The sequence below is a fragment of the Spirillospora sp. CA-128828 genome (assembly GCF_050945415.1).
Classification (GTDB): Bacteria; Actinomycetota; Actinomycetes; order Streptosporangiales; family Streptosporangiaceae; genus Spirillospora.
This window is the reverse complement of sequence record NZ_CP191986.1, coordinates 7,967,287-8,082,227: the sequence shown is the minus strand read 5'-3', so window position 1 is coordinate 8,082,227 and position 114,941 is coordinate 7,967,287. Positions and strand designations below refer to the sequence as shown.

100 protein-coding genes, 1 tRNA gene, 6 pseudogenes and 2 CRISPR repeat arrays (2 of these 109 only partly in view) are annotated in these 114,941 nt (G+C 68.9%); of the genes and pseudogenes, 47 read left to right on the top strand and 60 right to left on the bottom strand.

Annotated features, from left to right (window positions below):
- The 9 genes in view from ACQPXG_RS38890 to ACQPXG_RS38850 are tightly spaced (at most 39 nt apart) and all read left to right on the top strand, a layout consistent with a single transcriptional unit that may run on beyond the window.
- Window positions 1-673 carry the 3' portion of a class I adenylate-forming enzyme family protein gene (locus ACQPXG_RS38890; protein WP_433464139.1) on the top strand. It extends 1,058 nt beyond the left edge of the window, so only the last 673 of its 1,731 coding nucleotides appear in the window; its start codon lies off the left edge, out of view; it ends in the stop codon at window positions 671-673.
- A gap of 11 nt (window positions 674-684) precedes the next feature.
- The gene (locus tag ACQPXG_RS38885; protein WP_433464138.1) at window positions 685-1,833 is read left to right on the top strand and encodes an acyl-CoA dehydrogenase family protein; all 1,149 of its coding nucleotides are present in this window, start codon (window positions 685-687) and stop codon (window positions 1,831-1,833) included.
- Window positions 1,830-3,092, top strand: coding sequence for a CoA transferase (locus ACQPXG_RS38880; protein WP_433464137.1), 1,263 nt, complete (start codon window positions 1,830-1,832; stop codon window positions 3,090-3,092). The genes ACQPXG_RS38885 and ACQPXG_RS38880 overlap by 4 nt, the downstream gene beginning before the upstream one ends.
- Entirely contained in the window at window positions 3,089-3,919 is an 831-nt protein-coding gene (locus ACQPXG_RS38875) for an HpcH/HpaI aldolase/citrate lyase family protein (protein ID WP_433464136.1), read from the top strand. The genes ACQPXG_RS38880 and ACQPXG_RS38875 overlap by 4 nt, the downstream gene beginning before the upstream one ends.
- Window positions 3,916-5,070, top strand: coding sequence for an acyl-CoA dehydrogenase family protein (locus tag ACQPXG_RS38870; RefSeq protein ID WP_433464135.1), 1,155 nt, complete (start codon window positions 3,916-3,918; stop codon window positions 5,068-5,070). Before ACQPXG_RS38875 ends, ACQPXG_RS38870 begins: the two co-directional genes overlap by 4 nt.
- 39 nt (window positions 5,071-5,109) lie before the next feature.
- Window positions 5,110-5,850, top strand: a complete 741-nt coding sequence (fabG, locus tag ACQPXG_RS38865) for a 3-oxoacyl-ACP reductase FabG (protein WP_433464134.1) — start codon at window positions 5,110-5,112, stop codon at window positions 5,848-5,850.
- Between the two features lie 5 nt (window positions 5,851-5,855).
- Complete coding sequence (locus ACQPXG_RS38860) at window positions 5,856-6,764, top strand: FAS1-like dehydratase domain-containing protein (protein ID WP_433464133.1); 909 nt, start codon at window positions 5,856-5,858, stop codon at window positions 6,762-6,764.
- Window positions 6,757-7,968, top strand: coding sequence for an acetyl-CoA C-acetyltransferase (locus tag ACQPXG_RS38855; protein WP_433464132.1), 1,212 nt, complete (start codon window positions 6,757-6,759; stop codon window positions 7,966-7,968). Before ACQPXG_RS38860 ends, ACQPXG_RS38855 begins: the two co-directional genes overlap by 8 nt.
- A complete protein-coding gene (locus ACQPXG_RS38850) occupies window positions 7,965-8,423 on the top strand; it encodes a MaoC family dehydratase (protein WP_433464131.1) in 459 nt (152 codons plus the stop codon). Before ACQPXG_RS38855 ends, ACQPXG_RS38850 begins: the two co-directional genes overlap by 4 nt.
- Here the strand turns inward: ACQPXG_RS38850 and ACQPXG_RS38845 are convergent, their stop codons facing one another.
- The 8 genes from ACQPXG_RS38845 to ACQPXG_RS38810 all read right to left on the bottom strand — a co-directional run bounded on the left by ACQPXG_RS38845 (window position 8,424) and on the right by ACQPXG_RS38810 (window position 16,059).
- Entirely contained in the window at window positions 8,424-9,185 is a 762-nt protein-coding gene (locus tag ACQPXG_RS38845; RefSeq protein ID WP_433464130.1) for a crotonase/enoyl-CoA hydratase family protein, read from the bottom strand. It abuts the gene before it with no gap.
- Window positions 9,186-9,195: 10 nt separating this feature from the next.
- Window positions 9,196-10,347, bottom strand: a complete 1,152-nt coding sequence (locus tag ACQPXG_RS38840; RefSeq protein ID WP_433464129.1) for an acyl-CoA dehydrogenase family protein — start codon at window positions 10,345-10,347, stop codon at window positions 9,196-9,198.
- A 75-nt stretch (window positions 10,348-10,422) separates the two neighbouring features.
- Window positions 10,423-11,073, bottom strand: coding sequence for a TetR/AcrR family transcriptional regulator (locus ACQPXG_RS38835; protein ID WP_433464128.1), 651 nt, complete (start codon window positions 11,071-11,073; stop codon window positions 10,423-10,425).
- A 48-nt stretch (window positions 11,074-11,121) separates the two neighbouring features.
- A complete protein-coding gene (locus ACQPXG_RS38830) occupies window positions 11,122-12,357 on the bottom strand; it encodes an ABC transporter substrate-binding protein (RefSeq protein WP_433464127.1) in 1,236 nt (411 codons plus the stop codon).
- Window positions 12,358-12,388: 31 nt separating this feature from the next.
- Window positions 12,389-13,528, bottom strand: coding sequence for a branched-chain amino acid ABC transporter permease (locus ACQPXG_RS38825; RefSeq protein WP_433464126.1), 1,140 nt, complete (start codon window positions 13,526-13,528; stop codon window positions 12,389-12,391).
- The gene (locus ACQPXG_RS38820) at window positions 13,521-14,411 is read right to left on the bottom strand and encodes a branched-chain amino acid ABC transporter permease (protein ID WP_433464125.1); all 891 of its coding nucleotides are present in this window, start codon (window positions 14,409-14,411) and stop codon (window positions 13,521-13,523) included. Before ACQPXG_RS38820 ends, ACQPXG_RS38825 begins: the two co-directional genes overlap by 8 nt.
- Window positions 14,408-15,244: an ABC transporter ATP-binding protein gene (locus ACQPXG_RS38815; protein ID WP_433464124.1), complete on the bottom strand. Its 837-nt coding sequence runs from the start codon at window positions 15,242-15,244 to the stop codon at window positions 14,408-14,410. The genes ACQPXG_RS38820 and ACQPXG_RS38815 overlap by 4 nt, the downstream gene beginning before the upstream one ends.
- Window positions 15,241-16,059 (bottom strand): ABC transporter ATP-binding protein, encoded by an 819-nt coding sequence (locus ACQPXG_RS38810; RefSeq protein WP_433464123.1) that lies wholly within the window; start codon window positions 16,057-16,059, stop codon window positions 15,241-15,243. The genes ACQPXG_RS38815 and ACQPXG_RS38810 overlap by 4 nt, the downstream gene beginning before the upstream one ends.
- Window positions 16,060-16,207: 148 nt before the next feature.
- Here ACQPXG_RS38810 and ACQPXG_RS38805 point away from each other — a divergent pair, with 148 nt between their 5' ends.
- Window positions 16,208-17,248, top strand: a complete 1,041-nt coding sequence (locus ACQPXG_RS38805) for an LLM class F420-dependent oxidoreductase (RefSeq protein ID WP_433464122.1) — start codon at window positions 16,208-16,210, stop codon at window positions 17,246-17,248.
- Here the strand turns inward: ACQPXG_RS38805 and ACQPXG_RS38800 are convergent.
- From ACQPXG_RS38800 to ACQPXG_RS38790, 3 genes and pseudogenes are all read right to left on the bottom strand, one after another.
- Window positions 17,245-17,703, bottom strand: a pseudogene (locus tag ACQPXG_RS38800) (CocE/NonD family hydrolase C-terminal non-catalytic domain-containing protein); the annotation flags it as partial. The gene ACQPXG_RS38805 and the pseudogene ACQPXG_RS38800 overlap by 4 nt on opposite strands.
- Before the next feature lie 12 nt (window positions 17,704-17,715).
- Window positions 17,716-17,853 (bottom strand): hypothetical protein, encoded by a 138-nt coding sequence (locus ACQPXG_RS38795; RefSeq protein WP_433464121.1) that lies wholly within the window; start codon window positions 17,851-17,853, stop codon window positions 17,716-17,718.
- Between the two features lie 99 nt (window positions 17,854-17,952).
- On the bottom strand, window positions 17,953-18,477 hold the full coding sequence (locus ACQPXG_RS38790; protein ID WP_433464120.1) for a helix-turn-helix domain-containing protein: 525 nt from the start codon (window positions 18,475-18,477) through the stop codon (window positions 17,953-17,955).
- Here ACQPXG_RS38790 and ACQPXG_RS38785 point away from each other — a divergent pair, their 5' ends adjacent.
- Window positions 18,478-18,831: a hypothetical protein gene (locus tag ACQPXG_RS38785; RefSeq protein ID WP_433464119.1), complete on the top strand. Its 354-nt coding sequence runs from the start codon at window positions 18,478-18,480 to the stop codon at window positions 18,829-18,831.
- Between the two features lie 70 nt (window positions 18,832-18,901).
- On the opposite strand, the gene ACQPXG_RS38780 is transcribed toward ACQPXG_RS38785, so the two are convergent.
- From ACQPXG_RS38780 to ACQPXG_RS38770, 3 genes are all read right to left on the bottom strand, one after another.
- Window positions 18,902-20,128 carry an IS110 family transposase gene (locus ACQPXG_RS38780; RefSeq protein WP_433464118.1) on the bottom strand — a complete coding sequence of 409 codons (1,227 nt, stop codon included), beginning with the start codon at window positions 20,126-20,128 and terminating at the stop codon, window positions 18,902-18,904.
- 583 nt (window positions 20,129-20,711) lie between these two features.
- Window positions 20,712-21,608 (bottom strand): hypothetical protein, encoded by an 897-nt coding sequence (locus tag ACQPXG_RS38775; RefSeq protein ID WP_433464117.1) that lies wholly within the window; start codon window positions 21,606-21,608, stop codon window positions 20,712-20,714.
- Between the two features lie 417 nt (window positions 21,609-22,025).
- Entirely contained in the window at window positions 22,026-22,343 is a 318-nt protein-coding gene (locus ACQPXG_RS38770; protein ID WP_433464116.1) for a hypothetical protein, read from the bottom strand.
- A gap of 141 nt (window positions 22,344-22,484) precedes the next feature.
- Here ACQPXG_RS38770 and ACQPXG_RS38765 point away from each other — a divergent pair, with 141 nt between their 5' ends.
- The 6 genes from ACQPXG_RS38765 (at window position 22,485) to ACQPXG_RS38740 (ending at window position 27,537) form a co-directional block, all read left to right on the top strand.
- On the top strand, window positions 22,485-24,413 hold the full coding sequence (locus tag ACQPXG_RS38765; protein ID WP_433464115.1) for a sensor histidine kinase: 1,929 nt from the start codon (window positions 22,485-22,487) through the stop codon (window positions 24,411-24,413).
- Entirely contained in the window at window positions 24,401-25,039 is a 639-nt protein-coding gene (locus ACQPXG_RS38760; RefSeq protein WP_433464114.1) for a response regulator transcription factor, read from the top strand. The genes ACQPXG_RS38765 and ACQPXG_RS38760 overlap by 13 nt, the downstream gene beginning before the upstream one ends.
- A 62-nt stretch (window positions 25,040-25,101) precedes the next feature.
- Complete coding sequence (locus ACQPXG_RS38755) at window positions 25,102-25,284, top strand: DUF664 domain-containing protein (protein WP_433464113.1); 183 nt, start codon at window positions 25,102-25,104, stop codon at window positions 25,282-25,284.
- Window positions 25,285-25,467: 183 nt separating this feature from the next.
- A complete protein-coding gene (locus ACQPXG_RS38750) occupies window positions 25,468-25,710 on the top strand; it encodes a transposase (protein ID WP_433470125.1) in 243 nt (80 codons plus the stop codon).
- Window positions 25,711-25,811: 101 nt separating this feature from the next.
- Window positions 25,812-26,882 carry an integrase core domain-containing protein gene (locus ACQPXG_RS38745; protein ID WP_433464112.1) on the top strand — a complete coding sequence of 357 codons (1,071 nt, stop codon included), beginning with the start codon at window positions 25,812-25,814 and terminating at the stop codon, window positions 26,880-26,882.
- A gap of 37 nt (window positions 26,883-26,919) precedes the next feature.
- Window positions 26,920-27,537, top strand: a complete 618-nt coding sequence (locus ACQPXG_RS38740) for an IS110 family transposase (RefSeq protein WP_433464111.1) — start codon at window positions 26,920-26,922, stop codon at window positions 27,535-27,537.
- A 103-nt stretch (window positions 27,538-27,640) separates the two neighbouring features.
- Here ACQPXG_RS38740 and ACQPXG_RS38735 read toward each other — a convergent pair whose 3' ends face one another.
- Window positions 27,641-27,949, bottom strand: a complete 309-nt coding sequence (locus ACQPXG_RS38735) for a DoxX family protein (protein WP_433464110.1) — start codon at window positions 27,947-27,949, stop codon at window positions 27,641-27,643.
- A gap of 206 nt (window positions 27,950-28,155) precedes the next feature.
- Window positions 28,156-28,824: a class I SAM-dependent methyltransferase gene (locus tag ACQPXG_RS38730; protein WP_433464109.1), complete on the bottom strand. Its 669-nt coding sequence runs from the start codon at window positions 28,822-28,824 to the stop codon at window positions 28,156-28,158.
- 61 nt (window positions 28,825-28,885) lie between these two features.
- On the opposite strand from ACQPXG_RS38730, the gene ACQPXG_RS38725 reads away from it, so the two are divergent.
- From ACQPXG_RS38725 to ACQPXG_RS38710, 4 genes and pseudogenes are all read left to right on the top strand, one after another.
- Window positions 28,886-29,641: a TetR/AcrR family transcriptional regulator gene (locus ACQPXG_RS38725; RefSeq protein WP_433464108.1), complete on the top strand. Its 756-nt coding sequence runs from the start codon at window positions 28,886-28,888 to the stop codon at window positions 29,639-29,641.
- A gap of 807 nt (window positions 29,642-30,448) precedes the next feature.
- On the top strand, window positions 30,449-30,697 hold the full coding sequence (locus tag ACQPXG_RS38720; RefSeq protein WP_433464107.1) for a hypothetical protein: 249 nt from the start codon (window positions 30,449-30,451) through the stop codon (window positions 30,695-30,697).
- A gap of 281 nt (window positions 30,698-30,978) precedes the next feature.
- Window positions 30,979-31,632, top strand: coding sequence for a hypothetical protein (locus tag ACQPXG_RS38715; RefSeq protein WP_433464106.1), 654 nt, complete (start codon window positions 30,979-30,981; stop codon window positions 31,630-31,632).
- A 74-nt stretch (window positions 31,633-31,706) separates the two neighbouring features.
- Window positions 31,707-33,206, top strand: a pseudogene (locus tag ACQPXG_RS38710) (regulator); the annotation flags it as partial.
- A gap of 331 nt (window positions 33,207-33,537) precedes the next feature.
- On the opposite strand, the pseudogene ACQPXG_RS38705 reads toward ACQPXG_RS38710, so the two are convergent.
- Window positions 33,538-34,065, bottom strand: a pseudogene (locus ACQPXG_RS38705) (IS30 family transposase); the annotation flags it as partial.
- A gap of 73 nt (window positions 34,066-34,138) precedes the next feature.
- Window positions 34,139-35,941: a group II intron reverse transcriptase/maturase gene (gene ltrA / locus ACQPXG_RS38700; protein WP_433470124.1), complete on the bottom strand. Its 1,803-nt coding sequence runs from the start codon at window positions 35,939-35,941 to the stop codon at window positions 34,139-34,141.
- Between the two features lie 750 nt (window positions 35,942-36,691).
- Between ltrA and ACQPXG_RS38695 the strand changes: the two genes are divergently transcribed.
- The 11 genes from ACQPXG_RS38695 (at window position 36,692) to ACQPXG_RS38645 (ending at window position 54,013) form a co-directional block, all read left to right on the top strand.
- A complete protein-coding gene (locus tag ACQPXG_RS38695; protein WP_433470186.1) occupies window positions 36,692-36,979 on the top strand; it encodes a hypothetical protein in 288 nt (95 codons plus the stop codon).
- 841 nt (window positions 36,980-37,820) lie between these two features.
- The gene (locus ACQPXG_RS38690) at window positions 37,821-39,122 is read left to right on the top strand and encodes a hypothetical protein (protein ID WP_433464105.1); all 1,302 of its coding nucleotides are present in this window, start codon (window positions 37,821-37,823) and stop codon (window positions 39,120-39,122) included.
- Window positions 39,123-39,460: 338 nt separating this feature from the next.
- A CRISPR array of direct repeats spans window positions 39,461-42,116; the repeat unit is 29 nt; unit sequence GGGACCATCCCCGCGTGCGCGGGGAGCAC.
- 299 nt (window positions 42,117-42,415) lie between these two features.
- Window positions 42,416-45,292 carry a CRISPR-associated helicase Cas3' gene (cas3, locus tag ACQPXG_RS38685; protein ID WP_433464104.1) on the top strand — a complete coding sequence of 959 codons (2,877 nt, stop codon included), beginning with the start codon at window positions 42,416-42,418 and terminating at the stop codon, window positions 45,290-45,292.
- Window positions 45,282-46,946: a type I-E CRISPR-associated protein Cse1/CasA gene (casA, locus tag ACQPXG_RS38680; RefSeq protein WP_433464103.1), complete on the top strand. Its 1,665-nt coding sequence runs from the start codon at window positions 45,282-45,284 to the stop codon at window positions 46,944-46,946. Before cas3 ends, casA begins: the two co-directional genes overlap by 11 nt.
- The gene (gene casB / locus ACQPXG_RS38675; RefSeq protein ID WP_433464102.1) at window positions 46,943-47,581 is read left to right on the top strand and encodes a type I-E CRISPR-associated protein Cse2/CasB; all 639 of its coding nucleotides are present in this window, start codon (window positions 46,943-46,945) and stop codon (window positions 47,579-47,581) included. Before casA ends, casB begins: the two co-directional genes overlap by 4 nt.
- Window positions 47,578-48,771, top strand: coding sequence for a type I-E CRISPR-associated protein Cas7/Cse4/CasC (gene cas7e, locus ACQPXG_RS38670; RefSeq protein ID WP_433464101.1), 1,194 nt, complete (start codon window positions 47,578-47,580; stop codon window positions 48,769-48,771). Before casB ends, cas7e begins: the two co-directional genes overlap by 4 nt.
- Complete coding sequence (gene cas5e / locus ACQPXG_RS38665) at window positions 48,768-49,475, top strand: type I-E CRISPR-associated protein Cas5/CasD (RefSeq protein WP_433464100.1); 708 nt, start codon at window positions 48,768-48,770, stop codon at window positions 49,473-49,475. The genes cas7e and cas5e overlap by 4 nt, the downstream gene beginning before the upstream one ends.
- 1 nt (window position 49,476) lies before the next feature.
- A complete protein-coding gene (cas6e, locus tag ACQPXG_RS38660; RefSeq protein ID WP_433464099.1) occupies window positions 49,477-50,160 on the top strand; it encodes a type I-E CRISPR-associated protein Cas6/Cse3/CasE in 684 nt (227 codons plus the stop codon).
- A 6-nt stretch (window positions 50,161-50,166) separates the two neighbouring features.
- On the top strand, window positions 50,167-51,120 hold the full coding sequence (cas1e, locus tag ACQPXG_RS38655) for a type I-E CRISPR-associated endonuclease Cas1e (RefSeq protein WP_433464098.1): 954 nt from the start codon (window positions 50,167-50,169) through the stop codon (window positions 51,118-51,120).
- Complete coding sequence (gene cas2e / locus ACQPXG_RS38650) at window positions 51,117-51,467, top strand: type I-E CRISPR-associated endoribonuclease Cas2e (RefSeq protein ID WP_433464097.1); 351 nt, start codon at window positions 51,117-51,119, stop codon at window positions 51,465-51,467. Before cas1e ends, cas2e begins: the two co-directional genes overlap by 4 nt.
- Window positions 51,468-51,547: 80 nt before the next feature.
- Window positions 51,548-53,714: direct repeats of the CRISPR family, unit length 29 nt; unit sequence GTGCTCCCCGCGCACGCGGGGATGGTCCC.
- Window positions 53,715-53,863: 149 nt separating this feature from the next.
- A complete protein-coding gene (locus ACQPXG_RS38645; RefSeq protein WP_433464096.1) occupies window positions 53,864-54,013 on the top strand; it encodes a hypothetical protein in 150 nt (49 codons plus the stop codon).
- A 28-nt stretch (window positions 54,014-54,041) separates the two neighbouring features.
- On the opposite strand, the gene ACQPXG_RS38640 is transcribed toward ACQPXG_RS38645, so the two are convergent.
- The 6 genes from ACQPXG_RS38640 to fxlM form a co-directional block, all read right to left on the bottom strand.
- Entirely contained in the window at window positions 54,042-55,286 is a 1,245-nt protein-coding gene (locus ACQPXG_RS38640) for a hypothetical protein (RefSeq protein ID WP_433464095.1), read from the bottom strand.
- Window positions 55,283-56,128, bottom strand: coding sequence for a thiopeptide-type bacteriocin biosynthesis protein (locus tag ACQPXG_RS38635; RefSeq protein WP_433464094.1), 846 nt, complete (start codon window positions 56,126-56,128; stop codon window positions 55,283-55,285). Before ACQPXG_RS38635 ends, ACQPXG_RS38640 begins: the two co-directional genes overlap by 4 nt.
- Window positions 56,129-56,142: 14 nt before the next feature.
- Window positions 56,143-57,423, bottom strand: coding sequence for a lanthionine synthetase C family protein (locus ACQPXG_RS38630; RefSeq protein ID WP_433464093.1), 1,281 nt, complete (start codon window positions 57,421-57,423; stop codon window positions 56,143-56,145).
- Window positions 57,420-60,461: a lantibiotic dehydratase gene (locus tag ACQPXG_RS38625; protein WP_433464092.1), complete on the bottom strand. Its 3,042-nt coding sequence runs from the start codon at window positions 60,459-60,461 to the stop codon at window positions 57,420-57,422. Before ACQPXG_RS38625 ends, ACQPXG_RS38630 begins: the two co-directional genes overlap by 4 nt.
- Window positions 60,462-60,582: 121 nt before the next feature.
- Complete coding sequence (locus ACQPXG_RS38620) at window positions 60,583-60,765, bottom strand: FxLD family lanthipeptide (protein ID WP_433464091.1); 183 nt, start codon at window positions 60,763-60,765, stop codon at window positions 60,583-60,585.
- Window positions 60,766-60,847: 82 nt separating this feature from the next.
- A complete protein-coding gene (fxlM, locus tag ACQPXG_RS38615) occupies window positions 60,848-62,071 on the bottom strand; it encodes a methyltransferase, FxLD system (protein WP_433464090.1) in 1,224 nt (407 codons plus the stop codon).
- A 425-nt stretch (window positions 62,072-62,496) separates the two neighbouring features.
- Between fxlM and ACQPXG_RS38610 the strand changes: the two genes are divergently transcribed.
- The gene (locus ACQPXG_RS38610; RefSeq protein ID WP_433464089.1) at window positions 62,497-63,306 is read left to right on the top strand and encodes a DUF6879 family protein; all 810 of its coding nucleotides are present in this window, start codon (window positions 62,497-62,499) and stop codon (window positions 63,304-63,306) included.
- Here ACQPXG_RS38610 and ACQPXG_RS38605 read toward each other — a convergent pair.
- The 9 genes from ACQPXG_RS38605 to ACQPXG_RS38565 form a co-directional block, all read right to left on the bottom strand.
- Window positions 63,291-64,181 carry a helix-turn-helix domain-containing protein gene (locus tag ACQPXG_RS38605; RefSeq protein ID WP_433464088.1) on the bottom strand — a complete coding sequence of 297 codons (891 nt, stop codon included), beginning with the start codon at window positions 64,179-64,181 and terminating at the stop codon, window positions 63,291-63,293. The genes ACQPXG_RS38610 and ACQPXG_RS38605 overlap by 16 nt on opposite strands.
- Before the next feature lie 62 nt (window positions 64,182-64,243).
- Window positions 64,244-64,849, bottom strand: a complete 606-nt coding sequence (locus tag ACQPXG_RS38600) for a GNAT family N-acetyltransferase (RefSeq protein ID WP_433464087.1) — start codon at window positions 64,847-64,849, stop codon at window positions 64,244-64,246.
- A gap of 212 nt (window positions 64,850-65,061) precedes the next feature.
- Complete coding sequence (locus tag ACQPXG_RS38595; RefSeq protein ID WP_433464086.1) at window positions 65,062-65,868, bottom strand: transposase family protein; 807 nt, start codon at window positions 65,866-65,868, stop codon at window positions 65,062-65,064.
- A 28-nt stretch (window positions 65,869-65,896) separates the two neighbouring features.
- Window positions 65,897-66,178, bottom strand: a complete 282-nt coding sequence (locus tag ACQPXG_RS38590) for a hypothetical protein (RefSeq protein WP_433464085.1) — start codon at window positions 66,176-66,178, stop codon at window positions 65,897-65,899.
- A gap of 552 nt (window positions 66,179-66,730) precedes the next feature.
- Window positions 66,731-67,657, bottom strand: a complete 927-nt coding sequence (locus ACQPXG_RS38585) for a hypothetical protein (protein WP_433464084.1) — start codon at window positions 67,655-67,657, stop codon at window positions 66,731-66,733.
- Window positions 67,658-68,037: 380 nt separating this feature from the next.
- Entirely contained in the window at window positions 68,038-68,814 is a 777-nt protein-coding gene (locus ACQPXG_RS38580; RefSeq protein ID WP_433464083.1) for an AAA family ATPase, read from the bottom strand.
- Entirely contained in the window at window positions 68,808-69,431 is a 624-nt protein-coding gene (locus tag ACQPXG_RS38575) for a Mu transposase C-terminal domain-containing protein (RefSeq protein WP_433464082.1), read from the bottom strand. The genes ACQPXG_RS38580 and ACQPXG_RS38575 overlap by 7 nt, the downstream gene beginning before the upstream one ends.
- A 187-nt stretch (window positions 69,432-69,618) precedes the next feature.
- A complete protein-coding gene (locus ACQPXG_RS38570) occupies window positions 69,619-70,257 on the bottom strand; it encodes a hypothetical protein (protein ID WP_433464081.1) in 639 nt (212 codons plus the stop codon).
- A gap of 396 nt (window positions 70,258-70,653) precedes the next feature.
- A complete protein-coding gene (locus tag ACQPXG_RS38565; protein WP_433464080.1) occupies window positions 70,654-70,836 on the bottom strand; it encodes a hypothetical protein in 183 nt (60 codons plus the stop codon).
- Between the two features lie 658 nt (window positions 70,837-71,494).
- Between ACQPXG_RS38565 and ACQPXG_RS38560 the strand changes: the two genes are divergently transcribed.
- Window positions 71,495-74,107, top strand: a complete 2,613-nt coding sequence (locus ACQPXG_RS38560; protein WP_433464079.1) for a hypothetical protein — start codon at window positions 71,495-71,497, stop codon at window positions 74,105-74,107.
- A 96-nt stretch (window positions 74,108-74,203) separates the two neighbouring features.
- Here the strand turns inward: ACQPXG_RS38560 and ACQPXG_RS38555 are convergent, their stop codons facing one another.
- The gene (locus ACQPXG_RS38555) at window positions 74,204-74,797 is read right to left on the bottom strand and encodes a recombinase family protein (protein ID WP_433464078.1); all 594 of its coding nucleotides are present in this window, start codon (window positions 74,795-74,797) and stop codon (window positions 74,204-74,206) included.
- Window positions 74,798-76,207: 1,410 nt separating this feature from the next.
- On the opposite strand from ACQPXG_RS38555, the gene ACQPXG_RS38550 reads away from it, so the two are divergent.
- Window positions 76,208-77,125 carry a DUF6444 domain-containing protein gene (locus ACQPXG_RS38550; RefSeq protein ID WP_433464077.1) on the top strand — a complete coding sequence of 306 codons (918 nt, stop codon included), beginning with the start codon at window positions 76,208-76,210 and terminating at the stop codon, window positions 77,123-77,125.
- Window positions 77,126-77,168: 43 nt separating this feature from the next.
- Here the strand turns inward: ACQPXG_RS38550 and ACQPXG_RS38545 are convergent.
- Together ACQPXG_RS38545 and ACQPXG_RS38540 are read right to left on the bottom strand one after the other, a co-directional pair.
- Window positions 77,169-77,813 (bottom strand): annotated as a pseudogene (locus ACQPXG_RS38545) (NB-ARC domain-containing protein); the annotation flags it as partial.
- A 205-nt stretch (window positions 77,814-78,018) separates the two neighbouring features.
- On the bottom strand, window positions 78,019-78,168 hold the full coding sequence (locus ACQPXG_RS38540; RefSeq protein WP_433464076.1) for a hypothetical protein: 150 nt from the start codon (window positions 78,166-78,168) through the stop codon (window positions 78,019-78,021).
- A gap of 195 nt (window positions 78,169-78,363) precedes the next feature.
- Between ACQPXG_RS38540 and ACQPXG_RS38535 the strand changes: the two genes are divergently transcribed.
- On the top strand, window positions 78,364-78,507 hold the full coding sequence (locus ACQPXG_RS38535) for a hypothetical protein (RefSeq protein WP_433464075.1): 144 nt from the start codon (window positions 78,364-78,366) through the stop codon (window positions 78,505-78,507).
- A 209-nt stretch (window positions 78,508-78,716) separates the two neighbouring features.
- Here ACQPXG_RS38535 and ACQPXG_RS38530 read toward each other — a convergent pair whose 3' ends face one another.
- Both ACQPXG_RS38530 and ACQPXG_RS38525 read right to left on the bottom strand, forming a co-directional pair.
- The gene (locus ACQPXG_RS38530; protein ID WP_433464074.1) at window positions 78,717-79,907 is read right to left on the bottom strand and encodes a DGQHR domain-containing protein; all 1,191 of its coding nucleotides are present in this window, start codon (window positions 79,905-79,907) and stop codon (window positions 78,717-78,719) included.
- Between the two features lie 539 nt (window positions 79,908-80,446).
- Window positions 80,447-81,457: pseudogene (locus tag ACQPXG_RS38525) on the bottom strand (IS481 family transposase); the annotation flags it as partial.
- A 199-nt stretch (window positions 81,458-81,656) separates the two neighbouring features.
- Here ACQPXG_RS38525 and ACQPXG_RS38520 point away from each other — a divergent pair.
- Window positions 81,657-82,232, top strand: a complete 576-nt coding sequence (locus ACQPXG_RS38520; RefSeq protein WP_433464073.1) for an NUDIX domain-containing protein — start codon at window positions 81,657-81,659, stop codon at window positions 82,230-82,232.
- A gap of 332 nt (window positions 82,233-82,564) precedes the next feature.
- Here ACQPXG_RS38520 and ACQPXG_RS38515 read toward each other — a convergent pair whose 3' ends face one another.
- Both ACQPXG_RS38515 and ACQPXG_RS38510 read right to left on the bottom strand, forming a co-directional pair.
- The gene (locus tag ACQPXG_RS38515) at window positions 82,565-83,914 is read right to left on the bottom strand and encodes a hypothetical protein (protein ID WP_433464072.1); all 1,350 of its coding nucleotides are present in this window, start codon (window positions 83,912-83,914) and stop codon (window positions 82,565-82,567) included.
- A gap of 24 nt (window positions 83,915-83,938) precedes the next feature.
- Complete coding sequence (locus tag ACQPXG_RS38510; RefSeq protein WP_433464071.1) at window positions 83,939-84,394, bottom strand: hypothetical protein; 456 nt, start codon at window positions 84,392-84,394, stop codon at window positions 83,939-83,941.
- 149 nt (window positions 84,395-84,543) lie between these two features.
- Between ACQPXG_RS38510 and ACQPXG_RS38505 the strand changes: the two genes are divergently transcribed.
- From ACQPXG_RS38505 to ACQPXG_RS38490, 4 genes are all read left to right on the top strand, one after another.
- A complete protein-coding gene (locus tag ACQPXG_RS38505) occupies window positions 84,544-84,705 on the top strand; it encodes a hypothetical protein (protein WP_433464070.1) in 162 nt (53 codons plus the stop codon).
- Window positions 84,706-85,179: 474 nt separating this feature from the next.
- Window positions 85,180-85,386, top strand: coding sequence for a hypothetical protein (locus ACQPXG_RS38500; protein WP_433464069.1), 207 nt, complete (start codon window positions 85,180-85,182; stop codon window positions 85,384-85,386).
- Complete coding sequence (locus ACQPXG_RS38495; RefSeq protein WP_433464068.1) at window positions 85,383-86,234, top strand: SAM-dependent methyltransferase; 852 nt, start codon at window positions 85,383-85,385, stop codon at window positions 86,232-86,234. The genes ACQPXG_RS38500 and ACQPXG_RS38495 overlap by 4 nt, the downstream gene beginning before the upstream one ends.
- Complete coding sequence (locus ACQPXG_RS38490) at window positions 86,231-86,815, top strand: SAM-dependent methyltransferase (RefSeq protein ID WP_433464067.1); 585 nt, start codon at window positions 86,231-86,233, stop codon at window positions 86,813-86,815. Before ACQPXG_RS38495 ends, ACQPXG_RS38490 begins: the two co-directional genes overlap by 4 nt.
- Here the strand turns inward: ACQPXG_RS38490 and ACQPXG_RS38485 are convergent.
- On the bottom strand, window positions 86,796-87,707 hold the full coding sequence (locus ACQPXG_RS38485; RefSeq protein ID WP_433464066.1) for an IS3 family transposase: 912 nt from the start codon (window positions 87,705-87,707) through the stop codon (window positions 86,796-86,798). The genes ACQPXG_RS38490 and ACQPXG_RS38485 overlap by 20 nt on opposite strands.
- Window positions 87,704-88,018 (bottom strand): transposase, encoded by a 315-nt coding sequence (locus ACQPXG_RS38480; protein ID WP_433461962.1) that lies wholly within the window; start codon window positions 88,016-88,018, stop codon window positions 87,704-87,706. The genes ACQPXG_RS38485 and ACQPXG_RS38480 overlap by 4 nt, the downstream gene beginning before the upstream one ends.
- Window positions 88,019-88,073: 55 nt before the next feature.
- Between ACQPXG_RS38480 and ACQPXG_RS38475 the strand changes: the two genes are divergently transcribed.
- Both ACQPXG_RS38475 and ACQPXG_RS38470 read left to right on the top strand, forming a co-directional pair.
- Window positions 88,074-88,643 (top strand): DNA methyltransferase, encoded by a 570-nt coding sequence (locus ACQPXG_RS38475; RefSeq protein WP_433464065.1) that lies wholly within the window; start codon window positions 88,074-88,076, stop codon window positions 88,641-88,643.
- 202 nt (window positions 88,644-88,845) lie between these two features.
- A pseudogene (locus tag ACQPXG_RS38470) lies at window positions 88,846-89,925 on the top strand (recombinase family protein); the annotation flags it as partial.
- A gap of 855 nt (window positions 89,926-90,780) precedes the next feature.
- Here the strand turns inward: ACQPXG_RS38470 and ACQPXG_RS38465 are convergent.
- Together ACQPXG_RS38465 and ACQPXG_RS38460 are read right to left on the bottom strand one after the other, a co-directional pair.
- A tRNA-Arg gene (locus ACQPXG_RS38465) sits at window positions 90,781-90,844 on the bottom strand.
- A 1,851-nt stretch (window positions 90,845-92,695) separates the two neighbouring features.
- Window positions 92,696-93,670 (bottom strand): AfsR/SARP family transcriptional regulator, encoded by a 975-nt coding sequence (locus ACQPXG_RS38460; protein ID WP_433470123.1) that lies wholly within the window; start codon window positions 93,668-93,670, stop codon window positions 92,696-92,698.
- 459 nt (window positions 93,671-94,129) lie between these two features.
- Between ACQPXG_RS38460 and ACQPXG_RS38455 the strand changes: the two genes are divergently transcribed.
- Complete coding sequence (locus ACQPXG_RS38455; protein ID WP_433464064.1) at window positions 94,130-95,308, top strand: cytochrome P450; 1,179 nt, start codon at window positions 94,130-94,132, stop codon at window positions 95,306-95,308.
- On the opposite strand, the gene ACQPXG_RS38450 is transcribed toward ACQPXG_RS38455, so the two are convergent.
- Window positions 95,295-96,881 (bottom strand): SAM-dependent methyltransferase, encoded by a 1,587-nt coding sequence (locus tag ACQPXG_RS38450; RefSeq protein ID WP_433464063.1) that lies wholly within the window; start codon window positions 96,879-96,881, stop codon window positions 95,295-95,297. The two genes, ACQPXG_RS38455 and ACQPXG_RS38450, sit on opposite strands and share 14 nt — an antisense overlap.
- A gap of 210 nt (window positions 96,882-97,091) precedes the next feature.
- Between ACQPXG_RS38450 and ACQPXG_RS38445 the strand changes: the two genes are divergently transcribed.
- A complete protein-coding gene (locus ACQPXG_RS38445; protein ID WP_433464062.1) occupies window positions 97,092-97,859 on the top strand; it encodes an AfsR/SARP family transcriptional regulator in 768 nt (255 codons plus the stop codon).
- 1,034 nt (window positions 97,860-98,893) lie between these two features.
- Window positions 98,894-99,394 carry a GNAT family N-acetyltransferase gene (locus ACQPXG_RS38440; protein ID WP_433464061.1) on the top strand — a complete coding sequence of 167 codons (501 nt, stop codon included), beginning with the start codon at window positions 98,894-98,896 and terminating at the stop codon, window positions 99,392-99,394.
- A gap of 642 nt (window positions 99,395-100,036) precedes the next feature.
- Here ACQPXG_RS38440 and ACQPXG_RS38435 read toward each other — a convergent pair.
- From ACQPXG_RS38435 to ACQPXG_RS38390, 10 genes are all read right to left on the bottom strand, one after another.
- Window positions 100,037-100,450, bottom strand: a complete 414-nt coding sequence (locus tag ACQPXG_RS38435; RefSeq protein WP_433464060.1) for a hypothetical protein — start codon at window positions 100,448-100,450, stop codon at window positions 100,037-100,039.
- A 179-nt stretch (window positions 100,451-100,629) separates the two neighbouring features.
- Window positions 100,630-102,207 carry an RNA-directed DNA polymerase gene (locus ACQPXG_RS38430; RefSeq protein WP_433464059.1) on the bottom strand — a complete coding sequence of 526 codons (1,578 nt, stop codon included), beginning with the start codon at window positions 102,205-102,207 and terminating at the stop codon, window positions 100,630-100,632.
- 354 nt (window positions 102,208-102,561) lie between these two features.
- Window positions 102,562-103,164: a hypothetical protein gene (locus ACQPXG_RS38425; protein ID WP_433464058.1), complete on the bottom strand. Its 603-nt coding sequence runs from the start codon at window positions 103,162-103,164 to the stop codon at window positions 102,562-102,564.
- Window positions 103,165-103,247: 83 nt separating this feature from the next.
- Window positions 103,248-104,161 (bottom strand): IS5 family transposase gene (locus ACQPXG_RS38420; protein WP_433464057.1). Its coding sequence is split into 2 segments (ribosomal slippage): window positions 103,248-103,786 and window positions 103,786-104,161, totalling 915 coding nucleotides; the frame shifts between segments, so codons are not numbered across the junction.
- Window positions 104,162-104,194: 33 nt separating this feature from the next.
- A complete protein-coding gene (locus ACQPXG_RS38415; RefSeq protein WP_433464056.1) occupies window positions 104,195-104,398 on the bottom strand; it encodes a hypothetical protein in 204 nt (67 codons plus the stop codon).
- A gap of 314 nt (window positions 104,399-104,712) precedes the next feature.
- Window positions 104,713-106,203: a hypothetical protein gene (locus ACQPXG_RS38410; RefSeq protein WP_433464055.1), complete on the bottom strand. Its 1,491-nt coding sequence runs from the start codon at window positions 106,201-106,203 to the stop codon at window positions 104,713-104,715.
- The gene (locus tag ACQPXG_RS38405; protein WP_433464054.1) at window positions 106,200-107,462 is read right to left on the bottom strand and encodes a hypothetical protein; all 1,263 of its coding nucleotides are present in this window, start codon (window positions 107,460-107,462) and stop codon (window positions 106,200-106,202) included. Before ACQPXG_RS38405 ends, ACQPXG_RS38410 begins: the two co-directional genes overlap by 4 nt.
- A gap of 128 nt (window positions 107,463-107,590) precedes the next feature.
- Entirely contained in the window at window positions 107,591-108,199 is a 609-nt protein-coding gene (locus ACQPXG_RS38400) for a hypothetical protein (protein ID WP_433464053.1), read from the bottom strand.
- Complete coding sequence (locus ACQPXG_RS38395; protein ID WP_433464052.1) at window positions 108,196-108,678, bottom strand: RNA polymerase sigma factor; 483 nt, start codon at window positions 108,676-108,678, stop codon at window positions 108,196-108,198. The genes ACQPXG_RS38400 and ACQPXG_RS38395 overlap by 4 nt, the downstream gene beginning before the upstream one ends.
- 532 nt (window positions 108,679-109,210) lie before the next feature.
- Window positions 109,211-110,002: an NYN domain-containing protein gene (locus ACQPXG_RS38390; protein WP_433464051.1), complete on the bottom strand. Its 792-nt coding sequence runs from the start codon at window positions 110,000-110,002 to the stop codon at window positions 109,211-109,213.
- Window positions 110,003-110,507: 505 nt separating this feature from the next.
- Here ACQPXG_RS38390 and ACQPXG_RS38385 point away from each other — a divergent pair.
- Window positions 110,508-110,978: an N-acetyltransferase family protein gene (locus tag ACQPXG_RS38385; RefSeq protein ID WP_433464050.1), complete on the top strand. Its 471-nt coding sequence runs from the start codon at window positions 110,508-110,510 to the stop codon at window positions 110,976-110,978.
- Between the two features lie 169 nt (window positions 110,979-111,147).
- Here the strand turns inward: ACQPXG_RS38385 and ACQPXG_RS38380 are convergent, their stop codons facing one another.
- The 5 genes from ACQPXG_RS38380 to ACQPXG_RS38360 form a co-directional block, all read right to left on the bottom strand.
- A complete protein-coding gene (locus ACQPXG_RS38380) occupies window positions 111,148-111,906 on the bottom strand; it encodes an aspartate/glutamate racemase family protein (protein ID WP_433464049.1) in 759 nt (252 codons plus the stop codon).
- Window positions 111,907-112,201: 295 nt separating this feature from the next.
- Window positions 112,202-112,516, bottom strand: coding sequence for an MFS transporter (locus ACQPXG_RS38375; RefSeq protein ID WP_433464048.1), 315 nt, complete (start codon window positions 112,514-112,516; stop codon window positions 112,202-112,204).
- 110 nt (window positions 112,517-112,626) lie between these two features.
- Window positions 112,627-113,421: a hypothetical protein gene (locus ACQPXG_RS38370; protein ID WP_433464047.1), complete on the bottom strand. Its 795-nt coding sequence runs from the start codon at window positions 113,419-113,421 to the stop codon at window positions 112,627-112,629.
- Between the two features lie 160 nt (window positions 113,422-113,581).
- Window positions 113,582-114,736 (bottom strand): CPBP family glutamic-type intramembrane protease, encoded by a 1,155-nt coding sequence (locus ACQPXG_RS38365; RefSeq protein WP_433464046.1) that lies wholly within the window; start codon window positions 114,734-114,736, stop codon window positions 113,582-113,584.
- A protein-coding gene (locus ACQPXG_RS38360) for a hypothetical protein (RefSeq protein ID WP_433464045.1) crosses the window boundary here: on the bottom strand, window positions 114,727-114,941 show its end. Its footprint extends 646 nt past the window's final position; 215 of the gene's 861 nt are visible here — the last part of the coding sequence; its start codon lies off the right edge, out of view; it ends in the stop codon at window positions 114,727-114,729. The genes ACQPXG_RS38365 and ACQPXG_RS38360 overlap by 10 nt, the downstream gene beginning before the upstream one ends.

Genomic DNA, 114,941 nt, shown 5'->3' with positions numbered 1-114,941 from the left:
CCCCAATGCGATGATCAGCGAAGGGTACGGCCTCACCGAGGCGACGTGCCTGGTGGCCGCCGCGCCGCTGCTGCGCGGCGCCAGGCGCAAGACCGGCAGCGTCGGTGTGCCGATCTTCGACACCTCGGTCGAGATCCGGCCGGTCACCGGCGGCACGGCGCCGCTCGGGCCGAACGAGACCGGTGAGCTCTGGGTCCGCGGTCCGCAGGTCACCGCGGGCTATCTCGACCGGCCGGAGGCGACCGCCGACCAGTTCGCCGGGGGCTGGCTGCGCACCGGGGACATCGGTCACGTCGACGACGAGGGCTTCGTCTTCATCGCCGACCGCGCCAAGGACATGCTCATCTACAAGGGCTACAACGTCTATCCCCGCGAGCTCGAGGACATCCTGCGCGACCATCCGGATGTGGGGTCGGCCGCGGTCGTCGGCCGGTCCGTCCCGCGCGTCGGGCAGGAGCCGGTCGCGTTCGTCGTGGCCCGGGCAGGCGCGGACGTCGACCCCGGCGAGCTCATGGCGTTCGTCGCCGAACGTGTCCTCCCGTACAAGAAGATCCGCGCCGTCCGGGTCGTCGACGCGCTGCCCGTCTCTCCCGCGGGGAAGATCCTCAAGGGAGAGCTGCGGGCGATCGCGCAGGGCGGCCCACGACCGGCCGGCGACCACGTGACCACCTGAGGAGACCAACAGTGGAGACCGACGCGTTCCAGACGGTGCTCGCCGCCGTGCGCACCTTCGTGCGCAAGGAGGTCGTGCCCGCCGAAGACGTCATCGAGCAGACCGACGAGATCCCCGAGGCCATCCGCGCGAAGGCCGTCGACATGGGGCTCTTCGGTTACGCGCTGCCCGAGGAGCACGGCGGCCTGGGGTTCTCGATGAGCGAGGACGTCCGGCTCGCGATGGAGCTCGGCTACACCGCGCCGGCGTTCCGCTCGATGCTCGGGACCAACAACGGCATTGCCGGGCAGGTGCTGGTGAACTTCGGCACCGACGAGCAGAAGCGGCGGTACCTGCCGGACCTGGCCGCCGGCCGCACGATCGCCTCGTTCGCCCTGACCGAGGCCGAGGCGGGCTCGGACCCGAGCGGAATGCGCACCCGCGCCTCCCGGGTGGACGGCGGGTACAGGCTCACCGGGCAGAAACGGTTCATCACCAACGCGGACTGCGCCGACCTGTTCATGGTCTTCGCCAGGACGAGCGCCGAAACCGAGGGCACCAAGAGCATCTCCGTCTTCGCGGTCCCCGCCGGCGCCGAGGGGCTCACCATCGGGCCCAACGACGAGAAGATGGGGCAGCGCGGCGCGCACACCGCCGAGGTCTTCCTCGACGACGTGTTCGTGCCCGAGTCCGACCTGATCGGCGGGGTCGAGGGCGAGGGCTTCGCGGCCGCCATGCGCTCCCTGGCCCGCGGCAGGCTGCACATCGCGGCGATCTGCGTCGGGCTCGCGCAGCGGCTCGTCGAGGAGAGCGTCGGCCACGCCGCGGCGAGCCGGCAGGGCGGCCGTCCCATCGCCGAGTTCCAGCAGGTCCAGGCGATGCTCGCGGACTCCCAGACCGAGACGCTCGCCGGCCGGGCGATGGTGCTGGAGGCGGCGCGGGCCTTCGACGACGGCGGCGACCGCCGCATGGCGCCGTCGTGCGCCAAGCTCTTCTGCTCGGAGATGGTCGGCCGGGTGGCCGACCACGCCGTCCAGATCCACGGCGGCATGGGCTACATGCGGTCGGTCCCGGTCGAACGGTTCTACCGCGACGCCCGCCTGTTCCGGGTGTACGAGGGCACCAGCGAGGTCCAGAAGGTCATCATCGCCAAGCAGCTGCTCAGGGAGGCGAGCCGATGACGGACCCGGCCGGTACGGCCACCCGGCGCTCGCAGCCGCTGCGCGGCATGCGGATCATCGAGATCTCGAGCTACGTGGCGTCCCCGCTGTGCGGGATGACGCTGGCCCAGCTCGGCGCCGACGTGATCCGCGTCGAGCCGATCGGCGGCGGCGCCGACCGGACGCGCTGGCCGCTGGCCGAGAGCGGGACGAGCCTGTACTGGTCGGGGCTCAACAAGGGCAAGCGCGCCATCGAGGTCGACCTGTCCGCCGAGGCGGGACGTCACCTGATCGGTGATCTGATCGTCGGCGGCGGAGACCGCGGCGGCATCGTGATCAGCAACTCGGACCGGTTCCCGGAGCTCTCCTTCGAGACGTTGAGCGCGCGCCGCCCCGACACCGTCCACGTACTGCTCACCGGGCGCCGGGACGGTGGGACCGCGGTCGACTACACCGTTCAGGCGGCGACCGGATTCCCCCTGCTGACCGGCCCGGAGGACGCGGCGGGCCCGGTGAACAGCCCGGTCCCCGCCTGGGACCTAACCGCCGGGCTCTACCTCGCGGTCGGGTTGCTGGCCGCGGAGCGGCACCGCCTGCTGACCGGCGAGGGACAGCGGCTACGGGTCGCGCTGGAGGACGTGGCCCTGGCCGCCGCCGGAAACCTCGGCTACCTCGCCGAGGCGCAGCTGAACGGCACGTCACGGGAACGCGACGGCAACCACGTCTACGGCACGTTCGGCCGTGACTTCGCCACCGCCGACGGCGGGCGGCTGATGATCGTGGCGCTCACCGCGCGGCACTCCAGGGATCTCTTCGCCGCGACCGGCCTCACCGGCGTGGTCGCCGCGCTGTCCGAGGCCCTCGGGGTGGACTTCGACCAGGAGGCGGAGCGTTACCGGCACCGCAGGGTGCTCGGTGAGCTGCTCGCCGGGTGGTTCGAGACCCGCACCCTCGCGGAGGCGGAGGAGGCCCTGCGCACCACTCGGGTCTTGTGGTCGCCCTACCTGAGCTTCGCGGATCTCGTCGCGGACGACGCTCGCCTGCTCAGGGACAGCCCGCTGATGGAGGAGATCGCCCAGCCGGGGGTCGGCAGGCACTGGGCGCCCGGCTCACCCCTGGTCCTGGACGGGGAGCTGTCGCCCCCGGTGGCGGCACCGCTGGTGGGCCAGCACACCGAGGAGGTGCTGCGGGAGGAGCTCGGGCTGTCCGCACCGGCCCTCGCCAAGCTGAGGGAGAACGGTGTCATCCCGCCGCACGACGACGAGCGGGACCCCGGGTGACGCCGCTCATCACCCGGGTCCGGGACGCGCGGACGCTGCTGTTCGTCCCCGGCGACCGCCCGGAACGGTTCGCCAAGGCCCACGAGGCGGCGCCCGGGCTCGTCGTCCTCGATCTTGAGGATGCGGTGCCCGCCGCCCACAAGACCGATGCCCGCGCCCAGGTGGCCGAATGGCTGGCCGCGGGGCACACCTGTGCGGTGCGGATCAATCCGCCCGGTACGCCGTGGCACGACGAGGACGTGCGGGCGATCGCCGGACACGGCTGCGCGGTGGTGGTGCCGAAGGCCGAGGACGTCGCGGCGTTGCGGGCGATCGCCGCCCGGCTCGCCGCGCCGTGCTGCCTGATCGCCTTGATCGAGACCGCGCGCGGGGTGCTCGGCGCGCGGCACCTCGCCTCGCTGCCCGGTGTGGAGCGGCTGGCCTTCGGCAGCTTCGACCTGGCCGCGCAACTCGGCGTCTCCCCCGACGACAGAGATGCCCTGGCCGCGTCGCGCGGCGCCCTGGTGCTCGCCTCCGCCGCGGCGGGCATCGCCCCGCCCGTGGACGGCGTGACCGGCAGCGTGGGCGACCCCGATCGGGTACGCGACGACGTCCGGTACTCGCGCCGGCTCGGCTTAACCGGCAAGTTGTGCGTCCATCCCCGCCAGCTCCCGGCGGCCGACGAGGCGCTGCGTCCCACCGGCGACGAGCTGCGCTGGGCCCGGTCGGTGACCCAGGCCGCCGCGGCCGGCGGCGTCGTCGTCCTGGCGGGACAGATGGTGGACAGGCCCGTGGTGGAGCGGGCCCAACGGATTCTGCGAACGGCACGGAGCGGAGAACAGTCATGAGCGTCCTGACCGATGACGAGCGCGAGATCGTCGCGCTGGCCGGCGAGTTCGTCGACGAGCGGGTACGGCCGCGGGTACGGGACTACGAGGCGGTGGACAAGTACCCCGCCGAGTTCATCGAGGAGATGAAGAAGCTCGGCTTCTTCGGCCTGCTCGTGCCTACTGAACACGGCGGCGTGGACGTCAGCGCGGCGTGCTTCGCCCGGGTGACCGAGGAGCTCGCCCGGGGCTGGATGAGCCTCGCCGGGGCCATCGGCGGGCACTCGGTGATCGCCTATCTGATCCGCACGTTCGGCACTCCGGAGCAGCGGGAACGTTACCTGCCGGCGATGGCCGACGGCACGATCCGGGCGACGATGGCGCTCACCGAGCCGGCCGGCGGCAGCGACCTGCAGGCCATGCGCACGCACGCGGTCGCCGACGATGACGACCTGGTGATCACGGGGTCGAAGACCTGGATCTCCAACGCCCGCCACTCCGGCCTGATCGGCCTGCTGTGCGTGACCGACCCGGACGCCCGGCCCGCGCACAAGGGCATGAGCGTGGTCCTCATCGAGCCAGGCGACGGCCTGGAGATCTCCAAGAACCTGCCCAAGCTCGGCTACCGCGGCGTCGAGGCCTGCGAGCTCGTCTTCGACCAGATGCGGGTCCCCGCGTCGGCCGTCCTCGGCGGCGAGCCGAACCAGGGCTGGGCGCACATGATGCGCGGACTCGAAGTCGGCAGGATCCAGGTGGCCTCCCGCGCGGTCGGCGTGGCCCAGGCCGCACTCGATGACGCGGTGCGCTACGCGCAGGAACGCGAGTCGTTCGGCAAGCCGATCTGGAAGCACCAGTCGGTGGGCAACCTGCTGGCCGACATGGTGACCAAGGTCCGGGCGGCGCGGCTGCTGACCGGGGACGCCGCCCGCGTGCTCGACGACGGCGGCCGCGCCGACATGGAGGCCGGCATGTCCAAGCTGTTCGCCTCCGAGGCCGCGATGCAGGTGACGCTGGACGCGATGCGCGTGCACGGCGGATACGGCTACTCCAAGGAGTTCGACGTCGAGCGCTACTTCCGGGACGCTCCCCTGATGATCCTCGGCGAGGGCACCAACGAGATCCAGCGCAACGTCATCGCGGCCCAGTTGATCGCGCGCAATCCCATCACGTGACGCACCCCCTCACATGACGAACGAGAGAGCTGAGCATTCATGTCACTACTCGCCGACAGGACCGCGGTCATCACCGGCGGCGCCCAGGGCATCGGCCTCGCCATCGCGCGGGTCTTCGTCGAGCAGGGCGCGAGGGTCGTCCTCGGCGACCTGGACCTGGACGCCGCCGAGGCCGCCGCCAAGGAGCTCGGCGGCCCCGAGGTGGCGCGGGCCGCGCGGTGCGACGTCACCAGCGCCGCCGACGTCCAGGCCCTCGTCGACACGGCGACGGCGGCCTTCGGCTCGCTGGACGTCATGGTCAACAACGCCGGGATCACCCGCGACGCGACGATGCGGACGATGACCGAGGAAACGTTCGACCAGGTCATCGACGTCCATCTCAAGGGCACATGGAACGGCACCCGCATCGCCGCCGCCGTCATGCGCGAGCAGAAGAGCGGCGCGATCGTGAACATCTCCTCGCTCTCGGGGAAGGTCGGCATGGTCGGCCAGACCAACTACTCGGCCGCCAAGGCAGGCATCGTCGGCATGTCCAAGGCGGCCGCCAAGGAGATGGCGCACCACGGCGTCCGGATCAACGCCATCCAGCCGGGCCTGATCCGTTCGGCCATGACCGAGGCGATGCCGCAGAAGGCGTGGGACCAGAAGATGGCCGAGATCCCGATGCGCCGCGCCGGCGAGCCGGGCGAGGTCGCCTCCGTCGCCCTGTTCCTGGCCTCGGACCTGTCCTCCTACATGACCGGCACCGTGCTGGAAGTGACCGGCGGAAGGTTCATGTAAAGCCGATGAACTGGGAACCGCACACCATCACCACCTTCGAGACCGTCGATCCCCACCCCGTGGCGACGCTGTCCGCGCTGTTCGACGATGGGACTCCCCCGGTCGGCCCCGGAGACGCCCTGCCGCCGCTGTGGCACTGGCTCGCATTGGCCCGCTGGCCGGTCTCGTCCACGCTCGGCGTGGACGGCCATCCGGCGCGCGGTTCGTTCCTGCCTCCCGTGGAGCTGCCTCGGCGGATGTTCGCCGGCGGTGAGGCCGCCTTCCACGCTCCGCTCACCGTGGGGAGCACGGTGCGCCGGGAGGCCCGCGTGGAATCGGTCACCGAGAAGTCCGGGCGCTCGGGAAAGCTGGTCGTCGTGGTCGTCTCCACCAAGCTGTACGACGAGGACGACCGGCTGGCGATCGATGAGCGGCAGGACATCATCTACCGGGACGCCGGGGCCGTCTCGCCCTCGGCGAGCCCGGCCGAGGAGGCGGCCGGGCTGGCTCCTTCCGGCGCTCCCCTCACGCGGGCCGGCGAGTGGTCCTGGGACCTCGCCACCGATCCGGCCCTGCTCATGCGATTCGGCGCGGCGACGTCGAACGCGCACCGGATCCACTACGACTGGCCGTACGCCACGCGAGTCGAGGGCTATCCCGGCCTGGTGGTGCACGGGCCCCTGATGACGCTGGCCCTCGCGGAGGTCCTCCGCCTCGAAAAGCACGAGGCCCGGGTCTCCCGCATGCGGCACAGGAACCGCAAACCCCTGTTCTGCGGCCAGGGCGCGCGGCTGCGGCGGGTCGAGGGCGCCGCGCCGGACGCGTTCACCCTGGGCCTGTTCGGCCCGGAAGGCAGCGCAGCCGGTCCCATCCCCAGCACCACCTTGACGATCGAGTTCGAGCCCCGCCAGGAAGAAGGGACCGGCCATGCGTGAAGCGGTCATCTGCGAGCCCGTCCGTACCCCGATCGGCCGCTACGGCGGCGCTTTCAGGAGCCTGACGGCGGTCGACCTCGGGGTGGCGGCCCTGAAGGGACTGATCGACCGCACCGGCCTCCCGCCGGCGGCGATCGAGGACGTCGTCCTCGGCCACTGCAACGCCAGCAGCGAGGCGCCCGCGATCGGCCGGATCGTCGCGCTCGACGCCGGCCTGCCCGTCACCGTCCCGGGCCTGCACCTCGACCGCCGGTGCGGCTCGGGCCTGCAGGCCGTCATCCAGGCCGCCATGCAGGTGCAGACCGGGGTCCACGAGGTCGTGGTCGCCGGTGGGACCGAGAGCATGAGCAACGCCACGTTCTACTCGGTGGACATGCGGTGGGGCGCGAGGAACGGCGTCGCGATGCACGACAGCCTCACGCGTGCCCGACAGACCGCGGGCGGCCGGAGCCATCCCGTCCCCGGCGGCATGCTCGAGACGGCCGAGAACCTGCGCCGGGCGTACACGATCTCTCGCGAGGAGCAGGACGAGCTGGCCCTGCTGTCGCACCAGCGGGCGGTCAAGGCCCAGGCCGGCGGGATCCTGGCCGAAGAGATCATCCCGACCCCGGTCAGGACCAGGGGCGGCGAGATCGTCGTCGATGCCGACGAGCATCCGCGCGCCGACGCCTCGCTGGAGTCGCTCGGCAGGCTCAAGCCGATCCTGCTCGGCTCCGACCCGGAGGCGACGGTCACGGCCGGCAATGCCAGCGGCCAGAACGACGCGGCCGCGATGTGCGTCGTCACCACGCCGGAGCGCGCCGAACGGCTCGGGCTGCGGCCGCTGGTCCGGCTGGTGTCGTGGGCGGTGGCGGGCGTCGAGCCGAAGACCATGGGCATCGGCCCGGTCCCGGCCACCGCGGCCGCCCTGGACCGCGCCGGCCTGACACTGAACGACATGGACCTCATCGAGCTGAACGAGGCGTTCGCGGCGCAGGCGCTGGCGGTCATGCGGGAATGGAAGTTCGCCGACGAGGATCTGGAGCGCACGAACGTCCACGGCTCCGGCATCTCGCTCGGGCATCCGGTCGGCGCGACCGGCGCGCGGATGCTGGCGACGCTGTCCCGGGAGCTGCACCGGAGGGAGGCCCGGTACGGGCTGGAGACCATGTGCATCGGCGGCGGCCAGGGGCTGGCGGCCGTCCTCGAGCGGGTGACGGCATGACCGTGCGCGTCTTCGCGTCCCTCGAAGAGGTGAAGGGCGCCCTCGACCGGCCGATCGGGCCCGGCGAGTGGCTGGTCGTCGATCAGGAGCGCGTCGACGCCTTCGCCGATGCCACCGGGGACCACCAGTGGATCCACGTCGACGCCGAACGGGCCGCGTCCGGCCCGTTCGGCGGCACCATCGCGCACGGATACCTGACCCTGTCGCTGATCCCCATGTTCGGCCAGCAGCTCTTCCGCCTCGATCTGGGGCAGGCGCGCGTCAACTACGGCCTCAACAAGGGGCGCTTCCCCGCCCCCGTGCCCGTGGGATCGCGCCTGCGGGCGCGGGCGACCTTCGTCGACCTACGGGAGACGGGGGCGGGGAACGCTCTCACGACGCGCTACACGATCGAGATCGACGGGGTGGACAAACCGGCCTGCGTGGCCGAGACCGTCACCATCGTCGTCCGCTGATCAGCGGTCCTGCCAGACGGGCGCCCGCTTCTCGGCGAAGGCACGGGCACCCTCCATCGCGTCGGCGGACGCCGTCACCTCCAACCACACCTTCCGCTGCTCCGCGAACGCCTCCGTGTCGGTGTAGCTCACCGACTCCGCGACGATCCGCTTGGACGCGCGCACCGCGAACGGCGCGTTCGCCGCGATCCGGGCGGCGAGCGCCCGTGCCTCATCGAGGGCACCGCCCGGCTCGGTGAGCACGTTGACCAGCCCGTACTCGTGCGCCTTCGTGGCCGGGAGCGGCTCTCCGGTCAGGATCAGCTGCATGGCCAGGTGGTACGGCAGCGCCTTCGCCACCCGCAGCAGGCCCCCTCCCACCGCGATCAGCCCGCGCTTGACCTCAGGCAGGCTGAACGTGGCGTCCCGGGCCGCGACGACCAGATCGGCGGCGAGCGCGAGCTCGCAACCACCGGCGGCCGCCCACCCCTCGACCGCCGCGATCAGCGGCTTGGCCGGCGGGCGCTCGGTGATCCCGGCGAAGCCGCGCCCCGGCAGGGCCGGGCGCTCGCCGCGCGTGAACGCCTTCAGGTCCATGCCGGAGGAGAAGGTGCCGCCCGCTCCGGTGAGGATCGCGACCAGCAGGTCGGGCCGGGCCTCGAACTCGTCGATCGCGGCGGCGATCGCCTTCGTCGTCTCCAGGTCGACCGCGTTGCGCGCCTCCGGCCGGTTGATGGTGATGACCGCGATGCCGTCGGCGAAATCCGTCAGCACGGTGCTCATTGGCTACTCCTCACAGGCCGATGGACTTGGCGACGATGCTCTTCATGACCTCGCTGGTGCCGCCGTAGATGCGGGTGACCCTCGCGTCGGCGTACATGCGGGCGATCGGGTATTCCAGCACGTATCCGTAGCCGCCGTGCAACTGCAGGCACTTGTCGACGACACGCGACTGCAACTCGGTGCAGAAGAGCTTCACCTTCGCCGCGTCGGCGCCGCTCAGCTCACCGGCGTCGTGCGCCTCCAGCGCGCGGTCGACCAGCGCCTGGCCGGCCTCCACCTCGGTCGCGCACTCGGCGAGCACGAACTTGGTGTTCTGGAAGCCGGACAGCGGCTTGCCGAAGACGTTCCGCTCGGCCACGTACTCGACGGTCAGCTCGACCGCCGCGGCCGCGGCCGCCTGCGCGTTCACCGCGATGGACAGCCGTTCCTGCGCGAGGTTGTGCCCCAGGTACTCGAACGCCCGGCCCTCCTCCCCCAGCAGGTTCTCCATGGGGACGCGGACGTCGTCGAAGGCGAGCTCGGCGGTGTCCTGTGCCTTGAGACCGATCTTCTCCAGGTTGCGGCCCACCGTGAAACCGGGCGACGACGTCTCGACGACGAGGATGCTCAGCCCCGCCCGCCTGTTGCCCGGCGGCGGGGCGGAGGTGCGGGCGACGACGAGCACGAGGTCGGCGTTCACGGCGCCCGTGATGAACGTCTTGGCGCCGTTGAGGATCCAGTGGTCGCCGTCCCGTACCGCGGTCGCGGTGATGCCGGCGAGATCGGACCCGGTGCCCGGCTCGGTCATCGCGATCGCCGTCATCAGCCGGCCGTCGGCCACTCCGGGCAGCCAGCGCCGTTTCTGCTCGTCATCGGCGTACTTCAGCAGGTAGGGCAGCACGATGTCGGTGTGCACCCGTATCGGGCCGAGGCCGAGCTTCGCGCGCGACATCTCCTCGTTCACCACGGCGTTGAACTTGTAGCTGTCCTGGCCGCCGCCCCCGTACTCCTCCGGGATCCGCACGCCGAGGACGCCCAGTTTGCCCAGCAGCCGGTAGAAGTCGCGGGGCGCGGCCCCCGCCTTCTCCCACTCGGGAAAGACCGGTACCACCTCGCGGGCGAAGACGTCACGGACGGTGGCCCGGAAGACCTCATGGTCGTCGTCGAAGACGGTGCGTCGCACTCGTGCTCCTCTATCTTGTCGAACGATCGTTAAATAGTGCGGCCGGATCGGCGCTCGCACGATCCGGCCGGTGTACTAGGTGCGGGCGGTGGACGAGCCGTCCTGGACCAACGTCAGCGACAGGTGGATATACCGCTCCACCAGGTCGTCGACGCCCAGGCCGCCGGACGGCTGGTACCACTGCGCGACGGCGTTGCACATTCCGAGGACGGCCCGCTGCGCCTCGTCGGGGTAGGGCGTGACGAAGACACCGCGCGCCACGCCGTCCTCGATGATCCCCCGCAGCAGCCTGGCCAGCGCGTCGCGCCGCTCGACGAACCCGTCGAGCCGGTCCGGCTCCAGATTGCGTATCTCGCGCAGCGCCAGCAGGCTGTCCACCTGGCGGCGCACGCGGTACTCGACCAGGGCGCGCACGAAGGCGCCCAGCCGCGCCGCCGGGTCGTCCCCCGCGGCGCCCAGCGCGGTCTGGCAACCGTGGAAGACGTCCGCGAGCGCGTCCTCCAGTAAGGCGTGGAGCAGCTCCTGCTTGCCGTTGTAGTAGTAGTACAAGGCGGAGAGGCTCAGCCCCGCGCCCTTGGCGATGTCCCGGATCGACGCCCCGTGGTAGCCGCGCTCGGCGAATATCTCGCGCGCCGCACCCATGATCGCGTTGAGCCCGTTGCCCCGGGTGACCGCCGCGGGCGGTTCCCGATCCGGCGCCGCATCGGTCGTGCCGCGTGTCGCCATAATCCCATCCTATGCCTGTCGAATGTGCGTGCCGCGCGGGCTTTCCGCCTAGCCGGCCTCCACCTGGTACCGCTTGGCGAGGTCGGAGACCTTGAAGTCCTCCACGAGCTTCATCCCGGCGTAGACGCCCTTGTCGGGACGGTGGATCTGGCTCGCCCGCGAGGTCGGCTGCGCCGGGTCGGACAGGTTGAGCTCCGGCCCCAGCCCCGCGATACGGAAGTCGGTCACCTTGCCTCGGGCCGCGAGCACGCCCTTGCGCGTCAGGTCACCGCACGTGCCGCCGATGATCTTCGCGAACAGGTGGGTCGTCACGTAGGAGAGCACGACCGCGCCGCCCGACTCCGGCTGCGCCGCGCCGAACTTGGCCTTCCACTTGCCGGCGAGCTTCTTCACCTCGGGCCCGTCCGAGCCGAGGAGCCCGACGCCGGACACGCGGTAGTAGTTCTTGAGCAGCGCGGGCGCGGCGGCCGTCGACAGCAGGCTCGTGGCGAACGTGGCGACGTTGCCCATGATCGGGACGTCCAGCCCGACACCCCGCGCGGCACCGGCCACCGCCGCGGTCTGCTTCGACGTGGAGTCCAGCAGGATGGCCTTAGCGCCGGCCGCCTTCATCGCGTTCACCTGGCTGGTGAGGTCGGCGTCGGTCGGCTTGATCTGCTGGCTCGCCAGCTTCAGCCCCAGCTCCTTGGTGGCGAACCTGCTGCCCTTCAGGCTGTTCTCGCCGATCTCGCCCTGCAGGTAGATGTGCCCGAGGGTGTCCCCACGCTTCAGCATGCCCTCGCGCACCATCCAGTCGATGCTGTTGATCGCCTGTACGTCGTAGGTGGCGCCGACCTCCAGGAGATGCGGATCGCCGAGCAGGGTCGGCGAGAACGCCGTCAGGCCGACGAGCGCGTCGTTGGCGGAGATCTTGTCCCGCAGCGCCGAGGTGATCGCCGAGCCGTACACGTTGAGGAATCCGAGGACCTGCGGCGCGACCTCGTCGTAGGCGGTGACCGCCTTCTGCACGTCGTACCCGTGGTCGCGCGCGACCAGCCGGATCTTGCGGCCGCACACGCCGCCGGCCGCGTTGATCTCGTCGACTGCGAACTGGCTGGCGGCGTTGCTGGTCTTGCCGGAGGTCGCGAACGGACCGGTCAGGTCCACCAGCATTCCGAGCTTGATCGTGGAGTCGGTGACGCCGGGCGCGGACTTGGAGTCGGCGGACTTGGGCGAGCACGCGGTGACCGAGAGGGCGAGCGCGACGGCGGCCGCCGAGAGGACGCGTGGACGGGACAGGATCATGTGGTTCTCCCGGGGGGGACGGAGGTTCGGTTCATCGGGCGGTGGAAGTGCGGCGGTCCCGGACGGCCTGCACCATCGCGCGCAGCCCGCCGGGCTGGGTGAGCATGACGACCACGACGAGCGAGCCGTACAGGAACGTCGCGGCGAACGAGGCCTGGAGCCCGTCCTGCCCGGGCGCGACGACGAGCGGCAGCGCGTCGGCGTACCGGGACAGCACGATCGGCAGTGCGATGACGAACGTCGCGCCGATGAGCGCGCCCGACGTCGAGCCGAGCCCGCCCAGAATGATCATCGCGAGGAAGTCGATGGACAGCTGCAGGTCGAAGTAGTCGGGAACGGCGCGCTGGAAGGCCAGCGCCGTCAGCACGCCGGCGGTGCCCGCGTACATCGAGGACAGGACGAACGCGCCCGCCTTGGCGCGCTGGACGCGCACGCCCATCGCGGCGGCGCCCACCTCGCTATCGCGCATGAGGCGGAACGCCCTGCCGGGCCGGCCGCGCAGCACGTTGCGAGCCACCAGCGTCGCGACGACGGTGACGGCCAGGAAGAGATACCAGAGGCTCTCCACGGCCCCGAACGGCACGCCGAGCACGAGGCGGTCGGAGACGTCGGAGAAGGTGAACCCGCCCAGCGCGAACGGTTCGACCGAGCGGCCGTCGTAGCCCCCGGTCACCGCCGGCAGGTTCAGCAGCAGGTGGTGGCCGAGGAAGACCAGGCCCAGCGAGGCGATCCCGAGATAGATGCCGCGCAGGCGGCTGGCGACCGGGCTGAACAGCAGGCCGCACAGTCCGGCGAACAGGATCGCGAGGACGGCCGCCACGAGCGGCGGAAGCCCCAGACCCTTCACTTGGCCGTGGTCGTCACCGGAGAGATATCCGTAGCCGTACGTTCCGACCGCGATGAAGAACGCGTGGCCGAGCGACAGCTGCCCGGCCGCGCCGAACAGGATGGTCAGGCCGAGCGCCCCGACCGCCGCCGCCATGGCGAACAGGCCGATGCGCAGCCAGAACGCGTCCACGTACATCGGCAGGATCAGCGGCACGGCGATCGCGGCGAGCAGGGCGACGGCGATCAGCGCCCGGCGCGCGGGCGTGGGCCGCGGCGCCGGCGCACTGGCCGGCGGCGTCTGCGCGACGGCGGTGCGGGCAGGTGCGACGGTGTCGTCAGACACGGCTGAACTCCTTCGACCCGAACAGTCCGGACGGTCGCCACAGCAGGACGACGATCATCACGAGGTAGGCGGCGACGTCACCGACGCCGAGCCCGAGGAAGTCGAGCGAGCCCTGGTGGCCGGCCACCATGACCTGGACGACCCCGACGATGAGCCCGCCCGCGATGGCCCCGCCGAGCGAGTCGAACCCGCCGATGATGGCCGCGGGGAACGCGGTGATCGCGACGGTCTCCAGGCTCACGCTGACGCCGGGGCTGGGGAACGAGGCCAGGCCGATGCCGGCGAGGGTGGCCAGCAGCCCGGCCATCGCCCAGGCGGTGGCCGACACCCGGCGGAGGCGGATGCCCACCAGCGCCGCGCCCTCGGCGTCGGCGATGGACGCGCGCATGGCCACCCCCCAGCCGGTCAGCGTGAGCAGCGCGGTGAGGCCGCCGATCAGCACCGGGACGGCCACCACGGTGATCACGACCGTGAGCGGGAGGGTCAGCGGGCCGACGTCGACCACGTGGCCGTCCCACGGCGCGCCCAGCGGCAGCACCCGTTCCTCCAGGCGACGGGTCATCTCGGCGGTCAGCACGACGTTCAGGCCGATCGTGGCGAGCGCCATCGCGTGGTGGTCGTGCCGGTCGATGCGGGAGGTCAGCAGCCGCTCGGTCGCCAGGCCGAGCACGCCGGCGACGCCGAGCCCGAGCAACGCCGCCGCGGCGAACCCGATCCGCGGCTGGGTGGCGGCGACCAGGTACACGCCGAGCAGCAGGAACGACGCGTGCGCGAAGTTGACCACCCGGGTGGCCTTGAAGACGATGACGAATCCCAGCGTGATGAGGGCGTACAGCAGGCCCAGGGACACGCCGTTGACGAGCAGTTCCAGCTGGCGGGTCATGGTGACGTCCTCTCTTCCGCCCTTGCGTCGGTGTCGGACCCGGCGCTGTCGGACTGGGCGTTGTCGCACTCGTCGGGCGCCCCCAGGTAGGCGCTGACCACGGTCGGGTCGCTGCGCACCTCGGCGGGGGCCCCTTCGGCGACGACGCGGCCGAAGTCGAGCACCGTGATGCGGTCGGCGATCGACATGACCACGCCCATGTCGTGTTCCACGAAGACCACGGTGAGGTCGAGCGACTCGCGTGCCGCGAGGACGAGTTGTCCGAGCTCCCAGCTCTCCGTGGCGTTCAGGCCGGCGACCGGCTCGTCCAGGATGAGCATGCGCGGCTCCAGGCACAGCGCCCTGGCGAACTCCAGCCGCTTGAGGTCGCCGAAGGGCAGCCCTCCGGCGGTCGTGTCGAGCCGGTCTGACAGGCCGACGAACTCGGCGATCTCACGGACCCGCGCCTCGTGGCGGCGCTGCTCGCGGCGGCCGAGCCACAGCGCGGTCGAGACGAGACCGGCGCGGGTCAGCCTGTGCCGCCCGACCATCAGGTTGTCCAGCACCGACTCGCGCGGCGGGACGACGATGTTCTGGAAGGTCCTGCCGACCCCCAGGGCCGCGACCCGGTCCGGCCGCAGCCGCGTCACCTCGTGCTCGTCCACCAGGATGCGCCCGCCGGTCACGGGATAGATGCCGCACAGGGTGTTGAGGAGTGACGACTTCCCTGCTCCGTTGGGGCCGATGACCGCGTGGATCGAGCCGGGCTCGACGGTGAACGCGACCTTGTCCAGCGCGAGCAGCCCGCTGAACGCCAGGGTCACCTCGTCGACCTTCAGGCGGGGCGCGCTCATCCGGCCCACCTCGCCAGCCGGCGCGCGGCGGGATTCCCGCGCACGCCCTCCGGGGGCTTCTCGTCCGGGCCTCCGGGCGCATCGCCTGCCGGCTCCTCGCCCAGGTAGAGCCGGCGGACCTCGTCGCTGTGGGCCAGTTCGTCGGCCGGTCCGCTCAACACGACCCGTCCCAGTTCCAGGACGTACGCATGGTTGGCGACCGACAGCGCCATCGCCGCGTTCTGCTCCACGAGCAGCACGGGGACACCGTCGCGGCTGATCTCGCGTACCGTCTCGCCGATCTGCTTCACCAGCAAGGGCGCCAGGCCGAGCGAGGGCTCGTCGAGCAGCAGCAGCTTGGGCTGCGACACCAGCGCGCGGGCGATGGCCAGCATCTGCTGCTCGCCGCCGGACAGCGTGCCCGCGCGCTGGCGGCGCCGCTCGGCCAGCCGGGGGAACAGCCCGAACATCTGGTCGCGGGTGCGTGCCCGTGCCTCGCGGGACCGGACGGTGATGGCGCCCGCGTCGAGGTTCTCGTCGACGGTGAGCGCGCCGAACACGTGCCGTCCCTCGGGGGCCTGCACCAGCCCGCCGCCCACGACCCCCGCCGGGTCATCGCCGGCGATGTCCTTGCCCAGGAACCGGATCGAGCCCGCGGCGACCGATCCTCCGTGCAACGGCAGCGTGCCCGAGATGGCACGCATCAGCGAGGTCTTGCCCGCACCGTTGGCGCCGAGCAACGCCACCACGCCCGCCTCGGCGACCTCGAGGCTCACCCCGTGAAGTACCGGCTCGCGTGCGCCGTAACGGACGACGAGCCCTTCGATATCGAGCATCCGGCCTCCTTGCTGTGCCGAGCCACTTGTAGATCGTTCGTTAAGTAAGGTTTTGTCTATCGATCGTTCGTTAAGTAGGCGTAATGTAGGTGAGCAGTGTCACGTACGTCAACGTTTTCGGCGGTCCTATCTGACCTGGAGGTTCACTATGCGGATCGGCACCACCCTCGCCTACAGCGCCGGTTTCAAGGAGGCGGCCGCGGGCCTGCGCGACCTTGAAACCGCCGGCGTGGAGATCGCCTTCGTGGCCGAGGCCTACTCCTTCGACGCCGTGAGCCAGCTCGGCTACCTCGCGGCGGCCACCGACCGGATCCAGCTGGCGTCGGCGATCCTGCCGATCTACACCCGGACGCCGTCGCTCCTCGCGATGACCGCGGCCGGGCTGGACTACGTGTCGGACGGCCGGTTCACGCTCGGCCTCGGCGCGTCCGGACCGCAGGTGGTCGAGGGCTTCCACGGCCTGCCCTACGACGCGCCGATCGCCCGCACCCGCGAGATCGTGGAGATCTGCCGCCGGGTGTGGCGGCGCGAGGAGGTCGTGTTCGAGGGCACGCACTACGAGCTCCCGTTGCCGGCCGGCCGCGGCACCGGCCTGGGCAAACCGCTGAAGCTCATCAACCACCCGGTGCGCGAGCGCGTCCCGATCATGCTGGCCGCCATCGGGCCCAAGAACGTCCAGCTCGCCGCGGAGGTGGCCGAGGGCTGGCTGCCGATCTTCGTCCACCCCGGCAAGCTGGCCGAGGTGTGGGGACCGGCGCTCGCCGCCGGGCGGGCCGAGCGCGACCCGAGCCTCGGCCCGCTGGACATCGTCGTCACGATGAACCTGGCGATCGGGGACGACGTCGGCCACCTGCTCGACCGGGGACGCGCGCAGCTCGCGCTCTACATCGGCGGGATGGGCGCCCGGGGCAAGAACTTCTACAACGGCCTCGCCCGCCGGTACGGATACGAACGGGAGGCCGAGCTCATCCAGGAGCTCTACCTGTCGGGGCGCAAGCGGGAGGCGGAGGCCGCCGTCCCCGAGGACCTGCTGCGTGCCACGTCGCTGGTCGGGCCGAAGGAGTACGTGGCCGAGCGCGTCGCGGAGCTCGCCGCGTGCGGCATCACCACGGTCAGCGTGAAGCCGCTCGCGGAGACCCCCGCCGAGCGGATCGCCGCCATCGAACAGCTGCGGAACCTCATGCCCTAGCCGCCTGCGGCGGGACCCTGTTCACGCAGGCGCGGTTCCGCGCGCGTGAACAGGGTCGAGGGTCGCGTCACCGGGACGCTGGGCGAGCCGGCCCGCCATCGCGGCGCACCGAGGCCACCTTCGCCGGCCGCAGCGACGAGGGGGCGGGCCGGGCGAGAGTGTGCGCCGCGGTCGGCGGGCTCGCCGGGGTTGCGATTGCGGTCTCCTCGGGGGAAGTTGCTGGATGTCATGTGCACCCGGATGCGGTGCCCAGCGCGGAACACGTAACTGGTGGACCACAGATCGACGACGTGCTCGGTGAACTCGCCTGGTGTCGCGACCGCGCGCACGATTCCGTCAACGACATTCCGTGAGACGCCGTCAGCGTCGACATCGCAGAGGCGCACGACCCAGTCGCTGGTCGGGGCGTCGGTCGTCGCGTGGATGAACGCCCTGATCCGCCCGGTGACCTCGACGTCCTCGCTGAACTAGACCAACACGTCCGGTCGTGCCTCGACCCTGGCCTGGTCCAGCGGGCCCGGCGGGGACTCGTCCGACATGAGCACCGCGCCTCCCACGGTCAGCACGGGATCGGCCGGGTCATAGCGGTAGGCCTCGGACGCCACCACCGCACTCCGCGAGTCGCCTGCGCACGCTGCGCTCGTCACCCGCCCGAACTACCCGCGTCCCGGTCGGACGTGCTCCTGGCAGCGGTACGGGAGGCGCTACGGGTCGCGGGGGAAGATCCACGACCGGTGCTGCCAGGGCTTCAGCGTGTCGCTGGCCAGCCAGCGGCGCACAGTGGACGGTGAGGGAGCAGGCGCGATACCGCCGGCGGCGGCCATGCGTGCCAGTTCCGGGACGCTCCAGCGGCCCAGTGGCGTCCCGCTCACGGCGGGCATCTCGCAGGCCAGGGCCTTGACCTCGGCCGCCACCGCTGCGGGGAACACGCGCGGCCTGCCGGGACGAGGCGCGTCGCACAGCCCGGCAAGGCCCTTCTTGCGGTACCGGCCTCGCCACTTGCGGGCGGTGTCCTCGCAGATGCCCAGCCGCCGTGCGATCTCGCTGTTGCCTGCACCGTCATCGGCGAGCAGCACGATCCGCGCCCGCAGCACCATCCGGTGCGGCGCCGTCGCCCGCCGGGACACCGACTCCAGCTCAGCGCGCTCAGCATCATCAAGGCATATGACATAAGGACTGGAAGGCACGGCCTTCATCATGCTGCCGACCAGGTCGGGCACGATGGTCACATGGCCAAGCCACCGGAGTCGACCAAGACCTCGCTGCGCCAGCGGCTGGCCGCTAGGGCACGCGAGCGCTGGCCCCAACTGGCCGGCATCACCGTCCGCTTCCACGGCGAGTTCGCCTACGTCGCCGGGCAACTCCCCGACGGCACTGCCCTGCCCCTGATGCGCCTGCGCTACGCCGGATCCGCCGCCACCTGGGGCTTCGCCATCTACCGCGCCAGCCACGACGACTACGAGAAATCCATTCTGCCAAGCGGTTACCCGGCCGGAACACCACAGGAAGCCCTCGACTGCGCCTGCGGCCTCTACCTCGGCGACACTACGGCCTGGCTCAACCCGCCATACCCGACGAATTAACGGGTTCGACCACTAGTAGCTCGATCGCACGAACCAGTCCTGTTGGTCAGACACCCCATGTCGTTGGATGTCAAGCGGCCTGGGGTTGGGCGTGATGTGACCAGGCGGTTGCTTCGTCGTAGAGGGTTCGGGTCTTGAGGCATCCGTGGAGGATGCCGACGAGGCGGTTGCCGAGTTGGCGCAGCGCTGGGTTGAAGCCGGCCTCGCGGGTGCGTTGTTTGTCGTAGTAGCCGCGGGCGCCCGGTGAGGCCCGCAGTGAGGCGAATGCCTGGGTCTGCAGGGCGTCGGCGAGCCGGTTGTTGCGCACGTAGCGGGCCTGGACGGTGTGGATCTTGCCGGAGGCCCGGGTGATCGGGCTGGTGCCGGCGTAGTTCTTGCGGGCTTTGGCGGAGGCGTAGCGGGTGGGGTCGTCTCCGAACTCGGCGAGCACCCGGGCGCCGGTGATCTCCGCGATGCCGGGCATCGAGAGGTAGATCTCAGCGTCCGGGTGCGCTCGAAAATGGGCCTTCACCTGCTCCTGCATCGCGGCTATCTGCTCGTTCAGCGCGATGATCACACGGGCGTGAGCGGTGGCGGTGGCAGCGTAGGCGGCGGTGAGTGGCTCGGGCAGGCCGAGCTGCTGTTGGCGCAGCGCGGTCTGGATCGTGGCCGCTTTGGCGTCCCGGTTGCGTCGGCGGGCGCGGGTCAGGACGGCCGTGATCTGGGTGCGGGTCAGCTTCGCCCCGGCCGCCGGGGTGGGTGCCTTGATCAGCAGTTCCAGCGCGTCCGTGCTGGTCAGGGCCAGGCTGGCGTAGGCGTTCAGGGCGGCGGGGAAGTACTCCCGCAGCGTGCTGCGCAGCCGCTGGAAGGTGCGGGTGCGTTCCCAGATCAGAGTCTGGTGGGCGCGGGCGACGACCTTGACGGCCTGGGCCTGGGCGCTGTCCCCGGCCACCGGCCGCAGCTGGGCCCGGTCGATGCGGACCATATCGGCCAGCGCGTGCGCGTCGCCCTTGTCGCTCTTGGCGCCGGAGGAGGCGTACCGCTCCTTGAACCGTGCGACCTGCCGGGGATTGATCGCGTAGACCTGGTATCCAGAGGCGACCAGAGCCTGCACCCACGAGCCTCGGTCGGTCTCGATTCCCACGATCACGTCGGCCGGGTCGAGAGCCTCGCCGCCGTACTTGGCGACAAGCTCGTGGAGCCTGGCGACGCCGTCCACACCCTCGGGAAGCCGGGCGGCGGCCAGCTTGCGGCCGGATGGGTCCTGGACCTCGACATCGTGGTGGTCCTCGGCCCAGTCATCGCCGATCAACAGCAACGGATCTCTCCTGGTCAGCTACTTCGCTTGTCGTGCAGCCTGCGGAAGACACGGCTCGCGGCCTAATGGATCCAGTGCTCACGCCACACCTGGCGGGCACGCCACCCCATCAGCGGTCTGGCCCTCCGGCCGACCAGCAGGGGCACGGTCTGACCACAGAAGTCGACTGCTTCCGGCGTCGATAGTGCTCACCTGCTGGCGGCTACGGCACCGAGTCTCTCCGACCCGGCAGCTCCCATTAGGCGCCGTCAACGGAATCCGGCATCCGCGAGGACGGCCAGCGGGTCAGCGGTTGGACGGTGCCGGAACCTTGACGGTCATGAACGACCTCCCGCGATCGGGCCGACAACGCCATTCAACGCTGTCACGGGCGCACCGCCAAGGCCCCGCTCGCTGTATGTGGGGGCGATGAGCGAACATCGAGCGAACATGGGGTTTAGACCGGTCCAATTTAGCCGGAACGACTCTCAAGTCTGCCGAGAATGTGCTGGTCAGGTAGGGTGCGCCGTCAGGGACTTGAACCCCGAACCCGCGGATTAAGAGGCGGACAGCGCGAGGGCGGCCCGAGGGCCGGTGGGCGGGGTCAGCAGATCTTGACGTCCTTCTTGGGCGTGGGGGCGACGGACGGTGCGGGAAGACCAGGCTGCACCCACAGCAGGTAGAAGACCCCCTTGCCGTCGCTGGTGTCGGGTGTGGCCATGCCGTAGTGGCCCGAGCCGGTCTTGATGCACCAGACGAGGTTCTTGTCTTTTGAGTCGTAGTCCTGGAACTTGTTCGACCATGCCGCGCCTGGCATTGACCGGCAGGCCGCGATGGTCGGCCGACCCTTCCCGGTGAACCGCGCGGCCTGGGCCCCGTTCACCAGGTCCATGGACCCAGTGAACGACTTCGCCCGGATATCGCCCGCGCGGGCCTCGGGCGGATCGGCCTGGCCCAGCTCGTGCCGGAACACCTTGGCCGTCTCCAGGTCGCGCGTGCCGTGCAGGTTCTGGTCCACCTTTCCGTGTCGCGCGACCCCGTCGCCGGCCGAGGCGTCGGTGACCGAGACCCGCGTCATGGAGTTCTCCGGAATGACCACCCTGAACTGACGCTCCTTCACGTAGAAGGCGAATCGCTGGAGCTCTTGCCCGTTTACGTTCATGGTGACCTTGAGTTCCCGGCCCGTCCCGATCTCGAACACCGTCGTCTTCCGCTGACCCTGAATGGCCTGCTCGATCAGGAGCCAGGTCCTGTTGGGCTTCACCTTGTGTTCAATAAGGTACTTGGCGAGGGTGTCCACGGTGAACACGCCGAGATTGACCGCCAGGCCGGGGACCGTCTTCGGCAGGACCTCGGGAAGGACAGTAAACACGATCGGCGAATAGATCTCATAGGCTTCGGCGATCGTGGCCACGGTGCACTGCGACCCTGTGTCGCACCCCGCGACCAGGCCGGTCGCCAGGGCGGTGGAGGCGGCAAAGATACGTGTGCGTCCGGACATGGAGATTCCTCAGATCATTTTCGATCACTGGGCTCGATCGCCTGCGAAATGAAATCCCGCATCGGTGGGACATGTCTACTAGATGACGGTCGGCCATTGCGGGTTCGGGGGTGGCCGGAACTTGCCCACCGATAATTCTGGATCACGGACGGCGCGGCCCCGGCACCGCATATTTCGTTTCTTCGCCGCCGACCGAACACGTGCCGGTGCCGAGAACTGTGTCACCGGGCCTGACCTGCAAAGAACCTGCTCGCCTGGTTGTTCGGCTGCAAGGTTGATAGGCGTGGGGCAGGTCGGTGAGCCACGCTGCCCCGGAAGGCCCCGGCGGTCCCGCGGGCCGGTCAGAAAGCCGGCCTCGCGGTCGACCCGCCCCGATGTGTGATTCCGCATGCTCGCAGGCGGTCGGTGAGCTGCCCGTCAGGCGTCGAGGCGGACCTCGTGGGCGGGGGTCTGGCGGCGGCTGCGGAGCCAGTGGCCCAGGGTGACCAGGCCGAATCCGGCGGCGTAGATGATCGTGGTGAAGACGAAGTAGCCGAGCGTGTCGCCCAGCAGCGCCGTGGACCTGCTGTCCTTGAACGCGGCGGTCGAGCCGTTGTGCCACTCCATGACGAGGATGGCGGTTTGGAAGGTATAGACGTGGGCGAAGGCGAGGCCGTAGACCAGGTAGGCGGCCATGCGGTTGCGGATCGCCAGGCCGATCGGCAGCGCGGCGACGATGACGAGGATCGCGATCATGATGTGCTCCCTGTTCGGGTCGGTGGAAGGTTGAGACCACGGTGCCTTGCCGGGCGGGGCGACGGCTTCCAGGCCAGCGCTGGAGTTCGGGTCAGTGGTGGCACTGGTCCACCGGACGGTGCGGGCGTGCAGAATCAGGTCATGAGGCAGGGTGGCGGTCCGGTCGCGGCCACGGTGGTGTGCGTGGCGGCTTGGGCGGTGCTGGCGCGGACCGCGTTCGAATCAGGCGGACACGGTGCCGCCACGCTGGAGTACTTGATCGGTGTGGTACCGCTGGGGCTGGGCTGGCTGATCGGGGTCCGCGTTCCGGGTAACCCGGTCGGGGCGGCGCTGGCCTGGCTCGCCGCGTTCATGCTCGCCACGCCGGCCGTGGAGTTGTGGGGCGAGCTCGCCTGGCCGGGATCGGGCGTGATCGCCGTCGTCGGGGCGGGTGCCTGGCCGTGGCAGCTCGTAGGGTTCCTGGTGCTGCTGCTTGTGTTCCCGGAAGGCCTGCCCGCACGGTGGACCCTGCTTCTGCCGCCCGCGGCCGCGCTCGTCATGAACGTCGCGTTCGTGGTGACGATGAACTATCACGAGCCGTCGCCGGGACATTCGCCGATCTCGGTGCCGCGTCCGCTGTGGGGCCCGGTCATGATCGGCGCGATGGTGCTCCTGCTCGCGGTCGTTGTCTTCTGTCTGGGGACGGTGGTGCGGCGCTACCGGCGTGGCGGTGAGCGGTTGCGGCGGCAACTGCGGTGGCTGATTCTCGGCGCCGCGGCTGTCGTGGTTCTCATGGTGGCGAGCTGGGGGGTGACCTCTTTGGGCTGGGTGGGGGCCTGGGCGTACGCGCCGTTCCTGGTGGGGATCATCGTCCTGGTCCCGGCCGCGGTCACCGTCGCAGTGCTGTGGGAGGACCTGTTCTCGATCGAGCGGATCCTCAGCGACTCGGTCGCATGGGCGCTGACCACCACGATCGCCGCCGTCGTTCTGGCCGCGGCCGTCGTCGGCGCCGGGTACCTCGCGGGCCGGGATTCGGCAGCCGGGCTGTCGGGGGCGGTGTTCGTGGTCGCGCTGGCGGTCCTGCCGCTGCACCGCTACGTTCACCACGCCGTCGGCAGGGTCCTCGATAGGGAGCGCACGGTGCTGCTGGAGGGCATCCGGCGGTTCGTCGACGGGGTGCGCGAGGGATCCGCGGAGCCGGAGGGGGTCGAGGGAGTGCTGCGGGACGCCGTCGGTGATCCCGGGCTGATGCTGCTGCTCACTGACGTGGACGGGACCGCCTACGTCGATGCTGCGGGACGGGCCGCCGCACCCGCCGCCGGAGCGCGCGTGCCATTGCGGACGGCCGACACCGAGATCGGCGTGGTGGTCGTGCCGGACGGGACGGCGCGGCGGATCCGGCGAGCACGTCTGGCCGCGTCGGCGGCGCGGCTGCCGATCGAGGTCAGCCGGCTGCGGCTGGGACTGCGTCGCGCCCTCCAAGACGTGGACGACAGCCGACGGCGGCTTCTGGCGGCCACTCTGGCGGAGCGGCAGCGGCTGGAGCGTGACCTGCACGATGGCGCGCAGCAGCAGCTAGTCGGCCTGGGAATGCACCTGCGGTTGCTGCAGCGTCAACTGGCCGCCGACGATCCCGCCCGCGCCGAGTTGGACGGGGCCGTCGAACGGATCGAGCAGATCGTGGCCGAACTGCGGCGGCTGGCCCACGGCGTCCGGCCCGCGGGCCTGGACGACGGGCTGGCGGCGGCGCTGCGCCGGATCGCCTCCGGCTCCCCGATCCCGATCTCCTTCGCCGTCGACGACGTGACCGCCTCGGAGCTCGTCGCGACCACCGCGTACTTCGTCGTCGCCGAGGCCGTCGCCAACACGCTCAAGCACGCGCGGGCGACGCGGATCGACGTGACCGTCCGCAGGGACGGCGATCGGCTGCGCGTGGCCGTGACCGACGACGGCCTCGGCGGCGCCGAGGGGCTGATCGCGCTGCGCGACAGGGTCGGCTCGATCGGCGGCACGTTCAGCTGCACCAGCTCGCCGGCCACCGGCACGGTCGTGGCGGCGGATCTGCCCTGGAGTTCGCCGTGCGCGTCGTGATCGCCGAGGACTCGGCACTGATCCGCGAGGGCCTGGCCCGCCTGCTCACCGAGTCGGGCCACCAGGTCGTCGCCACCACCGCGACCGCCGCCGGGCTGCCGGAACTCATCCATGCCCGCCGCCCCGACATCGCCGTGATCGACGTGCGGATGCCCCCAGAGATGACCGACGACGGCGCCCGCGCCGCCCGCCGGATCCGCGAGGCCGACCCGCGGCAGCCGGTGCTGCTGCTGTCACAGCACATCGAGACACGCCACTCGGTCGGGCTGGTGTCCACCGGAGCGTTCGGCTACCTGCTCAAGGACCGGATCCTGCGGGTCGACGACTTCATGGACGCACTCACCCGGGTCGCCGCCGGCGGCGCCGCCCTCGATCCAGAGGTGGTCGCCGCGCTACTGCGCACCGGCGACTCGGCCCTCAGCCGGCTCTCGGCCCGGGAACGCGAAGTGCTGGCATCGGCCGCCGAAGGGCTGTCCAACACCGCCATCGCCACCCGCCTGGTCATCAGCGAACGAACGGTCGAGACCCACATGCGCTCGGTCTTCACCAAGCTCGACATCCCCGAGTCACCCGGCAGCCACCGCCGCGTCCTGGCCGTCCTGACCTACCTCCGCCCGACCTCCTAGACGCCGACCGCCAGCACACCGATCCGGTCTGTACAGGGGCCCCTTGGCACCTGGCGAGCCGAGTGCCGACGATCCAGACAGAGCCTGGCCGCCACGCGTCGCTGGACGAGACAGGCGTCCAACGACGAACCGGCAAGCCGATCTCGCTGCGCAGGATCACGGTGGACATGATCGCCGAGTACGCCAGGCACAGCGGCCACGCCGACCTCCTACGCGAGCGCATCGACGGCGCCACCGGGACGTGATCGGCGAGCCACTGACCTGCTGAGGTTCCCCCCGCAGCACGGATACCGACGGTGAGGTCACGAGCCGGGCTGAGCTTCCCCCTGTTTCACGGCCACGGGACCTGAGTTGGCCGTGGGCCAACGGGGAAGGAAGAGTCTCGTGCCACACCTCATCCGCCGGAGTTCCGGCGACGCGCTGTCGAGCTGGCTCTGACCGGCGACAAACCGGTCACGGCGCTAGCCAAGAGCCTGGGCATCAGCCAATCGTGCCTGAGCAATTGGATACGGCAGGCGAAGGCCGACGAGGGCCGCGGGGACGGCCTGACGAGCGCGGAGAAGAAGGAACTGGTCGAACTGCGGCGCAAGGCCAGGCAGCTGGAACTGGAGAACGAGATCCTCAAACGGGCCGCGGCGTACTTCGCTCGCGAGAACGTCCTCCCAAAATAAAGTACTCGCTGGTCCGTGAACTCTGTGCGTGCCGAGAAACTCGTCCGCGCAGGTCATCCCGCTTGCGGCCGCTGCCAGTTGCCACGGCATGATGACCACTCGTGCTCCTGCGTCTCGCCTGTCTGACCGTGTCGAATGCCTTCGCCGCGCTCTGGCTGCTCCCGATGAGCGACCGCGCCAAGGACGCCGAGATCCTGGCCCTACGCCACCAGATCACGGTCCTTGAGCGCCAACTCGGCCCGAAAAGGGTGAAGTTTGTCCCCGAGGATCGGGCCTTCCTCGCCGCGCTCCTGGCACCGCTGCCGCGCCAGGTGCTGCGTCGTCTCCGGCTTCTGGTACGTCCGGACACGGTGCTGCGGTGGCACCACAACCTGGTGAAGCAGCGGCACGCCCGCATCTTCCGCCCCAGGCGGCCCGGACGGCCGCGCACCGTCCGCTCGATCCGGGCGCTGGTCCTGCGCCTGGCCCGCGAGAACAGCGACTGGGGCTACCGCCGTATCCACGGGGAACTGGCCGTGCTCGGCATCACGGTCGCCTCGTCCACCGTCTGGGAGATCCTCAAGGCCGAAGGCGTCGACCCGGCGCCGGAACGGACCGCCACCACCTGGGCCGGCTTCCTGCGCTCCCAGGCCGACGCCCTGCTAGCCATGGACTTCATCGAAACCATCACCCTGACCGGGCAGCGGCTGTACATCCTGGCCGTCATCGAGCACGCAACCCGCCGCATCCGCGTCCTGGGCACCACCGCGCACCCCACCGCGGGCTGGGTGACCCAGGCGGTCAAGAACCTCGTCATGGACCTTGAGGACGTGGGCGCGCACGCCGCCCACCTGATCCGCGACCGCGACGCTAAGTACCCTGCCCTGATCGACGAGATCCTCGCCGACGTCGGCATCCAGAGCGTGTTCACCGGCGTCCGCATGCCAAGGATGAACTCGATTATGGAGAGATGGGTGCTCGGCCTCCGCCGCGAGCTCCTCGACCGCACCCTCATCTGGAACGCTCACTACCTGCGCCATGCCCTGAGCGAGTACGAGCGGTTCTACAACGAGCACCGCACCCACCGCTCCCTGCAGGCAGCCGCGCCGCTGCGCGCACTCCCCGAACCATCACCGACCCCAGGGAGATCGCACGCCTCGACATACGTCGACACGACCGCCTCGGCGGAGTGATCCACGAGTACCAACACGCCGCTCGACCTGCACGAACGTGATTCCCGGCACGCACAAGGTCGTTGGACGGGCCCGGATCGGTGATGACCTGGCCGGGTTCACCCAGCTGACCGAGCTGCTGGCCGAGCATGCCGGTGAGGGCGCCGCGACCGGGATAGACGTTGCGATCGAGACCGATAAGGGGTTGCTGGTCGCCGCCGGCTTCACGGTGTTCGCGATCAACCCGCGGGCGGTGGCTCGTTACCGCGAGCGTCACGGGCAGGCGGGCGGCAAGTCCGACCCGGGCGACGCCGCTGTCCTGGCCGATATCTTGCGCATCGACCGGCACCGGCACCGCCGGCTTCCCGCCGACACTGCGCTGGCGCGTGGGATCAAGGCCGTCGCCCGGCAACACAAGGAGGCGATCTGGGCCCGCCAGCAGACCGTCAGCCGACTCCGGTCCTTGCTGCGCGACTACTATCCGACAGCGTTGCTGGCCTTCCCGACCCTGACCCACGCGGCCGCCCTGACCGTGCTCAGGGCCGCACCGACCCCGACGGCCGCAGCTCGCCTCACTCCTGCCCGCGTTACCGTGCTGCTGCGTCAAGCCGGGCCCCGTTGGCTTCGTCCGCGTCTAGCGGCAACGTTTGTCGATGAGTTTGAGCAACACTCCTGATCGCCGGGTTGCCATGTTCACAAGTTTCAGTAACACCTCGGGGCTTGCGGTGGGAGTCGGCGAGCTGTTCGCCGCCGAGCGGCCGCTGCTATCACGGGGCCTTCTATAGCGCGTGGGGGCCGAAACGGCCCCAGGCGATGACTGCCGCTGCGATCAGCAGTACCGCGTTGAGCACGATCGCTGTGGACTCTTTGCGTCGCAAGTGGGTGAGCGCGGCCAGCGCCATCAGCAGAGCCAGGCCAGTGGCCGCCAGTGGGGTGAGGATCGGGAGGAGGCCGGTGGCGGCGGGAAGGATGAGTCCGAGCGCACCGGCTAGTTCGGCGAGCCCGATGAAGCGGACGGTGTGGGTGGCGAAGTCGGCCGTCCAGGGCAGCTTGGGTTCGAGCTTGTCCTTGGGCTGGGTCGAGGTCATTACGCCCGCGGCGCCGAGAGCGCTGCGAGTGCCGCTTGCAGGATCCACAGCAGCAGGTTCATCTGAGTTCCTCATCGTTCAGGGGTTCAGGGGTTCGGGGAGGCGGGAACCCCGGATGGTGGCGTTCGGGCGTGATGCCGGCCGGTGTCCGCCCGCAACTACGGCGGGCTCGTGGCCTCGGGAGAACACCGGCTGGCTGATGCTTCCTAGGCGTTGCGGCGCAGCGTGAACCAGAAGGTCGGCACCGAATTGGTGCCCGGTGTGACGTCGAGTAGTTCCCAGCCGGTGAACCTGGCGCGGAGCTCGTCGGCTGTGACGCCCGCCGCCCACGACGTGACCTCGGGGATCGGATTGCCGAGCGGTTCGGGGCCGTACCCGAACATCAGCAACCGTGCTCCGGGAGCGGCGCGGTGGGTGAGCCCGGCGGCGTAGGCGTCGCGGCGGTGCAGCGGGACCCCGCAGTAGCAGCTCAGGTCGAAGAACAGGTCGAAGGGGCCCGGCACGTCCAGCTCGTCGAGGCGGGTGGCATCTCCGTGCAGCAGCCGTATCGCCACTCCCGCCGCCGCAGCCTTCTCCCTGGCCTGGTCGACGGCTCGGTCGATCAGGTCGACGGCCGTCACCTCCCAGCCGTGCCGTGCGAGGTAGGTGGCGTTGGTCCCCGTGCCGCAGCCGAGTTCGAGGGCGCGGCCGGGCGGCTGCGCGCCGTGCCCCTCTACCAGGGCGACCAGCTCGGGTGGCGTCACGCCGGTGTCCCACGGTGGCTTGCCAGTGCGGTAGTAGCCCTCCAGTGCGCGGTGGACGGACTCCTCCTCGGGGTCTCGCTGCGTTGAGGCCAGATCCGGTTCCGGCTTCTGGGTGTCGTTGGGCTGGTCCATCGTCTCCTCCAAGATTCTAGAGTTGAACTCTAGTGACGTGCTCTAGAGATATACTCGCAATATGGACAAAGTCAAGCGGCCGGACAAGCGAGCCGAGCGCTCACGCCGCACCCGTGAAAAGGTCGTCGAGGCGGCTCGCGAGCTGTTCGTCGCGCAGGGTTACGGAGCGACGAGCCTGCAGGAGGTCGCGGACCGGGCGGGCGTGGCCGTCCAGACGGTGTACTTCGTCTTCGGCAACAAGCGCACGCTGTTCAAGGACGTCGTCGACACATCCATCGCCGGGGACACCGAACCGGTCGCCACCATGGATCGTCAGTGGTTTCGCGCCGCGTGCGCCGAGCCCACCGCAGCCGGGCAATTGCGCGCACACGTCCACGGCACCCGCGAGATCCTGGGGCGGGTCGCCCCGATCATGCCGCTGATCGCGGCTGCCGCGGCCACCGACCCGCAGATCGCCGAGCAGTGGCCCGACGGCCCCGATCCGCGCTACACCGTGCAGCATGCAGCGGCCCGGACGCTGGCCGGCAAGCCCGGTGCCCGCTCGGACGTCTCCGTCGCGATGGCCGCCGACCTGCTGTTCGGACTGCTCAGCCCGCAGCTGTACCTGCTCTTCGTCCAGGACCGCGGCTGGTCGCCGGACGAGTGGGAAGAGTGGGCCTACGCCACTTTGACCGCCCAACTCTGCGCCGCCCCTGCGGCAAGCCCGGATCACCGGGACAGCCGTGGCCAGGACGACCACGCTCCAGAACCCCGTGATTCCTCGCCCGGCTCCGCCACCGCCAAGACACCCGGCACAGTGCCCCACATGCCGGACTGAGCCCCACCCGCTCGGTCCGGGCCCCAGACACCGCATGACCCGGACGCTGATCGACGCCTCCGCGGCAGAACAACCCCGCCCGGCAAGTCCTCCTGCACCAACGCATGTCCTTGGACCTGACCAGAAGGTGCATCCATGTCAAAGGACGCGGCGCAGGACGCGCCCCTGGGGTCGGTAGGCCCTACCTTGAGGCCGGGGTCACGTCAGGAGAAGAGGGCCTTCACCTATCCATCGACACTTCACCGTCGCTGAATCTCATCAACATCGCCACCCACGCGAACCCGCAACCGTCCCTCAAACCGACGCACAAACGTTGCTGCTTCTCACGGCCGCAACCAGCCCCCGTCGCCGTCGAGCGGCGGGGGCCTTTCAAAGCGGTCTTGGCGGCCTTGGTTTGCTTGCGTCTTGCCGTGCGCCTTCCGGAGGCGGTAAGCCGCCTGGCGGCACTTGTTAGAACAGTACCTTCGGGGGCGTCCGCCGATGGAGTAGTGCCAGGGCACCCCCACGTACGCGACGTACTGCCTGGGGAAGAAGCGGCGACGGCAGAAGCCGCAGCGGATGAGGCCGAGCTCCGCGTTCTTGGACCACCCGGCCCTGATGGCGGCGTGTACGACGCGGGCGCGCTGGGCGATGGTCGCGACCCCACCGCCGACGCTGACCTGCTACTTTGCGGCTCGCTGTAGCTTCAGGACTCCCCGGGCCGTGCAGTGGCGCTGCCTCGCTGGCTGGCCGGTGACCTCACGAGGCGCGGTTGTGGTCTTGCTGGGGCGGTGGGGTCTCCCCGGGTGTTTGGCCGGAGTGGTGGATGTGGAGTTCGCCGATGTCCCGGGCTTGCACGACCGGGCCATGCACGGTACCGCTCATCTCATTCGCAATTCCCTCTGCCGCCTTTTCCTGTGTGCCGATTGGATCGCTTCCTTTGAGGCCGGGCCATCGTTGCCGCGCCTTGTGTTCCAGGATGCGTATCAGCAGGTCAGCCGTACCGCACCCCAGCCTTACCAGGAATGGATAAGCCGCCAGGAAAACCAGGAGAGGGATGAAGAACGAGGAATCTGAGAGAAGTTTTTGGGCAGGCTCGGCGTAGCTGTATAAATCAGGAACAAGGAGTTAGTCACCTGATTTTCGCTGCCGCCCTCTCTCGTTGACCGTCCGGTGCCGGCGCCTGGCCGGGCACACATCTTCGTAGATTCTACGCGCTCCAGGGCTGTGGATGGCTGCGAATCCTGGGAGACCCTGCGCTCCACGCCCTGGCTGCTGGTCGATGCCCCGGCGGCCGGTTGCGGGCTTGTGCGGCCGATGACCTGACGTTCGAGTGGGTGTTGTCGGAGGATGGCGGTATGCGTTGGCGTGTCGGGGTGTGGTCCGGGGTCGGGGTCACTGTGGTGGCTGCTGTCGGGCTGGGCGTGTTCTGGAAGATCGAGGGGCTGGAGGAGGCCGGCTGGCTGGCCGGAGTGCTGAGCACCTTCGCCGCGTTGGCGTCCTTGGCGATCTTGCTTTACGACCGGTCGCCCTCCCAGTCCGGTTCGCAGCCGTCAGAATCGGCGCCGGACCCGGAGTCTGGAACGGAGCCGGCGGGCGGGTCAGGGGCCGGTGCCCAGACGATCAACACCTTTAGGGACGCGACGAACGTGGGTGCGATGGTGATGGGGCGCGACATCAGCGGCCCGGTCACCTCCGGCTCTTCCCCGCCCCCGCCGCCCCCTGGGCCAGCTGGGGCGGAGTCGCCGACGCCGCCGGCGGCCGCCGGGGCTGCACCCACCGTCGGCGAGGGGGCGGTGTCCAACATCTTCAGCGGCGGGTTCAATCAGGGTCCGGTGGTGATGGGGCGCGATATCCGCGGCCCGGTCACCTCGCTGTCCTCGGCCTCCTATCCGGCCCAGGCCGGCGACCGGAAACCAGAGGAGCGCAACCGGCCCGAGCCGGCTCAGGGCGAGCACAACGCCGGCCGGCCGGGCTCGGGTGAGCCGCCTTCGGGAGGAGCAGGGCGGTGACGGCCGGGGACACCCGCAACAAGCTCACCGACTCGGTGGTGATCGGCCCGGCGGTGCTGGGCCGTGACATAACCATGCGGTTGCCTGCCCGGGTCCCGCTGGCGCTGTCAGGGCTGCCGGCGGCGTCGCCGGCCTTCACCGGTCGCCAGCACGATCTGGGCACCCTCCTGGCGGAGCTGGCCCCGCCCGCCGAGGGCGATGGGGACCGGCAGCGGGCCGCGGTGGTGGTGACCGCGGTGGGCGGCCTGGCCGGGGTGGGCAAGACCGAGCTGGCGGTGCAGGCCGCCCAGGCCGCGCTGCGCCAAGGCTGGTTTCCCGGCGGGGTCCTGTTCGCCGACCTGTTCGGCTACGACAACGACCGCCGCCGCGACCCCGGCGAAGTCCTGGAAGGAATGCTGAGTGCGCTGGGCGTGCCCAGCGAGCACATCCCCGCCCACGCCCGGGACCGCTCGCGGATGTTCACCTCGATCCTGGCCGAGTTCGCCGCCCAGGACCGCCGGGTGCTGGTGGTGGCCGACAACGTCAACACCGGTCATCAGGCCAGGCTGCTGCTGCCCACCGACGGTGTCACGGCCGCGATCGTGACCTCCCGCCACACCCTGGGCATGCTCAACGCCCGGCTGCTGGACCTGAACGTCCTCTATCCTGACGGCGCGGTGGCGATGCTGGACCAGACCGTACGGATCGCCCGTCCCGACGACACCCGCATTCCCGCCGACCCGCGTGGAGCTGCCCATCTCGCCCGGATTTGTGGTCGGCTGCCGCTGGCGCTGCGGATCGCCGCCGCGCACCTGGCCGAAGACCCCGGCCTGACCCCGACCACCCTGGCCCGCGACCTAGACCAGGTGCAGCCTCTGGACGCGCTGACCTACGACCGCGACGGCGTACGCCGCGCCTTCGAACTGTCCTACCGCGCCCTTACCCCACGACAGCAGCACTTGTTCCGGCTGCTGACCATCAACCCCGGCCCCGACACCTCCACCACGGCCGCCGCGGTCCTGGTCGGCGACAATGAGGCCGCCGTGCAGGCGGTGCTGAAGGAACTGGCCCGCGCTCACCTGATCGAACGCGGCACCGTCCCAGGCCGGTGGCGGATGCACGACCTGGTCCGCCAATACGCCACTACGCTCCAACAAACCCACGCCGACGACGATGACCGCGACCAGGCGCTGGCGCGGTTGCTGGAGCACTACCTGGCCACCACCCGTGCCGCCAACACCCACCTGGATCGCCAAGTCAGCGGTCCGGCCGCGGGCCGGTTCTCCGATCGGCGGCAGGCGCTGGCCTGGCTGGACGCCGAATACCCCAACCTGCTCGCCGCCACCCGCCTGGCCGCCGGACATCGCGCCCATCTGCTCATCGCCCGCCACCTGCCCCAGGCAATGTGGGGCTTCCTGCAGTGGCGACGCCACTTCACCGACTGGATCGAACTCTCCCGCACCACGCTGAAGGCTGCCCGCAACCTAGGCGACCAGCCCGGCCAAGCCAACGCGCTCAACAATCTGGGGCTCGCGCTGCGAGAGGTGCGGCAATTCGAAGAGGCCATCACCGCCCACAGCGACGCCGCCACCATCTACCGCGAGCTCGGCGATCGGCACGGCGAAGGCGTGGCGTTGAACAACCTGGGGCTCGCGCTGCAGCAGGTGCGGCGGTTCGAAGAGGCGGACACGGCGGCGCAGACAGCCAAGGAAATCTTTGCTGAGCTGGGTGATGAGCACAGCGAGAGGATCGTGTTGCGGAACCTGGTGGAGACACGCCAGCTCAGTGATCAGCTTGGTGAAACTCAACAACCGCCCACGCAAGATCCTCGGCTGGCAAACCCCCACCGAGCTCTTCGCTAAGTTCGTCGCAACAGTTGAATGATCGCGTGTTGCGACAAATTCTGGAACCCGCCCCTGCTTAGGTTCAAGGAGTCGTCGCAACACTGCCTGTCGGTGAGCATAGATGCTTGCTGAAAGCTTCGGCGGGAGTCTTCCATTCCAGCGTCTTGCGAGGACGGCTGTTCAGTGCGGCGACGACGGCGTCCAGGTCGTCCTGGGTGTGGCGGCTCAGGTCGGTGCCCTTGGGAAAGTACTGGCGTAGCAGGCCGTTTGTGTTCTCGTTTGTGTTCTCGTTGGTGCCTCGTTGCCAGGGGCTGTGCGGGTCGGCGAAGTAGACCTCCAGACCGGTATCGAGACGCAGCTGGGCGTGCTGGGCCATCTCCGCGCCCTGGTCCCAGGTCAGCGACCGGCGTAGCTGCTCGGGCCAGGTGGTGAGCGTCGTGGCGATCGCCTCCCGCACCGCCTGGGCGCCGTGCCTGGCCAGCGGCGGACCGTTCTTCACCCGCGGTTCGACGCCGTGGCCGTCCATGGGCGGCAGCCGCAGCAGCATCGTGTAGCGGGTGGTGCGCTCGACCAGGGTGCCGATCGCCGACCGGTTCAACCCGATGATCAGTCGGGTAGCGGGGACGCATTACTACGTCCCCGCCCCCTCAGAACCGTGCAAGCAGCTATTCACCGCACACGGCTCAAGCAAGCCCCAGAGGCTCGCCGACAGGCAAAAGTGCTGGACTCGTCATCGCGGCGACTCCATTCCGCCGCTGACAATGGGTGTGGAGGAGACGGAGTCGTTGACCGTCCGGCGCGTTCTCGCCCGGGAACGCGATGTATCGCTTGGAGATCGCTTTCCGGATGACGACCCGCCACGCTTCCCATTCCTGCGGGCTTTGCGGCGGGTGGTCGGTATGCAGCAAGAGCCCTCCGCAGATCGGGCATCGGCCGTGTTGCGCCCGTAAGAGGCGCATGGTCATTGCGTCGACTGGCAGAGGAATTCCCTTGCGGCGCCGCTGAGCCCAATATGGCTCCAGGGCAGGGTCGTCCGGGGACGCCTTCCCCTTGACCAACTGGTGCCGGACTATCTTCGTCCAAGAGAACTTGAGCAGGTAGGCGCCGCTGTCGCGGTCACCGAATACCCACCGGTCCTTCCTGGACCTGTTGAACCGGCCGAAGTACTTGTCGGATATCCAGTTCTTCGACTTGTTCGGGTGGCTGTGTTTGGCCCACTTGTAAGCGAGCTTCCACATGTGATTGTCCAGCGCCGTGAAGATCTCGCTGGACACCACCGTCCGGTAGTAGGCTGACCAACCCCGCACGATCGGGTTGATCTTGTTTAGTACCGCACCGGCGTTGGCTCCTCGCAGAGCCACCATTTCGATGCTGAGCCGTTCCCGGATTCTCCGTTGAGCCGCTGCGCTCGGCTTGATCAGCAGTTTGCCGTGATAGCGGCGGACATTGAACCCCAGGAAGTCGAACCCGCTCTCCGCATGGATGATGCGTGTCTTGTCCTCATGGAAAGCGAGTCCCCTGGGTGCCAGCCATGCAGTCAGCCGTTCCTTGACCTCTTCGGCCTGTTCACGGCTGGTGCACATCGCGACAAAATCATCTGCGTACCGCACCAACACGGGGCTACCGCTTTGTGCACTCCCGGCATCTCTGCCGGTTGTGTAATAGCGGACCCCTGCGGCTTTCTCCATTCCGTGCAGGGCCACGTTGAAAAGCAACGGGCTGATCACTCCGCCCTGCGGAGTCCCCTCCTCGGTCGGGGCGAACCGACCCCGATCCACAACCCCGGCCTTCAACCACTGCCGGACCAGTCCCCGGGCGGGGAAGGTGCCGAGAGCGGCCATGAGCCGGGCGTGGTCGATGCGGTCGAACGCCGCCGTCAGGTCCGCGTCGAGTACCCACACCCGCTGCGGGTTCTTCCCGTTGAGCGTGGAGTAGATGGCCCCGATCGCGTCGTGACAGCCGCGGCCGGGCCGGAAGCCGTACGACTTCGGCTCGAACCGCGCTTCCCACTCGGGCTCCAATGCTCCCAGTGCCACAGCTTGCAGGCACCGGTCAACAATCACGGGAATTCCGAGTCCGCGCTTCTTCATGGTCCCCGGTTTGGGGATGAGCACCCGCTTGACGGGCTTGGGAATCCACGGTCGGGCACGATGCTGGACCCAGTTGGCCAATGCAGCCTTTGACTGGGAAAACAGTACGACTTTTCCGTCGACTCCCGCCGTCGCGCGTCCAGCGTTGATCTCCGTGACCCGTCGCACGCTCAGGAGCGTGTTCGAGCGAGACCGGAGCATCAGCTTCTGCAAATTGCGGACCTTCTTCAGATCCCCTGCCTGCGATGCCGTGAAGATTCTCTGCCGCAGACGCCGTACGTCTTCTTCGACCCGCCGCCAGTCAATCGACGCCCAGTCCAAGTCATCGCCCTCGGGTCCGTTCACCGGAGCAGATGCCGCCGGAAGGGCCGAAGCCGCCCCGTCCGATATCAGCATGGTGTCCAACTTGCCCCTCGGTTCCGTCGTCTTTATCCAGCGATTCTGCACAGGCTCACCCAGCCCACGTCAGCACCCTTTCGGGTCCGGGCAGTGCCCGTATCCGGACGGTCATGCGGGGCGACCGGCGGAGAGTCCGATCGTCTGCCCCGGGTTCCCGTTTCCTTTCGGCTTCCGGCGTTGGCTTCTTGGGCCGTCCTGTTCCCGCTGGGGAGTTGAGCCTTCCTTACGGTCGGCTGACCGAGCTAAAGCGACCCGGACCCCAACGGGGTTTCCACGTTCCACACGAATGAGATACGACCGGGGTGGGCGCTCCCTTTACCCCGAGGCGGCGGTGTCCACCTGGCCGGAGTGACCTCTGCCGACCAGCGCCTGCCGCTTCTCAACGGCTAGCCATGCACCCCACTCACGCATTCCATCGGCGGGGCTTGGGATCACGAGGCATCATCGGGAGTTCATGGACTTCACCCGTCCGGTCTTCCCCTCGCCGGTAACTTCCGGATGGAACGGAAGTCCTTGGGCTTCCCCCTGAGCTTCGCACCACACCGTTACCGGAATCGCACGTCAAGGGCGGGGACGAGTCATGCGGACACGGACCCGTGACTGCACCTACAGCTTCATCAACTGCCTCTCCAATCGGTCAGTCCACTCAAATTCGTGCAACTTCGTGTCGCACGGTCGCCTTCCCAGTGGCCCGCAACAGCGCGGTCCTCGACCTCGGCCGGACGTTGGCTGATCATCACCTCGGGGGTGACGTGCCCACTGGCGCGCTCGGAGTTGCCGAGTGCGCACCGTCCGCGGGCGGTGGTGTGGACGGCGGCTCGTGTCGAGCACTGGGAGAAGACCGGCGAGCGACCGCCGGTGGTGTTCTGGACAGCGGCGCAGACGGCCGAGTTCCTACACGCCATTCGCGACCACCGCCTCTACGCCGCCTACCACCTCATCGCGCTACGCGTACTGCCCCGCGGCGAGGCCGCCGGAATGCGCTGGTGCGACGTGGACCTGGACGACGACGTCGCGGTCATCACCCGGCAGTGATGGCCCCAGTCAGCCCCGCATGACGACAGCGACGACTTCCGTGAGGGGGTGTCGTCGCTGGTGAGGGCGGGTGCGCCGTCAGGGACTTGAACCCCGAACCCGCGAATTAAGAGTCCACTGCTCTCGCATCAGATCAGTGCTCTCGATATCAGTTTATACCGCCCTGTGCACGTCCAGCCCGATTCTCGTGCCGCGGCATGTCACGGCGTACCGTCCCGTACCGGGGACGCCGAGCGAACAACGAGCGAACATGGCCGCCCGGGCAGCCCCGTATTGGACCGCAGATCGGTCACCGGGGGTGTCGGGTTTCGGCATTCCTGCAGGTAGTAGACATGGGCGGCGCCATCATGCCTCTAATCACCGCCTGGTGGTGATCTATGGCTGAGACGATCGGCTGGCTCGCCTGGTCGGTCCCTGGTGGGCACATGGCACGGGAATGGTGGAGGTGATGCGCGTCTGGCAGGCACGGAGTGTGAGCGATATCTGCGCTTACATCCAGTCCAGCGGTAGTGCGGACGGGGCGTTGAGGTAGTCCACGAAGAAGCATCTGGGGTAAGTGCGGGCTTCGGTCGACGTGAGAGTTGATCGTTCTGGCAGATCTGCCGCGGATCAGCTCGGTGAGATCCCGCATGGCCGGGTGTGCTCGAAGACGACCTACGTCGCCCCTCCACGAGGCTAACCGTCCGTCACCAAAGGAATCTTGGCAGAGCCCCCGAAGTTGCAAGCTCGTCCACGAGTATTCACGGGTCGCTTGAGGTTTGGCACACACAAGACATGAGAAGCCGTGGTGCCTCTGCAGTAGGCTGCAGCTGGGCGCTCTTTTTTTCTATTAGGAGGTGCGGTGGCCGCACACGTAGTCTATCTTGATCCACCGCCGCATTCGTGGCGTAGCCGGAAGATCTCAATCCGGCCGGCGCGCTGGTATGTCGTGGTGGAGTTGGACCGCGATGGCTACGTCGATACGCTCGACGGCGACGCAGAGAAGGCCTTGCCGCCTGGGTTCGTGGATGCGGCGGAGCGGCTGCGGTCTGCGTGTATCGAACGGATCTGGCTCGACGGCTACTCGGGTGGGTTCACCTATGGTGACGACGATCGGTCGGTCACACTGTTTGTGCAGTATACGTACGCCGATGACACTGTTGAAGCCTTGTGCGCTGCCGAACTCGACGGGGACTTCTCGAAGTTGGACGCGTTGGCGACCAAGTTGGCGCTGCCCGTTGATGACTGGCTCGCTCCGGGTGAGCGGCTGCTACGGCGGGGGGTGGACTTCGACGCCCGGCCGAGTACCTTCCTCCGGTTCCTCCGTGCGAAGGCCCGCAACGAGGGTTTGCGGCTCAACGGACGCGCGACGCCGGAAGGTGTGTGGGTCCGGCCGCAACTTTCGGCGACTGGGCGGCTTCAGCGCATGACCTTTCCTGAGCAGTACGTCGATCGACCCGATCGGTGGACTGGTGCGGCACCCGCTGAAGGTCCATGGCGGCCATATGAGACACGGGTCCGCGAGCAGGATTTCAGCAAAGATGCGTCGCCCGTTGAGTTCCGTCAAGTCAGTGCTCGGCCTAAGTCGCATTGCCCATGCGGTTTCCGCAACGCGTTCAGCGAGCATGGTATCGATCACCACGAGGCGCAGCACCAGCTTTGGTCGGTAGGCCTGCGGATGCCAAGAAACCTTTCATGGGGGTTCGGCGATGTTGCGGTGGTGACCACTCGGTCGAGCGTTAGATGGCAGCGCTTGGCCGCGCAGATAGCGCAAGCCCCAAGACGTGAGAACGGCTACGATTTCCCAACCTGGGAGGTCGGCGAGCGACCGCAGTCTAATGAGGGGAAGCGGCGCGCTTACCTGTTGCGATTCCGGGAATACGTCATTGGCTATCTGGTAGCCGAGGATCGTGACGACCACTATCGCTGGGATTTTGAGAGTGAAGTTACTGTTACGACAAAGGACAAGACAAGGCGACCATCGATCGATTTGATCTGGGTTGCTGCCGTCCACCGTGGCCGTGGGGTCGGTGGCGCGCTTGTCCAGTGCCTTGCGGATGACTTCGGCTGTCCGGTTTCCGAGGTGTCGTGGTCGACGCCGGTCAGCGCAGCAGGTCAGCGTCTGGCGCGCCGTCTGGCTCCCGATGGCATCTGGGTGCACTGAACCTGTTCAGGCTGTGAGCGTCATTCGCTGTGATCATCGCTTCGTCCGTTGCGCGGGGAGCACTGGAACACGACGGGGATCGCACTCGGCCGGCTGGGATCATCCCCGCGTGCGAGGGGAGCATGACGAGATCAAAGACCCAGAGCTCCCCCCCGGGCGGACCATCCCCGCGTGCGCGGGGAGCACCTGCCACTGGTTCATCACATGCTCCCGAAGGCGGGACCATCCCCCCGTGCGTGGGGAGCACTTGACCGCCCACGTGATCGTGCCGCCGTCATCGGGACCGTCTCGCGTGCGCGGGGAGCACGGGCTTGGGCTTCTCCTTGACCGCCGGCGGTGGGGACCATCCCCGCATGCGCGGGGAGCGCCGGCCGACCGGCGACCCCGTCACCGAGGGACCATCCCCGCATGCGCGGGGAGCACCCGTCATCCTGCCCCTTGAACCTGGGCTTGTGGGCCATCCCCCGCGTGCGCGGGGAGCACCAAGGCAAGCCCGCGCACACCGCGCTCATCGCGGGACCATCCCCGCGTGCGCGGGGAGCACGGTGAACCCGGCGGTGACGTACGCCTCGTACAGGGACCATCCCCGCGTGCGCGGGGAGCACCTCGGTGGTCACTGGTCAGTGCCTCCGTTCGTGGGACCATCCCCGCGTGCGCGGGGAGCACCGCAGCCGGTCAGCGTGCCCGCGCGTCGCGGGGGGACCATCCCCGCGTGCGCGGGGAGCACGAGGCGCGGGACGGCGACGGCCTGCCAGAACCGGGACCATCCCCGCGTGCGCGGGGAGCACCACACCGACCCCGGGCCCATGCCGCGGGGGATGGGACCATCCCCGCGTGCGCGGGGAGCACAAGGGCCAGCAGATGCATCTGTGCCCGCTGCAGGGACCATCCCCGCGTGCGCGGGGAGCACGGAGCCGACCTTCTTTCGTCTTCGTGGATGGAGGGACCATCCCCGCGTGCGCGGGGAGCACCCGGCGGCCCGCTGCGAAACCCTCAGGCCGTTGGGACCATCCCCGCGTGCGCGGGGAGCACCGCATGTGGTCTTGGAAGCGCTGCTCCAAAGCGGGACCATCCCCGCGTGCGCGGGGAGCACTGGCCACTCATGAACGAAGGCCAGGCCGACGTGGGACCATCCCCGCGTGCGCGGGGAGCACCGCGAAGCTCATGCCGCCGAAGAACAGCGCGGCGGGACCATCCCCGCGTGCGCGGGGAGCACGGCGGCGAGTACATCCGCGACGTCAGGCCGCCGGGACCATCCCCGCGTGCGCGGGGAGCACAACGGTCCAATCTGTACGGTTACCCGATCGACGGGACCATCCCCGCGTGCGCGGGGAGCACCAAGACGACCCAGCAGTCGGCCACGCCGCACGAGGACCATCCCCGCGTGCGCGGGGAGCACCCGTTCACCCGGCTCCACGCCCCTTCGCGCCGGGGACCATCCCCGCGTGCGCGGGGAGCACCCGCCGCTCCTCATCACGCGCTCGGATATGTCGGGACCATCCCCGCGTGCGCGGGGAGCACGTGAGGTCGGCCTCTTCCGGCACCTTGACGGCGGGACCATCCCCGCGTGCGCGGGGAGCACCGAGGCCGCGTTCGCCACCCTGTAGGACGAGGGGGACCATCCCCGCGTGCGCGGGGAGCACGATCTCGCCGACACGGCGGGGGCTATCGCCGGGGGACCATCCCCGCGTGCGCGGGGAGCACGATGTCCGGCAGCGTGCCGACCAGCGGCCGCAGGGACCATCCCCGCGTGCGCGGGGAGCACCGCCCGGCCACGGCCGCGCACGTCTTCCCAGTGGGACCATCCCCGCGTGCGCGGGGAGCACCAAATCCGTTCCCTTGAACGAGATCACGATCAGGGACCATCCCCGCGTGCGCGGGGAGCACGGGCCGCCAGTCGTCCGGGAGCGGGATCACCAGGGACCATCCCCGCGTGCGCGGGGAGCACTGCCTGACGCAGACCTCCCCCTCGACCCCTACGGGACCATCCCCGCGTGCGCGGGGAGCACTGTCCGCGAGTGGGAATCGTTCGTTCACACGAGGGACCATCCCCGCGTGCGCGGGGAGCACCGAATCGGCGAACTCTACGCCGGGGGTCGGACGGGACCATCCCCGCGTGCGCGGGGAGCACGTCGCGCTGGTGCTCGTCGACCTGGGCTTTGAGGGACCATCCCCGCGTGCGCGGGGAGCACGGACTGGACACGCCCAAGCATGGCCCGAACAAGGGACCATCCCCGCGTGCGCGGGGAGCACGTCACAGCGGCACTCATCGCCTTCATGCAACTGGGACCATCCCCGCGTGCGCGGGGAGCACTTTCTCCCCCTCGCTCCGTGAGGAGCGCTCAGGGGACCATCCCCGCGTGCGCGGGGAGCACGTCCCAGTCGAGATCGATGAGCACGGCGTCCAGGGACCATCCCCGCGTGCGCGGGGAGCACTCCTGAGCCGGTTGCGGCGTTGTCTCCGATCGCGCTCAGCCGGGACCATCCCCGCGTGCGCGGGGAGCACCGCTCGACGGTGCGCGGGGATGCCTCGGCGCCGGGACCATCCCCGCGTGCGCGGGGAGCACACCCTGCCCGATGCGCAGCGCCTGGCGGTCCAGGGACCATCCCCGCGTGCGCGGGGAGCACACATCACCACGCCGTTCCGATTCGGGAAGCTCGGGACCATCCCCGCGTGCGCGGGGAGCACTGCTGCGATCAAGGCGTCTCCTGGCGGACCTGGGGACCATCCCCGCGTGCGCGGGGAGCACCGCTGTCGTGGACGGTCAGCGTGCACGCCCTCGGGACCATCCCCGCGTGCGCGGGGAGCACGGTCTCGGCTGTCTCCATACCGACCATACTGAGGGACCATCCCCGCGTGCGCGGGGAGCACTGGACGGGGTCGACGTCGATCTCGTGGGACGCGGGACCATCCCCGCGTGCGCGGGGAGCACATGGCCGTCGATTTTGAGGCGGACATGGCGACGGGACCATCCCCGCGTGCGCGGGGAGCACTCTGCCCGACCTGGGCTTTTAGCCTGGGCAGCGGTCAGTTGCGAGCACTTTCGAATATTCGGACATTTCGGGTCCCAGGGTTGTTGGTTATTGGTAGCGGACGTGTCCAGGCTGCGCGTCTGGGTTGTCTTGGGCTCATGGTCAGGATGCCACCTGTTGGTCACTTCTTTCGTGGCGGTTCTGGGATGGCGAGCCGTCGCTTTAGCGCGGTTGGATGCGTTCGGTAGTCGGGTTGTCCGGTTCTGGTCTGGTCCGTCGTTAAGGCTCGTGATCTCGGGGCTGGCGGGTTGGATGCGGGTGTGCTGGATGCTGCGGTGGGGCTGGCGCGGTTGGGGGCTGGGTTGTCTCCGGCCGCGCGTCGGGTGTGGGCGAAGCATGATCGCGATAAGGACGATTGGCTTCCGTTGTGGCGTCATCTGGCGGATAGCGGCGCGGTCGCGGGACTTCTGTGGGACGAGTGGCTTCCCGCTCAGGTGCTGCATGTAGTCGGCGCGGCCTTGCCTGGTGGTGTGGACGACGCGCGGCGGCTGGCGGTGTGGTCGGCGGTCACCCATGACATAGGGAAGGCGACGCCGGCGTTTGCGTGCCAGGTCGAAGGGCTTGCCGTCGGGATGCGGCGCGAGGGCTTGGAGATGCCGCTGCAGCGCCAGATGGATGATCGTCGGCTCGCTCCTCATGGGCTTGCGGGGATGCTTTTGCTTCACGAGTGGCTCATGGATCGGTACGGCTGGTCCAAGCGGGCTGCGTGGCAGTGGGCGGTGGTGGCGGGCGGCCATCACGGGGTTCCGCCGACGATGAGCGACATTCAGGCACTGGCCGCACGTCCGCGGTTGCTGCGGTCTTCGGAGAGTGTGGAGGCGTGGCGTGCCGTCCAGTGGGAGTTGCTGGACGCGTCCGCGGAGGTCTGCGACGTGGCGGACCGGCTGCCGGAGTGGCGGCAGGTGAAGCTTTCTCAGCCCGCGCAGGCGGTGCTGACGGGTGTGGTGATCGTCGCCGACTGGATCGCCAGCAACGCCGACCTGTTCCCCTACTCCCTGGACGCGCAGGGGGTAAGCGATCGCGAACGTGTCGAGGCGGCGTGGCGGGGTCTGGCGCTTCCGCCGCCCTGGCAGGCCGTCGACCCGGGGTCTGATGTCGCGGGCCTGTTCGCGTCCCGTTTCGATCTGCCCGCCGGCGCCAAGGTCCGGCCGTTGCAGGAGCGCGCGGTGCTGGCCGCCCGTGACATGGCGCCAGGGCTGATGATCATTGAGGGGCCGATGGGGGAGGGGAAGACCGAAGCCGGGCTTGCGGTCGCTGAGATCTTCGCGAGCCGGTCGGGCGCCGGCGGGGTGTTCGTGGCGTTGCCGACGATGGCGACGAGCAATGCGATGTTCTCCCGGGTGCTGTCCTGGCTGGAGCGGCTGCCCGACAAACGGCCGGACGCAGGCGCCCGGTCGGTTCAGCTTGCTCATTCCAAGGCGGCGTTGAACGAGGATTTCCAGGCGCTCACCTGGACCGATCCTCGCGCGGTGCGTGGCGTGCAGCCGGACGAGGAGACCTGTGACGGTGCCCTGGCGGAGCTGGTCGCGCACCGATGGCTGCGGGGGCGTAAGAAGGGGATGCTGGCGTCATTCGGTGTCGGCACCATCGATCAGCTGCTGTTCATGGGGCTGAAGAGCCGGCATCTGGCTTTGCGGCATCTGGCGCTGGCGGGGAAGGTCGTGGTCATCGACGAGGCCCATGCCTACGACGCCTACATGAACTCCTACCTGGATCTGGTGTTGTCCTGGCTGGGGGCGTACGGGGTGCCGGTGGTGGTGCTGTCGGCGACTCTTCCGGCTGGTCGTCGCCGGGAGCTGGTGGAGGCGTACACCGCGGGGGAGGGGGCGGAAGCGGTCGAGCGGGCGGCCGGTTATCCGCTGATCACGGTTGCGGGACGGGACGGGGCGCCGGTCGTGCACGAGGTCGCCGCGTCCGGGCGGCGGACCGACGTTGAGGTGGAGCGGCTCGACGATGATCTGGAGGTCCTGGCCGAGCGGCTCGACCGGGAGCTGGCCGCGGGTGGATGCGTTCTGGTGGTGCGCAACACCGTGGACCGCGTCCTTTCCACCGCGGCCTTCCTGCGCAGCCGGCTGGGGGACGGCAACGTCACCGTCGCGCACGCCCGCTTCCTGGATCTGGATCGGATGCGTAAGGACGCCGAGCTGCTGAAGAACTTCGGGCCGCCCGGTGGAGACAGCGCGCGTCCCGACGGACCGCATGTGGTGGTCGCCAGTCAGGTGGCCGAGCAGTCCTTGGACATCGACTTTGATCTGCTGGTATCGGACCTGTGCCCGATCGACCTGCTGTTGCAGCGGATGGGGCGGCTGCACCGTCACCAGCGCGGTAAGGGGCAGAGTGATCGCCCCGGGCGGTTGCGGGCGGCTCGGTGCTTGGTGGCCGGCGCCGACTGGAGCACGACCCCGGTGGAACCGGTCAAGGGCTCCCAGCGGGTGTATCAGCCGCACGTGTTGCTGCGGTCGGCGGCGGTGCTGTGGCCGTATCTCACCGGGACGACCCCGGCAAAGCGGACGGTGCATCTGCCCTATGACATCAGTCCACTGGTCCAGCGTGCCTACGGAACGGCGCCGGAAGGGCCCCGGCCCTGGTGGCAGACGATGGACGCTGCCCACGGCAAATACCAGGTGCACATCGAGAAGCAGCGCAGGAAGGCCGAGGGCTTCCAGTTGGCGGCCGTCGGCAGGGACGGAAGCGCGCTGATCGGCTGGATCGATGCGGGGGTGGGTGACACCGACGACACTGCGGCCGGACGCGCGCAGGTCCGTGACGGCGAAGAGTCACTAGAGGTGCTGGTAGTGCAGCGCTTGGCCGATGGCACGGTCCGCACGGTGCCGTGGCTGGACCGCGGCCGGGGAGGGCTCAGCCTGCCCACCGGGGCCGTCCCCGATCCGCGGCTGGGGCGCATCGTGGCGGCTTGCGGGTTGCGGCTCCCTTTTCAGTTCTCCATCCCCAAGATCGCGGAACAAGCCATCACAGAACTGGAAAAAGAGGTCATTTTCGACTGGCAGTCCAAAGACAGTTCCTGGCTCGCCGGAGAATTGATCTTGTTCCTTGATGAGAACTGTCGTACCCGGCTGGCAGGTTACGACCTGAGTTACAGCGAGAGCGACGGTCTGGAGGTCACCGGTGTCGAATGAGCCCCCGTCCTTCGACCTGACGGTCCGGTCTTGGATTCCGGTGCAGCGCACGGACGGGACCGGCGACGTCCTCTCGCTGCGGGAGGTCTTCGCCCAGGCCCGCACGCTGCGCCGGGTCGTGGGTGACCTGCCCACGCAAGAGTTCGCGCTGATGCGGCTGCTGCTGGCGATCCTGCACGACGCGATCGAGGGCCCGCAGGACCTGCAGGAGTGGGAAGAGCTGTGGAGCGGTGACCTCCCACTGGAGCGGATCAGCGAATATCTGGACGAGTATCGCGGACGTTTCGACCTGCTCCATCCGCAGACGCCGTTCCTGCAGACACCATCGCTGCACACGGCCAGGAACGAAGTCTCTTCCCTGGACAAGATCGTCGCCGACGTCCCCAACGGGACCCCGTACTTCACGATGCGGGGACGGGGCGTGGAGCGGCTCGACTTCGCCGAGGCCGCGCGGTGGCTGGTGCACGCGCAGGCCTTCGACACCTCCGGCATCAAATCCGGGGCGGTCGGAGACCCGCGGGTCAAGGGCGGGAAGGGGTACCCGCAGGGCGTGGGGTGGGCGGGCAATCTCGGCGGTGTGCTCGCCGCCGGCGAGGACCTGCGCGAAACGCTCCTGCTCAACCTCATCGCCTTCGACACCGATACGCTGCGGGCCGATCCGAAGAATGACCGCCCCATCTGGGCGCGTGAGGTTCTCACCGCCGGGCCGATGGAGAAGGTGGAGGCGGCCCGCCGCCCCTACGGGCCGCGGGACCTGTACACCTGGCCGTCACGGCGGGTCCGGCTGCACTTCGACGACGAGGGTGTGTTCGGGGTCGTCCTGGGCTACGGAGACGCGCTCGCGCCGCACAACATGCACGCGTTCGAGCCGATGACGGCCTGGCGGCGCAGCCCGGTTCAGGAGAAGAAACTCAAGCAGGCGCAGGTCTACCTGCCACGCGCCCACGATCCGGCCCGCAGCGCCTGGCGCGGGCTGGGCGCACTGATCGCCGGTAGCGCCGAGGGCGGCGCGCAGCGCCAGGAGGCGGCCGCGATCGTGCGGCCGCGGGTGCTGGACTGGCTGGCCCGCCTGACCATCGAGGGCCCGCTGCCGCGGGGCCGCCTGATGCGGGCCCGGCTGATCGGCGCGGTGTATGGGACGCAGCAGTCGATCATCGACGAGGTGATCGACGACGAGGTGGCGATGCCGGTCGTGCTCCTTCACGAGCAGGACTCCGAACTTGGGACCGAGGTGATCGACGCGGTCCGCGACGCTGAGAACGCGGTCCGCATTCTCGGTGACCTGGCCGCCGACCTCGCCAACGCTGCCGGCGACGCCGCCGACCCCCGCAAGGAAGCCGCCCGCAACCTGGGATTCGGCGCCCTGGATGGCCCTTTCCGCGACTGGCTCGCCGCACTGACACCAGACGATGATCCTCGCCGCGCCCGGGCTGCCTGGCAGAAGATCGCCCGCGACAGGATCCGCGCCCTGGGTGAGGAGCTGGTGGCCGCCGCCGGTGAGACCGCGTGGCAAGGGCGACTGGTGACGGCCAAGGACGGGCGTGAGGTCTGGCTGAGTTCCACCCGCGCCGATCAGATCTTCGCCGCGCGGCTTGCCAGGGCCTTGCCCGGCGCACGCCGACCTGACGAATCGACAACGGAGGTTCAGGCATGACCTTGCCGACCCCGGCCCTCAAACGGCCCGCAGATCTTGTGGAGGACGCGGCTGGCCGCTTCATCACCGACCTTCAGAGGGGATTTCTCGCCGACCGGCCTTCTGCCGTCGGTGCGCTGGCCCAGCTCCGCCGAGGGGCGGGCAAGCTGCCCGAGGACGTCCCCGAGCTGTGGGGCGTCACCGGTGTCGAGCGGATATTCGCCGAACAGATCCTGTCCGGCAACGAGGATCAGGCAGCCCGCTGCGAGCGGGCGTACTTCCTGGCCGTCACCCTGTACGCCCTTCACCAGCAGTCGCAGCGCAGCCCCATGCACCACAAGGGCGTAGACCTGGGCCAGGCGGTCCGGCGCCTGATGTCCAAACCGGGGGAGATCGACGAGACGATCCGCCGGCGGTTCGTCCGGGTCGGCACCGCCGCGACCCCCGACATTCTGGCCTACCGGCTCCGTGAGGTCATCTCACTGCTGCGCGGAAAGGGCGTCCCTCTGGACTACGGCCGGCTCGCCCGCCAGCTCTACACGGCGCAGACCCCCGACGGCTTGAACGAGATCCGCCGTGACTGGGGACGCAGCTTCCACACCTACAAGGCCGACGACGCCGATGACGGCGCCCCCACCGACAAGGAATCCGCATGACGACTCGGACCATCGTCGAACTGCACATCCTGCAGACCGTCCCGCCGAGCAACCTCAACCGGGACGACACCGGCACCCCCAAGTCCGCCGTCTACGGCGGTGTCCGGCGGGCCCGGGTGTCCAGCCAGGCGTGGAAACGTGCCACCCGCCAAGCGTTCCAGGAGATCCTGGACCCCCAGGATCTGGGTGTCCGCACACGCCGCCTGGCCGAACTGCTCGGCAAACGGATCGGTGAGCTGGCCCCCTCGATCCCCGAGGCCGACGCGTGGGCGCTGGCCGCCGAGACGGTCACGGCCGCGACCGGCGCCAAGATGGAACCGCCCAAACGCAACGCCAAAGACGAGCGCCCCGAACCGGCACCTGAGGGCAAGTATCTGATCTTCCTCAGCGCCCGCCAGCTGGACGCTCTGGCCGAGTTGGCCGTGCAGGGACGCGACGACATCAAGACGTTCTTCAAGAACAAGGAGAACAAGGCTGCCGCCAAGAAGCACGCCAACAGCCGCCACTCGATCGACATCGCCCTGTTCGGACGGATGGTCGCCGACGCCTCCGACATCAACGTCGACGCCGCCGCGCAGGTCGCCCACGCCATCAGCGTCCACCGCGCCGACGTCGAATCCGACTACTACACCGCCGTCGACGACCACAAGGAACGCGAGGACGACGACAACGGCGCGGGCATGATCGGGACCGTGGAGTTCAACTCCGCGACCCTCTACCGCTACGCCGCCCTCGACATCGACCAGCTTCGGCGAAACCTCGGCAAGGGACTGCGCGAAGACGAGCCGGTCGACGCGCCCGTCCGTCGCGCGGTGGAGGCGTTCGTGCGCGGATTCGCCGAGTCCCTGCCCACCGGGAAGATCAACACCTTCGGGCACCACACCCTGCCCGACGCGGTGGTGGTGAAGGTGCGGTCGTCGCGGCCCGTCAACTTCGTCGGCGCATTCGAGCGGCCCTGCAAGGCCGACCAGGATTCCGGCGGATACGTCCGGGAAGCCAGCGAACGCCTCGCCAAGCAGATCCCCGCGATCGAAACGGCCTTCGGCGCCGCCGACGACACCCTCAGCTGGGTGACACGCGCCGGCGACGACACCGAGCCACTGGCCTCCCTTGGCGCCGAACTGCCGTTGAAGGAACTGGTATCGGCGGTCGGCGCCGAGATCGAGCGGCGGCAGAACGGCTCGGCATGAGCGTCCTGCTCTTGCGTCTGGCCGGCCCACTCCAGTCATGGGGTTCGGCGGCGCGCTTCGCCAGGCGGACCACCGAGACCGCACCCACCAAAAGCGGCGTGATCGGACTTCTCGCTGCAGCGCTCGGCCGCCCACGCTCAGCCGACCCCTCCGACCTGGCCGCGCTCCGCTTCGGCGTCCGCGTCGACCAGCGCGGCACCCCTGTCCGGGACTTCCAGACAGCGCACAACCTCGACACCGGCGACGCCATGCCGGTGTCCGAGCGGTTTTACCTGGCCGACGCGGTCTTCGTGGCAGCCGTCCAAGGCCCCCACGACCAGCTCTCGAACCTGCAGCAGGCCCTCAAAAGGCCCGGCTTCCTGCCGTTTTTGGGGCGCCGGTCGTGCCCGCCATCGCAGCCGATCGACCTGCGGCTACGCGACGACCTCGACCTCGAAACGGCACTGAAGACCGAACAATGGCAGGCCTCGGACTGGCAACAGTGGCGCCGCCGAAAAGAACAACGGGTGGAACTCCAAGTACTCATCGAGGCGAACGGCCACGACGGACGCGTGGACACACTGCGCGACCAGCCGCTCAGCTTCGACCCCGCGCACCGCCGGTACGGGCTCCGCGGCGTCCGCAGCTTTCCCGCCACCGTGCCGAACCCCCGTGCGTCCCAGCAATTCGAGCACGACCCGACCATCGTCCTGAGGAGCGAGTGACATGTACCTGTCGCGCTTCCGCATCAACACCGGACGCGTCGGCGCCCGCAAGCTGCTGGCCTCCCCCCAGACCATGCACGCGGCCGTCATGACCTCCTTCGCCGAAGCCCCCGCCCCCGACGGCCCCCGCGTCCTTTGGCGGCTCGACCGCAACAGCGGCGCCGACACCCATCTGTGCATCGTCAGCCCGATGCGGCCCGACCTCACCCACCTGGTCGAGCAGGCCGGCTGGCCCACCACGGCCCGCTGGGAGACCTTCGACTACGCGCCGTTCCTCAAACGCCTGACCAAGGGCGACACCTGGAGCTTCAGACTAACCGCCAACCCCGTTCACAACATCCGCCGCAAAACCGGCGAACCCACCAAGGTAACCGCACACATCGGCCCCACGCACCAACTGGGCTGGCTGCTGAAACAGGAGGACAAGGCAGGATTCAAAGTCGCGGAAAAGCCTCCAGAGAAGCAACTCGCCCCGGGCCGCGACACCCACGACCTGCTCATCCACGGCCACCGCCAGTTCGGCTTCACAAGGAAGGGCAACAGCGGACAGGTCACGCTCGTCGCCGTGACCTTCGACGGACGCCTGGAGATCACCGACACCGACGCGTTCCGCGCCACACTGACCCACGGCCTCGGGCGTGCCAAAGCCTACGGCTGCGGCCTGATGACCCTCGCCCCGGCCTGATCCCCAATGTCCACCGTCGGCAAACGCGGCGCCTCCTCACCCCGCGAACTCACCCGAATGGGTGAACGGCTCTCGTTCATCTACCTCGAACGCTGCACCCTGCACCGCGAAGACAACGCCATCACCGCCGAAGACGCCGACGGCATCACCCACATCCCGTCCGCCACCATCGGCACCCTCCTGCTAGGCCCCGGCACCCGCGTCACCCACCAAGCCATGAGCGTCCTGGGCGACAGCGGCGCCGGAGTCGTCTGGGTCGGCGAGCAAGGAGTCCGCTTCTACTCCGGCGGCCGATCCCTCAACCGCTCCTCCGCCCTGGTCGAAGCCCAAGCCACCGCCTGGGCCAACCGCCGCACCCGCCTGGACATCGCCCGCGCCATGTACCGGATGCGGTTCCCCGGCGAAGACCCCTCCGGCCTCAGCCGCCACGAACTCCTCGGCCGCGAAGGACGACGCGTCAAAGACCGCTACCGCTACGAGGCAACCCGAGTCGGCCTGACCTGGAACGGCCGCCAGTACGCTCCGGGCGACTTCGACTCCGGCGACGCCGCCAACCAGGCCGTCACCGCCGCCGCCCAATGCATGTACGGCATCGCCCAGACCACCGTGGCCGCACTCGGCTGCTCACCCGGCCTCGGATTCATCCACTCCGGCCACGAACTCGCCTTCGTCCTGGACGTCGCCGACCTCTACAAGACCGAGATCGCCATCCCCGTCGCGTTCGAGGTCGCAGCCGAGAGTCCCGAAGACGTCGGCTCACGCACCCGCCGCGCCCTCCGCGACCGCGTCAACGACGTCGGCCTGCTCCGCCGCTGCGTCCAAGACATCAAGAGACTTCTCCTGCCCAACGACACCCCAGGCGACCCCACCGGCGACGACACCGACCATGTCACCCTGCAAAGCGATCACGGCATGAACATCGAGTCCGGACGCAACTACGCCGAAGACGTGTACTGGTGACCATCATCATCCTCACCAACTGTCCCGCCGGCCTACGCGGCTTCCTCACACGCTGGCTGATGGAGATCTCACCCGGCGTCTTCATCGGAGGCCCGTCGGCTCGCATCAGGCAAGCCCTCTGGGACGAGGTGCACCAGTACGCCGACACCGGCCGCGCACTGCTCGCCTACACCACCAACAACGAACAGGGCTTCACCTTCGAGACCCGCGACCACAAATGGGAACCCGTCGACCACGAAGGCCTCACCCTGATCCGCCGCCCCAAGACCAAGCCAGCCGTCTCGTCCAAACCCCCACCAACCGGCTGGAGCAAAGCCTCCAAACGCCGCCGCTACGGCAAGCACTAACCCCGATGTCCGAAATGCCGGAATCTCGCAAAGTGCTTCCAAACAAGGGTCCCGGCCGATAAACCTGCAGGTCAATCAGGGTGCTCCCCGCGCACGCGGGGATGGTCCCGACGAGACCCTCAACGGGCAGGCCACGGAGGCGTGCTCCCCGCGCACGCGGGGATGGTCCCCGGCGATCCCGCCCGGGCAAGGCCGGCGGTGGGTGCTCCCCGCGCACGCGGGGATGGTCCCCAACCCGGTGCACCCGGAAACCAACCCGGTTAGTGCTCCCCGCGCACGCGGGGATGGTCCCCAGCGGGTGGGAGTCGTTGATCTCGTGGTCGGGTGCTCCCCGCGCACGCGGGGATGGTCCCCGCTCTCCATCACTCGGGGAACTCCGATCGAGGTGCTCCCCGCGCACGCGGGGATGGTCCCCCGGCGCCACCGGAACACCCGCCGCCGACCTGGTGCTCCCCGCGCACGCGGGGATGGTCCCGGCGGCGAGGTCGTTCCGGGTGCCCCATGGGCGTGCTCCCCGCGCACGCGGGGATGGTCCCGGCGCGCCGCAACCGCAGACACCGTCTGTAAGGTGCTCCCCGCGCACGCGGGGATGGTCCCCGCCCTCGGGTGGTGCGCCTGGGGCGCCCACAGTGCTCCCCGCGCACGCGGGGATGGTCCCGCGACGACGTAGAACGCGCCGCGCTACAGGCCGTGCTCCCCGCGCACGCGGGGATGGTCCCCCGGCGTCCGGCGGTCAGAAGACCGTGGTTGAGTGCTCCCCGCGCACGCGGGGATGGTCCCAGCATGCGCCACGCGGAAAGGGTCTGCGGACCGTGCTCCCCGCGCACGCGGGGATGGTCCCTGACGATGGACGCCTACTTCGCCCAGCGCGGCGTGCTCCCCGCGCACGCGGGGATGGTCCCCGGTTTCGCCCCCGGTATCGGGGGTGACCTGCGTGCTCCCCGCGCACGCGGGGATGGTCCCGGCGGCCCCCGCATGGAGATCATCTGGGAGAGGTGCTCCCCGCGCACGCGGGGATGGTCCACAAGAGCAAGCTCTACCACCTCAAGTGGCGCGAGTGCTCCCCGCGCACGCGGGGATGGTCCTCAACCGACGCCTGCGCCTGCCGCTTCGCCGCAGTGCTCCCCGCGCACGCGGGGATGGTCCCAGCTGCCCCGGCCGCCCGAGAAGGCTCTGTTCGTGCTCCCCGCGCACGCGGGGATGGTCCCCTGGACGGGCACGCCGCCTACCAGGCCGGGAGGTGCTCCCCGCGCACGCGGGGATGGTCCCAGGCTCCACCGGTCCGGTGATGGCCCGTTTGGGTGCTCCCCGCGCACGCGGGGATGGTCCCGCCCTCGACGGGGTTAACCCAGGTGACACGGTGTGCTCCCCGCGCACGCGGGGATGGTCCCGGTCGCCCGGACTGCATCTCCAAATCGGTGCCGTGCTCCCCGCGCACGCGGGGATGGTCCCAACTGCCCGATCAGGGGTAAGCGTGGCCCCTGGTGCTCCCCGCGCACGCGGGGATGGTCCCCAGGCGGCACGCACCGAACTGGCGGCCCTGGCGTGCTCCCCGCGCACGCGGGGATGGTCCCCACGCTCCGTATCTGCTCACACTCCGCCACAAGTGCTCCCCGCGCACGCGGGGATGGTCCCAGCCCCCGACCGGACCCCGACTCTCCCGAGATGTGCTCCCCGCGCACGCGGGGATGGTCCCGCCGTCGCCCTCTTGTTGAACCAGGACTTGCAGTGCTCCCCGCGCACGCGGGGATGGTCCCAACGGCGAGACGGTGACGCTCACCCTCGGCGGGTGCTCCCCGCGCACGCGGGGATGGTCCCACCGTGATCAAGCCGGTGTGGAACTCGATCAAGTGCTCCCCGCGCACGCGGGGATGGTCCCCGACTGGACCGGCTCTACCGCCGGTACCACGACGTGCTCCCCGCGCACGCGGGGATGGTCCCTTAATCACGCAAGGTTCGTGCAACACAGCGCGGTGCTCCCCGCGCACGCGGGGATGGTCCCCCGCAACAAGCTGGGCGCTCTGGTTCGCGAGCAGTGCTCCCCGCGCACGCGGGGATGGTCCCGAACCCCTTTGATTTCCCGGACCGCATTCCCGGTGCTCCCCGCGTACGCGGGGATGGTCCCGTACCCTCACGAGCCACACCCTGCAACCGGCGGTGCTCCCCGCGCACGCGGGGATGGTCCCGACCGGCACGAGGAGGGCGTGGTGCCTGATGAGTGCTCCCCGCACACGCGGGGATGGTCCCAGTGGTTTCGTCCGCGTCTAGCGGCAACGTTTGTCGATGAGTTTGAGCAACACCCCTGATCGTCGGGTTGCCGTGTTCACGAGTTTCAGCAACACCTCGGGACTTGCGGTGGGAGTATCTGCCGTGTCACCCACCGTGAGGGGGCCTGGATGGCGCGGCAGTCCAAGACCGAGCTCTACGCGGCCGTCCGCCGTGATGTGCGGGACGGGCTGTCGATCCGGGCGGTGATGCGCAAGCACGGTGTCTCGCACCCGACGGTGCGGCAGGCGCTGGACTCGGCGTGGCCGAAGCCGCGGTGATCGGTCACGAATGTCCTTGATGGTCGGATCAGGTTCGGTCAGGTGGGGTGTCCGCCGGTCTCGAAGCTCCGGCGGATGTTCTCGATGCTGTGCAGCTATCGCTTCTGGAAGGCGGACCTGCTCCGACCCAAGCTCCTGTGATCCCCGGTCGATCTCGCTGGCTCCCCTCCAACAGGGTGCGCAGCCGGTGCTCCGCCGCCGACACCGCGGCCGCCAGGTCGCTGAGCAGCGGTTGGGGGATTGTGCCGGTGTCGAGTCCGGATGCGTGGATGAGATCGGTCAGGTCGCGGCGCTGGGCGGCCGTGATCACGGGGTGGATCAGCGGATGGGCGAGGGTGTCTCGGGCTGCGTACGCGTCGTGTTGGGCGGCGTCGATGAGCGTGTGGCGCAGCTGGGACTGCCGTGGGGTGCCGCAGGCGTCGGCGAGGTCGACAGCGGCCAATCCAAGCCGGTTGCGGAAAACCGTCGTGGCGGGATCGGGTTGTTTCATCAGGGTGAGCACCGCTGTGAGCATCGCCTCGGTATCCGCTTCGGCGTGGGCTCCGGCTGCGCGCTGACAGAGGACGCGCAGCAGGCTCTGCACCGCCCGTTCCCATGGTTCGGGGACTGTGCTCTGCTCGACCAGGGTGGTCGCCTCGTCTACTTGTCCGTTCTGGAGTTGGGCGAGGATGGTGATCTGCCGGCCGTCCAGCAGCCGCGAGCCGACGCCACGGTGGGCGGCTGAGCGTTCGGCCGCTTGTTTCCAGCGTCCGGCCTGGGCCAGGGCGCGGGTGCCGTCGGCCAGCAGCGCTGCCCACACGAGTGTGCAGACCGTCTTGTGGTCGTCTGGGGCACAGGTGAGGTTTCGGAGGCTGACGGTCCGTCCGTTGATCACGGTGTCGATTCTGTGCCGTGCGGTGTGGAAGAGGGCTTCGAGCATGGCGTGGGCGCCGTCGCCGTCGCCTTCGCGGATGAGTTGGCGGGGGATGTTCAGCAGCGGCTGCAGGGCGAGTTTCGCAGCTGATGCGGGGAGCGGTCGCGCATGGTCGAACAGCTGGTGTTGCGACCAGCACAGGGAGCGGGCGAGGTCGGGGAGCCCGCAGTCGGAGGCGATGAGCGCCGACTTGTTGCAGATCTCGGCCGCCTGGGTCAGCTGCTCGATCAGGCTGCCGATGCCAGGCTGGTCGGCCAGGTCGCGTAGCTGATCGATTCGGGTGGCGAGGGGAAGGCCTGGCGGCCGGGGCCGGGGCACGAGCGGGAACCAGGAGAGCGTCGGCGCGGGCAGGGTGGTCATGACGTGGTGCCTTGCGTTTGCTGGCGGGCGGTGGCGGGGTCGGGGCCGAAGACCACGCGCTGGGCGGTGTGGGCCAGGAGGACCTGGGCCGGATAGGGCAGCCCGTGCCGGTTCCAGGTGAACACGACGTGGTGGGCGAGGACGGCGCGCACACCGCGGTGCAGCCGGCCTGTGGCTGCGAGATGGGCGAGCTGGTGGCCGAGAGCGGCGAACGCGTCGATCCAGGCGGCGGCGTGGGCGAGGGTGCCGCCATCGGCGAGCAGGGGTGTGGTGTCGACGGACAGCAGCCGCCGCACGGCGGGTTCGAGTGCGTCGAGGCGGGCGGGTGGGAGCTGGTCGTCGGGCGGGCGGTGTTCGGCGACGTGCGCCCACACGTCGCCTTGCTCGTACCAGTCCAGGTCGGCACCACGCAGTAGGGCACAGCACAAGAGCACAGCGAGTTCACGCCGATGCCGTGCCTGGTGAGTGGTGGTGGCGAGGTAGGCGAGCAGATGGCGGCTGTCGCGGTGGAACAGGTGCTGGGCGGCCTGCATGGCGGCGGTGCCGCCGAAGGCTCGGGTCTCCGGCTCGTAGATCACCGTCTGGAATCCGGTGATCCGCTCGGTGTCGGCCAGCGCCCGCAGTTGGGCCTGAAAATGCTGTTCGGTGGCGTCGGGATCGGCTCCGGGCAGGTACCTGACCCGCCAGCAAGGGGCCTTGCGGAGGAAGAACCAGCCGGTGATCAGGGCGTCCTCCTCGGCCTGCAGCAGCAGTGGTGCGATGTGGGTCACGGCGGTGGGTTCGGCGGTCGTCCAGTCGGCGAACTCGATGTTGATCTGCTTCCAGCGGCTGGTGTCGTCCATCGTGGTTCGGTCCCTCAGGCCAGGAGGAGGAACCGATCCCAGGCCGGGCCTGGGATGGTGTCGGTTCCAGCGGTGTGCAGGGTGAGCGCGGCTCCGGCTGCGCCGTCCAGCAGTTCCGGATCGCTGATCGGGCCGTCCAGTTGGGCGAGGAGGCGCGCTGTCAGGTGCGGGAGTTCGGTGGCCAGGGCGGGGGTGGCGGCGTCGGTGGCCATCCGCAACGCCGACTGGAGTAGACCTGCGGTGCCGTGGCACAGTCCGATCTGGGTGCCGTGCATGTCGAGGTGGGCGGGGTCGCGGAGCGCGGCGAGCATCGCGTTCTCGGCGTGCGCGCGGCGGGTGGTGTCGCTGAGCGCGAGGCCGGCGAGCTGCTGGGCGCGCCCGGTGCCGGCGATGCCGTAGCACCACGATGGCTGCGGCCTTGGCGGCGGCGATGACGGGTCTGGTGTGATGACGCCGGGCCACCAGGTGCCGTCGGTGTCGTGCCGCCATTGGTCAGTCCAGGCGCAGATCCTCTCGATCGCCTCGGCGAGTCCGGGAGCCGGATGCCCTTGGAGGAGCGCGAGGGAGATCAGTGCCAGCACGGCGCCGATGCCGTGCGCGACGCCGAGGTTGGCGTGGCCGTGCGGGAAGTCGGGGTGGGGATCGCCGCTGGGTGCGGCGTCGGTCCACCAGGCAGGCAGGTCGGGGTAGGCGGGCAGCGGTTGGGTGAGGCGGGCCAGGTAGGCGAGCACCTCGCCGGTTACGGGATGGTCTGGGTGGCGCTGCAGGTGGTAGGCGCCGAGCCCGGTCAGCCCTCGGATCAGGTCGAATTCCTTCAGTTCGGGCCGCTCGCCCCGGTCGATGCGGGCGTGGGCGGCGGTGAGACGGCGGCGGGTGATGGTGATCGTGGTGTCGTCGAGGTGGGCGAGGGCCGCGCCGTAGCGGCCGGTCGCTTCGGCTGCGGTATGGGTGGCGAACGCCAGTGCGGGTGCGCCGATGTACAGGCCGGCGTTGTCGGCCGCGGTCAGCGCGTCCCGCGTGGCGGCGGCCAGCCAGCGGTGGGCGGTGCGCCAGTCGCCGTGTCCGGTGCGGGCGCGAGCGATGTGCAGCAGCGCGACCCCGATGGCGCCGCCCGCCAGTGACTGGGGCCACCCCCGGCCGGTGCCCACATTGGTCGGCTCCCAGGCGGCGGCCGGATCGTCCAAGGCCGCGGCGATCGCGGTGGCCTTGGCCAGCGCGGCCGCACGCACGGCCGCCTCGCGGCTCATCGGTGCGGGGATGACGGTGGGTGCGGGGCTGGTCGGTGCGCTTGTCATCGGGGCTCCATGGTGCGGGCGGTCCAGCTGAGGGCGGCGGCGCGGGCCAGGTGCAGGCAGGCGAGCTCGTTGTCCCGGTCAGGCCCGGCGGCGCGGGCGTGGTGCAGGTGCAGCAGGTCGGGCAGCAGGTCGGCGACGGGCCGGGCGCCGGTCGCGGTGAGGATCTCCCTGTAGGCGGCCAGACCATCGCGGCGTAGTTTCCAGCAGGCCAGTATCTGGTCGCCGCCGGGCAGGGCGGCCACCGTCTCCTGGTCGGGGCTTGCGTGGGCGACGGCCTGTTGGTAGAGGGGCCGTGCGGGAGCGGTGCTGGTGGTGCGGGCGTGGGCGATGAGCCATCGCCGCGCCTGGTTGCCGTCGCCGAGCAGTCCGGTGGCCAGGTCGAGCATGCTCGCGGCGATGAGTGCACGCGCGTCGAGGCCGCTGGTGTGGGCGGTGGTGAGTTGGGCGAGTACCGCCGCTGAGTCGGCGGCGAAGCAGGTCTCGGCCGCCCCGAACGCGGGGCCGGTCCCGAACCGGCCTTCCTCGGGGAAGTAGGTGTCCCACTGGACGCGCCCGACGAGCCCGGCCTTGCGGAGCCCGCTGGTCCAGTCGGCCAGCAGGCGGGCGGTGTCGGTGGATGCCGCGGCCGGGGTGGTGAGACGCAGCCGCAGGTGGGGGTGTGGGTCGCGGTAGCGCAGGAACCACCAGGGGATTGTGTCGTCCAGATGTTCGGTCAGGTGCGGCAGATGCCGGATGAGGAGGGTGTCCTGCTGGTCGGGGTGACCGTACAGCTTGAGGTAGAGGCGGCCGGGCCTGCCGGGCAGGTGCCCGTGGTCGCGGCCGGGAACCCACGGCTGCGGCGGTAGCGGGGGAGGTGGGCCGGCTGGCCGGGTGGAGGCCAGTGGGATGACGATCTCGTGGGTGCGGCCGTCGATCCACCCGTTGCTGTCTGGGTTGGGGGCGGCGCGCAGGGCCAGGGAGCTGCCGGGTTTGAGTAGGGAGCGGAGTACGGCGCGGTGCGCTCCCTCGGCCAGGTCCAAGGGGAGCCGCTGGTCGCCGTCCCCGGCGTAGAGGCGTGCCGGTAGACCGGTCTGCCTGCGCCATGCGGCCAGGCTCTGCTCCCACTGGGCCGGGCTGGCGGTGGGGCCGGGGAGGTCGGCGTCGGCCAGCAGCCAGCGTGCCGGGGACAGCAGGGTCCGGCCGGATCGCAGCGCGGGCAGGAACGGTAGATGTGCGGCGGCTCCCCAATCGAACCCGGCGCAGGGCGTGGTGAGCGCGTGCGGGACTTCAAGCAGGAACCGGGCCAGGGGGTGGGTCTGGCGGGTGGGTTCGACAGCGGTGAACGCGACCGGCTCCACCGGGCGTCGCCGCAACCGGGACACCAGCCACAGGCGGGTCGCGTCCGCAGTGACGGCGAGATCGTCCAGATCGATGAGGCCGTCTCCCGCCGGGTGGTGCTCGCCGAGCGGCAGCAGGACGGGCAGCAGACGGGGCGAGCGGGCGACGTTCTCGGTGGCCGGGTACAAGGGCGGCGCCGACAGTTGGGCTCTGAGCGCCCCGCCGGTCGTTGTCGGCGCCCGGGCGTATGCCTCCCGGATGCGGTCAAGGTCGGGGAGCAAGTGGAGGAACCGGCCGGTCGTGGTGCCGGCGTTGCGGGACACGCCGGTGACCGACAGGGTGAACTCGCCGCTGTCCAGAGCCTGCCGGTTGGGGGCGTGGACGCGTACGGTCAGCTCGGTGGACGGCTGGGCGGCGGTGTCTGCGTCGATGTCGGCCACGTCGGCGATCAGCGTGTCGTCCAGGACGATCTCGTGTGTGTGGCGGGCTGCGGCGTTCTGCGCGACCGCCAGTAGGACGTGGTCGCGGCGGGTCAGTTCCGGGGCGGGTTCGTCGGAGGCGGTGAGGAACCCTGCCGGAAAGCCCAGCCCGACATTCGCGTCGACCGCGTCCAGGACGGGCACCAGGGCGTGCGGGCCGTACCGCTCGAGGAACTCTGCGTGCCAGGCGGCCCATCCGGCGCCTCGGTCAGCGCGGGAGGCCAGACGGGCCAGTACGCTGGCCGCCCGGGCCGCTTCGGCCGCGACCTGCGGCGGCACCGTGACGGTCATCTCCATCCGCAGATCAACCGCCACGCGGGAACCCGTTCCAGGGCTCAGATCAAGTGGCGACGCCGCGAGTTCGGCACGCTGCAGCAGGTGGCCGGTCTGGCCCGTTGAGGTGAGAGCGTCCTGGACGTCGCGCAGCGCGGTGACCGCAGTGCTCGGACCGGGCAGATCGACCGCTGCGGCGGCGTCGAGCTCGGCCACCAGATGGCCGAGGGGGTCGGTGACGGTCATCGGCGGACGCAGCGATGTGATCAGCAGCCGCTGCGCCACCAGGCCGGACAGCAGCTGGGCGATCACGGGGGCGGGCACGCCGGGTGAGCTGGCGGCGAGCGCGGCGGCCAGGTCGGCGAAAAGGATCGGTGCGGACGCTGCTTGCAGGGCTGCCCGGACTGGGGGTGTGGCCCGCACCCGCACCTGGGTGGGGGCGCCGGCGGGCCCGGTGGCGGGCCGGTGGGTCAGCAGCAGGTCGCCATCGCGTTCGATGAGCAGGTTGTTGGCCACGACCCGGAGCCTGGTCAGCAGGGCGGGGTCGGCTTCGAGGCGGTCGATGACCGCGGCGAGCCAGGACGCGTCGGCCTTTCCCACCGCCTGGTGGCCGGTGGCGAAAGCGACCTGGGAGCGTGTGGCGATCCGAGTGGCGGCGACACCGGCGAACAGTCCGAACGGGGTCGCCCGGCCCTGCGCACGCAGCAGATACCGCGTGATCGCCAGGACCGCGCGGCGGGCGGCGGGCTCGGCGACCTGCTTGCCCGCACAGATGTCCTCGACCCGGCGTGCCAGGTCGGGGCTGGACTGCCGCACTGCGGCGGCGAAGTCCTGCTGGGCCATGACTGCCTGCAGCCACGGCCGCCACGAGGATGCCGCGTCGGGGCCGGTCAGGTCAGGCCACGTGGTGAACTCGTGCTCGGACAGCGCCGACGCGCGGATGACGATGGCGTCCAGGGGCTGATACACCGGGTGCCCTCCAGCGAGCGGAACGAAGAAGGCCGAGCCACCTGACCTGTCGCCAAGCGGCGGCCCGGCCGTGCGCAGAGAGGTTCAGCGGCTGTGCCGAGGCTCGCCTACGGGGGCTCGCCTACGGGCAGGAAGTACAGGCCGACTGGCACGTCTTGCCGCAGTTGTCGTCGGTCATCCTGATGAGCTTGTCCGCGTCAGGCCCGGACTCGACGATCGAGATGTCCAGCTCCCAATCCTCCAATCCCGCGGCTGGCGCTGCGGACGCAGGGGACGCCGTCGGCGCCTCGAAGTGGATGGACATGGAGACCTCCTGTCTTGAGACAAACGGGGTTGCCCGGTGCCGTCGGCAGGCCGAGTGCCGCCCCCGGCACCGGGGGGCTTTGTCACTCCCAGGACACCGTGACCGCACCGTGCGGCTTCACAGCGATCACGTCCTCCTGGACCACTCCGGCCGCCGAGACCGCGTCAGGGATGTAGCGGATCCGCGCCGCGCCCCGCCGTGCGAACCCGTGCACCCACAGGCGCAGCAGGTCGCAGTACTCCTCGGCCACCCGCTCGGCGTTGGGGCCGTGCGCGACCACACCGATCTCGAACCCGCCCGGGACCTGGCTGTTGGCCCGCTTGATGCGGTAGGCGAAGCCGCCATCGCCGATCAGCGCGGGCACGCCCCGGCCCGCCGAGGCGTCGAACCGCCCGGCAGCGACCAGCTCCGCGCTCGCATGCAGTTGCGCGATCTGAGAGGCGTTGGTGAGCAGGAACAGCTCCAGCTCGTCCGGCAGGTCGAACGGCAGCCCCGACCACACCGCCAGCGGCTCGGCGCCCGCGGCATCGCGCAGCGGCACAGGGTCGAACCGCTGGGAGCGGTCGTCGACGTGCAAGAACAGGCCATCCTCGATGGGGACGATCAGTTCGTGATGCGCGCCGTCGCCCTGCATCGGAACGAACCCGCACAGCCGGTAGCTGGAGCTGACCAGGATTCCGTCCAGATTCCGGTCGAACGCGATCGAGCGGGTGAGCCCGCGCAGCCGCAGCGGGACGACGATCCGGCCGCCGCCGGTCAGCTGCCCCAGCCACGCCGGGGCGATGTCGAAGGCACCCGCGGTGACGATGATCCGATCGTAGGGAGCGCCGCCCGGGACGCCGTGTTCGGCGTCGGCCAAGACCACGTTCACGCGTTCGTAGCCCGTCGAGTCCAGACAGGCCCGAGCCCGCGAGGTGATGTCGGCGTCGATGTCGACGGTGGTCACCACGCCGGTCTCCCCGACCAGCTCGGCGATGAGCGCGGCGTTATAGCCCCCACTACCGATCTCCAGTACCCGCATCCCCGCAGCCACGTCGGCCTGCTCCAGCATGACCGCCTGAATATGTGTCGCCGACATCACGCTCAGCGCCAGACCGTCCTCGCCCCGCTTCACCATCGGCGCGGTGTACGGGTCGTAGGCCTCCTCCAGCTGCACATCGGGTGCGAACAGGTGCCGCGGCACCACCCCGATTGCTGAGGCCACCGCCTCGCTGACGATGCCATCGGGGCCTCGCAGCTCGGCCACCATCTCCGCGCGCAGCGACGCCGCAGCATCCTCCGTGCTGCGCTCTCGAGTTGCCGTCACTCGTCCTTCCCCCAGTTCGTCTCGACGTCGGTCCAGGCCCCGCCCGCTCCACGAGCGGCGGGAAATCCGCGCAGTCCTGTTCTGCTGTTCCCGGACTCCACGGGCGGGCATCGGGCAGCCTTCCACGACGGTGCCGCCCTCCGCCGGGAAGACGCGACGGCGGCAGTCCGTCCGTGAGCGCGGCCCGACGACCGAGATCTGTCCGGCACCGCCGTGTTGGGTTCACGGAGACAGGAGAACGCGTACGGCGCCCCAAAGGCCAGGAAGTTCACACAGATTCACACCCGGCCCCGTCCGGCATCTCATAGGGCTCACACTCCTGGCCTGTGAACGCCTTGACCGGCGCGCTTTGCTGCGGTCAAGGTCGATACACCAGGATCATGAGCACCTGCAGATGGCGGCTGGCCTGAGTTGAGGAGCGCGCGATGATGGACAACCCCCGCCCCCAGCAAGACTCCGATGGCAAGGCACAGCCCGGCCCTGCCCCTCGCCTGGACTTCGTCGGCATCGACGACACCTCGCCCGCCAACAAATGCCCGGCGGTCATGGCCGTCCCAGGGACCGGGGACCTGCTGCAGGTTGGCCGGAAGGTGACCGACCCCGACACCCTCGCGTTGATCAGCGAGCACACCGAGATCGCTGACGACGAGGTCGCGATCTGGACGCCCGCCAACCTCAGACCCGCCCTCCTGGAGGCCCTCACCGGCACCTACACGCCGGGCCAGGACGGTCCGGGGGAGCCATCCTTCGAAGAGCTCCTGACCGCCACCGTCCGATCGGTGGTCCACCTGGAGGCCCGCGACACCTACGACCCCACCGACCCGGCCTATCTGAAATGGCAGGAAGACGGCGACACCTCCTACGACTGGGATTCCTGGATCTCCCTCGTCGGCGCAGCGGTGGAACGAGGGGTGCGGTTCCGGCGGCTGCGGATCGTGTCCGAGCCGGTCAGCGACTACATCCGCTGGGAACACGCCATCAGCTACGGCAATATCAAGGCCGGCGAACAAGTGCGGTGGCTGCCACGTCACCTGGCCTTCGACCTGCCCCACCCGGTCGCCGACTTCTTCATGTGGGACCAGCGGCTCATCGCCTACAACTTCACCAGCGGGCGCGGCGTCGACACTGGCCAGATGGAGTACGTCGCCGACCCTCGCCGTATCCCCCCGGTCGTCGGCATGTTCGAGATGCTGTGGGAACGTGGCATCCCGCATGCCGACTACACCCCGTCCTGAACGCCCTCCAGCCGGTCCAGCGCGGAACGGATCAGTGCAGCCGCTGCCGTCCCCGTCACGGCCAGCGCCCACAACCGCTCCCAGGTCGCCACATACAGTGCGACCTCCTCCGGCCGCGTCACCGACAGGTAGCCCGACACCAGCTCGACCGTCACCAAGTGATCATCAGTGATGTCGAACGCCTCCTCCGGATGGACTCCGTGCCGATCGACGTCAGCCGGGATGATCCCCAAGAAGACGTTCGGTCGTCGCCGCAACTCAAGCAGATGGACGAGCTGCTCCCGGTGCACCTGACTGGAGTAGGGCCGGAACCACAAGACCTGCTCCTCCAGAAGGAAGAACCAACGCGCGTCCGGCCGGGCGAGCAGGCGCTGCCGGTCCATCCGCTCCGCGACCGCAGCCGCGACCTCGTCCTCCGGCTCGGAGCTGTCCACCTGCTGTTCGACCAGCACCCCCGTCAATGCGGCCCGTGTGTAGGCCTCGGTTTGGCCCATCCCCGGTATCACCTTCGGCTGGTAGGACCGCGCCAGCGTGAGCTCCTCATACAACTGGCGGATCGACTTCTGCGCCGCTTCCAGACCACCGCGGTTCAACTGCGAATACGGGATCCACATACCCGCGACCGCTGCCTGCTCGGCCAGCAACTGCCGGCGCTGGAGCGCCGACGCCCCGCAGATCGAGCACCACAGCTCCACGTGACGGGCGGTGATCGTCCGCTGCCCCTTTTCGATCATCGTCACCGCTGAGGCAGCCTTCCACCCCGCCCGATCAGCGAAGGCCCGGCCCGAAATCCGTTGGGCTTCCCGCAGGGCACGCAACTTCGCGCCCAAGAGTTCGCGCGCCGCCTGAGCCGACGACGAAGGAGAGGACGGCATAGTGCCGCCATCATGCCCAGTGACCGGCCCAGACGCCGTGAATCTTCACCGACATTCACACCTCAATGGGCCCCGGGAGCGCAACCTGGCATGTCGCGCCGAGCGTGCCCTGGCTCGCTAATTACGGCTCGCCACTCGTCCTCAAGGATGGAGTGGACCACCGAGTCCCGCCACGCTCCCCGAACGCGGATGTGGTCGCGGATGCGCCCCTCTTCAACCATCCCGAGCTTGGTCATAACCCGCGCCGACGTCACATTGCCGGGACTGCGCGCGCCCCACAGCCGGTGCAGCCCCAGGACCCCGAAACCAAGCCGCAGCAATAGTCGCACGGTCTCGGCGCCGAGGCCCTGCCCCCACCGGTCGGCGCACAATGCAAACCCGAGCTGCCCGCTGGATTGCCCAGGATGTTGGGCATCGACCGCGAGCCGGGCGAACCCGACCACCTCGCCCGCAGCTACCGCGGCGAGCGAGTACTCGTGGCGCGGGTCCTGTTTGGCCGCGTCGATCACGCTGGCCAGTGTTGCGGCCACCTGCTCACGGGTGCGCGGCTCGAACGACAGGTGCTCCACCACCACCGGATCGCCGTAGACGTTCAGGACCGCATTGACATCATCGGCCGTGAACTCGCACAAAGCCACACCCTCGCCTGTGATCGAAACGGGGTACATGCCGGGAGGCTAGCGGCCAGCTGGAAGCGCCGCAGCGGCTGGAGTCCGCGCGTACGCCTCAATCCCCTGCTGGAGGTTCCGCGCCGCCGGTCCTTGAAGCCGGTTGTCCCGCAGAATGCGATGGACCCGCATCACGCTGGCAACAATCCCCTCGAACCTCTAGTCGACAGGGAGTTCCAACACGTCCGCCAATGACGTTTTCTCACTGACTTTCAGGTGATCCGGCGGTGTTCGAAATGGACCAGGACGAGGGCGGCCCGGACGAGGTCGCCGATCCGGCCGGGGCTGAGGGTGATGTGCTGGAGCGTGGTCCAGCGTTCGGTGAGCAGGGCGAAGCCGCGTTCGCCCAGGCTGCGCAGCGCGCGCACCAGGGCGTTGTAGGTGCGGTTGTCGACGTGGAGTTCGCCGCCGCCGGTGGGCTGCTTGAACGGGATATGGACGCCATGGCCTGCGCCGTCGTAGCCGGGGTCGGCCAGGATCGGCAGCGCGTGTGCGGCCGGGCGTGCGGCGGGTAGCACGTGGGCGCGAGCGGCGGTGATGTCGACGGTGTGGCCGGGTTCGACGTCGCTGGTCCAGATCGGGAACCCGTCCGGTTCGAACAGGGCCTGGACGTTGCCGCCGAAGTCGTGGGTCTTACCCGAGTACCAGGAATCGATCTGCTCGCCCTTGACGCTGATGGTGCTCAGGCGGCACCGGTCGGTGTCGAATATCTTCCCGTCCAGGATCAGGTGCCCCAGCCCGTCGGCGACGGCGCGTTGGAGAGCCTCGTGCAGGTCGGGTGCCCGATCGGCCAGGACGTCGATGCCCTCGTGCAGGTACCGGTAGGCGGTGGCCTGGGAGATACCGAACGCGGTGCCGTGCCGACACAGGTTGGGCCGATCGCGGAACCAGGCGATGACCAACACCGCCTGGACCCGGCAGCTCAGCGCACGTGTTCCACGCCGGGTGCCGCGGGCTCTGCGCTCGCCGCGCAGCAGGCCGACTGCCAACTGACACGAGAACGTCAGTAGAGCTGCCACGGGATGTCAGTGACGGGCGTCGCAGCGGTCAGGTCAGGGCCTGAGCGCTCAGTCTGCTGGGGTCGGCGGCTGGCGGTCGGCCCCGGCCGTGGGTGCTGGCGGTGGTCCGGGGTGGGGGCAGGAGGGTGTCGTGGATGTTGATGGGGACGTCGAGGCTGAAGGCGACGTCGGCGGCGAGCTTGATGTTGGTGGGTTGGCCGTCGTGGAGTTGGTAGGTGATGTATCCGGCGGCGGCGTGTTCGGCGAGTTCGGGGGTGTTGCGCAGCAGGTCGACGGCGGAGGTCTGGTCGCGGCGGGATAGTTGGAACATCAGCAGGGCGATGCCGGGCGTGGTCCTTGCTGCTGGTGGGCGAGGCGTTGGAGTCGTCCGTGGGTGTCGGTGTCCAGCAGCCGGGGATGGACCGACAGTTGGAGCGTGCCGTCGGGATGCTCGACGAGGCGTAGGCCGAGGTGGCCGGGGTGGGGCGGGAGTAGCCGGTCGATGGCTTTTCGAGGATGTGGGCGAGCTGGTCGGGGTGCAGGGGGCGGTCGAGGTGCAGGGCCAGGACGGCGTGGACACGGTCGGTGTCTTGTGCTGCGGCCGTGTCTGTGTCCGGTGCGGGTTCGGGTGGCGTGCCGGTGGTGGGGGTGAGCCACCCGGGCCAGGCCAGGTCGAAGGTGTGGGCGAGGGTCCGCAGTGTGCGGACGGGCAGGTCGTCGAGGTCGGTGATGTCGGTGAGGCGGCGGATGCGGTGGAGCGGGAGGCCGAGGAGGTCGGCGAGCTGGTCGCCGGTCATGCCGCGGCCGCGGGCCTGCCGCAGGAGCCAGGCTCCCAGCGGCGGCTTGTCTCCTTCGGGATCGTTGTGGCCGGGGGCGGGATGGGTCATGTCCAGATCGGGGTGGCCAGGTCGAGGTCGCGGGTAGGGCCCACGAGGTTGCGCAGGGCGAGGCCGCGTTGCCGCATCCACAGGGTGCCGCGGCCGCCGCGCTGGCTGCGCCGTTCGGGCGGCTGGTCGGGCAGTTGCGGGCTGGTGGCGGTGGCGGTCAGCGCCCGGTCGGCCTGACGCCGCAGGTCGCGGGGGTCTGCGGTGTCGAAGTACAGCTCGGGGTGGGTTCGGGGGCCCCGCCGTTGGAGGAGTACTTGGTGGGCGGCGAGCGCGGGCCGCGCGTGCGCGGGGACGGGCAGGTCGACACCGCCGATCTTCACGGTTGAGCCGTCGTCGGCGACGTCCTGGGCGCGCAGGTCGGCGGGGTGCCAGTACGGTTCGGCTGGCCGGGCCGCGTAGGGGAACAGCAGGTGCAAGGTCGCGGCCGCGGCGTCCTGGGTGGACAGGGTCCGGTTGATGGACGCGGCGGCGGAGGGCGAGATCCGGTGCCCGAGGCCGGCGCCGTGGTTGTGGTGCAGGAGCACGCCTTGGCGCAGCAGCCCGGCCTGGACGGCGCGCAGCACCACCATGGCCTCGCTGTCGGTGGCGGCGGTGTAGGCGCGGGCGGCCAGACGGACGCTGACGGGCAGGGCCAGGGCGTGGGATGCCTGTTGGGAGTCGCCGTCGGGGATGAACCGGCGGGGCCAGCCGCGGGCGTCGGTGAAGGCCCGCATCCAGATCCGGTCGATCGCCGCGACGGTGGCAGGGGCGTAGCTGCGGGCGTAGGCGGCGCGGAGGTTCAGGAAGCTGGCGGTGGGCAGATCGTCGGGAATCACCGGCGGGCTTGGCCGCGCGGCGCGGCGGGCGCGGACCTGGTCGAGGGCTTCTGGCCCGGCGACGATGAACAGGACGCCGGAGCCTGCGTTCTGGGCGAAGGCGTCCACGAGCGACCGGCGGCCGCCGGTGGCGGCGTCGATCAGCCACAGGTGGGTCCGGCGGGGCGCGCGGCGCGGGCCCGGCGAGGGCGCGTAGGTGGCCGCGGAAGTCGGCGGGCAGGGTGTGGGCGCGGTCGACCACGATGTGGTTCAGCCGGTAGCCCGCCGTCCAGGCCAGCGCGTGGGACCAGGCGTGGCCGGGCACGGTGCGCGGCAGGGTCTTGCCGAGGCCTTCCAGGACGGTGAGGACGAAGCCGTCGGTGGAGGGCGCGTACGGGAGCGGCCGGATCGTCAGGATCCCGTGGTCGGGGTCGTTGAGTTCGCGGGCGCGGGCGGTGGTGGAGGGAAGGTCGTCGGGGTCGCGGATGATCGTGACCGGGAGCGGGTCGTCAGGAAGCACGGGTCGTACCGCCACCGTGCAGGGCGAAGGCGTTGGTGACGATCTCTGCGTCGATGTGCTCGCGGCCGGCGCGCTGGGCCAGGAGGTGGGCGGTGGAGGAGAACAACGCCCAGTTCCGCCAGATGCCGTGGGCGAACCGGTCGTCGACGTAGTGCAGCAGTTCGTCGTCGGCCTGCTCATACATCGGGTGGTAGCCGCGGATGGCTTCGGGGACGACGTCGCGGCGAAGCGGGGTGATGGCCAGGCGCCGCCAGATGCGGGAGGCGAGCATCGGTTCCCTGGACAGGACTTCCCAGCAGCCGTTGCCGCCGACGTACAAGAGCCCGAACCGGGTGTCGGGGTTGTCGTGCAGGTCACGCAGCTGCTCGATCCCGTGGCCGGTGAGGCGCTGGGCCTCGTCGACGACGATCAGGCGGGGGATGCGGGCGAGCTCGGCCGCCAGGTCGCGGGTGATGTGGAAGCGGTTGCGGCTGGAGGAGACCCGGCCGGTGAGGGCGACGAACAGCCCGTCGACGACCTGGCGGAGCGTGGGCTGCGGGCTGAAGGAGACGGTGACGACTTGCGGGGCCTCCAGCCGGCCGACCCCGGCGGCCAGCGCCTGAGCGCAGGTCCGCACGGCGAAGGTCTTGCCCAGGCCGGCGTTGCCGTGGATGACACCGACGGCCTCGTGGGCGGCGACGTCGGTGACGATATGCCGGGCCAGTTGCAGCTGCGGGGTCGAGATGATCCGCACACCCGGCGGGCCGGCCTCCGGCGACCTCACCACGACCGGCCCTCGTCCCGCACGTCCAAGGCGGCCAGGTCAACGGGCTCGACCGGCCCGACCGGGCCCAGACCCAGCAGGCTGGCACTGGCCTCGCCGCGCAAATCCGCGGCCGGGCGCCGGTCCGGACCGGCCGACGCCGCGGCGATCCGGCGGACGGGCTCGGCCTGGTCCTGTCCCTGGGTCAGGGTCGCCAGCCGCCGCCGGCCGCGCCGGCGGGCGGCGGCGCGTTCCCGCGAGGCGGCCTTCTCCTGAGCGCGGGCCGCGGCGTAGAACTCCTCTTCCTGTCCCGGGGTGAGGGCGTCGCGGGGATGGCAGGTGGCCAGGAACCGCCCGTCGAGATACACGTGGATCTCCCGGTCGTCGTGCGGCATGTAGCGGATGCCGACGCGCTGACCGCGCCGTTCGCGGATCAGCCCGGACGGGTCGACCCAGTTCAGGCCGCGGAACCGGATCCCCGAGGGGCCGATGACGCGGTCCTGCCCGGCCAGCAGCAGGTGGCGCAGCTGCTCATGCGGAACGTCGAACACCGGCGTGAGGTCCTCGGCCCACGCCTGCTGCGGGGTGCGGCCCTCCAGCTCGCTGTGGGAGTGCTCGGTGTATTGTAGGAGCTCACCCACGCGCCGAAGAGGCGGGCGAAGGTCTCCAGCCCGAGCGGCAGCCCGTCGCCCACCCCGGCCGCGGCGGCCTCGCCGTAGCCCTCGCGGGCAGGGGCGCGATCGTCCAGCGGGCCCGCCAGGCGGCCGTTGGCCTCACGGGCGGCGCCGGTGTAGCCGGGCAGCGTGCACAGCAGCATCTGGTCGACCGTCAGGAACGCGCGCTCGATCTTGCCTTTCTGGTGCGGTTTGTAGCCGGGCAGCCGCTTGGTCTCGGTTCCCAGCCCAGCGGTCGCCGCACCGACCGACGCCGCGGCGAACTCCAGACCCTGGTCCAGGCGCAGGAGCTGCGGGACGCCGTGCGCGGGACCGGTGGCCGGGTCGTCGACCATGCCATGCGCAGTGCGGTCAGCACCGTCCCGGCGTGCGGGGTCAGCGAGATCGCCCAGCCGGTGATGACCCGGGTGGCATCGTCGAGGAACATCGTCACCCACGGCGTGCAGGCCTTGCCGCGCGGCGGCAGCACCAGAACCGGCAGGTTCTTGTAGTCGCCCTCCCACACCTGGTTCCGGAAACTCGCCTCCCGCCGCAGGTAGACCAGCTTGGTCCGGCGGGCCCGCTCGCCGCCGGTGACGCCGGCGACGAACGCCGGGGTGAGCTCCTGCTCGAACGCCCGGTACAGCGACCGCTCTCCCACCGGCGGCGCCCCCGCCCAGCCCTCCAGCAGCACCGGGTCGATCGGCACCCCGGCGGCCGTGGCCCGCCCGGCGATCGCCGCCGCCCGCGCCCGGTACACCGCGGCGACGTTCCCGCCGAAGTCGACGAACGCGGCGATGTCAGCAGCCGACAACTGAAACTGCGGCCGCGGAGCGGGCGGACAGTTCAGACGACGCCACACGCTCCGGCAGGACACCCCAAGGCGGGCCGCGGCCGCACTCACCTCAGCGGTGATGACTCGCCCCGATCACGCACCCCCCGCAGCTGGCCCAGCGCGGCGTCCCACTGCTCCGGCGACGGCTTCCTGCCCATGGCGCCCTCCCGAACCGGCGCGGGCACCGGGCTCAACGATGATCGACAACCGACCCTACCGACCGGCCGTCTTCCGATACCGAATATCGAACAACCCCCGGGACGGGGTCCGATACTGCGCCGCCAGCCAGCCGGAGCCGTGACCGCCCAGGCGGCTTCCGATTGTCGATTTCCGAAGTCGTGCACACGGATGTCTGAAGTCCTCTGCACGGCTCGGTCAGTGGTAGGCGGCGAGGGCGGCGAAGTACAGGCTCAGGGCGGTGGCGGCTGCGCCGGCGCCGGTGAGGATTGCGTTGGCGGTGCCGGCACCGGTCCTGCGGGCGGTCAGCGCCGCGGCGGCCGCCAGGTGCAACGCGACCGACAGGGCCAGCAGCAGGGACAGGATCTGGACCGTGCTCATCGGGTGCTCTCCCTCGGGGGTCAACAAAGCTGTTGAGCACCATTTGCGGGAGCTAATCAGGCTGATCCCATGGAATACGGATCCGGATGGGTGTGTGGTGGTTACGCTGCAGGACACCTGGGGATCCGGGTCGATCCGGGTCGGATCCCGGCGGTGGCATTGGCGGCGCGGAAGGGTGAGTGTGGGCAGGCCGTTTCGTCCGCAGACCGGCCCGAATGTGTCCTCTCGGGTGCTGGCCGAGCTCGCCCGGTTGTGGGATCAAGCCATTCACCATGGCGAGCAGGTCGCACAGGACCGGTTGGCCGAGCAGGCTCGGGTGCCGCCGACCACAGTGAACTCGTGGTCGACCGGCACGTCCTTGCCGCGCCACCTGGACCAGTTGACGCAGGTCGGTTCGGTACTGGCCGGCTGGGCCAGGGAGAACCCGCGCCCCCAGGCCCGGTGGTCGCGGTTGCTCGAGGCCGATAGAGCCGACAGGGAGACATGCGTCGAGGGACCCGCTCCACCTGACGGCGGGGACGGCGGGGCCGGTGTCGGCAGGCCGTTGGATGAGGTGACCGACCCGTTCGCGCTGGAGGTGCACCGGCCGATCACCGCGCAGAGAGCGGAGACGTTGCCGATCCTGCCACGGTATGTACGGCGGGCCCACGATCAAGACTTGGCCAGGGTGGTGGAGCGGGCCGCCGACGGCCACAGTGCGATGGCTGTGCTGGTGGCCGGGTCGTCGGCGGGCAAGACCCGCGCCTGCTGGCAGGCGTTGGGGCCGCTGCGGCAGGCGGGCGGGTGGCGGCTGTGGCACCCCTACGACCCGACCCGGCCGGAGGCGGCCGTGCAGGAGCTGGACCGGGTCGGGCCGCGCACCGTGGTGTGGTTGAACGAGACCCAGGACTACCTGGGCGGCGGCGAGGCCGGCGACCGGGTCGCAGCCAAGCTGCACACCCTGCTGGCCGACACCTCCCGGGCACCGGTGCTGGTGCTGGGCACCCTATGGCGCCAGCACCACACCGACCTGACCCGCCGCCCCGGGTCGCAGGTGCGGCAGCTGCTGGACGGCACGATCATCGAGGTGCCCGAAACCTTCACCGGCACCGACCCGGCCGCCCTGCGGCAGGCCGCCGACGCCGACCCGCGGCTGGCTGAGGCGATCGAGCACGCCGAGGACGAGCAGATCACCCAGTACCTGGCCGGTGGACCCGAGTTGCTGGACCGGTTCGCCACCGCCCAGCCGGAGGCCAAAGCGGTCATCTGGGCGGCGATGGACGCCCGCCGCCTGGGCCACCGCAACGCCCTGCCGCTGCCGCTGCTGGAACAGGCGGCACGGGCCTACCTGACCGACCTCCAAGACGAGCAGCTCGGCGAGGACTGGCTGGACCAGGCCCTGGCCTACACAGCCCGGCCGTGTAAAGGCGCCCGGGGGCCGGTCACCCGGATCCGCACCGGCCCGCCCCGCAACCAACGCGGCCACCACACGACCCCGGCCGCCGAACATGGTGACGTGCCGGTGTACCGGCTGGCCGACTACCTTGATCAGCACGGCCGTGCCACCCGCGCCGACCAGATCCCACCCATCGGCTTCTGGGCCGCCGCAGCCGCCCACGCCCACCCCACCGACTTGAGAACCCTCGGGGACGCCGCCTGGAGACGCGGCCTGTACCGCGACGCCGCCCAACTACACAAGAACGCCACCGCCCACGGCGACGCTTTGGCTGCTCGTTCACTCGTCGACCACCTGCATCAACTACACCCCACCAACACCGATCACCGACCCGCCACCTTCACCGCCACCCACATCGCCCTTGACGACCCGCGAGCTGTCGCCGACCTGCTGGGCGGGTTGCGGGATCTCGGGGCGCACGACCAGGTCACCGCACTGCTGGCCCGTAACCCCGCCGCACACGCCGCCCTCAACAACCCGTCCACCGTCGGCTTCCTGCTGGACAGGTTGCGGCAGATCGGGGCGCAGGACCAGGTCACCGCACTGGCCAGCCGGGCCGCCGCCCACGCCGCCCTAGACAACCCGGACGCTGTCGCCGACCTGCTGGGCGGGTTGCGGGATCTCGGGGCGCACGACCAGGTCACCGCACTGCTGGCCCGTAACCCCGCCGCACACGCCGCCCTCAACAACCCGACCAGCGTCCGCCCCCTGCTGTACGCATTGCGGCAAGCCGGAGCGCATGGCCAGGTCATCGCGTTGGCCGACCGGGCCGCCGCGCACGTCGCCCTCGACGACCCGCGTGCCGTTAGTTACCTGCTGAGCGCGTTATGGCATTCCGGGGCGCAGGACCAGGTCATCGCGTTGGCCGGCCGGGCCGCCGCGCACGTCGCCCTTGACGACCCGCTTGCCGTTAGTTTCCTGCTGAGCGAGTTTCGGCATGTCAGGGCCGATGACCAGCTCGCCGTACTGGCCGACCGGGCCGCCGCGCACGTCGCCCTCGACAACCTGTCCGCCGTGGCCAACCTGGCGGGCAAGCTGCGGGAGGTCGGGGCCGATGACCAGCTCGCCGTACTGGCCGACCGGGCCGCCGCGCACGCCGCCCTCGACAACCCGTCCGCCGTGGCCAACCTGCTGTACACGTTGTGGCAGGCCCAGAGGCATGACCAAGCCACCGCGTTGGTCGACCGGGCCGCCGCGCACATCGCCCTCGACAACCCGTCCGCCGTGGCCAACCTGCTGTACGCGTTGCGGCCAGCCGGAGCGCACGACCAGGTCGCCGTACTGGTCGGCCGGGCCGCCGTGCATGTCGCCCTTGACGACCCGCGTGGCGTTAGTTACCTGCTGAGCGAGTTTCGGCATGTCGGGGCTGACGGCCAGGTCGCCGTGCTGGCCGGCCGGGCCGCCGCGCACGTCGCCCTCGACGACCCGGCCAGCGTCCGCCCCCTGCTGTACGCGTTGCGGCAGGCTGGAGCGCACGGCCAGGTCACTGTATTGCTGGCCCGTAGTCCCGCCGCCCACGTCGCCCTCGACAACCCGCGTGCGGTTGCTGACCTGCTGGACGAGCTGCGGGATGTCGGGGCCGATGACCAGGTCGCCGTGCTGGCCGGCCGGGCCGCCGCGCACGTCGCCCTCAACGACCCATCCGCCGTGGCCGACCTGCTGGACAGGTTGCAGGATGTCGGGGTTGACGACCAGGTCGCCGCACTGGCCAGCCGGTTGCCGGCTGCTGGTCTGTTCGGCCGGTTTCTGAGGGTCGATGATCACGCTGTGCGGTATCGGTTCGGGCAGGAACCCGATGGGAGCGCCGCCGCCCCGTGGGGATGGGAGGACCTTTGAGTGACTGGCGCCCAGGTTTCGCCGCAGCACGGGGGCCTGTGTCGGCGAAGATGGAGTGTCCCGGAATCGCTCGATTCTGCGACCGGCCGCAGCCTGTCAATCGCTGAGGTAGCGGTGCAGGGAGGTCTTGGGGATGCCGGTCTTGGCGGCGATGACGCCGAGGGAGTCGCCCTGGGCCTTCAGCAGCCGGGCGTACTCGATCTTGTCTTCGGGGTGGTCGATGGGGCGACCGATCTGGCGGCCGGCGGCTTCGGCGACGGTGCGGGCGTGGGCGGCCCGTTCGGCGGTGAAGGTACGTTCCATCTCGGCGAACAGGGCCAGTAGTAGGAAGGCGATGCGGCCCATGCCGTCGTCGGCGGTGTTGATCGGGAGCGGGTCGGCCAGCGACCGTACGCCGATCTTCTTCTCAGCCAGTTCGTGAACGAGGTTGAGGACCTCGCGAAGGTTGCGGCCGATTCGGTCGAGGGTGTGCACGACGATGGTGTCGCCCGGCCTGGCGTATGCGAGGAGCCGACCCAGGCCGTCGCGGTCGATGGTGGTGCCGGTCTTCTTGTCGACGTAGATCTGTTCATTGGGGATGCCGGCGGCGGTCAGGGCGGCCAGTTGCCGGTCGAGGGACTGTTTGGTGGTGGAGACGCGGGCGTACCCGAGCTCCATCTCGCCGTGGGGGTGATCGCTTCCCGCGTTCATTGTCCGGTCGTACCGGAATTCACTTCCGTACGACCATTCCGGAACGGTGATTGTGGAACGACTTCCGGAACGATCCGTGTCCGGCGGTGTCCGTTTCTCGTGAGGTCGACGCCCTGCCGTCGGTGTCGTTCCAGTTCCAAGGAAGTGGAACAGCGGTTATGCGAGATCGTCGCGCCCGAGTTAACGGGCGGGCAGGGAGGCGGCCCCTCCTGCACCAGTTCCGCCGCGCCGGGCCGATCGCCGTCGTAGACGGGCTGGTGCGGGTTGGACTGTCAGCGGGCCAAGGGTGCCGCGCGGGGTGATCGCGCCCGTCTGGGCCGGGTGCAGCGCGGTGGCGGCGGCGGTGAGCATCGCGTCTTGCTAGTGGTCCGCCTCGGCGAGGGACCTCCGCCCGCGTCACCGCCGACAGCCACGCCAGCAGATAGGCCAGTTGCCGCCCCGTCATCGCCAAGCTGGCTAATGGCAGCGTTCCTTTATCGTTGGAACGGCAGCTTCCACGTGCGTACGGGGGCTTCGTCTTCGATCGGTGATCCGCGGGTCGATCGAAAGCGGGCACCGGTCGACGTCCCGTCCGCAGAGGGCGAGGCAAAGGCCCGCACACGGAGGTGATAGCGGTGGCCCAGCCACCGGACTGGTCCTGCGGTGGTGAAGTAGTCCGTGACCGGCGACAACGACGGCGGAGGCGGCAGTGGTGGCGACGGTGGCGCCCCAGCCAGACCACCTTTCAGGTGGTCGTGTTGATCCTCACAGGGATCAGCCCCTTCTGCGCCCTCGGCATGTTCGTCTTCGCGGTCCTGGCCCTGCTCTAGCAGGCCAGAAGCAGGGAAGGGCCCCAAGATAGGCGCTTGGGACCCTCCACTTCACCAGCACGTGGGACAGTCAGGGGCCGACCTGCCAGGACAACTCGGGGGTCGGCCCCACACCCGCTTCTGGGGAGCGGGCACGGCGCCAACCACACCCACGTTTCCCCATGTTAGCCATGCGAGAGATTTCTTCATCCCCGACGAGTCCGTCGTCCGCCGCCATGTCGGCGGCAGACTGGGCTCTCTTCGTGCCCCTGGTGGGGCTCCTAGCGGGCTCTCCTGGCGGAACGGCACACCGGATTTCATCGGCCATGAAGCAAGGGGCAGATACACCCGGCGGTTCGAAAACCCCCTGATCTCGGGAGTGTTACAGCCCGGGAGTAGGGGCGTCAGGTTGGATCGGACCGTGGGTCCGGTACGTAATGCCGGGGATGGTCGCGAGGTGGGCGACGAAGGCGATGAGATCACGCGGGTCGCCACGGGGGGACTGAGCAACAGTCGTGTCATGAGCCGCAAGTCCCGGCGCGGGCTGCCAACGGGGTGACTGGTCAGGTCCCACGAGGCTGCCCGGTTTGATCTTGATGGCCTGATTGTCGATCATGGTGGGGTGTCCGCTGTCCAGCCGCCGTCGTATGAGGAGCTCGCGGCGCTGGTGGTGGAGCTGTCGGCGCAGTTGGAGCGGGCGAACGCGCGGATCGCCGAGCTTGAGGCGCAGCTGGGGAAGAACTCCTCGAACTCCTCCAGGCCGCCGTCGTCGGACGGGCTGGTCAAGCCGGCTCCCAAGTCGCTGCGGGGGAAGAGCGGCCGTCGTCCGGGTGGTCAGGCCGGGCATCGCGGGCAGACGTTGTGCCGGGTCGCCGTTCCTGCTCGGCGCCGGCGGCACGTGCCGCGACGGTGCCGGGGTTGTGGTGCGGGGCTGGCGGGCGCGGCCGAAGCGGGGGCCGAGCGGCGGCAGGTGTTCGACATCCCGCCGATCACCGTGCGGGTGACCGAGTACGAGCTGGTTCGCCGTCGGTGCGGGTGCGGGACCGTCACCACCGCGGACGGCCCGGAAGGGGTGGACGCGCCGGTGCAGTACGGCCCGAACGTCGCCGCGATCGTGGTCTACCTGTATGTCGGCCAGTTCCTGTCCAAAGACCGCACCGCAAAGGCGCTGGCCGAGGTGTTCGGCACCCCGCTGTCGGCCGGGACGGTCGCGGCGATGACCGCCCGCGCCGCCGCCGGGCTGGGGGCCGAGGGCGGGTTCGCCGGGCAGGTCCGCGCCCGCCTGGCAGACGCCGAGGTGGTGCATTTCGATGAGACCGCGCTGCGCGTCGATGGCCGGTTGCGGTGGGTGCACTCGGCCTCCACCGGCGAGTCCGTGCTGATCACCGTGCACGGCAGGCGCGGGGTCGAGGCGATGGACGCCGCCGGCGTCCTGCCCCGCTTCCGCGGGATCGCCGTGCACGATGGCTGGGCGCCGTATGACACCTACGACAGCGCAGCAGGCGGGTGGCGAGCCGTTCCCGGTAGGTGGCGATGGTGACATCGGCGTTGAGGATGTAGACCGCGGCTTGGGCGAGCGCCAGCGGCAGATACCCCAGATCCGCGGCAAGCTCGTCGGCCTGGTGCTCGTCGGTTGCCCGGTCGCCGAGTTTGGCGCGCAGGTAGGAGCGGGCCTCCTGGCGGGTGAAGGTGTCGATCGCGATCACACGGCGATCGGCGTCGCGCAGGGCGGCTTGACGCAGCCGGGTGGTGACCACCACCTGCCCGCCCACCGCCGACGTCTGCGCTGGCGGCCACCACCCGGCCACATCACCAGGGTCGGTGACGTTATCGAGCACGACCAGCCACCACCGGTCGGTCGTGGTCTCCGCCCAGGACAGGAACTCCCGCGCCGCCTGCTCAGGGTCATCGTGCCCGGCGTGCGCCAGGCCTAGCCGCCGTGCGGCGTCGGCGTAGGCGGACACGATGCCGTTGCGAGTGGCGGCGTTCACCCACACCAGCACCCCCACCCTCTGCTGCCAAGCGTGCCGGGCGTAGGCCGCGGCGAGCTGAGTCTTGCCGACCCCGCCCATCCCCTCAAGCACCTGCGTCAGCTCCTGGCCGTCCTGCTGGGTGAGCACCACTGTGCCGTCCTGCTCGGCCGCCCGCTCCACTCGGGCAGCCACCGCCCGGTCCTGAAAGCAATCCGCTGGCCGCGGCACCACCCCCACCCGAATCTGCTCGACCATCACCGGCTCGACTACCGCACGCGCTCCAGGCGGGCGACCGCCCCGGCCGTGCCGCTCATCCCGCGCGGCCCGCCAAGCCCGCTGCCACCATGCCTCGGATGCGGGCACGAACGCCGGCGTTTTCTGCCGGGCGCGACCCCGCAAGAAGATGATCAGCCAGCTCGCGATCTCCTCCTTGGCGGGGACGTTCCTACCGTTCAGCCAGTCACTCCACGACTGCGTGGTCACCTTCAACGGCGGCACCTGCCTGGCGGTCCTGCTGTTTGATCAACGCACCCTTCGGTTTCCCGGCCGCCGCCCACAACTCCCGCAGCGCGCCCGCCCACACCCCGGTCGCATCCAGCGGCTCACCCACCCAATGACCCCCTTCGTCCGGATCCGGACCGGATCTGTCCGGGAAACCCAGCCCTTGCGTCATCCCCGAGGTCACCAGCCTGCCCCGGCCCGCCACCCGAACGCGGACAGATCCGGGAAAACCACCGGACACATCTCCTCGGCGGCACCAGGCCACCGGCACCCGAGCCGAGGCCGCCGCCGAAGGTAAACGGCCATGCCCCACCACCACTACCACCCGCACCGCGACCGCCTGCACCGACTCGCCCGCATCGGCACCAGACTCGCCTTCCACGGCGCCGCCACCGCCGCCGGAGCCGCGCCCGTCCAACTGGCCATCTGGTGGATCACCCACACCTAGCCCTCCGCCGGGCAACACCACGAAGTCCTCTGCACAGATTTCCGAAGTCGTGTGCACAGCCTGAAGGCCTGGTCTCCTGAGGAGGAGCCAGGCCTTCGTTCCGATCTTCAACGCGGACATCGCTTGTGTGTTCGTGCTGTGTGACACGGGTCTTCCTCAGCTTCGACGTGGCAGGGTCAGTCGGTCGAGCCGTGGGTGACCTGGGACCGTCAGAGCTGGATCGTCTCCGCCGGCGAAGACAGGCGGCTCTGGATGAGAAGGCTTAGGCGCCGTCGGCCGGCGTCACCGCTGAACCCGGAGGCGACGGACGAGACCCGCCAGAAGTCCGCGCCCGATCGGATCGCCCGCTGGCCTTCGTTGTCGACGACCTCGCCTTCCAGGGTGGGCAGGTCGACCATCACGTCCGCGTACAGGTGCGGTTGTCCGAGCCCTCCGCCGGTGCTGCGGACCACCTCGATGACCTGCGGGAGCACGCGGTGCAGGGCGACGGCCCCGTTGCCCTTCTGCAGGACGAAGTCGGTGGGCTCTTCGAACGGCTCGGGCATGACCTGGCGGATGCCCGTCCAGTAGGCGTTGATGACCGCGGCGATCTTGTCCGCTTCCGCGCGCTTGAACAGCGGCATGTCCAGGACGGGCTTGAGAGAACGGGCGAACTGCGGCTTGGGGATGGTCACCCCGTCGCCTCGGGTCTTGCGCCGGTTGGCTTCCTGGAACCTGCCCTTCCAGGGGCCTTCGAGCTTCTCCAGTTCATCCACGACCGAGTAGGCACGTGTCACCCAGTCCCGGTCCTCGGCCGCGAGCATCTCCCTGAGCTCGGGGTCGTCCTCGGCCATCTTGGTCAGCAGTTCCCAGGCCAGGTCGGTCTTGACCGGAGCGGCGTTGGTGTTGACCTCGAAGAACTCCCTCATCTCCTCGCCCTGATCCAGGCCGAGGGTGAGGCTGATCGGCACCGGAAAGTCCTCGTAGGCGCCCCCCTGCTCGGCGAGGAGTTGGTTGAGGCCTCCGGCGCGATGCTGGCCGTCGTAGATCCACAGTTCCAGGTCCTCAGCGAACGCGATGCGGCCGGTGCCGATCCAACTCCCGCCTTCGCGGACGGCCCGCTCGTAGCCAGCCTGGTCGAAGTCCACCACGACGGCGGCCCGCTCCTCGTCCATATCCTTCTTGCGGATGTTGATGAGCAGGGGGTTCGGCATCCGTCCCCGCTTCTCGTCGTAGTACCTGGCGGCCTTTCGCACCCTGGTGGTGACCGGGGCCCGCTGGTACCCATCGCGGCTGTCGGGGCTGAAGATGTCGATCTGCTGATGCCCCGACACGGTGGCGGCATCCGCGAACGCCTGAAGCATCCGGGTTCCCCTCTGCACGCACAGTGCCCCAGAAATCTCGATCTTCTGGACGCTCATGATCTCCTCCTTGCTCGCCGACCTCAGATCCGAGAGACTAGATCTACTGTGCAGATCCGTCAAGCAGATCTGCACAGTAGATCTCAGATTCGGATCTGAGGTCACCGCGAAGAGTTGACGTCTAGCGCACACGAGTACGGACGAGACCGCCGCGTTGCGCACCACCAGTACGGACACCGCGAACGTTCAAACTCCCCTGCAAACGGACTGGCTCCTACGACGCGCTCACCGCGATCGCCGAAGACGCCGGCCTGAACGTCGGCCGCGACGCCGACTTCACCTGCCCACCGCACAGCGGCAGTGCCCGCGCCCATCAGCCTGTGCTTCCCCTCGTAGCGTGGAGACCTGAACCAGAGAGATGGTTGGGTCGTGGGAGACAAGAGACGCCGGTTCGATCCGGAGTTCCGCGCGGGAGCGGTACGGATCGTCAAGGAGACCGGCAAGCCCGTGGCGCAGGTTGCGCGGGATCTGGAGATTGGCCCGTACACGCTGCACAACTGGGTGAAGAACGACCGTGAGCAGGGTCGTGTCCAGGACGGCGTGTATGAGGCCTGGAGGTTGGTGACGCCGGTGTGGAGGCGTGCGGCTGGTGGCCTGTTCCCGGCGGCAGTGTGAGGGCGATGGTAGTTGTAGTGCACGTTCCACATATGCAGCGCCTCGGTCCGCTGCTGCTCGGAGGTCCAGACACGGGCGTAGAGGAATTCCTCGGCCAGGATCCGGTTGTAGCGCTCCACCTTGCCGTTGTGGCGGGGTGTGTAGGGGCTGATGCGCTGGTGCCGGGCCCCGCGCAGCACGGTGGCGAAGTCGCCGGCGCGATAGCACGACCCGTTGTCGGTGACGATCCGCTGGATGTGGGTGATGCCGTGTGCGGCCAAGAACGCCCTGGCCCGGTGCATGAACGCGATCGCGGTGGCGGCCTTTCCCGGCAGGGCCTCGGTGTAGGCCAGGCGGGAGAACCCGTCCACGGCCGAGTGCAGGTAGACATACCCGGCCCGGCCACCACCGGCGCGCTTGGCGCGCGCCGTGGCTCTGGCCGCCGCCTTGGCCGCGGTCGACCCCCGGCCGTGGACCCGCCAGCCGCCCCCGTCGGGGATCCGTCCGACCTTCTTGACATCGACATGCACCATGTGGACCGGCCGGCGGGCGATGATCGGGCGCGGGACACGGTTGGACGCGCCGGTCGGGTCCAGGAACCGGCGCCGGTTCAGGCCCAGGTGGACCAGGTGCCGGCTGACCGTGCGGCGGCTCACCGGCACGCCCCGGCCCCGCAGTTCGAAGGCGATGCGGGCCGCCGGCCATTTGTGCTCGCGGCGCATCGCCTCGATCTGGGCCACCACCTGCGCAGGTGTCGCGGTGGGTTGCCGGTGCGGCGTCGAGGGGCGGTCCTGCAGCCCTAGCTCGCCGTGCTCGCGGTAGCGGTTGACCCACTTGGACGCACACTGCCGCGAGATGCCCATCTCCGCGGCGACGTGAGCGATCGGACGACCCTGGCAGCGCTGGACGAGCCTACGACGGCCCTCCACAGACAGCGGCGCGTTACGGTGGACCACGACGGGCCTTTCTTGCCGGCGGACGAGTTACTTGGTCGTTTCTCATCCTGCTGTCGGGGAAGGCCCGTTCCTCATCCCGCCACGCTCACCCCGGCGTCACCAACCTCATGACCCGCAACAGCTAGGTCGGGTATGTGACGCTTCTTGCCCGTGAACTAATCACCGCTCCGTAGCCCTGCTGGTTGGTACCGTCATACCGGTGAGGCGTGAAAGCCCTACCGAGCGCACGAAGTGGATCGTTCGCGGCGAACGGGTCGTGGACGAAAATCGCCACATTCGACTGTCGATCGCCAACATTGAACTGCCCAACGGTGTTGTGTTCGACCAGTACGTCTTTCGTGTGCCTCGATGCGTCATGACGGCCGTTCTCGACGAGGCGGGAGAGAACATCCTCCTGATCTGGCGGCACCGGTTTATCGTCGACCAGTGGGGCTGGGAAGTACCAGGCGGATACGCCGAGCTGGATGAGGACCCGGCGGTCGCTGCCGCACGAGAAGCCGAGGAAGAGACTGGGTGGCGGCCGAAGAACCTGCAATTCTTGTTCTCGTTCCAACCCATGATCGGTTCCGCGGACGCCCCACAAGACCTGTTCCTGTCCCGCGGCGCGGACCTCGTTGGCGAACCCCACGTCGATGAAGCCGAAGCCGTTCGTTGGATGCCACTGGACGAGGCCCACGAGCGGATACAGCGCGGTGAGATCATCGGCGCCGCGACCGTCATGGCCGTTCTCCACGCATTCGCGGCGCGGGCGAGCGCTCCTCCGCGTAATCCATGAGGTCACGCACATCCCGCTCGGACTCGTAGGGGCGGAAGGCGCGGGCCAAATCACAGATGTAGCGGCAAACGCGCGCAGGGGTCAGACCCGAGGCCATGTCGATCTCCGTGCGGCCCCGCTCACAAGCCTCATCGACGCGGCCTTGCGTGGCCAACGCCATCGCTTGCACCGCGATGTTGAACGTTTCACCCACATCCCCAGAGCGTGTAGCCGTGACCTCGGCGCGGTCCCGGTGAGCGCGACGGGATAAGGAGACGAGCGCGGCGGCGCGCATGCTCGGCGCCCTTCAGGGACTGGTTCCTGATGCGGCCATCTTCACGGCTGTCGGATCCTCAGACGCCGATCAGTGCGGTGTGGATGTGGTCGTCGAGGTCGGCGACGAACGGCTCTCCTCGCCAGGGGCGCAGCTCCAGACGTGCTTGGCGCAGTCGCTGGCCCGGTACTCGGCCGCGGGTGGTGGCGGTCAGGTCAACGCATTCGTGGAGTTGCTCGGCTGCGGCCTCTGGTGCGCCCGCGTCGCTGGTGTGCAGGCGTGCGAGCGCCCGGTCGGTGAGCACGATCGCGCGTTGGACGGTGTGCCGGGAGCCGGTGAGGGTCTGGGCGGATGCGGCCAGTTGGCGTTCGGCGGTTTCGGCTTGGCCGAGGAAGATGCCGCAGAAGCCCTCGAAGCCGCGGAGCCGGCCGCGGGAGAACGCGCCGTTCATCGGGTCGTCGGTGGTGTCGGCGTCCAGGTCGTGCCAGGCAAGGTGCAGAGCGGCATGGGCATGGCGGTGCTGGGCGCTGCGTGCGGCCATTTCGGCTTGCAGAGCGTGGGCGCGTGCGCGCATCAGGACACTGTCGCCGCGCCGGGCGTCTTGGACGGCGGTGTCGGCTATACGACGGGCCCGTTGGATGTCACCGGTGGCGTAGTAGACGACCATCGTCTGGCTGGATCGGATGAGGGCTCGTCGGGACAAGGCAGTCTCATTGGTGACGGTCACCGCTTCGTCGTAGAGCGCGAGTGCGGTGGCGTCGTCGTGGGTTTCGAAGGCGAGCCTGGCGGCCAGGGCGTATGCCCGTGCGGTGGCCGTGCGCAGCTTGGCCTGGACCGGTGCGGGATGGTCGGCCTGCAGCAGGTATCGGCAGGCGTCCACGATAACGGCTTGGGCGAGGTGGAGCCGGGCGAACGGCACGGCTCCGATCTGGGCATCGACGGCGTCGCTGGCCGCTTCCAGTCCGGTCACCAGTTCCAGGTCGGCCCTCTCGGGGCGGGTCAGCGCCGTGGCGAGGTCGGCGCGCAGCGGCCCGTTCACGAACGCCAGTAGGTTCATGCCCGAGCTGGTGGTCGCCGCCGTCACGGTGCCGGTGAGTTCGGTGAGCTGCTCTTCGGGCACCCCGAGTTGGGCGAGCGCGTCGAGCAGTTCGCCGAAGTCCGAGCCAGGACCGAGCGCCACGGTGCCCATGGGGGTGCGGGCGTAGGCGTGGCCGAGCAGCAGCCGGTATTGCTCATCGGGGACGGCAGCCCCCGATTCCCAGCGGGCGATACTTCGGCGGATGCTGGACGGCTGGATGGCGGCGATCCGGGTGATGCGGAGCGTGCGGGCCAGGGCGCGTAGCTGGGTCGCCAGGTCCGACCAGGACCAGCCGCGCGACAGGCGAAGGCGGCGCAGGGATTGTGCTCCGGCCTGCCGCTGGGTGTCCACAGCATCAGTACAGCATCGGGGCGTTCATACCGGCACTATCAATCGTGGTTTGTCTTGGCTGGCGGTGTAGTCGAGGGTGTGCCAGGTGCCGCCGCCGGAGGCGGCGTGGGGGAACCCGATCGTCATCTGTGACCGGTCGACCATCCAACGGTTACGCGCGTGGTAGCCGGGGGTGCGGGTCTGACCACCGAGTTCGACCAGTTCGGTCAGTCGGTCGGCCTCGCGGGCGGTTTCCACCGCACGGCGGGCGTCAGCGGGCTGGTCGGTGAGTTCGGCCGGGACAACGACCACCAGTTCGGCCTCGGTCTCGCCGGTCAGCCACAGTAGGGCGAGCGAGTCGATCCCGGACGCGCCGCCGAGGTGGAAACGCACACCCGAGTGCGCGAAGGGGCGCAGGTAGTCCTCGAATATCGCCCGGTACTCGGCCAGAGTGCGGTGGCCGGTCGAACGAGTTCCCGTGATCGTCACCGCGCGCGGCATGTCCCGCCCCCTGTCACCAGATGTCATCTGTAGCCCGCACTGGCGAGCCCGGTTCACTCGAACCCATGGCGAGGCTGACTCAGCTTGCCAGCCTCTTGCGAGAGCGCGGGCTGGCTACAGCGGTACAAGGAGCTGACTGTTGCCTGACGGTGACCACCCCGATCTCACGTGCCCTGCAGGAGGTCATCACCTGTAACTCGAGCCGCTACCTGATCGGCTGTGGGTATGAGATCGGCCGGATCGGCGACGAGCAGGCGACCGCCGACCGGCTCGCGTTCTTGATGGGCGTGCCGGACGGGGACCCACGATGACCGCGCCCGCACCGGTGATCGTCCACGCGGACAGCGGTCTGACCAGAGCGGAGACGGGTCAGCCGTCTCCAAACCCGGCCCCCGCGTACGTGGGCACTGCGTGGACGAGGTTCTCCGGTTGGGTTCCTGCTGTGCCTTCCCTCGGCCCCCCGCTTGCGGGGCTGAGACTGTGCGGCCCGGTGGCCGACAAGGGGGTGCCGCCGGGCCGCACGGCCCCCAGTGGTAGGTCCACAGTTACCCACCGCGCCGTGGGACCGCGTTCAGCACGAGGGATGCAGCCGCGTCATCCACGCGCAGGGCGGAAAGTACCAGGCCCCGCATACCCGAGCGGCCTGACTCGCCTCACCTCGACATGGCAGGTCGAGGAAGGGCGGCCGTGCAACACCTCATCTCAGGTCGAGGTGGCGGGGAGGCCGACCCACACCGGATCCCCGGCCGTCGCACACCCCTCGCATTCTCCAATAGGGAAACGTCATGACCGCATCTACCACCCCGCCCGTGGACGCCGCCAAGGCCGACCTGAAGCGAGACTTCAGGGGCTGGAACATCATTCATACCGCCCAAGGCGGTTGGTGGGCGCAACGGTGGCCGCTTCCCCCCGAGCTGTTCAACACGGAGAACCTGGTGGAAGCCCGCACCACCCAGGAGCTGCGTATGAAGCTGCGGGCGGTGACATCGTGACCAGCGATGCGACCGGCAGGTCCGGCCTCGACCATGGCAAGGCCAGCCTGGCCCGCGTCTACAACTACTACCTGCGCGGTAAGGACTGGTCGAGCCTCGACGAGGAGACCGCGCAGGCGGTCATCCGGTCGGCCCCCGACGTGCCGGAGGCCGCGCGGGAGAACTTCCGGTTCGCCGGGCGCGCTGCGGCGTGGGCCGTTGCCGAGCACCAGATCCGCCAGGTCGTAGACATCGGAGTCGGCATCGTCAACGATCTCCCGCTCCCATCGGTGGAGACCTGCGTCTTGGAGGTCGACCCGGGCGCGACGGTGCTGGCGTTCGACAACGACGAGGTCGTGCTGGCGCACGCGCGGGCGCTGCGCCGCGGCTACGGCGGGGTGCTGCGCGGCGACGTTACCGACCTCGACGGCATCTTCAAGCACCCCGATGCGGTTGGCCTCATCGACATGGCCGAGCCGCTGGTCGTGATCTTGGCGGCGGTATTGCACTTCGTGCCCGATGCGGCCGCAGTGATGGTGGGCCTTCGGGAACGCCTGGCTCCTGGCAGCGTCGTGGTGCTCTCGCACGTGACCTCGACGCAGACCAGCGAACGGCGCGTCGCTGGAATGACCAAGGCCTACGACGACAAGGCCGTCAGCCCGATCTTCTTCCGGTCGCAGGAGGAGATCCGGGCGCCGGCCGACGGCTGGGACATCGTCGCCCCACCCGGTCTGGTCGATGTCCAGCGCTGGTCGCCGGACGGCACGTACGTGGGGCCGCTGTACGACACGGTCCGCGTCCTTGGGATGGCCGCCGTGCTCCCTGGCCACCAGCAGGAGCACGTTCGTGCTCCGGGGGGTGCTCGGTGACCGGCGGCGATATGGCGTTCAACTGGCGCGCTGCCGAGCGCGACTTGACCACCTACGATCCCGACCGGCCCGCGATGGCGCGTTTGTGGGCGTTCTGGGGCGAGGGGAAGGACTACAACCCGGCGGACCGCGCTCTCGGCGAAGAGGTGACGGCGCACTTCCCGCAGATGCCTTCGCTGGCCCGGCACCGGCTGGCGTTCCGGACGCGCGTGGTGCGGGCGCTGGTCAGCGAGCGCGGCATCGACCAGGTGCTGGTCGCCGGTGTCGACATGCCGCTGGTCGACGAGGTCCACACCATCGCCCAGTCGATCAACCCGCACGCCCGTGTGGTGTACGCCGACGCCGACGAGTTGGTGATGGCCCATGCCGAGGCCTTGTTCTCCAGCGAGCTCACCGGTGCCTGCAATTTCGTGCGGGCGGGGCTGGACGATCCCCGCGCGGTGCTAGACGGCGCCGCCGAAACCCTTGACTTTGGCCGGCCGGTGGCAGTGCTGCTGATCAACAGTCTTGACGTCCTCGGCGATCCCCAGGTGTCAATCCCCTCAAAGCGTGGAGACGGTGTTATGCCACTTCGGCCCTGAGCTGGGCCGTTGATGCTCTGCGGGTTTCTGCCATCTGACGCTCGAACGTGATCGGGGCGAGCCCGTCGTTGGCGCTGTGCCTGCGGCTGGTGTTGTAGAAGTCGGCGATCCAGGTCGCGACCTTGATGCGGGCCTCGGCGCGGGTGGTGAAGCGGTGCCGGTGGACGAACTCGACCTTCAGAGTGCTGTTGAACGCCTCGGCGGCGGCGTTGTCCAGCGCGCAGCCGACCCGGCCCATCGACTGCACCACGCCCAGGGCGCGGCAGGCCGCGGCCGTGCGGGCCGCGGTGTACTCCGATCCGCGGTCGGTATGGAAGATCACCCCGTCCACGTCACCGCCTCTGGTCGCGGCCGCCATCTGCAGCGACGCCACCGCCAGGGCCGCATCGTGGTGCTCGCTCATGGCGTGGCCGAGCATCCGGCGCGAGAACAGGTCCTCGACCGTGGCCAGATACAGCGGTCCCTCGTCGGTGTCGATCTGCGTCACGTCCCCGCACCACAGCAGATCCGGCGCCACGGCGGTGAAGCTGCGGCGCACCAGGTCGGGCGCGGCCGGCCGACGTCCCGGCCGGGTCAACGACCGCCGCCGCCCCGGCGGACGCCCGGCCAGACCGAGCTCGGCCATCCGCACGGCAACGGTGTTGACCGAGACCCTCCAGCCCTCCTCCCGCAGATCATCGGTGATCCGCGGGCTGCCGTAGGTGCCGCCCGAGGCGGTGAACAGCCGCTTGATCGCCTCGTCCAGCCGGGCCCGCCGCTGCTCGCGCGCGGTCGGGGCGCGGTTGATGTGCTTGTAGAACCAGGACTGCGAGACCTCAAGGGCCCGGCAGGCGATCGCGTGCGGGATGCCGTGCTCGGTCCTGCAGGACGCGATGAACTCCGCGACGATCACCGGTTCATCGAGTCCTTCACCCACAGGACCACTGATCGCTTGAGCACCTCACGCTCCATCTCAAGCTCAGCGCGTTCCTTGGCCCACTCGGCCTTCTGCCGGCGCAGCCGAGCCAGCTCCTCACGCTCGGACCCGCGCAACGCCTCGCCCGCGGCCTCCCGCTCACGGTCGACCTTCATCCAGTTGTGCAGCGTGTAGGGGTTGATCCCCAGATCCCGCGCGACCTGCGCGACGGGCTTGCCGGTCTCCTTGACGATCCGCACCGCTCCCTCACGGAACTCCGGATCGAACCGGCGTCTCTTGTCTCCCACGACCCAACCATCTCTCTGGTTCAGGTCTCCACGCTACGAGGGGAGGCACAAGACCTTGCCAGACGACCGGTTCGCGCTCTCCTACGAGCTGATCTTCCTGCTGGTCAAATCGGACCGATACCACTTCGACCGTGACACCTTCCGTCACCTCCTGGACCGCCCGTCCGCCGAACACGACCACAATGCGGCCGCCGAACAGGACCGCAAGGGGTTAGCGCGTCACTCCGGCCGGCAGCACAACCGGCGGCATGCTGACCAGGACGGGAGCGGCATGAGTTGCAGAGGAAGCAGCAATTGCCGCGACCGACGCCGTGCGGCACGACAGCCGCTGAAGCGGCAAGAACCTGAAACGTTGCCGCTCGAACCTATAGGCGACGTCTGGTCGCTGCCGGCACGACCGCAACGGCACACCCTGCCGATAGAGGTGCCGCTCGCCTGCATTGCCGCCGGATGCCGCCCGGGCGGTACCGTCCTGGACATGTTCGCGGCAGACGGCACCACTGGGATCGCCGCCCGGCAACTCGGCCGCTCCTTCACCGGCATGGAGCAGAGGCAGGAGCTAAGCCGCGCCGCCAAACGCCGACTCCGGGAAGCCGACGGCCGCGAACATGATGAGACCCAGTGACCCGCCGAGCACAGAAACCTAACCTTTCGGCTAGGTGTCCTGAGTTGAACAGCCAATATGCTGCCCAGTCGCAGGACGTTCCCAGCGTTGACCAAGATCATGCGCCTTCCATCTCGACGCGCATTGAGTTTGTCGCTGTAGGCGGCAGCGAGGGTGAGGCGCTGGAAGCCACTCAGCTCGCAGTCATCCGAGAGATTCTTCAATGGCTACATCGGCACGCCGATCCCAAGAGGTAGACGGTCAAAACCGAGAACGCGGCACTGGAGACGTGGTGCTGCCCTGGCTCGGTACGGACGATGAGGCTAACCCGCTTGACGGCGCGTCCCAGGCCGGACTGTCCGTGCCCGTCGCATGGCTGGGCCGCACGTCCACCGATGACCAGCAGGATCCATCACTGTCGCTGCCGCGGCAGCTACGCAAGTCCCGGGAGGCGTTGCCCAGCGGGTACGTCATCGTCGCGCACTTCTATGACGTGGAGTCCGGCCGCAAGAATCTCAACGAACGCGGCTATGGTCGTGCCCACGAGCAGTTCGCCATCGCGATTCCCCGCGACGGCGGAATTCAGGACCTACTGGCAGAGGCGGCACGGCCGGACCGGCGGTTCGTGGCGGTTATCTGCGAAGGAATCGATCGCGTAGCCCGCCGTACCTACTTCGGCACCAAAATCGAATATGAGCTCGAACAGCAAGGCGTTCCCCTGCTGGCTGCAAACGAACCCATACTTCCTGATTCTGGAAAAGGGCGGCGGTCTCGGAAGCGTGCAGCTCCTATTCTTACAAGGCGGATCAACCAAGCCATTGCTGAATGGTACGTGCTGCAGATGCTCGAACTGTCATGGGACGGTTTTTGTGAGCACACCGAGCAAGGCTGGAACATCGGACGACCACCCTATGGATACATGGCCGACAAGTGTCCCCACCCAGTACCGGCCAGACGCTCGGAAGGCAAGACCAAGACACGGCTGATCCCCGATCCAGCCAAAGGCCCCACCGTCACAACGATCTTCCAACTACGGGCATTGCAGCGCCTGGGATACGACGACATCGCCGACCGGCTGAACACCGACGTCAGCAGCCATCCGCCTCCCGAGCCGGTCGATCCCCGTCGTGCAGTTGGGCGCTGGACCGGCTCGGCCGTCCGCGGCGTCCTCACCAACCCCAAGTACACCGGCTACATGGTCTGGAACCGCCGCGCCAGCAAGAAGGGCGGACGCCACAACCCGGCAACCGAGTGGATCTGGTCACCTCGCCCTACCCACGAGCCGCTGGTCACCAAGGACCTTTTCGAAGCCGCCTCTCCCGTGGCGAAACACCGTCAGGGCTCGCGCCCCACCAACGCCGCCAGCACACACCCCCAGACCAAGCGCTCCTACAGGCTTCGCTCGTATGTCTCCTGCGACCTGTGCGAACGAAGGATGTTCGGCAAGACCCGCCACGGCATCGCCTACTTCGCCTGCCAACCCGAACGGCAGCATCACAAGGATCGCGCCGACTGGTACAGCGAGCACCCCAAAAGCCTCTGGGTCCGCGAGGACGTCCTGCTAGACGGCGTCCGCCACTTCTTCGCCGAGCGGATCTTCGGACCCCGCCGGCATACGCACCTACGCGACCAACTCCGACGCTCAGCCGCGGCACGCGCGGATTCTGTCGCCAACAAGCGTGGCAAGCAGCTCAAGCGGGAACTCGCCGACCTCCAGCGCCGGCAAGACAACCTGATCACGCAACTGGAGACCTTCGAGTCCACCGGCGACGCCGACGCTGACCGCGACTACCGCCAGTCAGTCCAACGGCGCTTCGCGGAGCTGACGACCTCCCGGCGTACCAAGCAAGCTGAGCTCGACCAACTCAACGCTGATACGCCTCCGGGCGGCAACGATGCAGAGCTCCTCGATCTCATCCCGCATTTGCCGCTCAACCTGTCCGAGCTGCCTGAGGATCTAGAGCGAAGGCTCTTCGATGCCTTCCAGCTACAGATCCGCTACAACCGGACCCGCCACGAGGCCACATTCCGAGTGACGGTGCGAGAAGATACGGTGAAGATGCTCACCAGAGCCACCGAGACCGTCACTGAGCGAGGATCTGACATGCAGAGGGACGACGACCAACAAGACGGCCGGTCGTTCCCATCTTCTAGGTGCCCCCTGCAGGATTCGAACCTGCGCACACGGCTCCGGAGGCCCTGAGCGTAAACCGGCTTGAGCTGGGAAGATGGGGAGTCCGAGGGCTTCTTGTTACCCGCTCAGTACCCGGCCCCGATGAGGCTTTTGGGGCGGGGTCCAGTACGGCGTCCATCCGCTCGAACCAGACGTCTTCGAAGCCTGCGACGACCTTGGCGTAGACCTTCTGTAGAACCTCAAGGCTATGGCCGGCCCACTCGGCCACTTGAGGCGCAGGAACCCCAGCGTAGAGCCTCATGGAAACCCCACCGTGGCGGAGATCGTAGGGCCGTTTCATAAGGGGTGAGTCGATCCCCGCGGAGGTCAGCGCTGTCTCGCGGGCTCGTTGCCAGACCCGCCAGTAGGTCGATGGTTGTATGGCGTTGCCGTTGACGCTGCGAAACAAGCGTCCGTCCGGACCCACGCCGAACACCGTAATGTGCTCCCTCAGGATTGAGACGAGTTCGGGCGGGATTGGAACGGGGCGTACAGCCTTCCTGTTCCTCCCTTTGAGGCCACGCTCCTCGTGTACGTCGCCGTTGTCCGTCCAGGCCTTGCCGGTGGCGGGATCGGATGACGATAGGAGGAGTCGGCCCCATCCGCTAGACGGGAGGATGCAGTCGCGCTTACGGAGACCGGTCGCCTCGGATGGGCGGAGCATGCCGAAGTAAAGGCATGCGAAGAATGCGACGAATCGTGGCCCTTGAGTTCGTCCAACCTGGCTCACCGCGATAAGCATTGAGCGCATCTGTTCGGGGCTTCCTACAACTCTAGGGTCAACCTCCTCTTCTTCGCTGTCCCGGGTGGGCGGTTCCCATTGAAGGCTAGGATCATGAAGTGGGTTGCTGGCCAGTCGCTTCTTGCTGACTGCATACTTCAGGACGTTGGAGAGGACGCGACGTCGTCGACTGAAGTAGGCCGGAGCCGAAGGCTTGCCGTCGAGATTGGTAGCGCAGGCATCGAGCAATGTTTGTATAACGCTATGTTCGGCGAACTCTGACATCGAAGGCGTCTTCTTGGCGACCCAGGCCAGGGACGAGGCGATTTGACTTGGCTGTGGATCGTCGCGATGTTTGGGATTGAAGGCCCAGTTTCGAAGGGCTTTCCTCAGGACTTCTGAGTCTGGCTCGCCGCGCTTACCGGCCACTAGGGCAGTGGTCGCCGTGACTAGTGTTTCCACCATTGAGACTCGGTGGTGGGCGGATGCGGCGGACCATTTCTTGTCGATGTATTCGACGGCATGGGTGAACCATGAGACATTGGCGATCTCGCGGAGCTTGCTTTCGGGCCAGCCAGACTCGATGTCAAAGCCTTCTCCTCGACGAGTTGCCTGGATGAGGGCAGACCTCTCGCTGTCAGCAAGCGCCACGGTCTGGTACCAACGCGAGTGCCGTTTGCTCGCGACCTTCCAACGAACACCGTATGGGTGCTTCCTGTCCTTTCGATAGTTGATCTCGTAGATTGTTACGTCGTGGCTCATCCTCATCGAGCGTCGACCTCCTGCAAGGAGTCGAGCCAGGACTCGTAGTCTGAGCGCCGGATCCGCAGCTTGCCGTTGGGGAGACGCTTGCAGGTGGGAGTGCGGCCAAGGGCTCGCCACTGCTGCCATGTACGGCGTGGGATGTCAAGATCGTCGAGGATATACTCGACTGTTAGCCATTTCCGCTCGTGGCGTGACATCGTAGGAGGTGCTCCTTCGAGGGGCAGGCGGTCCCGGCGTCGTTCTTGGAGGTTCGCGCCGGGGCCGCGTTGATGGGTGATGGGCTCTGATACGGATAGAGAGACCTTGGATACGCAGCGTGCGGAGTAGGTTCGTTCTCTAGTTGACCCTCTTCGAGGTGGAGGCTTGCCCCATACTCGCAGCCGAGGATCGCTTTCCTCCGTCCTTTCTTAGAAGTCAACGCTGGGACGACGTGGTCGACGGATCCGTATGCCGGGCAGTGCCGGCGAGCTCTCGGGCACGCACTGTGACGTCACGATTCAGATGGGTGTGCGGTCGCAGGCTTGCGCGAGCGCCTCTTATGGGCGTCGATGCCAGGTTCAGTGGCGAGACTTTGTTGAGCACTCCGGGTGTCGACTCCTGAAGAGCTGCATCCGTCCACAGAACGGGATCGTCGGCTAGGACCTGTGCCTGTAGCTGGTCCATGCCTGTTCCAGGGCCTGCCTGGAACTCATCCTCAAACAGGGTCCGTACCGCCTCGTCGGCCCGCAGAGCGTCTCCCTTGTAGCCGGCGCGGTACAGGGCGATGATGTGCAGCCGCCAGAGGCGTGTGTTGGTCGGATGCGCGCGGATCGACTGAAGGATCTCGTCTGCGAGGCTCGCCGTATGGCGCCCGAGGCGTAGCTGGGTCTCGGCGTAGGCTTCGGCCACCTCCCGCCGGTGGGCCAGCAATCGGTCGCGGATCTGGAGCATGAGGCGGGTTCGAGGGAAGTCCGGCAGGGCTCGGGCGGACGAGGTCGTGGTTGGCCACAGGGAGGCGGCCTGGGCGTAGTGGCGTGCGGATTCTTCGAGTCTTCCGTTGGCCCTTGACCGTTCGGCTTTGCCGACTGCCAGTAGGAAGCAAGCGACGTCGATGTCACTGTCTTGACACAAGAGACTGTATCGCCGTGGCCCTTTGCCTGGTGGTGATGTGATGAGCCGACCTGGTGGAAGCACCCGGCGAGCGTTGTAGATCAAGCTGGTCAATGCTGATGTTTGGTCACTGCACTCTTTTGGTCTCCAGATCAGGGGCTTCAACTCGGACGCGGAGAAGCCCTGATCTCCCAGGGCGAGGACGCAGACCAGGTTACGGATTCGATGCTGAGGACTCGAATTCTCGCTGAAGACGTTTTGTCCGTCATCGCGCAGGACGGCCAGGTCCCCTTGCAACATCCTGATTTCCATTTCTCCACTTCCTCACCCGTGGGCTTCTGTATGGGCTTGTCATTTCGCGAGTCACCATATGAGGGGCGGGATATCGGTTGGTGATCAATCGGTTACCGATTGGTTGGCGGGTGATCGTCATGCTGTGGCTGGGGCGCCCGACCAGGGCGGATCACCCTTGAGCTTGGCCGGATCCGGACATCATCAGGTCTTGTGCGCGGCGGTGATCTGTACCTGAAGCCGGCACCTCCGCTCGTCCCCACGCCTGGGCCGGAGGCATCCAACACGTCTACCGGGATCCGACGCGGGAGCCCTGTAAGCATGCTGACATGCTGCGGTAACAGCGCGGGAGCGCGCAGATGCGCAGCGGAATGTCGTGCAATCGCCGACGGGGTCTGGTCAAAACCATCTCGGGACAGCGATCCTCGAACAAGACATGACCACCAATTGGAAAGCGGGTGCTGGCCAGTGCCGGTGGAGCTCGATCCCTACAGCGAAGCGTTCCGTGTGGACCCGTATCCGACCTATGCCAGGTTGCAGCGGGAGGCACCGGTTTACCGCAACGTCGAGCTCGATTTCTGGGCGCTTACCCGGCACCGGGACGTGGCGGCAGCGCTGCGCGACCCGACGCGGTTCTCCAGCAACAACGGGCCGCTGCTGGATCCGTCGATATGGGGTCCGAACGCGCACAAGGTCTTGTCGTTCGTGGCGATGGACGCGCCCCGGCACACCGTGATGCGGGCGCTTGCGGCGCCGGTTTTCGGTCCTGCCCAGGTGGCCGCCCTGGAACCGGAGATCGTGCGGATCACCCGGTCGCACCTGGAGCCCGCGCTGGAGCGCGGCAGCTTCGACTTTGTCGCCGACCTGGCCGCTAACGTTCCGATGGACGTGATCTCCGAACTGATCGGTGTTCCGCCCGCAGAGCGCCGAACGGTACGCCACATGGCGAACCAGGCCGCCGATCGACCGCCGGGCTCCCGCGACGTGCCCCCCGACGGGGCTGCAGCATTAGCGAAGCTGGTGGAGTACCTGCTCGGCCTGATCGCTGAACGGCGGCGTCGGCCGCGAGAGGATCTGACTTCGGCGTTGGTCACCGCCCGGACCGAGGGGAGGCCTCTTACCGACCAGGAGATCATCGCTTGCTTGGTGCTGCTGGTGGCCGCCGGCAACGAGACCACCACCCGGCTGATCGCGGCTGCCTGGTACTGGGCCTGGCGCAACCCCGACCAGCGGAAAATCGCCTTCTCCGGCGGGATCGAGGACTGGATCGCCGAGACGTTGCGCTACGACAGCCCTGTGCAGTACGTGCTGCGGACAACGACACAGGAGGTGGAGGTTTCCGGAACGGGACTGCCCCGCGGGGCGCGGATACTGCTGCTGCAGGCCGCCGCCAACCGCGACCCAGAGGTGTTCACCGACCCGGGCCGCTACGACCTTGGCCGCGATACCCGCCGCACCATCGCCTTCGGGCTCGGCCCGCACTTCTGCCTGGGAGCGCCGCTGGCCCGGTTGGAGGCCAAGGTCGTGCTCGGCGAGCTAGCGACCCGGGTCGGTCACTACGACATCGACGCCGACAGGGCCCGGCCGGCGTACGCCGGGACGGCCCGCGGTTTCGCCAGCTTGCCAACGATGGTCAAGCCCCGATGAGGGCCGTCGCCTCTTTGCGTGCGACACCGACCCACCAGGTGCCCAGGCCAGGCTCGACTTTGTCGGTGGCCAGGTCGGGACGCCAGTCAGGGGCGTCGACCAGCCGTCCAGGCTCCATCAGGGTCAGCCCGTCAAAGTAGCGAGCGATCGTGGCGTTGTCCCGCGGGTTGATGCCGCCTCGGCCCCACGCACCTCCGGGGGTGGTGAGGTGCTGCACGAAGTTTTCGGGGGGCGTGCAGTGGGAGATGACGAGGTAGCCGCCGGGCGGCAAGGCATGGGCGTATGCCTGTGCGATCGCATGCGGGTCGTCTTGGTCGGAGACGAAATGCAGGACGGCGGCCAGCAGAATCGCGGTCGGCTGGCTGAGGTCGATGAGCTGCCGCGTCGCCGCGTGCTCCAGAATCTCCTGGGGGTGGCGGACGTCGGCCTGGATCAGGTCGACGCCCTCGTCAGTCGTCAGGAGTGCACGGCCGTAGGCGCACACGATGGGGTCGTTGTCGATGTACAGGACGCGGGCATCGGGAATGGTCTGGCGCGCGACCTGGTGAATGTTCTCCAGAGTCGGCAGTCCGGTCCCAACGTCGATGAATTGGCGGATCCCTGCTTGAGCCAGGTAGCGCACGGCTCGTATGACAAAGGCGCGATTCACCCGAGCCACTTGCGCCGCAGGAGGATAGCTCTTGACCATCGTCGCGGCCGCCTCCCGGTCGACGGCGAAGTTGTCCTTGCCGCCAAGCAGGCAGTCATAGACGCGAGCCGGGCTCGGCATGGTGATGTCGATTCCGTCGCCGACCAGGCGGTGCGCTTCGGAAGCGAGCCAGACCGGGCGAGGGCTCCAAGCGGCATCATGCTGGTTGGCGGTGATCTGCGCGGCGATGCTCTCCAGCCAGCCTCCCGGCTTGGCGTGCGGTTCAAGCAACGCGATCGCATCACGGTAGGCGCGCAGCGCCTCGCCCTTGCGGCCCGCACCGTTGAGGGCCAGCATGAGCAGCCCGCGCAGGTGCTCGTTGTAGGGATCTTCCATCAGCCATCGGGTGGCCGAGCTGATCACCTCTCGGAAGTTGTGGATTTGAAGCAGAGCTTCGGCCAGTTCCTCTCGCGCGTCCTGCAATCCGCCGAGCAGGTTTTGCCGGTGCGGTTTCATGCCCATGGTTTGCGGCAGGTCCCCAAGTGGCGGGGTTCCCCACAGTCCTAGTGCTTGCCAGTACAACTCCACAGCGTTCCGCGGTGCGGAGTCGCGGGCAACTCGGGCTTCATCGGTCAACTGCTGGAACTCAACGAGGTCGAGGTAGTCGCTGTCGTCCAAGTGGAGGCTGTAGCCGCCCGCCTCGGTACGGAGTCGATCTCCAGGCAGCACTTGGCGCGTGTTGTAGACGGCTTGCTTGAGGCTCTTAGCCGGGTCACCGCCACTCGGATCCCAGAGGCGCTCGACGAGCGCGGCACTCGACACCACAGAACCGGGCTCGATCGCCAGAACGCAGAGCAGCTCCCGAACCTGTCCACGGGAGATGTCGATCGGTGCGCCGGTGTCGTCCTTAGCCGTCAGCCGATGCCCGAGGACTCGCAGCTCCACTCTTCTTCCCCCTTCTCCGGGTTCGTGATCATGGACGCTACTGACTGAGGCCGGATCCGGCCATCTGGGTCGTGGCCGGATCCGGACACGTGGGCCTCCTTCAGTCAGAGGCCGGACGCTGATGAGCCTGATGACCGATTGATGACCTGCGCCCACTATCGTCCCGCATGACCCCGCGCAAACAACCCTGTTAACCGACCAGAAAGAAGCGTGACCTTGTACATTCGGGTGCTCAGCGGTGGGGTCGAAGTGCAAACGGACAACCGAGAGCGCGTTCCGCTCCAACCGCTCGCAGCTGCTGCACTGGGACTCCTGGTCGCGGTAGGAGGCCGCAGCGGTATCTCACGGCAGCACATGAAAGACATGCTGTGGGGCCTCGATGACGACTTCGACCGAAACGCTTCGCTCAAGGTCACGATGAGCAAACTGCGGAAGGTCCTAGGCGGTGACCGAGTTATATACGCCCACGACCGCTACCGCTTCATCGGCCATGAGCGGGATTATGTCGATCTGAGGGTCTCCCGCCTTCTTACAGCAAGGGCCGACCACCTGCGTTTTGATGACCCGGCAAGGGCGGCCGGATTGTATGAGCAGGCCCTGGACCTGTGGGTGGACTCACCCATGACGGGACTGCCCTACAGTCCTGCCGCCGCTGGGTACTTGAATGCGCTGAGGAACGAGCAGCAGGTCATCGTGGAGTCGATGGTCGAAACCATGTTGTCGGCAGGCCGACATCGCGAAGCCGCGGCCAAGACCCCGGTGCTTGTCGCGGCAGATCCGCTCAATGAGCATCTGCGGTCCCTGAGAATGGTGGCGTTGGCTCGCTCTGGCCAGAAGGCTCTTGCGTTGCTGGAGTACGAGAGCGCCGAGGCCGCAGTGATGGCAGGAGCGGGGGCAAAGCCAGGGCTTGCTCTGCGAACGCTCAGGAGAAAAATCATCAACGATGACCCGTCTCTGGAATGGACAAGGTCGATGTAGGCCATAAACGATACGGTAGGGCCGCTTTTTGAAGCCCAACTGGCGCGTATTCGCCAGATGGCGAGGGCTGCCAGCGGCCCACGCCCAAGACCTCGGTCCACCGGCACCACGGAAATGATCTTTCCGTGGTGCCGGTGCGAGACTTGGCCGCTGTCCGGGCACTCACCGACACCCTGGTCGAACCCGGCGGAGGCGACGCCGCATCCGCCGAGCCCATCGCCGAGCCCGCCGACGCTCAGCCGGCGTGCCGGTCCCCACACGACCGGTCTGGCAGCATGGCGGATCGCGTGCGCTCACCGCGATGCTGGCGCACGCAGCGGACCGGATTGCTTTGCACTACCGCCTCCGGGTCGTCCCGTCTGCCCACACCGCCGGTGGGCGCTGGCCCGTGTCGACGCGCCTGCTTCCCGCCCCTGGCGGTCGTCGGACAACCGCTCGGCACAGGCCGACGAGACGGGCGCGGACCCCGGCGCACCGTGTCGTGGCGGGGTTTGCTCCCTGGCCACCGCGACGAGGCCGAGCTGCTGGCCGGGCTGCTCTCCCCGCACCAGCAACACGACGTCCGGCACGGCTTCGACTCGCGCGGGCGCCTGGTGCTGTGGAGTGTCGCTGCGCAGGCTTCGGCGTGGCCTGTCGGCTCCTGCTCACCGCGGATCCTCGACCGGCCCGCAGCCGATCCGCCGCAACAGGCGCTTGGAAGACGGACGCGTGGACTCGCGCCGCTCGCCGCCCCCCGAAGCCCAACGACCCCCCGGGTACCGGTCCGGACGGTACCGGCTCCGGCGGCGTTGCCGCAGGCTGGTGGAGGGCTCGGCAGCCATTCGTGCACGACTTGGACCGTCATCGCCTTCTTGGCAGTGCCCTCCGCATGGACCCCGGCCAGCGGGTCGTTGTCGATGTACCGTTTCCACACGGCCAGCGCGGCCTACTGCACTGCGTCGTGGGCCGATGCCGGCTCTCAGAGGCAGCCCAAAGAAGGCGCCGGACAGGCAAACCAGTCGGCGGGCCCGGACCAGCGCGGGTAACGTCGGAAGATGCTCTCGGTCCCTTCGACGTTGTTGCGTTCCTCGTTCATAGCCGCCATGTGCGAGTTCGAGGAACTCGTCGGGACGGCGGACGCCAACGGCCTGTCGGCGGCGGATCTGTCCTGGCCAGACCGTTTCGAGACCTACGTCCGTCGCCTGGCCGAAGGCAGCCTGCCCTGGCAACGCACCCACGCCGGAGCCCGTGTTCGCTGCTGGTGGTGGGTGAACGACGGGGAGTTCATTGGAAGGATCTCACTGCGCCCCGACCTGACACCGGGCGTGCCACACGCCAACCACATCGGGTACGCCGTGCGTCCCAGCCATCGCGGCCGGGGACACGCCAGCGCCATGCTGGCCGCTGTCTTGCCTGAGGCGTTCAGGCTCGGCATCGATCCAGTGATCCTGGTCTGCACGGAGACGAACACGGCCTCCCGCAAGGTCATCGGGCGCAACGGCGGTCACCTGAGCGTGATCGTCGACGGCCACTGCCACTACCGCATCCAGCGGTAGGGCTGGTCACCATCTCACGTCGCCAAGTTGCCGGCGATTCGGGTGCGAGCCATCGGTGCCGCGTCGCCTTTGGTGCGCTGGTGGATGTGAAGGCTGGGGGCAGTCGGCGGAGCGGGGCGCACTGATCGGGTGGGGTAGTCGCCAGCGCTCGCGGTCGGCCACCTGTCGGCGGCGTCGACCAGGAAGTTGCCTTAGGCAAATCCGCTGCAAGTCGCCATGATGGTCGCCCCGCAGGTCGTCGTCGAGACGCCGGGGTGCTGGTGCATTAGGTCAGGGGCTTGGCGGCCAGCCCATCTCGGTGAAGAGCCGACCGGAACGGACGCCCTCGATGGCGGTGCGGGTGTAGGGCACGATCCGGGCGGGGAGCCGGTGCGGCCGACTGGTTATGGAAACCGCCCGTCGGCTTGGCTCCCCGGGCGATTGGATGCCGGTATGGTGACCGCGGATGAGTGGTACAGCTCGGGCATGTTCTGGACCGGGCCGGCGCGGCGGCGACGTTGGTAGCCGGGATCGCGACGGTGGCGGTTACTTACCTGACCCGGTTCGCCTGGCAGCGACTGGCTTTTGGTACGCGCCACTGCGCGGCTGCTGACCGCGCCTTCCGGGGTGCGCGATGACCTTGAGCTGCACCATCGCTGCTAGTCAATCTGTGGCCTGGACCGCCAGGTCGAGTCGCTCGATGAAGTCACGGCACGCCGAGGTGGCCGCAGCGAGGCTGGCGTCGGACAGCACGATTGTCGTGCCTTCGACGGCAATGCCGGCCGCCGCGAGCTTGGACTTGACGCTTTGGACGTTCCTCAGCTGACGTTTTGTCAGCTTCCCCAACCCGTGGGCGACGGCGTTGCGTGCCTCGGCCAGCCGTTCAACCGCCTTCCAATCCTCCTCGACCCCAAGCCACTCCTTGTAAGACCGCTTCTGCTCTTGCCAGGTGCTCGTGCCGCGGATGACGGCGTCGTCGGCCACCTTGGCGGCAGCAGCCCGCTGCGCGCTTGCAACAGCACGCTCGATCTCACGAGACAACAAATCTGACGCGAACGCTTCGGTGATCGACAGCAACCTGACCAGCGTGGCTTGGCGTTGGTCCTGGACGGGATCTCCGTCCGGTGAGACCCGTAGTCGCGTCAGCGGCCGCGCTCTCATGGCCGCGACCGTGGTGCGGTGCGCACCCAAAGTGCGAAACAACAGAGCCGTCGCTGCCTCTGCCTCGTTTGATGGTACCTGCGGGGCCGGGACCGTCATTGCGCCGCGGCGGCGAGCAGCAGCCGGTCCAGCTCGTCGTCAGCTGTATCTTCGGCTTGTTCGTAGTCAAGACCGACCAAACCCCAGAACGCCAGGCGCCGCCATTGCGGGCCGACTCGTTCGACAGCAGATGCCACCAGTGCAGGATCGCCTCGCCCAATTCTCCCCAGGGCAGCCGCGGCGGTGGCTGCGAGACCATCGTGGCTGTCGGTGGTGCACCGCGCGAGCCAGTCTTCGTACTCGTGACTGCGGCGTGAGCGGCGTACGTTGCCGGCCGCATGCGCAATCCACATCCCCTGCCACGTGCTGAGGGCGCCGCCACCAGTGACATCGTCGAGCACGCTGCGAAGGTTGGCACGCGCGCGCTGGCCGATCTGCCCATATGCCGATACGTACGCAGCAATCTGTGGAGTGAGGGCGGGCTCGGAACGGAGCAGTTCAGAAAGCCATTGCAATGGACTGGGGTCACCGGAGGCGCCGAGCATCGGCAAGGCGCGGCCGAGCAGAGCCTGTGCGGTCGCGGCGTTTTGGCCCCCTTGTATCTCCTCAGATTCGTTCTCCCAGAGATCCCAGGCTCGCTGTGCTGCCCTGCGACGCGCGGGATCGATTTCTGCAGGACCTTCATCGTCTTCTGGGCCTAGTGCCTGTTCGTTCTCCTCGAGGATGGTGCCCGGCGACGTGATGCCGAGCGACAGCGGGGCAGCAAGTTCGCCATCAGTGTCGCCGTACCCGGAGTCCAGAGCTGCCAGGCTGGCGGCCGTGTCCGCTGCCTGGTCGTCAGCGAACAGACGCTGCTCGGCTTCGGAGAACGCCGTCAGGGAGTGGCGGTAGTTCCTTGCGCCATAGGTGAAGGTCTTGTGGTCATTGAGCACCAGGCCGAGGGTGCGTACCTCCACCGCGCACCTATCAAGGGCGGCGCGAGCATCGCCGAGCGACGCGGAGGCGATCCGGAAATCGTCGGAGTAGGTGAAGACGGTGTAGCCGTGGCGCAGCATGCGGCGACGTACTGGGTCGATGTAGGTGTCGCCGAGGATGTCACTTGCGGAATGCACTTGTGGCAACCCGACGCGGCGGCCGAGGACCGATGCCAGCAGGTCGGCCAGCACGTCGACGGCGAGTTCCTCGCCGGTCTGGGCGATCAGCTCTGCGCAGAGCAAGTCGTGGTCGACGAACTCGTAGTAGGAGGCCACGTCGGTCAGGCTGACGTACTCGGTGTCCGGAACCTCAAGTGGCGCGGTGCGGAATTGATCGATGGGGACCCGGCGGCGCAGCCGTTCTGGCAATGCATCGCTGATGAGCCCGACGAGGCCCCTGTACAGCACCCGGTCCTCAAGAGTCATGACGTGCAGCGGCCGAACCCCTCGCCGCAACTTGTCCGCGAACACGAGACTGGCCTTGTCTCCGGATGGGCCGCGGCGCAGCTGGGGACGCAGCCAAGCTTCCACCGCAGACGACTCTGCGGCGAGGGCCGCGTCATCCCAGCGCCGGGGCAGCATCCGGTTGCGAGACTTCAGCTCGAGCGCAACGGCATCCGAGATGTCAACGCGACGCAGGAGGGCACGGTCAACTGCCACATTCGCCCCTATCGGGATCTGTTGATGGGAACCCACCGGAGCCTAGACATAGCACAGATCAACAGGACTCTTGTTCGGGTTCCGCGCGCTTCGGAAACACCATTCCGTGTGGGAGCACTCACCCACGGCGAGCACGAAGACCCGCCCAAGAAAATGATCTTTCGCTGCCGGTGCAAAGGTGACTTCCGCGTCGTCCGTAAGGTCGGGCAGCGGACGGAGGCGGTCGATCCCCGAACAATCCGCGGGCGCCAGCGGTTCTGGCTGAGGCCTTCAACGAGGGGCGGATCCATCTGGGGTCTTCCTGATTGACGGACATGCTCGCGCATCGCACGAGGGGGCAGGTGAGCGTGCGGGTCACGAGGGAATCGCGGTGCCGTCGAGTTGGCGGCAAGGCTCGCAGAGCTGGCGAATGCGGTCGACCGGGCGAGTCTGGCATGTCGTGCACACCTCGTGTCCGCAGTGATGGCAGTGCGTCGTGAGGATGCCGGGCAGGTCGAGCTGGAGTTCGGGGTTGGCGTGTCGGAGTGCGAGCGCTGTGGACTCGCAGGCGCCGAGCGAGCACCTGCCCTGGTCGGCGGGGCGTTGGCTGGGAGGGTTTAGTGCGCAGGGTGGGATGGTCTCGTTGAGCGGGTGCTGTTCACCGCATTTGGGGCACGGCGGTCCGGTGTGCACTGGCGGTTTGCGGCGGATCGGGAAGTCATGGCTGTCGCTTGGGCAGATGTATCCGTCGGGCGCGTGGGTGGGCCAGAGCCGGTAGGCGCAGTTGTAGCAGTTGGTGTGCAGGTGCCAGTCGGCGGTGGTGGCGGTCACGGCGGCGTGGTCGGGGATGTCGTGACCGCACATGGTGCGTACGCCGTCTAGGCTCACGTGGACCTTGAGTGGTGCGCGCTGCCCGGTCTCGACGTAGCGGCTGTTGATGCGGCGGCGAACGGGCTTGGTCCAGGTGACGATCGTCATGACGGGCCGCTCAGTGGCGGCGACATCGGCCGCCTCTGGGGACGTGGCGGGCTCAGAGACCGGCTCGGTGACCGGCTGAGAGATTAGGCCGTGTCCGGTAGATCTTGGGTGAGGTCGCGGAGCCAGATCTTGATGGAGGCGACGTCGATGGTGCCGTCGTAGACGAAGGCTCTCTTGTCGTAGCGGGTTGCGACCGCCCGGAACTGCTTGAGCTTGCTGATGCAGCGCTCGACGACGTTGCGGTCCTTGTAGGCCTGCGAGTCGAACGCGACGGGCCGGCCGCCCGCCGCGCCTCGGCGCTTACGCCATTTCTGCTGGTCAGACTTCTCCGGGATGACGGCCTTAATGCCGCGGCGGCGCAGGTGTCGGCGGATCGCCCGGCTGGAGTAGGCCTTATCGGCCAGCACCCGGCCGGGCCGGACCCGATCGCGGCCGATGCCGCAGCGTTTGATCCGGACCTGGCCCAGCACTCTCAGCAACATCGTGCCGTCGAATCGCTGGCCCGGTGAGGTCAGCCGGGCGATCGGCCGGCACCTCCGGTCAGCAGCCAAGTGGATCTTGGTGGTGAGCCCACCACGGGACCGGCCCAGCGCCTCGCGGCCGTCGGATTCGTCCCTTCTCAGGTCCCCTTTTTGCGGAGCCGACGCGGTCGGCGATGCCGGGCTCCGGCCGCGTGCTGGTGCGCACGCACCGCGGTGGAGTCGATCCCGACCGTCCACTCATCGCCCTCGGCCAGGTCGGCCCCGATCCGTAGCTCGTCCAGGATCTGGCGCCACGTTCCGTCCGCCGACCAGCGGCGATGCCGCTCGTAACAGGTCTTCCACGGCCCGAACCGCTCCGGCAGGTCCCGCCACGGCACCCCCGTCCGAACCCGGTACACGATGCCGGACACCACCCGCCGGTGATCGGCCCACTGACCACCACGACCACCACAAGACGGCAGGAGCGGCGCAAGCCGCTCCCACTCCGCATCAGTCAGCTCGAACCGCCGCGTCACCGACCAACAACTACCGAACCGATAGATCAAGATCTATCGGACACGCCCTAGTGGGCGAGCCGCGTGCATGTCGTAGAGCTCGGTGCGCCAGCGGTCACCGGCGAAGGTCTGGACCCACCATCCGGCCGGGGCGGAGGCGTCGCAGGGACGAAGTCCTGCGGCATGCAGTTGGCCGGCGGTCTTGAGGTGGCTGGGCACGTCGTCCTGGTAGGTGGGCGGTTCATGGGGATCGGTCACCGTGGTCACACCTTCTTCGGGCCGGTCATTGAGCGGGGAGCTGGCGGCTTGCGGCGCGCAGTTCGCACGGGTCGGGGATGTGGCTGTCGAGCGTGCCGGGGCTGGCGCCGAGCAGCTTGGCGATCGAGTGACGGGGTGCTCGGGGTTGGGCAGCATGTCGCGGGCCGCGCGCAGCAGGTCGTCGTTGACGACGGTGGGGCGGCCGCTGATGCGGCCGCGGGCGCGGGCGGCGTCGAGTGCTGGCGCGATCCCTCGTCCGACTGGTCTGCTCGCATGGTCCGTTCGGGACGTCGACTCTGGTCTGGTTTGCGGGGTCAGGATGCGTCGTCACCGGCGGGGTAGGGGCGTCCGTCGCGGGCGGCCTCCATCTGCGGGCGGGTCAGGATGGTGCCTTTGGGCCAGTCGGTCTCGGTGAGCTTCTCTAGGCCGGGCGCGGCGCCGTTGACACCGTCGGCGGGGATGCAGTTGACATCGGCCAGGAGCCGGTCGATCAGCAGCGCGAGGCTGCCGGGGCCTGAGCCTCCGTATCCCCAGCTCAGCCCGTAGTAGGAGTGCAGCGGCGCCAGATAGAGGGTGCCGTCGGCGACGCGGACCCAGATCGGCTCATCGAGGACGACTTCGGTGAGTGGGCTGGTGGCGGGCAGACGCTGCGGGACGGCCGCGTGGAGTTTGCCGTCCTTGGTGCGGACGACCGGGGCGTCGGTGGCCGGGTCGATGAGGGTCTCGACCGCGGAGTCGTCGGGGTCCAGGATGCGGATCGCCGCGGTGTGTGGGCCGGGGTGCGGCAGGAGCCGCTGCGCCCATTCGGCGGCGTGCGGACCATCGCCGGGGTCGATGGCTTCGAGTTGGCTGTGGGGGAAGGGGTCGCCTCCGTCCCACTTCATCACCTCTTCGACGCACTGCACGGCCAGGGTGTCGGTGCGGGCGAGGATGTCCAGCCACCCGGCCCGCCGCAGCCCTTCGTCCAGGTCGTCGCGGTCGACCGCCGGCACCGGCATCGGAGTGGCGGCCACCACGGTGGTGTCGGGGGTGGTGTTGTAGTCGGCGTCCAGGATCTCGGCGAGGATCTTCAGGTCCTGTTCGGCGTATCTGGTCGAGCTGAGCTGGAACAGGCGCGCCTGATGCACCAGGACGCGTTGGGCGGGGCTGTCGTCGTCCAGACAGGCCGCGAGCCGCAGCAGCGGGGTGGTATCCAGATCGGGGATCGCGGCCGCCAGTACAGCGAGGGCTCCGGGACGCCATGCTTCCAGCAGCTCGGGAATGCGCAGCATGTACGGCCAATAGGGCATGGGCTGCCCGATGATCTGGGAGAGCTTGCTCCACCGCAGCCCGCGTGATTTGGCCTCCAGGTCGGCGGGTGTGTAGGTGTCCAGTGAGGGGCCGTCGATGCCGAACTGGCCGCTGACCACGGCGAACGCCGCGGCGTCCGGAAGCTCGGCCAGGGCTTGGTCGCGATGCCGCCAGCCGGGGTGCCCAGGCGCGGTCCAGATGGTCCACAGCGGGCCGGGAGCGGCCCGCCAGCCGACGGCGACCGCGTTGGTCAACCGGACGGCGCCCAGGTAGGGGGCGGGTTCGGTGGCGTTGGGCCAGTAGCGCAGCGGGATCCGGTCGGCCAGCTGTGGCACCTTTTCCGCGGCCCAGGTCAAGACGGTGGTCTCGTGCCAGTAGGGCCGCCCCTGCTCGGTGCCCGCCGGGGCGGCAAACAGGCCGCGCTTGGCGATGCGTTTGAGGGAGTAGCGCCGGACGCCCAGGAGCCGGGCGCACGCGGTCAGGTCGAGCCGCTCGGGTTCGGGTGAGGTGTTCATGCGTTGCCGCCTTGCTGTCGGGGGAGCTGGTCGAGGACGTCGAGAGTGGAGTTGCCGGTGCCGAAGGCCATCCGGTTGTGGGCGGCCAGGCCCGCGCGCAGGGTGGCGCTGCCGCCGAAATAGGCCAGGTCCGCACCGCGGGTGGTGACGATGAGGCCGACCCCGGCCGGGCCGCCGCGGGTGACGATGTGTTCGGCCAGCCGAGTCGCCTCGGGGTTGGCGGCGAACACCTCCTGGGCCTCGTCGATCACAATGATCAGTCCGGGCCGGTCCGGTGACGGGTCGGTGGGGCCGCCGTACCGATGGGCGTCGCTGAGGTCCTGGTCGATCTGGTGGGCGGCCGCGCGCAGCAGCAGCAGGGTCTCGCCCGGGCTTTCGGCGATCTGTTCCACGGCCGGGACCTGGCCGAAGGTCTCGACCATGTTGTGGCGTCCTTGCGGGTCGGCCAGCCAGACGCGGAACCGGTCAGAGCACACCGTCTCCACGGTGATGATCCGCACGACGTTGGTCTTGCCGGTGTCGCGTTCTCCGATGATCACTCCGTGCCGAACGCCCTCGCCGGGGGTGTTCAGCTGCCAGGGCACGTCGGTGTTGCCGGCGCCCTGGCCGATCGGGAACTGTCCGGTGTCGGGGTCATAGCGAGGCCCCGGATAGGTGACCTTGTCGGGCACCTCTAGCCCCCTCCAGGTCACCAGACCCACAGCCACCAGGCCGGCGTGGACGGAGCGGTGCAGCTCGGCGGACCGGTCGGCGGCCGTCCAGCTTCCAGTCTCGGGCGGGCGAACCCCGACTTGGTGCCCGTACACCGCGATCACCGAGCCGACCTCCTCAGCGGTGGCGCGCCACCGCGCCGGCAGCTGCAGCCGGCCGCGGGCCCAGATGCCGCCCTTGTCCCACAGTTCCAGGCCGGTCGGGGTCTGCCGGACGCTCCAGCCGGGCAGCGGCTCGAACACGGTGAGCTGACGCCACCGGCTGAACCCGGCCTGGATGATCGCCTCGGTCTGCATCTCCTGCAGACTCCCGTCGGGATGAACCATCCCGACGCCCCTGCGTGGCTCGAACAACGCCAGCGGCCACCGGGTATCGCCGAGACTCGGCCCCAGCGCCGGGTCGTCGCTGAGCAGCGCGGCGATCTCGGTGTCGACGTCGGTAAGGACGCGCTCCAGTTCAACCGGGTCGGCCGGGCCGTCGTTGATGATGCCTTGGCGGACGCGGTCGGGAATGCGCGGGCCGCGGCGGTGAGATCGGCGTTTGGACATGATGTATTCCCCAATCAGGAACCGATGATGGGCAGGTGGTAACGCTCCGGTACCTGTTGCTCGGGAGCGGAGGAGAGTCAGAAAACGGGCAGGCCCCGGGAAGCGACTGGCCTACGCGGCGGGTCGGTTCAGTGCGGCACACCCTGGCGGGGAACCACGGAACCGGTGTCCTTGAACAGCCGCATGATGCGGGGCGTCAGATCCTCCATCCGGGCGGTGGTGTGCTTGACCACCTCGATCACGGCCTGCACCGTCGGGCGCGCGCGCCGCTTGGCGCGTGCCTGCTCGTCGGTCAGCAGCGCGCGTGCTTCGGTCAGGTTGTGGTCGATCAGCCGCAGCTGCCAGGCGGCGTCCTCGCGCGACAGCTGCCGCCGCGACAACCCGATCAGCAGCTCGGCCAGCAGCCCGGACGCGGTCCGCAGGTACAGGATGCTCGCGCCGACCCCGGCGGGCGCCTGATCGAGCCGGACCAGCGGGTCCAGTGCGTGCAGCAGGTCGGCGAGCTCGGCGCAGATGGCCCCAGCCTCGCCCGGGCTGTCCAAGGCGTCGCGTGCCGTGGCGGGGCGGTGGGCAGCGCCGGGGTCGGTGTCACCGATGATCTCCGCCAGGCCGGCCTCGATGTCGGTGGCAGCGGTGAGCGTGTCGAGGATCTCCTGCTGGACCTGGTCCCACAGCGTGTCCAGCGCGGTGTCGCTTGCGTCGTAGCCGCCCAGGAACGCGCGCAGTTCGTCATTCATCGCGGGTCCCTCCCTCCGATTCCCAGTCGGCTCTTGAGGTTCTGTCTGGCCTTGCGCAGGTTCTGGCGGACCGTGTCCCGGTCGGCGCGCAACTGCTCGGCAATCTCGGCGGGGGTGAACTCATCGACCGACAACGCCATGACCTGCCGTTGTTTGACCGGCAGCGTCTCCAGCGTTGCCAGCACCTCGCGGGCTTGGTCGCTGAGGTCGATCGGTGAGGGTGTGGCAGGGGCCTGGGCGGCCAGGAAGGTGTCGGTGGGGGTCTCGGGCACCTGGGCCGCCAGGAACTCCCGGCGGGCCACGGTGAACAGCCAGTTCCGCGGGTTTCGGATGGTGTCCCACTGCCGGAAGGCCTGCATGAACGCGGCCTGTGCGGCGTCGTGAGCCTCGTGCTCATTGGCGCCCTGGTTGATCAGGTACCGCACCACCTTCAGCTTCTCCGTCCGATAGCACGCGGCGAACGCCTCGGTCGCCGTCACCGTCCCGGCTGAGGCGCGCCGCCCCCGGTCAGCAGCCGCCACAGCGCGCCCCCACCTCCGGCCGACCGCACACAGACTGAGTACCCAACCGGCTCGTCGACCGCTCTACCGTTCGCGCGGCGGCCGGTTGGGCGAAACGAGTAACCGTGCCGTACCAAGGGCAGGTCCTGACCTTCATGATCGGGCACTTTCCTTTCACGGCCACCCGGTCGTGGGCGGCGATCGCTAAGTAGTGCAGCCGAAAGAGGCGATCTGTGACCTCCCGCCGGAAAAATCTTCAAGCCCGCCGCTTTGGGACGACCGGAACCGCCGCGACTTATGGCCGGATCTGCCATCGAGTGGGATTCGGCAAGCATGCTTTGACACAGGCACTGACGATCTCCTGTGGCTGCTGGCGGTTGGCTGACGGGCTGGGGAATCGTGGGTTTGGGCGCGCGTAGAGGTGTGCGGGCGCGCGTCGATCGCCAAGAGCGCCTGCACCGGTGACCCGTACTTGTGGGGATTGTGGGCGGTACCGATCGGTGTCGATAGGTCAGGCCCTTGTCGGTGCCTGTTTGGGGCTGTTGTCGGTGTGGCGCTTGTCGCGTGCGTAGATGACGGCCGCCCTTCCTCCGCCGGGGGTGGTGCGCTCCAGCTCGAACAGGGTGGTGGCGGCGAACAGGTCGCTGAGCTTGGCGTAGCCGTAGGTGCGGGAGTCGAAGTCGGGGCGTTGCTTGGTGATGATGGTGCCGACGGCTCCGAGGTGGGCCCAGCCGTCGTCTTCGGAGGCCGCCTCCACGGCGTTGCGAAGCAGGTTGACCAGGGCGGTGTCGTTCTTCAGTTTTGCCGCTGAGGTCCGCTTGGCGGGTTTCGCTTCGACGGGGGCGGTGGCGCTCTGCAGGTTCTCGATGTAGATGAACTTGTCGCACGCCGCGACGAACGGCTTGGGGGTCTTGCGTTCACCGAACCCGTACACGGTCAGGCCGGACTCGCGGATTCGGGCCGCCAGGCGGGTGAAGTCGCTGTCGCTGGAGACGATGCAGAACCCGTCGAAGCGCTCCGAGTACAGCAGGTCCATCGCGTCGATGACCACCGCGGCGTCGGTGGCGTTCTTGCCGGTGGTGTAGGCGAACTGCTGGATCGGCTGGATTGATTGGGCGAGCAGTTGATCCTTCCAGCCCTTCAGCCTCGTGCCGGTCCAGTCGCCATAGGCGCGCTTGACGTGGGCGGTCCCGTACTTGGCGACCTCCGCCAGCAGTTCCTCCGCCACCACGGGCTTGGCGTTGTCGGCATCGATCAGGACCGCTAGTTTCGCGGCGTTGTCTTCGGCGTTTCCAGCGGTCATGCGCTGTAGCTCCAAGAGGTATCAGACTGCGATGAGGTCCTGGTCGAGTGCGTGGCGTCTGGGGGCATGGATGACCTCCGGTCAGCAGGTCAGGGAGTGACTGCTGCGGTATTGGACTTGGCGTCGGCGAGTAACGAAGCAGCGAGGTCTTGGGGATGCCGGCCTGGGCCGCGATCTGGCTCAGCGACTCGTCTCGGGCCTTGAGGAGCCGCGCGTATTCGATCTTGTCTTCAGGGTGGGCGAGGGGCCGTCGGATCTGGCGGCCGCCGGCTTCGGTGACGGCGCGGGCGTGGGCGGCACGCTCGGCGGTGAAGGTGCGTTCCATCTCGGCGGCCCGCGCCGCCCGACGATCCGGTAAGCCTGGTTCGCCGGAATCCGATGGGAAGTCCAGGGGGCGGCCGGTCACCCATTCACCCTGAGGCCAGGTGTCCGGCGCCGTCAATTCTGTGCGGCTCGGGCCTCGACGAGCGGAGGAGATTCCTACCCTGGCGGGCATCCTGGGGCCATGACAACTATCCGGCCGTCCGCCGGTGCGGAAGGCGATGCTCTTGCCGAGCTTCGCCGCGCTTTGGACGCTGAGACGACGTTCATGCTCGCCGAGCCCGGCGAACGCGGCCACGAACTTCCTGATCAGTCCTACCGGTTCGTCGCCGACGACGGCGGGCGACTCGTCGGCGTCATCGACGTCTTCTCGTTGCGATGGCGGCGTGCGCGAGGCCGGGGCGCGATCGTGCTCGGGGTACAGGCTTCCCACCAGGGGAAAGGAGTCGGCCGTGGTCTTCTGGACGCGGCGATCGCTGAGGCGCGGCGTCGGGGAATGTGGCGATTGGAACTGAGCGTCATGAGCCATAACCAGGCCGCGTTGCGTCTGTACGAAGCCCGCGGGTTCGAGGTGGAGGGGCTGAGGCGTTCGTCGGTGTGTGTGGACGGCGCATTTGTCGATGAGTACTACATGGGGTTGGTGTGTCACGAATAACGGCTCGACATATCCCCGGTACAGATCGAAGCTCTTGGTCGTGTCCGGACTTGTTGCAGGTCGCGGGCCGATCGAGAACGGGATCGAAAACGCACGTTTTGGCGCTCGTGGCAGGTAGCGGTCAAGAAACTGTCCTTGCCCGCCCAAGGGTGGGGCTTATAGGAGTGTCTCAGCCGGAGGCGAAGGCGGCTAGCAGGTCGTCGTCGGGACGTTGAGGTGCTGGATAGCTGCGTCGTGAGTGCGTCAGGCCAGCGCGTAGGAGCTGCTGTGCCAGCTGGTGGGCGGCGACACCGGGGTTGATCAATGGGACATCGAGGTGGCGGGCCAGATAGGTGTGCGCCGGGTGCATGGTGGTACTGCCGAGGATCAGCACGTCCGAGCCGTCGTGCTCGACCGCCTGTCGGCACGTGTCGAGCAGTTTCGGGAACACCGTGTAGCGGTCGGGCAGTAGTTCTTCGGCGTCGGGACGGGTGCCGATGTCCCGGACGGTGACCAGCCGGTGAGTGAGCCCTGCGGCCGCGGCGGCCGCGGTGTAGAGGGTGTGCCAGCGCGGCCACATGGTGACGACGCCTATGCGGTTCCCCAAGCAGGAGGCCAGCGCCATCGACGCCTGGCAGGCACCCACGACGGGAATGTCCAGGCGTGAGCGCAGCCCGCTGATCCCGCTGTCGCTCATGGAGTTAACGACCACCGCATGAAATCCCTTGTCGGCGGCGCCGGCACCGGCCGCCAGGACCGCGGCGTCAGAGACCGTGCGCTCGTAGGCACTGTCGATCATGTTGCGTGCCCCGCGCGCTGGCGCGGTGAATTCGATTTGTACGTCCGGATCAATGATCTGCGATGGCAGTTGCGCGACGAAGGCTTCCAACGCCGCCGGAGGGACCGCAACGGGAAGGATGTGCAGGATACGCCTCGGTTTTGTGGTCACGCTAATCCTTTCATGAACTCGCGCCAGGGTCGATGGGCACTTGGAGCCGGGAATGGATTTCTGAACTATTCCACTGAAATAGATTTACAGGGAGTGGATTACAGGTAATGTCGCGGCCTCGCGGAGTTGACGCTCGAACCCGCGAATCAGCGCCCGCATTCAGGGGCGGTGGGACTTCCATCTAGAATCGCTATGTGGGAGATGGTGTTTCCGGGCATGAACGTCGATGCTACTGACATTTCTGTCAATGGTGTTGTCACCTGAAGGTCTTTTGGGAAATGAATTTTGTATCGGGTTAATCTGGTCCGTCGGCCAGCAGCCCCGACACCGTGAACCGGGTGCACTGGCAGGTCAGCGTGATCCGGCGGCGGTCGAACCGGTCGAGAAGCATCCCCGCGGGCAGGTAGGGCAGAAACCCGGGGCCCGTGCCCGCCGCGGCGATCCAGCCCGCAAACACGGGGGAGCGGGTCAACGACAGGGCCAGCAGCGGAAGCGCGATCGCCGCGTTCATGCTGCCGAGCTGGGAGGCCGCCGATCCGCTCCACAGGACGGTGAAATCCCGCGGCAGCGATGCCCGCGACTGGGGCTGGTGGTGGACTTTGCAACTCAACGGCGGCTGCTCTTGGGGGCTGGGCGGTGAGCGGTGGTCATCGTGTTCCCAGCTCGATATTGCTGCCTCGATTCGATGGGCTGGGAGATGGTGGATGTGTGGTCGAGGGGTCATGAGCTGGGCGTGAATTCGGCCCAGACGGCGCGGTGGTCGCTGAGGTCGTCCGCGTTCGGCACGACGCCGTATCCGGTGATCCACTCGGGCGGCAGGGTGGTGTGGATGCGGTCGCACCGATACGTGAGCTTGTCGTCGTCGTGGCCGACACTGGGGGTCGGGTCGTTCATCAGCGCACCTACGTCACTCAGCCCGGCGCCGGCGAGGGTTCGGGCGGGACGCGTGTCGAGCTTCTGAAGGGCTTTTACGGGGTCGATCCCGGTGGTGTCCGGGTCATCGGTGAGCGCGGCCGCGTTGAAGTCGGCCACGTAGATCACATCCAGGTGCTTGTGAACGGTCGCCATTTCCGCCTCGGCCAGACGCATGGCCGGGCTGCTGGGTGCCGAGTGTCCGACCAGAAAATGCAGCGGCCTGGGGCGTCCGGCAACCCGCAGAGTGACGTTGAGCAGGGTGTGGACCCATGGAGAGCCGGTCAGGTGCTCGGCGTCCTCGACGGTGAGGTTGTCGCTCTCGCGGACCAGGGCCGCTAGGTGGCAACCGTAGAGGTTGGAGCGGCCCAGCAGGCTCCAGCGCATCCCGAGTTGCTCGGCGACCCGTGCGAGGCGGTCCTCGGCGTCCGAACCGGACCCCCAGTTGGCCTCCTGCAGGCCGATCAGGTCCAGGTCGAGGGAGGCGAGCAGCGCGATCTGTTCCTGGAGGCGGGACTCGTCCCGGGGCTTGCCGGCCGGGCCGTCGAGTCCGCCCTCCCGCAGGTTGTAGGTACAGGCGCGGACTTTCACGGGTGGGGGCACAAGTCCTCGCTTCTGAGCAGAAGGGCGAGTAGGTCGGTGATACGGCGAATCCATCTCGCGCCCGCTGGCAGCCGGATAGTGGGTGGGGGCGGGCCGAGCAGGACAGCGGGGATGCCCAGCGTCACGACCGGGGCGATGTCGTGTGCAGTCGGGGTGCGAGTCACAGCAGAGGCTCTTTCACCTTGATGGTGTGGTCACTGCGGGCATGCTTGTCCCGGAGTCGCGTGCGGAGCCATCTGGGGGTGGCTTCGGGCAGGTTGTCGAGCATGAATCCCGCGACTGCCGGTGACGCCATTAGCACCGCGCCTCCGATTGGGCCGCCGAACATGGCGATGGCGTTGAACAGCATGTGACCGGCGATGATCGGTCCGACCCGGCGGGTGGTCTGGTACATCCACAAGGCCGTTGTGGCGAATACGGTTGAGGAGAGCGCGGCGGTGCCGAGGTAGGCGTGCGGCACCGCGCGCAGCACGCACACCACCAGGAGGATCTGCCAGACCGGTCGGCGAGCGGCGACCATCAGCGCGGCGGGCAGGGCGAGGAGTGGAATCTCTTCGCGGACTCCTGCGGCCAGCGCTTGGGCGGCGAACATGACCGGGTTGTGCAGGCCGGTTGCGTCGGCTTGCTCTGCCTGGTCGGTTACGGCGGGGCCCAGCTTCGTCACCCAGTGGTCTACAGCCAGCGAGAGCGTGTGCCCGGCTAGCACGACAGCGCAGGCGGCGACCGCCTTCTTGTCCCATCGGCGCGCGATTTCGCAGGGCAGTCGGCCTTTCCAGAGCGGTGCGCCGGCGTCGGCGGCGATCTGGGCGCACAGCCACGCGCCTGCACCGGTCAGCAGCAGCGTCGCGGTGGTGTCGGCGGTCTCGCCGAGCAGCGGCAGCAGCACGGCTCCGGAGAGGGCGAGCCCGGCTGCGCACCACACCGCGCTGCCGGGTGAGCGGCGGGCGCGGATCAGTAGCCAGACACCGGCGGCGGTGAGGCTGAGGGCCGGGACGTTGATCGGGGCGGGGAGCCCAGGCCAGTCGATGTCGGCACCGGCCGACTCGGTGGCGTCGTTCAGGGCTATGGCGAAGTGGGCGCCGAACAGCACCATTACGGTGGCGGTGCCGCGCAGCATGAGCGACTGCGTCATTGTCCTCATTCTTGGGTTGGGTCGGTGGGTGATCTGCTGCAATTCCCGGGCCTTGTCAGAGGCAGCCGTCACGCTGATCCGCTTATGGTCCGGTTTCGGGCCGCGGGAGGCGTGGATGTGTACGACCCGGCCACGTAGGCGCCCGCCATCGGGTGAGGAGCCGCGGCCGAGGTTCAGATCCATGTGCGCTCCTGGACGTCGTGGAGCGCGTCGGTGGAGAAGGTGACGACGATCGCGTTGTGGTCGCTGGCCCGTCCGGTGTCGATCTGCCGGTATCCGAGTACGGTGTTGACCATGTTCGCGGTGACCCAGACCTGGTCGACTCGGATGCCGCCGTGGCCGGTCGGCGCGCGCAGCTCGGTGGAGCTCGGGTTGTCGGTGGCCAGGT

Excerpts from the sequence above, each read along its gene's own strand:
- ACQPXG_RS38535 (WP_433464075.1), top strand. The coding sequence starts at position 78,364 with ATGCCCCACCACCACTACCACCCGCACCGCGACCGCCTGCACCGACTC.
- casB (WP_433464102.1), top strand. The coding sequence starts at position 46,943 with ATGACCTTGCCGACCCCGGCCCTCAAACGGCCCGCAGATCTTGTGGAG.
- ACQPXG_RS38460 (WP_433470123.1), bottom strand. The coding sequence starts at position 93,670 with ATGTTGCAAGGGGACCTGGCCGTCCTGCGCGATGACGGACAAAACGTC.
- ACQPXG_RS38770 (WP_433464116.1), bottom strand. The coding sequence starts at position 22,343 with ATGATCGCGATCCTCGTCATCGTCGCCGCGCTGCCGATCGGCCTGGCG.
- ACQPXG_RS38600 (WP_433464087.1), bottom strand. The coding sequence starts at position 64,849 with ATGTACCCCGTTTCGATCACAGGCGAGGGTGTGGCTTTGTGCGAGTTC.
- ACQPXG_RS38635 (WP_433464094.1), bottom strand. The coding sequence starts at position 56,128 with ATGGACGACACCAGCCGCTGGAAGCAGATCAACATCGAGTTCGCCGAC.
- ACQPXG_RS38735 (WP_433464110.1), bottom strand. The coding sequence starts at position 27,949 with ATGACCTCGACCCAGCCCAAGGACAAGCTCGAACCCAAGCTGCCCTGG.
- ACQPXG_RS38555 (WP_433464078.1), bottom strand. The coding sequence starts at position 74,797 with ATGAACGCGGGAAGCGATCACCCCCACGGCGAGATGGAGCTCGGGTAC.
- ACQPXG_RS38810 (WP_433464123.1), bottom strand. The coding sequence starts at position 16,059 with ATGCTCGATATCGAAGGGCTCGTCGTCCGTTACGGCGCACGCGAGCCG.
- ACQPXG_RS38855 (WP_433464132.1), top strand. The coding sequence starts at position 6,757 with ATGCGTGAAGCGGTCATCTGCGAGCCCGTCCGTACCCCGATCGGCCGC.
- cas5e (WP_433464100.1), top strand. The coding sequence starts at position 48,768 with ATGAGCGTCCTGCTCTTGCGTCTGGCCGGCCCACTCCAGTCATGGGGT.
- ACQPXG_RS38765 (WP_433464115.1), top strand. The coding sequence starts at position 22,485 with ATGAGGCAGGGTGGCGGTCCGGTCGCGGCCACGGTGGTGTGCGTGGCG.
- ACQPXG_RS38510 (WP_433464071.1), bottom strand. The coding sequence starts at position 84,394 with ATGCCGCGCGCGGTGACGATCACGGGAACTCGTTCGACCGGCCACCGC.
- ACQPXG_RS38870 (WP_433464135.1), top strand. The coding sequence starts at position 3,916 with ATGAGCGTCCTGACCGATGACGAGCGCGAGATCGTCGCGCTGGCCGGC.
- ACQPXG_RS38440 (WP_433464061.1), top strand. The coding sequence starts at position 98,894 with ATGCTCTCGGTCCCTTCGACGTTGTTGCGTTCCTCGTTCATAGCCGCC.
- ACQPXG_RS38620 (WP_433464091.1), bottom strand. The coding sequence starts at position 60,765 with ATGTCCATCCACTTCGAGGCGCCGACGGCGTCCCCTGCGTCCGCAGCG.
- ACQPXG_RS38530 (WP_433464074.1), bottom strand. The coding sequence starts at position 79,907 with ATGAGCGTCCAGAAGATCGAGATTTCTGGGGCACTGTGCGTGCAGAGG.
- ACQPXG_RS38860 (WP_433464133.1), top strand. The coding sequence starts at position 5,856 with ATGAACTGGGAACCGCACACCATCACCACCTTCGAGACCGTCGATCCC.
- ACQPXG_RS38630 (WP_433464093.1), bottom strand. The coding sequence starts at position 57,423 with ATGACAAGCGCACCGACCAGCCCCGCACCCACCGTCATCCCCGCACCG.
- ACQPXG_RS38500 (WP_433464069.1), top strand. The coding sequence starts at position 85,180 with ATGACCGCATCTACCACCCCGCCCGTGGACGCCGCCAAGGCCGACCTG.
- cas1e (WP_433464098.1), top strand. The coding sequence starts at position 50,167 with ATGTCCACCGTCGGCAAACGCGGCGCCTCCTCACCCCGCGAACTCACC.
- ACQPXG_RS38405 (WP_433464054.1), bottom strand. The coding sequence starts at position 107,462 with ATGTCCAAACGCCGATCTCACCGCCGCGGCCCGCGCATTCCCGACCGC.
- ACQPXG_RS38815 (WP_433464124.1), bottom strand. The coding sequence starts at position 15,244 with ATGAGCGCGCCCCGCCTGAAGGTCGACGAGGTGACCCTGGCGTTCAGC.
- ACQPXG_RS38410 (WP_433464055.1), bottom strand. The coding sequence starts at position 106,203 with ATGAACACCTCACCCGAACCCGAGCGGCTCGACCTGACCGCGTGCGCC.
- ACQPXG_RS38715 (WP_433464106.1), top strand. The coding sequence starts at position 30,979 with ATGCGTTGGCGTGTCGGGGTGTGGTCCGGGGTCGGGGTCACTGTGGTG.
- ACQPXG_RS38385 (WP_433464050.1), top strand. The coding sequence starts at position 110,508 with ATGACAACTATCCGGCCGTCCGCCGGTGCGGAAGGCGATGCTCTTGCC.
- ACQPXG_RS38365 (WP_433464046.1), bottom strand. The coding sequence starts at position 114,736 with ATGGATCTGAACCTCGGCCGCGGCTCCTCACCCGATGGCGGGCGCCTA.
- ACQPXG_RS38850 (WP_433464131.1), top strand. The coding sequence starts at position 7,965 with ATGACCGTGCGCGTCTTCGCGTCCCTCGAAGAGGTGAAGGGCGCCCTC.
- ACQPXG_RS38645 (WP_433464096.1), top strand. The coding sequence starts at position 53,864 with ATGGCGCGGCAGTCCAAGACCGAGCTCTACGCGGCCGTCCGCCGTGAT.
- ACQPXG_RS38785 (WP_433464119.1), top strand. The coding sequence starts at position 18,478 with ATGGCCAAGCCACCGGAGTCGACCAAGACCTCGCTGCGCCAGCGGCTG.
- cas6e (WP_433464099.1), top strand. The coding sequence starts at position 49,477 with ATGTACCTGTCGCGCTTCCGCATCAACACCGGACGCGTCGGCGCCCGC.
- ACQPXG_RS38880 (WP_433464137.1), top strand. The coding sequence starts at position 1,830 with ATGACGGACCCGGCCGGTACGGCCACCCGGCGCTCGCAGCCGCTGCGC.
- fabG (WP_433464134.1), top strand. The coding sequence starts at position 5,110 with ATGTCACTACTCGCCGACAGGACCGCGGTCATCACCGGCGGCGCCCAG.
- ltrA (WP_433470124.1), bottom strand. The coding sequence starts at position 35,941 with ATGCTGATATCGGACGGGGCGGCTTCGGCCCTTCCGGCGGCATCTGCT.
- ACQPXG_RS38390 (WP_433464051.1), bottom strand. The coding sequence starts at position 110,002 with ATGACCGCTGGAAACGCCGAAGACAACGCCGCGAAACTAGCGGTCCTG.
- ACQPXG_RS38640 (WP_433464095.1), bottom strand. The coding sequence starts at position 55,286 with ATGACCACCCTGCCCGCGCCGACGCTCTCCTGGTTCCCGCTCGTGCCC.
- ACQPXG_RS38775 (WP_433464117.1), bottom strand. The coding sequence starts at position 21,608 with ATGTCCGGACGCACACGTATCTTTGCCGCCTCCACCGCCCTGGCGACC.
- ACQPXG_RS38845 (WP_433464130.1), bottom strand. The coding sequence starts at position 9,185 with ATGAGCACCGTGCTGACGGATTTCGCCGACGGCATCGCGGTCATCACC.
- ACQPXG_RS38565 (WP_433464080.1), bottom strand. The coding sequence starts at position 70,836 with ATGAGCACGGTCCAGATCCTGTCCCTGCTGCTGGCCCTGTCGGTCGCG.
- ACQPXG_RS38425 (WP_433464058.1), bottom strand. The coding sequence starts at position 103,164 with ATGACGATCGTCACCTGGACCAAGCCCGTTCGCCGCCGCATCAACAGC.
- ACQPXG_RS38730 (WP_433464109.1), bottom strand. The coding sequence starts at position 28,824 with ATGGACCAGCCCAACGACACCCAGAAGCCGGAACCGGATCTGGCCTCA.
- ACQPXG_RS38610 (WP_433464089.1), top strand. The coding sequence starts at position 62,497 with ATGATGGACAACCCCCGCCCCCAGCAAGACTCCGATGGCAAGGCACAG.
- ACQPXG_RS38400 (WP_433464053.1), bottom strand. The coding sequence starts at position 108,199 with ATGAATGACGAACTGCGCGCGTTCCTGGGCGGCTACGACGCAAGCGAC.
- ACQPXG_RS38725 (WP_433464108.1), top strand. The coding sequence starts at position 28,886 with ATGGACAAAGTCAAGCGGCCGGACAAGCGAGCCGAGCGCTCACGCCGC.
- ACQPXG_RS38835 (WP_433464128.1), bottom strand. The coding sequence starts at position 11,073 with ATGGCGACACGCGGCACGACCGATGCGGCGCCGGATCGGGAACCGCCC.
- ACQPXG_RS38830 (WP_433464127.1), bottom strand. The coding sequence starts at position 12,357 with ATGATCCTGTCCCGTCCACGCGTCCTCTCGGCGGCCGCCGTCGCGCTC.
- ACQPXG_RS38590 (WP_433464085.1), bottom strand. The coding sequence starts at position 66,178 with ATGTTCCAACTATCCCGCCGCGACCAGACCTCCGCCGTCGACCTGCTG.
- ACQPXG_RS38820 (WP_433464125.1), bottom strand. The coding sequence starts at position 14,411 with ATGACCCGCCAGCTGGAACTGCTCGTCAACGGCGTGTCCCTGGGCCTG.
- cas7e (WP_433464101.1), top strand. The coding sequence starts at position 47,578 with ATGACGACTCGGACCATCGTCGAACTGCACATCCTGCAGACCGTCCCG.
- ACQPXG_RS38805 (WP_433464122.1), top strand. The coding sequence starts at position 16,208 with ATGCGGATCGGCACCACCCTCGCCTACAGCGCCGGTTTCAAGGAGGCG.
- ACQPXG_RS38605 (WP_433464088.1), bottom strand. The coding sequence starts at position 64,181 with ATGCCGTCCTCTCCTTCGTCGTCGGCTCAGGCGGCGCGCGAACTCTTG.